This window comes from Curtobacterium sp. 260 (assembly GCF_030803485.1).
In the GTDB taxonomy this organism is placed as follows: domain Bacteria; phylum Actinomycetota; class Actinomycetes; order Actinomycetales; family Microbacteriaceae; genus Curtobacterium.
This window is the reverse complement of the sequence record NZ_JAURUY010000001.1, coordinates 338,631-453,973: the sequence shown is the minus strand read 5'-3', so window position 1 is coordinate 453,973 and position 115,343 is coordinate 338,631. Positions and strand designations below refer to the sequence as shown.

General features: G+C 72.0%; 101 protein-coding genes, 2 tRNA genes and 1 pseudogene (2 of these 104 cut by a window edge). 37 read left to right on the top strand and 67 right to left on the bottom strand.

Annotated features, from left to right (window positions below; all coding sequences use genetic code 11):
- From J2X59_RS02145 to J2X59_RS02130, 4 genes are all read right to left on the bottom strand, one after another.
- Window positions 1-1,196, bottom strand: partial view of a glycosyltransferase family protein gene (locus J2X59_RS02145; RefSeq protein ID WP_326495526.1) — the 5' portion only. It extends 730 nt beyond the left edge of the window; the window shows 1,196 of its 1,926 coding nt (coding positions 1-1,196); it begins with the start codon at window positions 1,194-1,196; the stop codon falls past the left edge of the window.
- Window positions 1,196-2,059 (bottom strand): glucose-1-phosphate thymidylyltransferase RfbA, encoded by an 864-nt coding sequence (gene rfbA / locus J2X59_RS02140; protein ID WP_066655026.1) that lies wholly within the window; start codon window positions 2,057-2,059, stop codon window positions 1,196-1,198. Before rfbA ends, J2X59_RS02145 begins: the two co-directional genes overlap by 1 nt.
- A gap of 10 nt (window positions 2,060-2,069) precedes the next feature.
- On the bottom strand, window positions 2,070-2,678 hold the full coding sequence (locus J2X59_RS02135) for a dTDP-4-dehydrorhamnose 3,5-epimerase family protein (protein ID WP_326495525.1): 609 nt from the start codon (window positions 2,676-2,678) through the stop codon (window positions 2,070-2,072).
- Between the two features lie 100 nt (window positions 2,679-2,778).
- Window positions 2,779-3,879 (bottom strand): hypothetical protein, encoded by a 1,101-nt coding sequence (locus tag J2X59_RS02130; protein WP_326495524.1) that lies wholly within the window; start codon window positions 3,877-3,879, stop codon window positions 2,779-2,781.
- Window positions 3,880-4,042: 163 nt separating this feature from the next.
- Here J2X59_RS02130 and J2X59_RS02125 point away from each other — a divergent pair, with 163 nt between their 5' ends.
- The 3 genes from J2X59_RS02125 to rfbD all read left to right on the top strand — a co-directional run bounded on the left by J2X59_RS02125 (window position 4,043) and on the right by rfbD (window position 6,906).
- Window positions 4,043-4,984, top strand: a complete 942-nt coding sequence (locus tag J2X59_RS02125; protein WP_311206454.1) for a glycosyltransferase family 2 protein — start codon at window positions 4,043-4,045, stop codon at window positions 4,982-4,984.
- A gap of 87 nt (window positions 4,985-5,071) precedes the next feature.
- Window positions 5,072-6,058, top strand: a complete 987-nt coding sequence (gene rfbB, locus J2X59_RS02120; protein ID WP_326495523.1) for a dTDP-glucose 4,6-dehydratase — start codon at window positions 5,072-5,074, stop codon at window positions 6,056-6,058.
- On the top strand, window positions 6,055-6,906 hold the full coding sequence (gene rfbD / locus J2X59_RS02115; protein WP_326495522.1) for a dTDP-4-dehydrorhamnose reductase: 852 nt from the start codon (window positions 6,055-6,057) through the stop codon (window positions 6,904-6,906). The genes rfbB and rfbD overlap by 4 nt, the downstream gene beginning before the upstream one ends.
- Before the next feature lie 114 nt (window positions 6,907-7,020).
- On the opposite strand, the gene J2X59_RS02110 is transcribed toward rfbD, so the two are convergent.
- Window positions 7,021-7,977, bottom strand: coding sequence for a pentapeptide repeat-containing protein (locus tag J2X59_RS02110; RefSeq protein ID WP_326495521.1), 957 nt, complete (start codon window positions 7,975-7,977; stop codon window positions 7,021-7,023).
- The gene (locus J2X59_RS02105) at window positions 7,974-9,533 is read right to left on the bottom strand and encodes a hypothetical protein (RefSeq protein WP_326495520.1); all 1,560 of its coding nucleotides are present in this window, start codon (window positions 9,531-9,533) and stop codon (window positions 7,974-7,976) included. Before J2X59_RS02105 ends, J2X59_RS02110 begins: the two co-directional genes overlap by 4 nt.
- A gap of 121 nt (window positions 9,534-9,654) precedes the next feature.
- Here J2X59_RS02105 and J2X59_RS02100 point away from each other — a divergent pair, with 121 nt between their 5' ends.
- Together J2X59_RS02100 and J2X59_RS02095 are read left to right on the top strand one after the other, a co-directional pair.
- The gene (locus J2X59_RS02100; protein ID WP_326495519.1) at window positions 9,655-10,797 is read left to right on the top strand and encodes a glycosyltransferase family 4 protein; all 1,143 of its coding nucleotides are present in this window, start codon (window positions 9,655-9,657) and stop codon (window positions 10,795-10,797) included.
- Window positions 10,798-10,966: 169 nt separating this feature from the next.
- Window positions 10,967-11,674: a hypothetical protein gene (locus J2X59_RS02095; RefSeq protein WP_326495518.1), complete on the top strand. Its 708-nt coding sequence runs from the start codon at window positions 10,967-10,969 to the stop codon at window positions 11,672-11,674.
- 18 nt (window positions 11,675-11,692) lie between these two features.
- Here J2X59_RS02095 and purE read toward each other — a convergent pair whose 3' ends face one another.
- Window positions 11,693-12,205: a 5-(carboxyamino)imidazole ribonucleotide mutase gene (purE, locus tag J2X59_RS02090; protein WP_400339135.1), complete on the bottom strand. Its 513-nt coding sequence runs from the start codon at window positions 12,203-12,205 to the stop codon at window positions 11,693-11,695.
- 61 nt (window positions 12,206-12,266) lie between these two features.
- Window positions 12,267-13,403, bottom strand: coding sequence for a 5-(carboxyamino)imidazole ribonucleotide synthase (locus tag J2X59_RS02085; RefSeq protein WP_311206461.1), 1,137 nt, complete (start codon window positions 13,401-13,403; stop codon window positions 12,267-12,269).
- 133 nt (window positions 13,404-13,536) lie between these two features.
- Here J2X59_RS02085 and J2X59_RS02080 point away from each other — a divergent pair, with 133 nt between their 5' ends.
- The 4 genes from J2X59_RS02080 to J2X59_RS02065 all read left to right on the top strand — a co-directional run bounded on the left by J2X59_RS02080 (window position 13,537) and on the right by J2X59_RS02065 (window position 15,616).
- Window positions 13,537-14,025, top strand: a complete 489-nt coding sequence (locus tag J2X59_RS02080) for a GtrA family protein (protein WP_066655053.1) — start codon at window positions 13,537-13,539, stop codon at window positions 14,023-14,025.
- 156 nt (window positions 14,026-14,181) lie between these two features.
- The gene (locus J2X59_RS02075; RefSeq protein ID WP_326495517.1) at window positions 14,182-14,391 is read left to right on the top strand and encodes a hypothetical protein; all 210 of its coding nucleotides are present in this window, start codon (window positions 14,182-14,184) and stop codon (window positions 14,389-14,391) included.
- Window positions 14,388-14,651 (top strand): hypothetical protein, encoded by a 264-nt coding sequence (locus J2X59_RS02070; RefSeq protein WP_326495516.1) that lies wholly within the window; start codon window positions 14,388-14,390, stop codon window positions 14,649-14,651. Before J2X59_RS02075 ends, J2X59_RS02070 begins: the two co-directional genes overlap by 4 nt.
- Window positions 14,651-15,616 (top strand): hypothetical protein, encoded by a 966-nt coding sequence (locus J2X59_RS02065; protein ID WP_326495515.1) that lies wholly within the window; start codon window positions 14,651-14,653, stop codon window positions 15,614-15,616. Before J2X59_RS02070 ends, J2X59_RS02065 begins: the two co-directional genes overlap by 1 nt.
- A gap of 46 nt (window positions 15,617-15,662) precedes the next feature.
- Here the strand turns inward: J2X59_RS02065 and J2X59_RS02060 are convergent, their stop codons facing one another.
- Complete coding sequence (locus tag J2X59_RS02060; protein WP_066655056.1) at window positions 15,663-16,655, bottom strand: lysylphosphatidylglycerol synthase domain-containing protein; 993 nt, start codon at window positions 16,653-16,655, stop codon at window positions 15,663-15,665.
- A complete protein-coding gene (locus tag J2X59_RS02055) occupies window positions 16,652-17,875 on the bottom strand; it encodes a polysaccharide pyruvyl transferase family protein (protein WP_326495514.1) in 1,224 nt (407 codons plus the stop codon). The genes J2X59_RS02060 and J2X59_RS02055 overlap by 4 nt, the downstream gene beginning before the upstream one ends.
- A 134-nt stretch (window positions 17,876-18,009) precedes the next feature.
- On the opposite strand from J2X59_RS02055, the gene J2X59_RS02050 reads away from it, so the two are divergent.
- Entirely contained in the window at window positions 18,010-19,221 is a 1,212-nt protein-coding gene (locus J2X59_RS02050) for a glycosyltransferase (protein ID WP_326495513.1), read from the top strand.
- Window positions 19,222-19,312: 91 nt separating this feature from the next.
- On the opposite strand, the gene J2X59_RS02045 is transcribed toward J2X59_RS02050, so the two are convergent.
- The 3 genes from J2X59_RS02045 to J2X59_RS02035 are packed head-to-tail and all read right to left on the bottom strand — an operon-like array spanning window position 19,313 to window position 22,090.
- On the bottom strand, window positions 19,313-20,620 hold the full coding sequence (locus tag J2X59_RS02045) for a UDP-glucose dehydrogenase family protein (RefSeq protein ID WP_326495512.1): 1,308 nt from the start codon (window positions 20,618-20,620) through the stop codon (window positions 19,313-19,315).
- A 53-nt stretch (window positions 20,621-20,673) separates the two neighbouring features.
- Complete coding sequence (locus tag J2X59_RS02040; RefSeq protein ID WP_326495511.1) at window positions 20,674-21,222, bottom strand: PH domain-containing protein; 549 nt, start codon at window positions 21,220-21,222, stop codon at window positions 20,674-20,676.
- Between the two features lie 4 nt (window positions 21,223-21,226).
- Entirely contained in the window at window positions 21,227-22,090 is an 864-nt protein-coding gene (locus J2X59_RS02035; RefSeq protein ID WP_326495510.1) for a biotin--[acetyl-CoA-carboxylase] ligase, read from the bottom strand.
- Between the two features lie 74 nt (window positions 22,091-22,164).
- On the opposite strand from J2X59_RS02035, the gene J2X59_RS02030 reads away from it, so the two are divergent.
- On the top strand, window positions 22,165-23,760 hold the full coding sequence (locus J2X59_RS02030) for an acyl-CoA carboxylase subunit beta (protein WP_326495509.1): 1,596 nt from the start codon (window positions 22,165-22,167) through the stop codon (window positions 23,758-23,760).
- Entirely contained in the window at window positions 23,760-24,089 is a 330-nt protein-coding gene (locus tag J2X59_RS02025) for an acyl-CoA carboxylase subunit epsilon (RefSeq protein ID WP_326495508.1), read from the top strand. The genes J2X59_RS02030 and J2X59_RS02025 overlap by 1 nt, the downstream gene beginning before the upstream one ends.
- Before the next feature lie 472 nt (window positions 24,090-24,561).
- Here the strand turns inward: J2X59_RS02025 and J2X59_RS02020 are convergent, their stop codons facing one another.
- The 4 genes from J2X59_RS02020 to J2X59_RS02005 all read right to left on the bottom strand — a co-directional run bounded on the left by J2X59_RS02020 (window position 24,562) and on the right by J2X59_RS02005 (window position 29,010).
- Entirely contained in the window at window positions 24,562-25,608 is a 1,047-nt protein-coding gene (locus J2X59_RS02020) for a hypothetical protein (protein WP_326495507.1), read from the bottom strand.
- Window positions 25,605-26,906 (bottom strand): sensor histidine kinase, encoded by a 1,302-nt coding sequence (locus tag J2X59_RS02015; protein WP_326495506.1) that lies wholly within the window; start codon window positions 26,904-26,906, stop codon window positions 25,605-25,607. The genes J2X59_RS02020 and J2X59_RS02015 overlap by 4 nt, the downstream gene beginning before the upstream one ends.
- A 5-nt stretch (window positions 26,907-26,911) precedes the next feature.
- A complete protein-coding gene (locus tag J2X59_RS02010; RefSeq protein ID WP_251155536.1) occupies window positions 26,912-27,628 on the bottom strand; it encodes a response regulator transcription factor in 717 nt (238 codons plus the stop codon).
- Between the two features lie 122 nt (window positions 27,629-27,750).
- Window positions 27,751-29,010 (bottom strand): class I SAM-dependent RNA methyltransferase, encoded by a 1,260-nt coding sequence (locus J2X59_RS02005; RefSeq protein ID WP_326495505.1) that lies wholly within the window; start codon window positions 29,008-29,010, stop codon window positions 27,751-27,753.
- 14 nt (window positions 29,011-29,024) lie between these two features.
- On the opposite strand from J2X59_RS02005, the gene J2X59_RS02000 reads away from it, so the two are divergent.
- Window positions 29,025-29,834: a Maf family protein gene (locus J2X59_RS02000; RefSeq protein ID WP_326495504.1), complete on the top strand. Its 810-nt coding sequence runs from the start codon at window positions 29,025-29,027 to the stop codon at window positions 29,832-29,834.
- A gap of 79 nt (window positions 29,835-29,913) precedes the next feature.
- Complete coding sequence (locus J2X59_RS01995; protein WP_326495503.1) at window positions 29,914-31,692, top strand: acetyl/propionyl/methylcrotonyl-CoA carboxylase subunit alpha; 1,779 nt, start codon at window positions 29,914-29,916, stop codon at window positions 31,690-31,692.
- Window positions 31,693-31,843: 151 nt separating this feature from the next.
- Here the strand turns inward: J2X59_RS01995 and J2X59_RS01990 are convergent, their stop codons facing one another.
- The 16 genes from J2X59_RS01990 to J2X59_RS01915 form a co-directional block, all read right to left on the bottom strand.
- Complete coding sequence (locus tag J2X59_RS01990; RefSeq protein WP_326495502.1) at window positions 31,844-32,797, bottom strand: hypothetical protein; 954 nt, start codon at window positions 32,795-32,797, stop codon at window positions 31,844-31,846.
- A gap of 294 nt (window positions 32,798-33,091) precedes the next feature.
- Window positions 33,092-34,738 (bottom strand): phospho-sugar mutase, encoded by a 1,647-nt coding sequence (locus tag J2X59_RS01985; RefSeq protein ID WP_326495581.1) that lies wholly within the window; start codon window positions 34,736-34,738, stop codon window positions 33,092-33,094.
- Window positions 34,739-34,809: 71 nt separating this feature from the next.
- On the bottom strand, window positions 34,810-35,637 hold the full coding sequence (locus J2X59_RS01980; protein ID WP_066655080.1) for a purine-nucleoside phosphorylase: 828 nt from the start codon (window positions 35,635-35,637) through the stop codon (window positions 34,810-34,812).
- Between the two features lie 32 nt (window positions 35,638-35,669).
- The gene (locus J2X59_RS01975; protein WP_209685140.1) at window positions 35,670-35,948 is read right to left on the bottom strand and encodes a PTS sugar transporter subunit IIB; all 279 of its coding nucleotides are present in this window, start codon (window positions 35,946-35,948) and stop codon (window positions 35,670-35,672) included.
- The gene (locus tag J2X59_RS01970; RefSeq protein WP_326495501.1) at window positions 35,945-36,391 is read right to left on the bottom strand and encodes a PTS sugar transporter subunit IIA; all 447 of its coding nucleotides are present in this window, start codon (window positions 36,389-36,391) and stop codon (window positions 35,945-35,947) included. Before J2X59_RS01970 ends, J2X59_RS01975 begins: the two co-directional genes overlap by 4 nt.
- 2 nt (window positions 36,392-36,393) lie before the next feature.
- Window positions 36,394-37,506, bottom strand: a complete 1,113-nt coding sequence (locus J2X59_RS01965) for an adenosine deaminase (protein ID WP_326495500.1) — start codon at window positions 37,504-37,506, stop codon at window positions 36,394-36,396.
- A 125-nt stretch (window positions 37,507-37,631) separates the two neighbouring features.
- The gene (locus J2X59_RS01960; RefSeq protein WP_209685137.1) at window positions 37,632-38,921 is read right to left on the bottom strand and encodes a thymidine phosphorylase; all 1,290 of its coding nucleotides are present in this window, start codon (window positions 38,919-38,921) and stop codon (window positions 37,632-37,634) included.
- 1 nt (window position 38,922) lies between these two features.
- Complete coding sequence (locus J2X59_RS01955) at window positions 38,923-39,342, bottom strand: cytidine deaminase (protein WP_326495580.1); 420 nt, start codon at window positions 39,340-39,342, stop codon at window positions 38,923-38,925.
- Between the two features lie 184 nt (window positions 39,343-39,526).
- On the bottom strand, window positions 39,527-40,813 hold the full coding sequence (locus J2X59_RS01950) for an ABC transporter permease (RefSeq protein WP_066655089.1): 1,287 nt from the start codon (window positions 40,811-40,813) through the stop codon (window positions 39,527-39,529).
- Window positions 40,810-42,156 carry an ABC transporter permease gene (locus J2X59_RS01945; RefSeq protein ID WP_251159538.1) on the bottom strand — a complete coding sequence of 449 codons (1,347 nt, stop codon included), beginning with the start codon at window positions 42,154-42,156 and terminating at the stop codon, window positions 40,810-40,812. The genes J2X59_RS01950 and J2X59_RS01945 overlap by 4 nt, the downstream gene beginning before the upstream one ends.
- A complete protein-coding gene (locus tag J2X59_RS01940; protein ID WP_066655091.1) occupies window positions 42,153-43,673 on the bottom strand; it encodes an ABC transporter ATP-binding protein in 1,521 nt (506 codons plus the stop codon). The genes J2X59_RS01945 and J2X59_RS01940 overlap by 4 nt, the downstream gene beginning before the upstream one ends.
- 95 nt (window positions 43,674-43,768) lie before the next feature.
- Window positions 43,769-44,839 (bottom strand): BMP family lipoprotein, encoded by a 1,071-nt coding sequence (locus J2X59_RS01935; RefSeq protein ID WP_066655092.1) that lies wholly within the window; start codon window positions 44,837-44,839, stop codon window positions 43,769-43,771.
- Between the two features lie 269 nt (window positions 44,840-45,108).
- The gene (locus tag J2X59_RS01930; RefSeq protein WP_326495499.1) at window positions 45,109-45,309 is read right to left on the bottom strand and encodes a hypothetical protein; all 201 of its coding nucleotides are present in this window, start codon (window positions 45,307-45,309) and stop codon (window positions 45,109-45,111) included.
- Between the two features lie 163 nt (window positions 45,310-45,472).
- Entirely contained in the window at window positions 45,473-45,877 is a 405-nt protein-coding gene (locus J2X59_RS01925) for a hypothetical protein (protein WP_326495498.1), read from the bottom strand.
- Between the two features lie 163 nt (window positions 45,878-46,040).
- The gene (locus tag J2X59_RS01920) at window positions 46,041-47,969 is read right to left on the bottom strand and encodes an alpha/beta hydrolase (RefSeq protein WP_326495497.1); all 1,929 of its coding nucleotides are present in this window, start codon (window positions 47,967-47,969) and stop codon (window positions 46,041-46,043) included.
- Between the two features lie 67 nt (window positions 47,970-48,036).
- Complete coding sequence (locus tag J2X59_RS01915; RefSeq protein ID WP_066655104.1) at window positions 48,037-49,152, bottom strand: mannose-1-phosphate guanylyltransferase; 1,116 nt, start codon at window positions 49,150-49,152, stop codon at window positions 48,037-48,039.
- Between the two features lie 238 nt (window positions 49,153-49,390).
- Between J2X59_RS01915 and J2X59_RS01910 the strand changes: the two genes are divergently transcribed.
- The 6 genes from J2X59_RS01910 to J2X59_RS01885 all read left to right on the top strand — a co-directional run bounded on the left by J2X59_RS01910 (window position 49,391) and on the right by J2X59_RS01885 (window position 54,995).
- Window positions 49,391-50,629: a glycosyltransferase family 4 protein gene (locus tag J2X59_RS01910; protein ID WP_326495496.1), complete on the top strand. Its 1,239-nt coding sequence runs from the start codon at window positions 49,391-49,393 to the stop codon at window positions 50,627-50,629.
- 78 nt (window positions 50,630-50,707) lie between these two features.
- Complete coding sequence (sdhC, locus tag J2X59_RS01905; RefSeq protein ID WP_209685124.1) at window positions 50,708-51,157, top strand: succinate dehydrogenase, cytochrome b556 subunit; 450 nt, start codon at window positions 50,708-50,710, stop codon at window positions 51,155-51,157.
- A gap of 18 nt (window positions 51,158-51,175) precedes the next feature.
- Window positions 51,176-51,622 carry a succinate dehydrogenase, hydrophobic membrane anchor protein gene (sdhD, locus tag J2X59_RS01900; protein ID WP_066655106.1) on the top strand — a complete coding sequence of 149 codons (447 nt, stop codon included), beginning with the start codon at window positions 51,176-51,178 and terminating at the stop codon, window positions 51,620-51,622.
- 91 nt (window positions 51,623-51,713) lie between these two features.
- Entirely contained in the window at window positions 51,714-53,507 is a 1,794-nt protein-coding gene (sdhA, locus tag J2X59_RS01895) for a succinate dehydrogenase flavoprotein subunit (protein ID WP_066655109.1), read from the top strand.
- Window positions 53,507-54,280, top strand: coding sequence for a succinate dehydrogenase iron-sulfur subunit (locus J2X59_RS01890; protein ID WP_066655113.1), 774 nt, complete (start codon window positions 53,507-53,509; stop codon window positions 54,278-54,280). Before sdhA ends, J2X59_RS01890 begins: the two co-directional genes overlap by 1 nt.
- Before the next feature lie 70 nt (window positions 54,281-54,350).
- Window positions 54,351-54,995 (top strand): glycohydrolase toxin TNT-related protein, encoded by a 645-nt coding sequence (locus J2X59_RS01885; RefSeq protein WP_326495495.1) that lies wholly within the window; start codon window positions 54,351-54,353, stop codon window positions 54,993-54,995.
- A 74-nt stretch (window positions 54,996-55,069) separates the two neighbouring features.
- Here the strand turns inward: J2X59_RS01885 and J2X59_RS01880 are convergent, their stop codons facing one another.
- The 7 genes from J2X59_RS01880 to ptsP form a co-directional block, all read right to left on the bottom strand.
- A complete protein-coding gene (locus J2X59_RS01880; protein ID WP_326495494.1) occupies window positions 55,070-55,726 on the bottom strand; it encodes a DUF805 domain-containing protein in 657 nt (218 codons plus the stop codon).
- Window positions 55,723-56,337, bottom strand: coding sequence for a DUF805 domain-containing protein (locus J2X59_RS01875; protein ID WP_326495493.1), 615 nt, complete (start codon window positions 56,335-56,337; stop codon window positions 55,723-55,725). Before J2X59_RS01875 ends, J2X59_RS01880 begins: the two co-directional genes overlap by 4 nt.
- Window positions 56,338-56,401: 64 nt before the next feature.
- Entirely contained in the window at window positions 56,402-57,334 is a 933-nt protein-coding gene (locus J2X59_RS01870; RefSeq protein ID WP_326495492.1) for an NADP-dependent oxidoreductase, read from the bottom strand.
- 184 nt (window positions 57,335-57,518) lie between these two features.
- Entirely contained in the window at window positions 57,519-58,673 is a 1,155-nt protein-coding gene (locus J2X59_RS01865) for a mannitol-1-phosphate 5-dehydrogenase (RefSeq protein WP_326495491.1), read from the bottom strand.
- Window positions 58,670-59,107: a PTS sugar transporter subunit IIA gene (locus tag J2X59_RS01860; protein WP_022907882.1), complete on the bottom strand. Its 438-nt coding sequence runs from the start codon at window positions 59,105-59,107 to the stop codon at window positions 58,670-58,672. The genes J2X59_RS01865 and J2X59_RS01860 overlap by 4 nt, the downstream gene beginning before the upstream one ends.
- A 75-nt stretch (window positions 59,108-59,182) precedes the next feature.
- Window positions 59,183-60,739: a PTS mannitol transporter subunit IICB gene (locus J2X59_RS01855; RefSeq protein ID WP_066655119.1), complete on the bottom strand. Its 1,557-nt coding sequence runs from the start codon at window positions 60,737-60,739 to the stop codon at window positions 59,183-59,185.
- Between the two features lie 119 nt (window positions 60,740-60,858).
- The gene (ptsP, locus tag J2X59_RS01850) at window positions 60,859-62,514 is read right to left on the bottom strand and encodes a phosphoenolpyruvate--protein phosphotransferase (RefSeq protein WP_326495490.1); all 1,656 of its coding nucleotides are present in this window, start codon (window positions 62,512-62,514) and stop codon (window positions 60,859-60,861) included.
- 261 nt (window positions 62,515-62,775) lie between these two features.
- On the opposite strand from ptsP, the gene J2X59_RS01845 reads away from it, so the two are divergent.
- From J2X59_RS01845 to J2X59_RS01805, 9 genes and pseudogenes are all read left to right on the top strand, one after another.
- Window positions 62,776-63,546: a DeoR/GlpR family DNA-binding transcription regulator gene (locus tag J2X59_RS01845; RefSeq protein WP_289472587.1), complete on the top strand. Its 771-nt coding sequence runs from the start codon at window positions 62,776-62,778 to the stop codon at window positions 63,544-63,546.
- A 75-nt stretch (window positions 63,547-63,621) separates the two neighbouring features.
- Window positions 63,622-63,894: an HPr family phosphocarrier protein gene (locus J2X59_RS01840; protein ID WP_066655121.1), complete on the top strand. Its 273-nt coding sequence runs from the start codon at window positions 63,622-63,624 to the stop codon at window positions 63,892-63,894.
- A gap of 139 nt (window positions 63,895-64,033) precedes the next feature.
- On the top strand, window positions 64,034-64,876 hold the full coding sequence (locus J2X59_RS01835; RefSeq protein WP_326495489.1) for an exodeoxyribonuclease III: 843 nt from the start codon (window positions 64,034-64,036) through the stop codon (window positions 64,874-64,876).
- Window positions 64,877-64,910: 34 nt separating this feature from the next.
- Window positions 64,911-65,921, top strand: a complete 1,011-nt coding sequence (gene trpS / locus J2X59_RS01830) for a tryptophan--tRNA ligase (RefSeq protein WP_111227094.1) — start codon at window positions 64,911-64,913, stop codon at window positions 65,919-65,921.
- An 11-nt stretch (window positions 65,922-65,932) separates the two neighbouring features.
- Window positions 65,933-66,529, top strand: coding sequence for a GNAT family N-acetyltransferase (locus tag J2X59_RS01825; RefSeq protein WP_326495488.1), 597 nt, complete (start codon window positions 65,933-65,935; stop codon window positions 66,527-66,529).
- Window positions 66,530-66,541: 12 nt separating this feature from the next.
- A complete protein-coding gene (gene ribD, locus J2X59_RS01820) occupies window positions 66,542-67,663 on the top strand; it encodes a bifunctional diaminohydroxyphosphoribosylaminopyrimidine deaminase/5-amino-6-(5-phosphoribosylamino)uracil reductase RibD (RefSeq protein ID WP_326495579.1) in 1,122 nt (373 codons plus the stop codon).
- Between the two features lie 29 nt (window positions 67,664-67,692).
- Window positions 67,693-68,316, top strand: a pseudogene (gene ribA, locus J2X59_RS01815) (GTP cyclohydrolase II); the annotation flags it as partial.
- 268 nt (window positions 68,317-68,584) lie between these two features.
- Window positions 68,585-70,006 (top strand): MFS transporter, encoded by a 1,422-nt coding sequence (locus J2X59_RS01810; protein WP_326495487.1) that lies wholly within the window; start codon window positions 68,585-68,587, stop codon window positions 70,004-70,006.
- Between the two features lie 278 nt (window positions 70,007-70,284).
- Window positions 70,285-72,177, top strand: coding sequence for an ABC transporter ATP-binding protein (locus J2X59_RS01805; RefSeq protein WP_326495486.1), 1,893 nt, complete (start codon window positions 70,285-70,287; stop codon window positions 72,175-72,177).
- Window positions 72,178-72,264: 87 nt separating this feature from the next.
- Here the strand turns inward: J2X59_RS01805 and J2X59_RS01800 are convergent, their stop codons facing one another.
- The 4 genes from J2X59_RS01800 to J2X59_RS01785 all read right to left on the bottom strand — a co-directional run bounded on the left by J2X59_RS01800 (window position 72,265) and on the right by J2X59_RS01785 (window position 77,023).
- A complete protein-coding gene (locus J2X59_RS01800) occupies window positions 72,265-73,692 on the bottom strand; it encodes an NAD-dependent succinate-semialdehyde dehydrogenase (protein WP_326495578.1) in 1,428 nt (475 codons plus the stop codon).
- Window positions 73,693-73,784: 92 nt separating this feature from the next.
- A complete protein-coding gene (locus tag J2X59_RS01795) occupies window positions 73,785-74,405 on the bottom strand; it encodes an isochorismatase family protein (protein WP_326495485.1) in 621 nt (206 codons plus the stop codon).
- 40 nt (window positions 74,406-74,445) lie between these two features.
- A complete protein-coding gene (gene dacB, locus J2X59_RS01790) occupies window positions 74,446-75,942 on the bottom strand; it encodes a D-alanyl-D-alanine carboxypeptidase/D-alanyl-D-alanine endopeptidase (protein WP_326495484.1) in 1,497 nt (498 codons plus the stop codon).
- A 73-nt stretch (window positions 75,943-76,015) separates the two neighbouring features.
- Window positions 76,016-77,023, bottom strand: a complete 1,008-nt coding sequence (locus tag J2X59_RS01785) for a Gfo/Idh/MocA family protein (protein WP_326495483.1) — start codon at window positions 77,021-77,023, stop codon at window positions 76,016-76,018.
- A 144-nt stretch (window positions 77,024-77,167) separates the two neighbouring features.
- Between J2X59_RS01785 and J2X59_RS01780 the strand changes: the two genes are divergently transcribed.
- Window positions 77,168-78,826, top strand: coding sequence for an HAD family acid phosphatase (locus J2X59_RS01780; protein WP_326495482.1), 1,659 nt, complete (start codon window positions 77,168-77,170; stop codon window positions 78,824-78,826).
- 64 nt (window positions 78,827-78,890) lie between these two features.
- Here the strand turns inward: J2X59_RS01780 and J2X59_RS01775 are convergent.
- From J2X59_RS01775 to J2X59_RS01735, 9 genes are all read right to left on the bottom strand, one after another.
- Window positions 78,891-78,963: transfer RNA gene (locus tag J2X59_RS01775), tRNA-Thr, on the bottom strand.
- Window positions 78,964-79,007: 44 nt separating this feature from the next.
- Window positions 79,008-79,643 carry a TetR/AcrR family transcriptional regulator gene (locus tag J2X59_RS01770; RefSeq protein WP_326495481.1) on the bottom strand — a complete coding sequence of 212 codons (636 nt, stop codon included), beginning with the start codon at window positions 79,641-79,643 and terminating at the stop codon, window positions 79,008-79,010.
- Between the two features lie 232 nt (window positions 79,644-79,875).
- The gene (locus tag J2X59_RS01765; protein ID WP_326495480.1) at window positions 79,876-81,018 is read right to left on the bottom strand and encodes a DNA polymerase III subunit delta'; all 1,143 of its coding nucleotides are present in this window, start codon (window positions 81,016-81,018) and stop codon (window positions 79,876-79,878) included.
- A gap of 25 nt (window positions 81,019-81,043) precedes the next feature.
- Complete coding sequence (tmk, locus tag J2X59_RS01760) at window positions 81,044-81,691, bottom strand: dTMP kinase (RefSeq protein WP_326495479.1); 648 nt, start codon at window positions 81,689-81,691, stop codon at window positions 81,044-81,046.
- Window positions 81,688-84,465, bottom strand: a complete 2,778-nt coding sequence (gene topA, locus J2X59_RS01755) for a type I DNA topoisomerase (RefSeq protein ID WP_326495577.1) — start codon at window positions 84,463-84,465, stop codon at window positions 81,688-81,690. The genes tmk and topA overlap by 4 nt, the downstream gene beginning before the upstream one ends.
- A 503-nt stretch (window positions 84,466-84,968) precedes the next feature.
- Window positions 84,969-85,310 carry a hypothetical protein gene (locus tag J2X59_RS01750; protein ID WP_326495478.1) on the bottom strand — a complete coding sequence of 114 codons (342 nt, stop codon included), beginning with the start codon at window positions 85,308-85,310 and terminating at the stop codon, window positions 84,969-84,971.
- Entirely contained in the window at window positions 85,307-85,501 is a 195-nt protein-coding gene (locus J2X59_RS01745) for a DUF4244 domain-containing protein (protein WP_251154663.1), read from the bottom strand. The genes J2X59_RS01750 and J2X59_RS01745 overlap by 4 nt, the downstream gene beginning before the upstream one ends.
- A gap of 180 nt (window positions 85,502-85,681) precedes the next feature.
- The gene (locus J2X59_RS01740; RefSeq protein WP_326495476.1) at window positions 85,682-86,473 is read right to left on the bottom strand and encodes a hypothetical protein; all 792 of its coding nucleotides are present in this window, start codon (window positions 86,471-86,473) and stop codon (window positions 85,682-85,684) included.
- 47 nt (window positions 86,474-86,520) lie between these two features.
- Window positions 86,521-87,579 carry a CpaF family protein gene (locus J2X59_RS01735; RefSeq protein ID WP_326495475.1) on the bottom strand — a complete coding sequence of 353 codons (1,059 nt, stop codon included), beginning with the start codon at window positions 87,577-87,579 and terminating at the stop codon, window positions 86,521-86,523.
- A gap of 543 nt (window positions 87,580-88,122) precedes the next feature.
- Here J2X59_RS01735 and acs point away from each other — a divergent pair.
- The gene (gene acs, locus J2X59_RS01730) at window positions 88,123-90,075 is read left to right on the top strand and encodes an acetate--CoA ligase (protein WP_326495474.1); all 1,953 of its coding nucleotides are present in this window, start codon (window positions 88,123-88,125) and stop codon (window positions 90,073-90,075) included.
- A 74-nt stretch (window positions 90,076-90,149) separates the two neighbouring features.
- Here the strand turns inward: acs and J2X59_RS01725 are convergent, their stop codons facing one another.
- Window positions 90,150-90,611, bottom strand: coding sequence for a RidA family protein (locus J2X59_RS01725; RefSeq protein ID WP_326495473.1), 462 nt, complete (start codon window positions 90,609-90,611; stop codon window positions 90,150-90,152).
- The gene (locus tag J2X59_RS01720; protein ID WP_182046010.1) at window positions 90,608-90,766 is read right to left on the bottom strand and encodes a hypothetical protein; all 159 of its coding nucleotides are present in this window, start codon (window positions 90,764-90,766) and stop codon (window positions 90,608-90,610) included. The genes J2X59_RS01725 and J2X59_RS01720 overlap by 4 nt, the downstream gene beginning before the upstream one ends.
- 50 nt (window positions 90,767-90,816) lie before the next feature.
- On the opposite strand from J2X59_RS01720, the gene J2X59_RS01715 reads away from it, so the two are divergent.
- The 5 genes from J2X59_RS01715 (at window position 90,817) to J2X59_RS01695 (ending at window position 96,309) form a co-directional block, all read left to right on the top strand.
- The gene (locus J2X59_RS01715) at window positions 90,817-93,378 is read left to right on the top strand and encodes a transglycosylase domain-containing protein (RefSeq protein WP_326495472.1); all 2,562 of its coding nucleotides are present in this window, start codon (window positions 90,817-90,819) and stop codon (window positions 93,376-93,378) included.
- The gene (locus J2X59_RS01710) at window positions 93,369-94,331 is read left to right on the top strand and encodes a metallophosphoesterase (RefSeq protein ID WP_442781405.1); all 963 of its coding nucleotides are present in this window, start codon (window positions 93,369-93,371) and stop codon (window positions 94,329-94,331) included. Before J2X59_RS01715 ends, J2X59_RS01710 begins: the two co-directional genes overlap by 10 nt.
- A 103-nt stretch (window positions 94,332-94,434) precedes the next feature.
- Window positions 94,435-94,508, top strand: a tRNA-Pro gene (locus tag J2X59_RS01705).
- 155 nt (window positions 94,509-94,663) lie between these two features.
- Complete coding sequence (locus tag J2X59_RS01700; protein WP_326495470.1) at window positions 94,664-95,692, top strand: sensor histidine kinase; 1,029 nt, start codon at window positions 94,664-94,666, stop codon at window positions 95,690-95,692.
- Window positions 95,689-96,309: a response regulator transcription factor gene (locus J2X59_RS01695; RefSeq protein WP_326495469.1), complete on the top strand. Its 621-nt coding sequence runs from the start codon at window positions 95,689-95,691 to the stop codon at window positions 96,307-96,309. The genes J2X59_RS01700 and J2X59_RS01695 overlap by 4 nt, the downstream gene beginning before the upstream one ends.
- A gap of 40 nt (window positions 96,310-96,349) precedes the next feature.
- On the opposite strand, the gene J2X59_RS01690 is transcribed toward J2X59_RS01695, so the two are convergent.
- From J2X59_RS01690 to J2X59_RS01660, 7 genes are all read right to left on the bottom strand, one after another.
- Window positions 96,350-97,387, bottom strand: coding sequence for an LLM class flavin-dependent oxidoreductase (locus J2X59_RS01690; RefSeq protein ID WP_326495468.1), 1,038 nt, complete (start codon window positions 97,385-97,387; stop codon window positions 96,350-96,352).
- 121 nt (window positions 97,388-97,508) lie between these two features.
- A complete protein-coding gene (locus J2X59_RS01685) occupies window positions 97,509-98,144 on the bottom strand; it encodes a thymidine kinase (protein WP_326495467.1) in 636 nt (211 codons plus the stop codon).
- Window positions 98,144-98,845, bottom strand: a complete 702-nt coding sequence (locus J2X59_RS01680) for a response regulator transcription factor (RefSeq protein WP_235426346.1) — start codon at window positions 98,843-98,845, stop codon at window positions 98,144-98,146. The genes J2X59_RS01685 and J2X59_RS01680 overlap by 1 nt, the downstream gene beginning before the upstream one ends.
- Window positions 98,832-100,010 (bottom strand): hypothetical protein, encoded by a 1,179-nt coding sequence (locus J2X59_RS01675; RefSeq protein WP_326495466.1) that lies wholly within the window; start codon window positions 100,008-100,010, stop codon window positions 98,832-98,834. The genes J2X59_RS01680 and J2X59_RS01675 overlap by 14 nt, the downstream gene beginning before the upstream one ends.
- The gene (locus J2X59_RS01670; protein ID WP_326495465.1) at window positions 100,007-101,314 is read right to left on the bottom strand and encodes a sensor histidine kinase; all 1,308 of its coding nucleotides are present in this window, start codon (window positions 101,312-101,314) and stop codon (window positions 100,007-100,009) included. The genes J2X59_RS01675 and J2X59_RS01670 overlap by 4 nt, the downstream gene beginning before the upstream one ends.
- 158 nt (window positions 101,315-101,472) lie before the next feature.
- Window positions 101,473-102,735, bottom strand: coding sequence for an Rv2578c family radical SAM protein (locus tag J2X59_RS01665; protein WP_326495464.1), 1,263 nt, complete (start codon window positions 102,733-102,735; stop codon window positions 101,473-101,475).
- Between the two features lie 54 nt (window positions 102,736-102,789).
- Window positions 102,790-104,277: a malate:quinone oxidoreductase gene (locus J2X59_RS01660; protein ID WP_326495463.1), complete on the bottom strand. Its 1,488-nt coding sequence runs from the start codon at window positions 104,275-104,277 to the stop codon at window positions 102,790-102,792.
- Window positions 104,278-104,430: 153 nt separating this feature from the next.
- Here J2X59_RS01660 and J2X59_RS01655 point away from each other — a divergent pair, with 153 nt between their 5' ends.
- Entirely contained in the window at window positions 104,431-105,555 is a 1,125-nt protein-coding gene (locus J2X59_RS01655; protein ID WP_326495462.1) for a hypothetical protein, read from the top strand.
- 84 nt (window positions 105,556-105,639) lie between these two features.
- Here the strand turns inward: J2X59_RS01655 and J2X59_RS01650 are convergent, their stop codons facing one another.
- The 5 genes from J2X59_RS01650 to J2X59_RS01630 form a co-directional block, all read right to left on the bottom strand.
- Complete coding sequence (locus J2X59_RS01650; protein WP_326495461.1) at window positions 105,640-106,689, bottom strand: aspartate-semialdehyde dehydrogenase; 1,050 nt, start codon at window positions 106,687-106,689, stop codon at window positions 105,640-105,642.
- 37 nt (window positions 106,690-106,726) lie between these two features.
- Window positions 106,727-107,992 (bottom strand): aspartate kinase, encoded by a 1,266-nt coding sequence (locus tag J2X59_RS01645; protein WP_066655175.1) that lies wholly within the window; start codon window positions 107,990-107,992, stop codon window positions 106,727-106,729.
- A 119-nt stretch (window positions 107,993-108,111) separates the two neighbouring features.
- The gene (recR, locus tag J2X59_RS01640) at window positions 108,112-108,711 is read right to left on the bottom strand and encodes a recombination mediator RecR (RefSeq protein ID WP_326495460.1); all 600 of its coding nucleotides are present in this window, start codon (window positions 108,709-108,711) and stop codon (window positions 108,112-108,114) included.
- Window positions 108,711-111,782 (bottom strand): DNA polymerase III subunit gamma and tau, encoded by a 3,072-nt coding sequence (locus tag J2X59_RS01635; protein WP_326495459.1) that lies wholly within the window; start codon window positions 111,780-111,782, stop codon window positions 108,711-108,713. The genes recR and J2X59_RS01635 overlap by 1 nt, the downstream gene beginning before the upstream one ends.
- Window positions 111,783-111,927: 145 nt before the next feature.
- Window positions 111,928-115,343, bottom strand: partial view of a choice-of-anchor G family protein gene (locus J2X59_RS01630; protein ID WP_326495458.1) — the end only. 4,438 nt of this gene lie beyond the right edge of the window; only the last 3,416 of its 7,854 coding nucleotides appear in the window; its start codon lies off the right edge, out of view — the gene reads right to left on this strand; the stop codon is at window positions 111,928-111,930.

The window sequence follows — 115,343 nt, the reverse complement described above, 5'->3', positions numbered from 1 at the left end:
AGCGCGACGTCGTCGAGGTGCTCGGAGAAGGGTCGGACGTGCGACTCGCGGTGGTCGACGACGACCTCCTGCCCCAGATCCCGCAGCGCCCGCGCGAGGTCGCGCGCGAAGAACGTGTCCCCCCAGTCGTCCCCCCGTGCCCCCGGGTGCGCCGCGATCCGCAGCGACCAGCGCAGCCGTTCCCCGCGGTCGCGCAGGGACAGCCGCTCGGTGCCCCGCTCGGCGCGGACGACGGGTTCGCGGAGCGCCACGGGCGCACCGACCGGGTCCGCGGTACCCCGGGCCGGGAGGAACCCCAGGCGCTCCAGCGCCGGCGCGGTGCACTCGTCGCGACGTCCTCGCCAGACCGCGAGTGCGTCCGCCGCGTCCGCGTCGTAGCGCCGTTCGCGGACGGCCGGGTCGCCGTAGGCCCGCCCGAGCGGCACGAGGACACAGTCGCCGTGCAGGTCGTCGGCGGTGTCGCGGGTCAGCCGGGCGACCGCGGTGCGGGTGTCGACGGTGCGGACGGGGTCCGCGAGCGCGGCGACGGGCGCGGCGAAGCAGGGCAGGTCCGCCGCGAAGACGGCCGTGCCGTCGAGTCCGTCGGCGTCCTCGGCGGGGTGGCCGCGCAGCAGCGACGCGACCGGGGCGGTCGGCTGGGGCAGGGCCGCGCCGGCGCTCAGCACCACGTCGTCGGCCGACCGGACGACGGCCACGGCGACCCGTGCCTCCCGGCCGACCGTCGCGACGAGCCGGGCGTGGGCGCCCTCCGGGAGGGTGATCGCGGCGTCCTGGACCACGACCGTGGCGGACCGGAGCCGCGCGCGCGCCGCGGCGACCGCGCCGCCCCAGGTCGCAGCGACCGTGCGCCGCGCGACCACGTGGTCGGCCGCTGGCTCGACCGGCGCGTAGGTGCTCGTCGGGCCGGCGTGCACGTCGTACGCGCTGACGACGACCGTGCGTGCGCCTGCGGCGACCGCGGCGGCGACCGCCGGACGGTACGCTCCGTCCCGGAACGACCGCTCCTGCACGGTCACGACGACGTCGAACCCGTCCGGTGTGACCGTCGGTCGGTCCGTCACGAGGGACGTGTCGACCGGGAGGCGCGGCTCGGCCGCTCCGTCGACCGCACCACCGCGGGTGGTGGCGTCGCGACCCGTCCGCTCGGCTCCCGCCGCAGCGGTCCGCCCGAACAGCCGGCCGAGCCGGGACGCCATCAGCCCTGCAGCAGGGCGTTCAGGTAGACGCCGTAGCCGCCCTTGACGAGGGGTGCCGCGAGGTCGGCGAGCTGTGCGTCGTCGATCCACCCGTTGCGCCAGGCGATCTCCTCGATGCAGCCGATCTTGAAGCCCTGGCGGTCCTCGATGACCTTGACGTACTCGGACGCCTGCATCATCGACTCGAACGTGCCGGTGTCGAGCCAGGCGGTCCCGCGGTCGAGGACCTGCACACCGAGCTTGCCCGCCTCGAGGTACCGCTCGTTGACGGTGGAGATCTCGAGCTCGCCACGAGCGCTGGGCTCGATGGTCTTCGCGATCTCGATGACCGAGTTGTCGTAGAAGTACAGCCCCGGGACGGCGTAGTTCGACTTCGGCTGCGCGGGCTTCTCTTCGATGGAGACCGCGGTGAACGCGTCGTCGAACTCGACGACGCCGTACGCGGTGGGGTCGGCCACGTGGTAGGCGAAGATGGTCGCGCCGTCGACACCGGTGTTCTTCCGCAGGTTCGTGCCGAGGCCGGTGCCGTGGAAGATGTTGTCACCGAGGACCAGCGCGACGCTGTCGTCGCCGATGAACTCCTCGCCGATGACGAACGCCTGCGCGAGCCCGTCCGGGCTCGGCTGCACGGCGTACTGGATGTCCATGCCGAGCGACGAACCGTCGCCGAGCAGGGCCTTGAACTGCTCGTTGTACTCCGGCGTCGTGATGACGAGGACCTCGCGGATGCCTGCCATCATGAGCGTGGACAGCGGGTAGTAGACCATCGGCTTGTCGTAGATCGGCATGAGCTGCTTGCTGATGCCCTTGGTGATGGGCCAGAGGCGCGTGCCGGAACCGCCGGCGAGGATGATGCCCTTCATCGGACCGTCCTTACTTCTTCGTGCGGAGGGACTCGGTGTAGGCCACCGCTTCCTCGTAGGTCGGCAGCAGACCCTGCTCGGCGGCCTGCACGAGCGTCGGGGCCGAGGTGTCCTTCTCCGAGAGCACCGGCTCGCCGATCCCGTCGGGCAGCTCCAGGCCGACCGTCGGGTCGAGGATGCTGATGCCCTTCTCGCGCTGCGGGTCGTAGTGGGCGCTCACGAGGTAGTTCACCGTCGAGCGGTCCTCGAGCGCGACGATGGCGTGGCCGAGTCCCTCGGACAGGTAGACGGCCCTGCGGTCGACGTCGTCGATGCGGACCGCGTCCCACTGGCCGAACGTCGGCGACCCGACGCGGATGTCGACGATGTAGTCGATGAAGGCCCCGCGGACGGCGGTGACGTACTTGGCCTGGCTGGGGGCGACGAGGGCGTAGTGGATCCCGCGGGCGACACCGGCGGACGAGATCGACATGTTCACCTGGCGGAGGTCGAGCGGGTGACCGACCGTCTCCTCGAGGACGTCGGCACGGTACGCCTCGAGGAACGCTCCTCGTGCGTCGCCGTGCTGGACGGGCGTGAACTCCCACGCGCCGGGGATCTTCAGTTCGCGGATCTGCACCGGGGCAGCCTAGCAAGGCGACGCAGCGGGACGTCGGTGGGCCGCACCGCGACGGCGACCCGGCCGACGACGCTGCCGGGGCCCGGGCAGACCGGCTCGCTCAGCCGATCCCGAGCGCGCGGCGCCAGGCCCGCTCCCCGGCGTTCGGAGCGCCCGCGGAGACGACCCGATGGGCGGCGACGTAGGCACGTGCGCGGCGGTTGCGCTCGGGGCCCTCCCGGAACGCGGTGGCCAGCGCGGTCCGCCACTCCTCGGGGTCGTCGCCGACGAGGAGCCCGCCGTTCCGGTCCGCACCCGCGTAGGACGGCCGGGCGGAGCCGACGAACGGCAGGCCGAGCATCGTGACCTCGAGGAACTTCAGGTCGCTCTTGGCGTCGTTGAACCGCTCTCCGGTCAGCGGCGCGACCCCGGCGGACCACCGATCGGCCTGCTCCGTCAGGAAGGCGACGAACGCCGGGTAGTGCGTCGCCCCCTCGGGGAGCGTGATCCGGTCGAACCAGGTGCCGTCCTCCCCGGTGACACCGATCACCTCGAGCCGCACCCGGCGACCGTCCTCGGTGACGAGACCGTCGAACACCGGGCGGAGGAGTTCGAGGTCCGCCGCGTGCGTCGCGCTGCCCATGTACAGGACGCGCCGGTCGCCGGTGCTCGGCGGCTCGGCAGGACGGGAGGGCCAGAGTCCCGGCTGCACGCCGTTCGGGACGACGACCGCGTCGACGCCCTGCGCCGCGAGCACCTCGCGCAGCTGCTCGGTGGCGACCACGACCGCGTCGGCGGACCGCACGAGCCGTTCGACCGACGCCAGCCGGTCCGGCGCGTACTCGACACGGGCCAGCCGGGCACGCGCCTCGGGCGTGAAGAAGTCGTCGTCCACCTCGGCGACGATCCGCGTGCCCTCGTCGCGTGCCCGCGCGAGCGCGGCGTCGAGCGACGCGAGCGGGAACGCGTCGCGCTGCACCAGGACGGCGTCGAGGTGCGCGGTGTCCGAACCGTCGGCCCACCGCACCGGGTCGACCTGGACGGTCCGCGCGAGGCCGTCCGCCGCGAGTGCGGACATCCGACCGGTCACCCGGACGTGCGCGGACGCCGGGTGGACCCCTCCTGCCCCGTGCACGACGAAGCCGACGAGCGGTGGGGGCGCAGCGGGGGTGGTCCCGGCGCGCCGGAGGACGCGGGCGATCGCCGACCTGAGGGGTGCCATCGCTCCATCGTGGCACGGCCGGCCACGGCGTTCTCGACTCGGTTCCCGCTTGTGCGTAGACTCGACCGTCTGTGTGTCCGCGAAGACACGCGTCCGGCCGTGCGGCCGGGACCCGAAGATCCCGGGCTGCAGCCCGGCCGACGACCCCCAGGACCCGCCACCCGTGAAACTGTTCGTCCAGATCCCCTGCCTGAACGAGGAGCAGACCCTCCCGTCGGTGCTCGAGACCATCCCGACCTCGATCCCCGGCGTCGACGAGATCGAGATCCTCGTCATCGACGACGGCTCGACCGACCGCACGGTCGAGGTCGCCCGTGCGCACGGCGTCCGGCACTTCGTCCGGCACACGAGGAACATGGGTCTCGCGCGGTCCTTCCGCGACGGGGTCGACTACGCCATGCTGCACGGCGCCGACATCGTGGTGAACACGGACGGCGACAACCAGTACCCGCAGTCGCAGATCGCCGACCTCGTCCAGCCGATCCTCCGTGGCGACGCCGACATCGTGATCGGCGACCGGCAGACCCGGACCATCGAGCACTTCTCCGGGTTCAAGAAGTCGATGCAGCGCTTCGGCTCCTGGGTCGCCAGCCGGGCCGCCGGCCTCGACCTGCCGGACGCCGCGAGCGGGTTCCGCGCCTACTCGAAGTACTCGCTCATCCGTCTGAACATCGTCACCCGTTTCAGCTACTGCATGGAGACGATCGTGCAGGCGGGCTACAAGCGTCTCGCCATCGCCAGCATCCCGATCACGACGAACGCGAAGACGCGCGAGTCCCGGCTGTTCAAGAACATCTGGCAGCACATGTTCCAGTCCGGGTCGGCCATCGCGCGGGTCTACCTGATGTACCGGCCGATGGCACTGTTCGCCTGGGTGAGCGCCGTCTTCGGGGTGGCCGGACTGATCCCGTTCGTCCGGTACCTCGTGCTGCTGTGGACGGACAGCGGCGGCAACCACCTGCAGTCGCTCATCCTGGGCATGGTGCTCATGATCAGCGCGCTCCTGTCGATCACGATCGGCGTGGTCGCGGACCTGACACGACTGAACCGGACCCTGGCCGAGGAACAGCTCGACCTGCAGAAGCTCGCGCGCTACGGCGACTGACGCCGGACCGGCCCCCGCTACACTCGACCCCGACCGCCGTCGGCTCCTCGTGACCGACGCACATCGGCCACGAAAAGGAAACCAAGCGTGAAGATCCTCGTCACCGGAGGGGCCGGCTTCATCGGCTCGAACTTCGTCCGTCGGACCCTGGAGGACGCCTACCCGGGGCTCGAGGGCTCCGAGGTCGTCGTCTACGACGCCCTGACGTACTCGGGCAACCTCGAGAACCTCGCGCCCGTCGCGGACTCCCCGCGGTACACCTTCGTGCAGGGCGACATCCGTGACGCTGCGAAGCTCGACGAGGTCGTCCCGACGGTCGACGCGATCGTGCACTTCGCCGCGGAGTCGCACGTCGACCGCTCGGTGCGTGACTCCGGGATCTTCGTCGAGACGAACGTCGTCGGCACCCAGCGCCTGCTCGACGCCGCGCTCCGGCACGGGACCGAGCGGTTCGTGCACGTCTCCACCGACGAGGTCTACGGCTCCATCACCGAGGGCTCGTGGGCCGAGGACCGTCCGCTCGAGCCCAACTCGCCCTACTCGGCGTCGAAGGCCGGGAGCGACCTGCTCGCCCGGAGCTACCACCGGACGCACGGGCTGAACCTCTCGATCACGCGCTGCTCGAACAACTACGGGCCCTACCACTTCCCCGAGAAGGTCATCCCGCTCTTCGTCACCAACCTGATCGACGACCGGCACGTGCCGCTGTACGGCGAGGGCGACAACGTCCGCGACTGGCTGCACGTCGACGACCACACCCGCGGCATCGCGATGGTGCTGACCCGTGGGCGCGCCGGTGAGACGTACAACATCGGTGGCGGCACCGAACTCACGAACAAGGAGCTCACGCAGCTCCTGCTCGACGCGACCGGCAAGGACTGGTCGTACGTCGACCGCGTGCAGGACCGACTCGGCCACGACCTGCGCTACTCGGTCGACATCTCGAAGATCCAGGCAGAGCTCGGCTACGAGCCGCAGGTGCCGTTCGAGCAGGGTCTCGCCGACGTCGTGCAGTGGTACCGCGACAACCGCTCGTGGTGGGAGCCGCTCAAGGAGCGCGCGGCGATCGCATGACGCGCTACCTGATCACCGGGGCAGCCGGCATGCTCGGTCAGGACCTCCAGCGATCGCTGGCAGGGCGTGACGTCACCGCCCTGTCCCGCGCAGACCTCGACGTCACCGACCAGGCTGCCGTCTCCGACGCGGTGGCCGGACACGACGTCGTGGTCAACGCCGCGGCGTACACCAAGGTCGACGACGCGGAGTCCGACGAGGACGCCGCCGCCGCCGTGAACGCCCGAGGTCCCGAGGTCCTCGCCACCGCGGTGGCGGCGACGGGCGCACGCCTGGTGCAGGTGTCGACGGACTACGTGTTCGACGGCACGGGGACGACCCCGTACGCCGAGGACGAGCCGACGCGGCCCCTCGGCGCCTACGGCCGGACCAAGTCCGCCGGCGAGGCAGCGGTCCGCTCCGTCGCGCCGGACAGGTCGTACATCGTGCGGACGGCCTGGCTCTACGGTGCCGGCGGCCCGAACTTCGCGAAGACCATGGTGCGGCTGGCGGCGTCGCACGACACCGTGAGCGTCGTCACCGACCAGGTCGGGCAGCCCACATGGACCGCCGACCTCGCCGACCAGATCGTCGCGATGCTCGACGCCGGTGCTCCTGCCGGCATCTACCACGGCACGAACGGTGGCCGGGGTTCCTGGTTCGACTTCACGCGGGCGATCTTCGAGGAGGTCGGTCTGGACCCGGAACGCGTGCTGCCCACGGACAGTTCCGCGTTCGTCCGTGCCGCGCCCCGGCCGGCGTTCAGTGTCCTCGGACACGACGGCTGGCGACGTGCCGGCCTGGCGCCGATGCGTGACTGGAGGGACGCCCTCCACGCCGCCGCGGCCGCGGGTGTCCTGACCGCCTGACCGGACGAGGACGACGACGGGGCACGAGACCGGAGGGTCTCGTGCCCCGTCGTCGTCGGCACCCGTTGGCCGCGGGTGCCCGGTGCCCGTCCTCCCGCTGGTGCGGTGGGACGGTCAGCGCCGGATGCGGAACGTCACGGGGGTCCGGACCTGCTTGCCGTTGTCCGCGATGAACTCGACCTTCGTGGTGCCCGCACGTTCGGGAACACCGGTGACGGTCAGCGTCTCGGGGTCCCAGGAGAGGCCCGCGGGCAGCGATGCCGAGAAGGCCGTGACGACCGCCGGGAACGGACTGTCCGCCTGGAACTGCACGGACGCCTGCTGCCCCACCCGGAGCGCCACCGTCGAGGGGACGTCGACCTGGGGTGGCAGCTTGACCTCGACGTTCCGCGTGTACTCCAGGGTGCCGTCGTACTCCGCCGTCGTCGACAGTGTGCACATGACACCGTTCTGTCCCGGGTAGAACAGCCCTTCCCGCTTCGCGCAGGTGTTCTTCTCGATCCCCGGCTGCGTGCCCGCGGTCAGGGTCACCTGGACCGGGTCCGAGTCCGTGACCCACTCGGAGAAGGTGGACGCTGCCAGGACGGTGTCCTCGACGTCCATGCCGTTGATGCCGGCGCGTGTGAAGTCGGTGTCGGAGAGTGTCGCGCCGCTGAGGTCCGCCTGGGTGAGGTCGGCGTCCCGGAACCGGGCACCGCTGAGGTCGGCGCCCGAGAGGTCGGCGCCGTAGAGGATCGCTCCGTCCAGGTCGGCGCCTCGCAGGTCCGCTCCGGACAGGTCGGCGAGTCGGAGGTCGATCCCCGACAGGTCACGGCCGGCCAGGTCGTCGCCGGAGCACTCGGTGTGCGACGCCGGCGACGCGCCCGCGACCACCCGGCAGGCGCCGACGACCTGCGCGTTGGGTGCCGAGAGGAACTCGTAGCCGACGGCCAGCACGGCGACGACCAGCACCACGAGCGCGACGGACCAGTGCCGTCGGGAGAGCCGTGGGCGGATCTGACCGGTCCGGATCGTCGGGTCGTCACCGGCGATCGTGTCGCCGATGTCGGGCTCGGTGGGACGTTCGGTCACGAGGCGACTCCCGTCAGGAAGCTCGGCAGCAGGTGGAGCGCGATCGGCGTGTACCAGCCTTCGCCGCGCGCGTAGGTGAAGAACGCGATCGGTCCGGCGTACGTCACCAGGGTGAGGACGCCGAGCAGCACCGCCGGCACGACGAGCACACGACGCCACCAGAGCGGCAGCGTGCGCCAGAGCGCCACAGCGGCGATGATCGCGAACACGTAGATCAACGGCAGCACCGGCAACAGGTACCGACCGGAGAAGGCGTACTCGTTGTCGAGCCGGATGAACGTCCGGAGGTTGAAGAAGAACATCGCCACCACGTAGCTCCCGGCGACGAAGAGCCCCCAGACCGATGCCCGCGTCCGGACGAGGCTCCGGAAGGACAGCAGCGTCGCGACGACCGCGACGACGAACGTGACCGCGCCGGCGATCTGCACGACGGTGGAGACCTGCCACACGGTGTTGCGTCCGCGGTAGAAGAACATGCTCTGGAAGTAGGCGCTGATCCAGCTGCCGACGAACTCGAAGAGGTCGAACGGCGTCTGCGGCACGGCGTTGACGATCCCGAGGTCGTGCGCCCTCGCCGCCCAGTAGTTCCGCCGGTAGATGTCGAACGCCAGGCACTCCTGGTGGGTGTGCAGCTTGGTGCAGGACGGGTTGAACTGGCCGTAGACGAGGAGGTTGCCGCCGATGCGCTCGAGCAGCACCGCCGCGGTGACCACGAAGAGCAACGCCCACAGCGACGACGTCACCGGATGTTCCGCGAAGACCCGACGGAAGCGCTGCACCGGGTGTGCGAACGTGCGGACACCGTCCCGCTGCAGCACGAGGGCGACGGCGACCGCGACCGCGACGAGCACGAACGGGACGAACGTGTACTTCACCACGATGGCGAGGGCCCCCAGGACGAGGGCACGGAAGAGGTCCGAGTACGCGTGTCCGCTCGAACGGATCAAGCGTGCGCAGAAGAGCAGGCAGAGGAAGAACAGCGTGTTGGCCGGGGTGTCGTACGTGACGGCAGCCGCCTGCCACTCGTACCGGCCGGTGCCCGCGAGCAGCACCACGACGAGCGTCGCGACCCAGGGCGCCGTACCCATCGTGCGGACCAGGCGGTGGACGACCACGAGACCGACCGCCGCGATCAGGACGTTGGCGAAGCGCAGCGCCACCACGATGACCGAGTACGGTGCGCCGAGGTCGAGCAGCGGCTTCACCGGGAAGCTCATCACGTAGTAGTAGACGTAGCTCGGGAAGCGTTCGATCTCGCCCATCTGCAGCAGGCTCGCCGGGGCGTCCGTGATGACGGGACCGGCCCAGACGCTGCGCCCCGCGTAGTACAGGATGTTCGCGATGTGTCGGTTCTCGTCCGGCGCGATGGTCCCCGCGTAGGGCACGTTGCCGACGCCGTCGACGACCGGCATGTGGACGGCGACGGAGAACACCGCGCCCACGAGCACGAAGAGGACGAGCGTCAGGCGCAGGGTCCAGGGGTTCTCGAGGACGCGGACGAGCGGAGCAGCGTGGAGGGCGCGCAGCCTGCGCCCCGGTGCGGTTGTTGTTGCCAAGGGTCCCCTTCGGTCCGTCCAACCCTAACGAACGACCCTGCCACGACCGAACGCACCCAGGAGCGAGCGGACCCCGCTGGTAGGGTCGGAGCCCGTCCACCAGCACCACGAGGAGCCACCGATGACCACCCTCCGTGTGATCCTCGACCAGGTGATCTCGCCCGTCCCCGGCGGGATCGGGCGGTACGCGGAGGAGCTCACCCGGCAGCTCGTCGCGACGGCACCGCCGGGATGCGACGTGGAGGCCGTCGTGTCCGCAGCGCCGGCCGCCGACCTCGACCGCCTCCGGACCCTGCTCCCCGGACTCGCCGGGTTCGACCGTCTCCCCCTCGGCCGACGCGAGCTCGCCCTCGCGTGGCAGGCCGGGCTGGCCAGAGGGGCCTCCGCCGGCATGGTCCACGCGCCGAGCGTGCTGGCGCCGTTGGTCCGGCACGACCGGTTCCAGGACCCTGGTCACCAGACCGTCGTCACCGTGCACGACGTGGTGCCGTGGACGCACCCCGAGACCCTCACGCCCCGTGGGGTCCACTTCCACAAGTCGATGGTCAAGCGCGCCTGGCGCCACGCGGACGCGGTCGTCGTCCCCACGCACGCCGTGGCGGCCGAACTGAACCGCATCCACCGCTTCGACGAGCGCATCCGGGTCATCGGCGGCGCACCGAGCGGACGACTCGCCGTCCCGCCGGACGCCGACCTGCGCGCCGAACGCCTCGGACTCCCCGAGCGCTACGTGCTCGCCGTCGGCACGCTCGAGCCGCGGAAGGGCCTCGGCCACCTGATCCGGGCCATGGCCCACCCCTCCGCCCCCGCGGACGTCCCCCTCGTCGTGGCAGGCCCGGACGGGTGGGGCGACGTGGACGTCCACGGTACGGCCGAGGCCGCCGGGCTCGCGCCCGACCGGGTCAAGGTGCTCGGGCGCATCGAGGACGCCGACCTTGCCGTCGCCTACGACCGGGCCACGGTCTTCGTGTTCCCCAGCCTCGCCGAGGGCTTCGGTCTGCCGGTCGTCGAGGCGATGTCGTTCGGCACCCCCGTCGTGCACTCGGACGACGCCGCCGTCCGTGAGGTCGCTGCGGACGCCGGCGTGACCGTGGCCCGCCACGACCTCGAGGGCTACCCGGAGCGCCTGGCACAGGCCGTCTTCCAGGTCGTCAACGACCCGGTGCTCGCGTCACGACTCGCCGTCACCGGACCCGACCGGGCACGGATGTTCGACTGGCGGGACTCCGCCGAAGAGGTCTGGCAGCTGCACGCGGACCTCTGACCCCGTCGGGCACGACGACCAGCGGGCACGACGACCGACGGGCAGGAGGACCAGCCGGCACGACGATGCCTCCGACCCGGGCGCAGCCCCGGTCACGGGACTGCACCGATCCTCCGCGCCGCCGTGTCGGGCGGACGGATCGTCGGACAGTGCTGCGATCATCACACCCATGACGCGTCCTCACCGTACCTCGGCCATCGTCACCGCGATCGCGCTCGCAGCCGGGCTCGGCACCACCCTCGCATCGTGCTCCCGCGCCGACGACCCTGCACCCTCGACGTCGGCGTCCGCCGCCACCCGGACACCGAGCACCAGCCCGACGCCCACGCGTTCCGCCCCGGTCCCGGAGCCGGCCGGCACCCCGACGGCGGGCAGCGACACGTCGAGCGCGGGCCCCACCGAGGACGCCCCCGCCGACGGCAGCGGTCAGGGAACGGGCAACGGCAGCGGGGCCGACGCACCGGCCACCGTCGACTGGGCGGCCGTCGCCGAGCAGGGCATCGCCGCCGCCGGCGGCGGGACCGTGATCTCGATCGCCGGCTCCGGGGACGACTGGACGGTCCTGGTGTCCGGTCCGGACGGCGCACGTACCCAGTCCGTGGTGTCGGCCACGCTGGGCCGGGTGACGTCGGGCCCGTTCCCCAAGGACAGCGACGCGGCGACGCGGCAGTCGGACGTGTCCCGGACCGAGGGCCTGCAGGTCACGGCGGACCGCGCGGCCACCTCGGCTCTCGGAGCGGTGCCGGGCAGCACGCTCGTCTCGGTGGTGCTCGGTGGTCCGGCTGCTGCCCCGGTGTGGACCGCGACGACCTCCACCACCGGCGGCACCACGACGGTCAGCGTCGACGGCAGGACGGGCGCCGTCAGCGTGTCCTGAGCGGCCGCCCGCGAGCGCTCAGAGCGCCTCGCGCAGGGCGCGTGCCTTCCGCTCGACGACCTGCTCGAGTCCGTCGGCGTACTCCGCGAGGGCCGATCGGACCCCGGCGTCGGTCGTGCCGATGATCCGCGCGGCCAGCAGACCGGCGTTGGCCGCACCGTTGATCGCCATGGTCGCGACCGGGATCCCGGCCGGCATCTGCACGATCGAGAGCAGCGAGTCGAGCCCGTCGAGGCGCGCGAGCTGCACGGGGACCCCGATCACCGGCAGCGTGGTCAACGACGCGACCATGCCCGGCAGGTGCGCCGCTCCACCGGCTCCGGCGATGACGACACGGATGCCCCGGTCGGCAGCGGCACGGGCGAAGTCGACCATCTTGTCGGGCGTCCGGTGCGCCGAGACGACGTCGGCCTCGAACGCGATGCCCAGTTCCCCGAGGATGTCGGCGGCCGCACGCATGGTCGGCCAGTCCGAGTCGGACCCCATGATGATCGAGACGAGCGGTGCGGTGGCGGCGGTGGTGTCGGTCACGGCACGAGCCTAGCGGCGGGTGAGGGCCCGGCGTCCGTCCAGCAGACCGGCGAGGACGCGGTCAGTCGTCGAAGTGCGCTGCCGCGGCGCGGGCGCGGTAGGCGACGTCGTCCACGTCCTCGCCCAGCACCGTGACGTGCCCGACCTTGCGGCCGGGACGCGGGGCCTTGCCGTAGAAGTGGAACCCGGCCTCCGGGAAGTCCGCCAGTGCGGCCGGGTAGCGGGCCGCGAGGTCGCCGTCGGCCGGCCCACCGAGGACGTTGACCATCACGGCCGCCGGCGCGTGCATGCCGGTCGTGCCGAGGGGCAGGTCGAGGACGGCGCGCAGGTGCTGCGCGAACTGGCTCGTCGTCGCCCCGTCGATCGTCCAGTGCCCGGTGTTGTGCGGGCGCATCGCGAGTTCGTTGACCAGGATCCGCTCGTCGGCGGTCTGGAACAGTTCGACCGCCAGCACCCCCGTCACGCCGAGCTCCTCGGCGATCCGGACCGCGAGGGACTCCGCCGCGTCCGCCAGTCGCCCCGCGGCGGCCGGCGCCGGCGCGATGACCTCGGCGCAGACGCCGTCCCGCTGCACGGTCTCGACGAGCGGCCAGGCCACGACCTGGCCCGAGGGGCGACGTGCGACGGACTGCGCGAGCTCGCGGGTGAAGGGGACGAGTTCCTCGACGAGCAGGGCCTGCCCGTCGCCGAGCTCGGCGACGGCGGTGAACCAGTCGTCGACGTCGGACGGGTCGGAGACGACACGGACACCCTTGCCGTCGTAGCCGCCACGCGGGGTCTTCACGACAGCGCGTCCGCCGTGGTCGGCCAGGAAGGCGGCGAGGGCGGACCGGTCCTCGACGGCCGCCCAGTCCGGGACGGGGACGCCGAGCTCGCTGAGCCGTCGGCGCATGGTGATCTTGTCCTGCGCGACCGCGAGCGCGTCCGGCCCCGGGTGCACCGCGACGCCCTCGTCGACGAGGCGTCGGAGGACGTCCTGCGGGACGTGCTCGTGGTCGAAGGTCACGACGTCGACGCCGCGCGCGAAGGCGAGGACGGTGTCGACGTCGCGGTGGTCGCCCTCGGCCGTGGCGGCGATCGCGGCGGACATGCCGGGCCCCTCGGCGAGGACGCTGATCTCGAGCCCGAGCTCGACGGCGGCGGGGACCATCATCCGCGCCAGTTGTCCCCCACCGATCACTCCGACGTGCAGCGCCATCCTGTGCGTTCCTTCCGCGATTCCGGACCTCGGTCCGCGACCGCTCGACTACAATCCGTCGAGGCCGATCATCGATCTGCCCCGTTCCGACCGCTGGCCGGTCCCGGCCAACTCTACGGAATCAGGAGAGCACGTGCGGCGACTCATCGCACAACTCGCACGCTTCGGCGTGGTCGGGGCGATCGGCTTCGTCGTCGACCTGGGGGTCTTCAACGTCCTCCGTGCCACGGTGCTCTCACCGGACGAGGTGCACAGCGGTCCGTTCTGGGCGAAGGTCGTCTCCACGACGGTCGCGATCTTCGTGAACTGGATCGGCAACCGGTACTGGACGTTCCGGCACCAGCGCCGCTCCGTCGCTGCGAAGGAGGGCTTCGAGTTCGTCGTCGTCTCCCTCGGCGGGATGGTCATCTCGCTCGGCTGCCTGGCGGTCTCCCACTACGCGCTCGGCTTCACCTCGGCACTCGCCGACAACATCTCCGGCAACGTGATCGGGCTGGGGCTCGGCACGATCTTCCGCTTCTGGCTGTACAAGGTGTGGGTGTACCACCCCGACCGGGTCGAGCAGGAGTCCGCCCGGCGCGCGGACGCGACGCCGGAGACGGTCCGCGTCCCCGAGGTCTGAGTCCAGCCGCTCCCGCGCCGTCCGTAGGATGGTCCGGTGACGACGCCCGGACTCCGAGACAGCGCACCGCCCGTCGATCGTCGGGAGCGCGTGGCCGTCGCCGTGGTCACGGTCACGTTCGGGCTCTGGTTGCTCGTGTAGGCGCTGGTCGTCCCCGTGTTCCAGGCTCCTGACGAGACCGCGCACATCGACGCGACGGTGCACCTCGCGACGGGTGCCCCCTGGGTGGCTCCCGGGGAGATGCACGTGCTCAACGCGGTGCAGGCCGCGGCCGCGCAGCAGGCGACCCTGCCCAAGTCCGAGTGGTCGGACTTCGCGGAGCTGCTCGGGGTGCTCCGGGCGAGTCGAGCACCGTCGACCAGATGACGCAGCACCCGCCCACCGCCTACCTGGTGGGGGCGCTGGTCCTGAAGGCCGTCCACTTCGCCGGCCTCCGGTGGGACCACGCCGTCCTCGTGCTGCGCCTCGTCGACGTGGCGGCGGTCACCCTCCTCCCGCTCCTGACCTGGGCCTCGGTCCGGCGTCTGACCCGCTCACCTCGCGCGGGCCTGGTCGGGGCGCTGGCACTGTTCGGCGTCCCGCAGCTGGCCTCGATCGCGTCCTCGGTGTCGACGACGCACCTGTGATGCTGTTCGCGGCCGTGGTCGCGTGGCTCACGGTCCGCCTGCTGACCGGCGACCACCGCTGGCGGGCGACGCTCGCCCTCGGTGTCGTGCTCGGCGGCCTCGTGTGGATCAAGGGGACGGGACTCCCCGCCGTCCCCTTCGCCGCGCTCGTCGTGCTCGTCGCCGGCAGCGGGGTGCTCCCGCTCCGCACCCGACTCGTCCGGACGGTCGTGACGATGGCCGTCACCGCGGGCATCGGCGCCTGGTGGTGGGTCCACAACGTCCTCGCGTACGGGCGGGTGCAGCCGAACGGGTACACCGCGATGCGTCCGCCCAAGGAGTTCCCTCCCAGCGAGCACCCGACGCTGTCGCACTTCCTCGACGTCAGCTGGGGGACGTTGGCCCGGCCCTTCTGGGGCAGCCCCGGCATCAAGGCCCAGGTCTCGATCGGTGACGTGCTCACCAGCGTGCTCACCCTCGTCACGCTCGCCGTCGTCGTGGCATTCGCCTTCCGCAAGGGTCCGGACCGCCGCGCCGTCGTCGTGCTCGCGGTCTTCCCGGCACTGCTCACCGCGATCCAGACGTACACGAGTGCCCACGCCTACCTGACCACGACCGAGGTCGCCGCGACGCAGGGCCGCTACCACTTCCCCGCGATCGTCTGCCTGGTCGCCGTGAGCGCGATCGCGTGGCGGCGGATGGCCGGCGGACCGACTGCGCGGGCCCGGACCGCCGTCGGACTGTCGATCGCGCTGCCGGCGGTCGGGCTCTACGGACTCGGCGTGGTCTCCAGCTGGTTCTGGAACGCCGCGCGGTTCCCCGTCACACCCGCCGGTGTCGAGCGGTACGTGGCGCTCGGTCCGGTCCCGCCGTCGGTCGTCGCTGTCCTCGTCGCGCTCGTGCTCGTCGGTCTCGTCGCGACGGTGACCGCGGTGGTGCGCAGCGCAGCGCTGACGCGAGCACCCGGGGTGGTCACGACCGCCTGACCGCCGGCCGACGTCGGAGCCGGTCGACGGGCCGCCGACCTGCCGGTCAGCGCCCCGGAGCGGGCTCGACCCCGGCCGGGTCGGCCTGGTCCGGTCTCCCCCGCTTCGAGAACCACGTCGGCACAGCGGCGGTGAGCAGGAAGAGGCCGTCGACGGCCAGGCTCCAGACGCGGGTGACGACGACCACGACGAGCGCGATCGGTCCCGGCATCACGAGGCCGAGGAGGAGCGCCTGGACGCCCTCGCGCACACCGAGCCCGCCCGGGGCGAACACGGCGAGCATGCTGATCGCGGAGGCCATGCTGGCCGCCCCGATCACGAACGCCGCGTCCGCGGGACGCAGGGACGGGTAGACGGCGAGCGTGATGAAGTAGTACGCACTCCCCGAGAGCACGGCGCCGGCGACGTAGAGCCCGGCACCGCCGAGCACGGTGCCGAGGCTCGGCGCGACGTCGGCGTCGAGCGGCGGGCGGCGGAGGATCCGCAACGCCGTGCTGATGAGGAACACGAACACCCTCGGCACGAGGCAGACCACGCAGCCGATGAAGGCGACGACCATGAGCGCGATGATCCAGGGGTCGAGCGTGTGCGTCCGCGGATCGATCAGCAGGAGCACGAGCGCCAGCGCCAACGTCGCGGCGATCTGCAGGGCGCCCTCGAGCAGCCCGCTCACCCCCAGCCGCGCGCGGGAGACGCCGTGCTTCGAGGCGAAGTAGACCTTGCCGATGATCCAGGTCGCGGCTCCCGGGATGTAGCGGCCCATCCACGACTTTGCGTAGACGAAGGTCAGCGCGACACCGCTCCCCCGCAGGCCGGTCGCGCCGAGGCGCCGGAGCAGGAAGAACCAGATGCCGACGCCCCAGTACCGGAAGCCGAGGCTGATGACCGTCGCCACGGCGACCCACCACCAGTTCCAGCGGATACCGGCGAGCTGCCCCCAGTCGACGCTGCGGACGTAGAGGAAGAGGAACACCGCGAGCAGGACGTAGAAGGCGATGGGCACCGCCCGTCGCAGGACCCGCTTCGTCGTCGGGCTCACCGCACGCCCTCGGTTCCGCGGGCGAAGTCCGTGTGCAGGGCACCGGTCATGCGCTCCACACCGGCGGAGAGGTCCGCGACCACACGCTCACGGTGCTCGTCGAGGTCCTCGAGCGACGCGACGACGTCGGCGACGAAGGTCGGCTCCAGGGCCTCCTCGATCGGGCGGGCGTACCGCTGCTGGCCGATCTGCTCGAAGAAGAGCCGCCCCTTGTCGACGTAGTACAGCACCGTGGCCGGCACGCCCGCGATCGTCGCCACGATCGCCGAGTGGAGACGGCTCGCGATGAAGAGCCGACTCCGCGACATCAGACCGGCGTACTCGGCGGGCGAGAACTCGTCGGCCTCGACGACGTGCGCTCGGCCGCCGTGGCGCATCTGGGCGATGACCTCGCGCGCGAACGCGGCGTCGCCCTCGGAGGCCTCCATGTGCATGGGGTAGAAGACGACGTCGACGTCCCACCGTTCGACGACCGTGTCGACGAGCTCCGCGAGCGCCGCACGGTAGGTCACGAGGTCGGCGGACTCGACGTGCGACCGACGCAGCGCCTTCGGGATGAAGCGGAACGGGATCCAGCCGCTGCGCTTGTAGTGGAACCAGCGTCGGACGCCGATGCCGACCGACCCGTCGAGCTGCTCCGCCGACAGGCCGGTGGTCCGCTGGAGCCGCGCGAGCACGTCCGCGTCCGGTGCGGTCACGGTGCCGACCACCGCGGGGTCGAAGGAGGCGATGACGGGCGTCCGGACACCCCACGAACGCAGCTTCTCCCGCGACTCCTCGTCGCGGACGATGAAGACCTCGGTGAGGTCCACCGTCGCTCGGATCAGCCGCTTGCTGATACCGGCGGACGTCGGGCCGATGCCCTGGAACGCCCCGACGACGTGCCGGTTGACCGCACGGACGAGCACGAACTTCAGCAGCCAGTAGACCAGGCCGAGCTTGTTCGTGTAGTCCTTGAGGATCTCGCCTCCGCCCCAGAGGACGACGTCCGCGGTCCGGGCAGCCCGGAGCAGGCGGAAGAGGTCGCCGATCCCGGTGCTGTACGGCGACATCGGGAGGAACCGGATGCCGAACCAGGCTCCGTCGCGCTCGGGGTACTGCGACAGCGACACGATCTCGGCGCCCGGCCACCGCCGGCGGGCGAGCTCGATGTTCCCGGCGAGGATCGCCCGGTCCCCTCGGTTGTGGGGCGAATCGCTATTGTGGATGAGTACGCGCACGGGTCTCCTGCTCCGGTCCTGCCGGCCTGCGCAGCGGTCGCACCGCGGGCCCCGAGCAGCGTACCAACCCGCGCGGTGTCCCCGATCGAACGGGACCCGTCCGCCGAACGACCGTCCACCCGGAAGGCGACCCCTTGCCCGCACCCGTCCACCCCAGCACCGGTCGTCCCCGCCTGCTCGTGCTCGCATCCACCTTCCCCGCCCACCCCGACGACGGCGTCCCCGCCTTCGTGCTGGACCTGGCACGGCAGGAAGCGGTCGAGTTCGACACCGCGGTGCTGACACCGCGGGTCGCCGGGGCCGCCCGCTCGGAGACGATCGACGGCGTCCGGGTGCGTCGGTTCGCCTACTTCCCGCGGCGGTTCGAGGACCTGGCGGACGGCGCGATCCTGGACAACCTCAAGGCCGACCGGAAGCGTCTGCTCCAGGTGCCGGCACTCCTCGCGGCGCAGTTCCTCGCGGTGCGTCGAGCCGTCCGTGCCGCACGTCCCGACGTGATCCACGCGCACTGGGCGATCCCGCAGGGGCTCGTCGCGGCACTGGCCGCGCCCGGGGTGCCCCTCGTCGTCACGACGCACGGCGGCGACGTCTACGCGCTCCGCGCCGCGCCGCTGGTCCGGCTGAAGCGCTGGGTGTTCGGGCGTTCGGCGCACGTGACCACCGTCAACGACGAGATGCGGGCCCGCCTGACGGAGTGGGGTGTCGACCCGGCGCGGTCGAGCGTCGTCCCGATGGGCGTCGACCTCGCGCCCGCGGTCGCGGCCAGGGAGACCACCGTCCGGCGGCCCGGGCACGTGGTGGCCGTCGGCCGGCTGGTGGAGAAGAAGGGCTTCGGGAACCTCGTCGAGGCACTCCGCGGTCTCGAGGGCGTCGACTGGTCGTTGACCGTCGTCGGCGACGGCCCGTGGCGCGAGCGCCTCGAACGACAGGCCGCGGGGCTGCCGGTCACCTTCGTCGGGCAGCGCGGCAAGAGCGAGGTGCTCGCCACCCTGGCGTCCGCCACCGTCGTGGCCCTGCCGTCCGTACCGGCCGCGAACGGCGACCAGGAGGGACTCCCGGTGACGCTCCTCGAGGCGGCGGCGGTCGGCGCGGCGATCGTGGCCAGCGACCTCCCCGGCATCCGGGACGTCGTCCGCGACGACGTCTCGGGTCTGCTCGTGGGGCCCGGCGACGTCGACGCGCTGCGCGCCGCCCTCGAGCGAGCGCTCACGGACGCCGATGCCCGGGAGCGCCACCAGGCCGGAGCGACGGCCGCTGCGGCCGAGTTCGCGACCGAGCGCATCGGCTCCCGCTACCGGGACGTCCTCCGCGCGGCCGTCGAGCGCCGCACCCCGCACCGGGACTGAACGCCGCCGGCCGGGTCCTCCCCGTCCGGAGACGACCGACGGCCGCTCCCGGCGAGGGGAACGGCCGTCCGTCGTCAGCGGGGTCGGAGCGCTAGCGCCCCATGCCCCGGTAGGTGAAGCCCGCTGCGGTCCAGGCCTCGCGGTCGAGGCAGTTGCGCCCGTCGACCACGACCGGCGACGCGACGAGCGAGGCGACCTCGGCCGCGTCGAGCTCACGGAACACCGACCACTCGGTCAGCACGAGCACGATGTCCGCGCCGGTGACCGCCTCGGTCGGCGACCCGACGTACTCGAGCTCCGGGTGCAGCCGACGAGCGGTCTCGATCGCCTCCGGGTCGTACGCCGCCACCGACGCACCGAGCCCGAGCAGGCGTGCCGCGATGTCGAGCGCCGGGGAGTCGCGGACGTCGTCCGAGTTCGGTTTGAAGGCCAGGCCCAGCACGGCGACGCGCTTCCCGGTGATCGTCCCACCGAGCAGCTCCGTGGCGAGGTCGACCACGTGCGCGCGTCGACGGAGGTTGGTGGCGTCCACGTCGGCCAGGAAGGCGAGGGACTCCCCCACGCCCAGCTCGTCGGCGCGGGCCTGGAACGCGCGGATGTCCTTCGGCAGGCAGCCGCCGCCGAAGCCGAGACCGGCGTTGAGGAACTTCCGACCGATCCGGTCGTCGTGCCCGATCGCGTCGGCGAGCGCCGTGACGTCGGCGCCGGCGACCTCGGCGATCTCGGCCATCGAGTTGATGAACGAGATCTTCGTCGCGAGGAACGCGTTCGCGCTGATCTTCACGAGCTCCGCCGTAGGCAGGTTCACCACGAGGCGGGGCGTCCCCGCGGCGAGCGCCTGCGCGTAGACCTCGTCGAGCGCCGCGACGGCACGCTCGCCGGCCTCGCCCTCCGGGACGCCGTAGACGAACCGGTCGGGCGAGATGGTGTCCTGCACGGCGAAGCCCTCGCGGAGGAACTCCGGGTTCCACACCAGGGTCGCACCGGGGACCGCTGCCTCGACCTCGGCGGCCAGGCGCGCGGCGGTGCCGACCGGGACGGTCGACTTGCCCACGACGAACTCACCGGCCGACAGGTGCGGCGTGAGCGAGGCGACGGCGGCGTCGACGTACCGCATGTCCGCGGCACCGGTGGGTCCCTGCGGGGTCCCGACCGCGAGGAAGTGCACGGTGGACCCGGCGACCTCGGCCATGTCGGTGGTGAAGCGGATGCGACCGGACGCCAGGGCCTCGGTCAGGATCTCGGGCAGCCCGGGCTCGAAGAAGGGAGCCTCACCGGCGGCGAGCCGTTCGATCTTCGCGGGGTCGACGTCGACCGCGACGACCTCGTGTCCGAGCTTGGCCATTGACGCGGCGTGCACGGCACCGAGGTACCCGCAGCCGATGACGGAGATACGCACGGCACGACGCTACCGGCTAACGAGGAAGACTCCCAACCCGGACGTTCGGCACCTCACCGGCCGGCGTCACCCCAGGCCGGTCGCGAGGGTCCCCCGACGATCTCGTCCCAGTCCGGCTCGCGGTGCCGTCGGCGGGCTTCGTGCGCCTCGACCAGGTCGTGCAGCACGGCCACCACGAGGTCGGCGTGCGGGACGTCGGCGAGCACCACGGGCGTGTCCTCGCCGGGGAAGACGAGCACGTCACCGGACCGCCACACCCCCTGCAGGCCGCGGCGCCGCACCGTGACGTCGTACCCGCGGGAGTGCAGGAGCTCGCGACGGGTCCGGGTGCCGAGACCACGGACCACCACGAGCCGCCGGGTCGTCACCACGTACCGCTCGGACATCCACCGGAGCAGCGGGACGAGGCCGCCGAGCACGACGAGCAGGACCGTCAGTCCGGCGACGACCGCGTTCAGCCACGCGAGCTGTGCGCGGAACACGCCGAAGCCGAAGCCCCCTGCCAGTGCGACGACCACGACGAAGACGGCCGGACGGACGAGTCGGCGCGCGTGCGGCCGCAGCCGCGCGACCACGCGTTCGGGCGGCGGCTCGGCGGTCATGCCGTCATGCATAGCGCAGGTGGGTGAGGTCCCCCACCGCGACGCCCCTGGTTCGGCCGTCCCGATCCCGGATCGTGATGCGACCGTCGTCGTCGATGCCCGTGGCGTCGACCTCGTCGACAGTGCCGTCGGGCAGTTCCAGACGGACCCGGCGACCGATCGTGCCGCACGCTGCGCGGACGCGTGACCGGACGACCCCGGCGGCCGCACCCCCGTCCACCAGCGCACGCACCGCCTCCAGGACGGCCGTCGTCCAGGTGGACAGCACCGCGTCCGCCAGGCCGTCGGCGTCACCGGTCGCGCCGGCGACCGCCAACGACGTCGCGGTCGGCGTCGGCAGGGCGTCCTCCGGGATCGTCAGGTTCACGCCGGCGCCGACGACGACGCTGCCGTCGGCAGCGACCTGGCAGAGGATGCCGCACACCTTGCGTCCGTCGACCAGCAGGTCGTTCGGCCACTTCACCAGGACACGCGGCTCCGGCACGGGCGTCGCGGCGTCGGCGTCGGCGGCCGGACGGGAGGCCCTGGTCACCGTGTCGGCGTCGCCCAGCACGGCGGACACCGCGTCGCGCATCGCGGCGCCGGCGACCAGGGGCAGCCACCCGCGGTCGCGGTCGGCCAGGTCGGCGCGGACGAGCAGGCTCACCGCGAGCGTCTGCCCGGTCGGCGCGCTCCATGACCGGTCGAGCCGCCCGCGCCCCGCCGTCTGGTCGAGCGTGACCACGGCGCTGCCGTGCGCCCGACCGGGCGCGACGTCCAGCAGGTCGGCGTTCGTGGAGCCGGTACGCCCGACGGCGTCGAACACCCCACCGGCGGCCTCGACGACGGCACGGGCGCGCGGCAGGACCGGCGGGACGGGTGTGGACATGCACGCAAATCTACGGGCAGGAACCGTGGGGGTCCTCCAACCGGCCCCGCCGTGCCCGCCGGTAGGGTGAGCGGGTGACCACAGGAGACACCCCCGACCTCTCGACCACGGCCGGTCGCCTCGCGGACCTGCGCGAGCGCTACCACGAGGCCGTGACCGCCGCGGGCGAGGCCGCCATCGCGAAGCAGCACGCGAAGGGCAAGGGCACCGCCCGCGAGCGCATCGAGCAGCTCCTCGACGAGAACTCGTTCGTCGAGTTCGACGAGTTCGTCCGCCACCGCACGACGTCGTTCGGCATGGACGCGAAGCGCCCCTACGGCGACGCCGTCGTGACCGGCGTCGGCACGATCCACGGCCGCAACGTCGCGGTCTACGCGCAGGACTTCACCGTCTTCGGTGGCTCCCTCGGCGAGGTCGCCGGCGAGAAGATCGTCAAGGTGATGCAGCACGCACTGAAGACGGGGGTGCCGATCATCGGCATCCTCGACTCGGGCGGTGCCCGGATCCAGGAGGGCGTGGTCGCCCTGGGCAAGTACGGCGAGATCTTCCGCCTGAACACCCAGGCCTCCGGGGTCATCCCGCAGATCTCCATCGTCATGGGTCCGGCAGCCGGTGGTGCGGTGTACTCCCCCGCGCTCACCGACTTCGTCATCATGGTGGACAAGACGAGCCACATGTTCGTCACCGGTCCGGACGTCATCAAGACCGTCACCGGCGAGGACGTCGGCTTCGAGGAGCTCGGCGGCGCACAGACGCACAACGCCGTCTCGGGCGTCGCGCACTACCTGGCCGAGGACGAGACCGACGCGCTCGACTACGCGCGTTCCCTCGTCGGCTTCCTGCCGGACAACAACCTGTCCGACCCGCCGGCCTACGACGTCGCCCCGGAGCTCGAGACGACCGACGCCGACCACGAGCTCGACGTCGTCATCCCCGACTCGACGAACCAGCCGTACGACGTCACCACGATCGTCGAGCACATCGTCGACGACGGTGAGTTCCTCGAGGTCCAGCCGCTCTTCGCCCCGAACATCATGGTCGGCTTCGGCCGCGTCGAGGGTCGCACCGTCGGCATCATCGCGAACCAGCCGCAGGCGATGGCCGGGACGCTGAACATCGACGCCGGTGAGAAGGCGGCCCGCTTCGTGCGGTTCTGCGACGCGTTCGGCATCCCGATCCTGACCCTCGTCGACGTCCCCGGCTACCTGCCCGGCACCGACCAGGAGTGGACCGGCGTGATCCGCCGCGGCGCGAAGCTGCTGTACGCGTACGCCGAGGCGACCGTGCCGCTCGTCACCGTCATCACGCGGAAGGCCTACGGCGGCGCCTACATCGTGATGGGCTCGAAGCAGCTCGGTGCGGACATCAACCTGGCGTGGCCGACCGCCGAGATCGCGGTCATGGGCGGCCAGGGCGCGGTCAACATCCTGTACCGGGCCGAGATCAAGCGCGCGGAGGAGGCGGGCGAGGACGTCGCCGCGGTGCGCACCAGGCTCGCGAACGAGTACACCTACAACGTGGCGTCGCCGTACCTGGCGGCCGAGCGCGGCGAGCTCGACGGCATCATCCAGCCGCACGCGACCCGGGTCTCGGTGATCAAGGCGCTGCGGGCACTGCGCGGGAAGCGCGCGTCGCTGCCGCCGAAGAAGCACGGGAACATCCCGCTCTGATGGGACGACACGCAGCACACCTCCCGGCGGACGCCACGATGCCGGCCGCAGCGGGCAGCCCGGTCGGCGCGCACACCACGGCCGGCGCAGACACCACGGTCGGGCCGGACACCACGGTCGGGGCCGACGTCCGGGTCGTCGCGGGCGACCCATCGCCGGAGGAACTGGCGGCCGTCGTCGCCGTGCTCCAGCGGCAGGCCGACGAGGTCGCCGCCACCGGTCGCGCCGAGGTCACCGAGTCGCCACGGACCGGGTGGGACGCGTCCGCCCGTGGCCTCCGCCGGCCGCTCGAGCACGGCTCCGGCGCCTGGGGCCGCTCGTTGCGCTGACCGACGGTCTGCGAGCGGCACGCCGCACGTCCTTCCACGGACCCCCGCCGTTCCCCGGCGGGGGTCTTGCGCATCCGGGGGTACCGGCGGCACGATGTACCCCTCTCGCACCGCGCGACCCGGTCGTCCACCTCGGGTTGCGGGGTGCACTTCCCGGTCGGTCTCCCCTCGGCCGGGGGACACGGCGACCGCGGAACCACCGGGAAGGCGTGGTTTGTCCCCCATAATGACGACTGACACGGCTTCGGGCAGCGGGCATAGTTGTCTGTGTTCGGTGTCCTTCCCAGAAGAACATCGTTGGTCGGTGGCCGACTAGGGTACGACGCCTCCGACCAGCTGCGAGCCAGGGCGACATTCGGGTTGTCGCTCAGGCTCGGGTCGTGAACGGGCCGGCCCCTCGGGACCGGCCCGTTCCCCGTTCCCGGGTGGCCTTGCGCGCGCGTCTCGCTGCACGACGGCCGCCGGTGCCTCCTCAGACCGTCGCGCGGCGCGGGATCTCGGTCCAGAGCACCACCGAGTCGTCCTCGTCGCCGTCGTCGTCCGATCCGACGCCGAGCGCCGCGGACTCGCTCGCCGCGGTGTCCAGTCGCAGCCCGACGATGGTGACCGCCGCCTCCGACCCCTCGGCCACCGTCCGGACGATGACGTTGTCCGCCTCCCGGGCTCGGCGCAGCGCACCGGCGATCTCGGCGTGCACCCGGCGGAGCTCGTCGATCTCCAGGTCGTCGAGGCCACCGTCGTCGTGCAGCTGCACCGTGGCTCCCCGTCGCCGCAGGCGCATGACCTCGTCACGGACGTCGTCGGACAGCAGCGACCGACCGCGGATCTCGTCGCGGATCGCCTGCTCGAGGTGCAGGCACTCGGCCCGCTCGGCGTCGGTCAGGTCCCCGCCCCGGTCGATCACCTGCTGCAGCATCGGCAGCGCCATCCGGGTGGTCTGGCTCAGGCGGAACTGCCGTTCGAACACGTGGGCGTCCTGCGCGGCCTGCCAGTCCGCGGTCTCCTGCTCGGCACGGATGAAGTCGCGCGTGGCGCGGGTCGCCCGGTCCATCGCGACGGTGAAGCCGGTGGCGACGGCGACCCACGTCAGGTTGCCGACCAGTCCGAGCGCGCCGAAGGCACCCGGTCCTGCCCAGACCACACCGAAGACCGTGACGAAGCCGACGCCGACCCACGCGAAGGCGCGGCGGCCCCGCACGACGAGCACGACCATGAGCGTGCCGACCGCGGCGACCCACCAGGTGATCGAGTCGTCCTTCACCGTCGGGTCGACGACGGGGGCGGCGATGACCGGCATGACCAGCGCGGTGGCCAGTGAGAAGCACGCCGCCCAGACCGGGAGGGTCCGACCGGGCAGGAAGATCGCGACGGCGCTCGCGGCGGCGTAGAGCGCCATGCACGTGAGCACCGGACCGACGTCACGGACGAACGGGAACGACGCCACGCCCAGCACGAGGTGGAAGACGGAGAACAGCGCGGCGAGCCCGATGGCGATCCTCGCCGGCAGCGACACCCTCATGCGGACACCTCCGGGTGCCACTCGAGGCGGACCCGCGTACCCGCCCCGGGGTTGCTCGCGACCACCGCCGTGCCGCCCACGGCCTGCACCCGTTCGATGATCGAGCGGCGGACGCCGAGCCGCGCGGCAGGGACGGCAGCGAGGTCGAACCCGGCGCCGTCGTCACCGACCTCGACGTGCACGGCGCCACCACGCTGCTCGACACGGACCCACCGCTCGACCCCTGCCCCGCCGGCGTGCTGCACGCTGTTGACGCACGCCTGCAACGCCGCGGATGCGAGCGCGTCCGCGATCGTCGCCGGGATGCGCAGCCCGCCGACCGGGGCGTCCCGCAGCCGGACGGGAGCGGCGAGCGCTCCGACGGCGTCGGTGATGCGGACGCGGAGGTCGTGCACCGTCACGGGCGGGGCCGCCCCAGGCAGGTCGGCCGCAGCGGCGCCGAGGTGGTCGATGGCGTTGCGCGCCATGCGGGCGGCGAGGGCCTCCGCCTCGGGCGTGTCCGCGCGTGCGGCCGAGAGCAGCGTGGTCAGGACGCTGTCGTGGACGATCGCGTCGACCTGCACCCGCTCGACCTCGGTCGCGTGCTCGCGGATCGCGAGCGAGTAGCGCCGCACCGCGGTGGCCTGTGCGGCGTCCACCGCAGCGGCGGCCCGACGGAGGAGCACGGCGATGACGAGGACCGCTCCGCTGAGGAGCGCCGAGTACACGCCCTGGAGCACCGCGCTGGCCCCGGCGTCGCCACCGAGCGGCGTGAGGCGCACGACGACGTAGACGGCGGGCACGAGCGCGGTGTAGACGGTCGCACGCCACGGAGCGAAGCCCATCGCCGCCGCCGTCGACCCCACGGTGAGGAACCACCACGGCCAGGGGTACTGACTGTCCGGGATCGGCTCGCGGACGGTGAGCGGCCACGTGACGAGCACGACGAGGAACAGCAGCGCGCACACGATCTGGGCGACCTGCGCGAACCGCTGCGCGAACGCGGACACCCCGACCGCGACGAACGACGCGCCGAGGACCGCCGCGGCGACCGGGCCCCACACGGGATCGAGCCACGGCAGCTGCCGCACGACGGCGGGCGCGTAGACCGCGCCGTACCCGACCGCGGCGACCGCGATGAGGATCGCGAAGAGTCGTTCGACCGATGCCTGCGTCAGCGCGGGTCGCACACCGCGCAGAGGGTCGACGCCGAACGGTGCCGCCTCGGTCGGCGCGACGTCGTCCGTCGCGGAGCCCGACCCGTCGGGCGCCCCGGCCGGCACACCTGCCGACCGTGCCGGTCCGGCCGTGGTGGCCATCGGGGTCAGCGGCCGTCGGCGTCGGGGTCGATGCCCGAGTCGAGCCCGGGCAGGATGCCGTCCTCGACCGCGCGGCGCAGCAGGTCGACCTTAGTCGGCGCCGGACGCCCCACCTCGACGTACTTCACACGGATGCGGTCGAGGTACTCGCGCGCCGTCGAGTACCCGATGCCGAGCTGCTGCGCCGCGAGCTTGAGCGGCAGCCCGGAGGCGTAGAGGTGCAGGATCTCGCGCTCGCGGCGTCCGAGCTGCGCCTTGGCGAAGTCGCGGTCGGCGTCGATGGCGCTCGCCCACTCGAGGTTGTTGAGCACGTCGCCGCGGGCGACGGTCGCCACGGCCGCCATCACGGTCTTGGTCGCGGACGACTTGGGGATGACGCCGGCCGCCCCTGCGGCCAGTGCCTCGCGCACGCTCGCGACGCGGTCGGCGATCGAGTGGACGAGCACCGCGGAGCCGGTGCCCTGCACACCCTTGACGTTCGCGGTCACGGTCGAGCCGTCGCCGAGCGACAGGTCGAGCACGACGACGTCGACCTCACGCCCGCCGAGCTGGGCGACGTACTCGGGCACGCTCGCGGCGGTGAGCACCACCTCGAACCCCTCGTTCTGGCACGCCGCCTGGATGCCGAGCCGCACGGACTCGTGGTCGTCGACGATCGCGACGCGGACGGGCCTGGTGGCCAGTCCGGTCGTCCCGCTGCTGGTGTTCGTGTCTGCTGCCACGGTGACCTCTCGTTCCGATGCGCGCCCGGCCCCTGTCGCCGGGAGCGATCACCGACCAAGGATACCCAGGTCGGACCCAGGCTCCGAGTTGTGGGACACCGCGTCACACTGCGGACCCGGGGTCAGGCGATCGGGACCAGCCGCGCGACCGCCTCGAGGTGGTGGGTGTGCGGGAACAGGTCGAACGCACGCAGCGCCTCGAGCCGGTACCCGAGGTCGGCGAAGGTCGCGACGTCGCGCGCCAGGGCGACCGGGTCGCAGGCGACGTAGACGACCTGCGCGGGCTGGAGCGCGGCGACCTGCACGACGACCTCGCGGCCCGCGCCGGACCGCGGCGGGTCGAGCACGACGGTGCCGGCACGGAAGCGCTGCAGCTCCGGTCGGGACGCGTCGGCGGCCGTCCGGGCGAGCCAGCGGTCCACGCGGCCGGTCTCGGCTCGCGCGCCGATCCACTCCGCCAGGTTCTCCTGCGCGTGCTCGGTGGCCCGGGCCGCGCTCTCGACGCTCGTGATGCGGGCCTTCGGGCCGACGACGTCGCCGAGTGCCGCCGCGAGCAGTCCGACGCCGCCGTAGAGGTCGAGGTGCTGCCCCTCCGGGTCGAGCCGGTCACGGTCGACCAGGTCCTGCACGGCCGCGGTGAGCACGGCCGGCGCCTGGCGGTGGACCTGCCAGAAGCCGTTGTCGTCGACGGTGAACGAACGCTCCCCCACGACCTCGGTCACGACGGTGGGCTTCTGCTCGTCGATGACGAGCCTGGCCCCCTCGGCGCCGCTCGGCGCGAGGACGTCGACGACCGACGCGCCCGGCATCGCACCGCGCCCGAGCGGCGCACTCTCCTGCACACGCGCGGAGGCGAGCGGGAGCGAGGCCACCGGCACCACCGTGTGGGAGCGCGAGGCGAACGGGCCCGCCGTACCGTCCTCGTCGACGTGCAGCCGGACGCGCGTGCGCCAGCCGAGGCCGTTCGACTCCTCGTCACCGGGGGCGGCCTCGACGGTGACGTCGTGTCCGAGCACCTCGGTGAGGTCCGTGCGGGCGAACCGCGCGAAGGCGTCGACCAGGACGTCGTGCTTGAGGGTGCGCTGGTGCGGCAGGGCGATGTGCCCGAACTCCGCACCGCCGGCGCGCACGGCGGGGTCGCGGTCGAGGGCGGCCTCGGGCCAGACGTGGTCGACCCGGTGCTCGCTCGGCGTCAGGACGGACACGGTGTCGGCACGCCAGAACGACTTCTTGCGGTCCTCGGTCACGCGCGCGACGACGCGCTCGCCCGGCACCGCGTCCGAGACGAAGACCACACGCCCCTCGTGCCGTGCCACCGAGATGCCGCCGTGGGCGATCCCGGTGACGTCGAGTTCGAGCAGCGTTCCGACGGATTCACCCATGGTTCGATGTTCCCATGCGTCTGTACCTCGCGAGTACCTCCCCCGCCCGCCGTGCGCTCCTGGCGCAGACCGGCATCGAGCCGGTGCTCGTCGCGCCGGGCGTGGACGAGGACGCCGCCGTCGCCGCCGCGCGGGCCGCGCTCGGCCGAGAGCTCACCGGTCCGGAGCTCGTCGGGCTCCTCGCGGTCGCCAAGGCGGACGCCGTCGCGGACGCCCGCGTCGCCGGGTCCGCCGTGGACGGCTTTGTGTTCGGCGGCGACTCCGCCTTCGAGGTGGACGGCGTCCTGCACGGCAAGCCCCACGACCCGGAGGTCGCGAAGGAGCGGTGGCGGCAGATGCTCGCCGCGGGCGGCGGCACCCTGTGGAGCGGCCACTGCGTCGTGGACCGGCGCCTCGACCGCGGTCTCGACACGGCCCCGGACGCGACCGGGGACCGGCCTGGAGGCGCGGGGCGGACCGGCACCGTGCCTCCTGTCCGACGGGTGGATGCGGCAGACGGCGGGCCGCTGGGCATCGCCGGTCACCTCGGTGACGTCGCGCCGGGCGGGTCCACGCTGGTCGCCGCCGGCGACCACGTCGTCGCCGTGGACAGCGCCGTGCTGACCTTCGCCGAGGACGTGTCGATCGAGGAGATCGACGCGTACGTGGCGACGGGTGAGCCACTCGAGGTCGCGGGGGCCTTCACGATCGACGGACGGGCCGCGGCGTACATCACGCGCATCGACGGAGCACCGTCGGCCGTGGTCGGGCTGTCGCTGCCGGTCCTGCGGTCGATGCTGCTCCATGGCTTCGGCGTCGCCTGGCACGATCTGTGGGCGCTGTAGACATCCACACTGCTGGACGCCGTTTCTTTGTACGTGCCGGTCAAAACCGGCCGCCGCTGCACGAATACGCTGACGTACCATGCCCCGTATCAGCAAGGTCCTCATCGCGAACCGCGGCGAGATCGCCGTCCGCATCATCCGCGCGGCCCGCGACGCTGGCAAGGCCTCGGTCGCGGTGTACGCCGACCAGGACCGCGACGCCCTCCACGCCCGCCTCGCCGACGAGGCCTACGCGCTGAACGGCACCACGAGCGCGGACACCTACCTCGTGATCGACAAGATCATCTCGGTGGCCCGCCGGTCCGGCGCCGACGCCGTGCACCCCGGGTACGGGTTCCTCGCCGAGAACGCCGACTTCGCCCGTGCCGTCATCGACGCCGGGCTCACCTGGATCGGCCCGTCGCCGGAGTCGATCGAGCAGCTCGGGGACAAGGTCTCCGCGCGCCACGTGGCCGAGAAGGTCGGCGCGCCGCTCGCGCCGGGCACCATCGAGCCCGTCGCGGACGCTGCCGAGGTCATCGCGTTCGCGGACGAGGTCGGTCTGCCGGTCGCCATCAAGGCGGCCTTCGGCGGCGGCGGCCGTGGCCTGAAGGTCGCACGCACGCGCGACGAGGTCGCCTCGCAGTTCGAATCGGCGACGCGCGAGGCCATCGCCGCGTTCGGTCGCGGTGAGTGCTTCGTCGAGAAGTACCTCGACAAGCCGCGCCACGTCGAGACCCAGTGCCTGGCCGACGAGCACGGCAACGTCGTCATCGTCTCCACCCGCGACTGCTCGCTGCAGCGTCGGCACCAGAAGCTCGTCGAGGAGGCCCCGGCGCCGTACCTGACGCCCGAGCAGCAGACGCGCCTGTACGAGTCGTCGAAGGCGATCCTCCGCGAGGTCGGCTACGTCGGTGCCGGCACCTGCGAGTTCCTCATCGGCGCCGACGGCACCGTGTCCTTCCTCGAGGTGAACACGCGCCTGCAGGTCGAGCACTGCGTCTCCGAGGAGGTCACGGGCATCGACCTCGTCCGCGAGCAGTTCCGCATCGCCGAGGGCGGCACGCTGGACTACGCGGACCCGGCACCCCGCGGTCACTCGTTCGAGTTCCGCATCAACGGCGAGGACCCGGGACGGAACTTCTTCCCGGCCCCCGGTCCCGTGCACGCGTTCACCGCACCGTCGGGCCCCGGCGTCCGCGTCGACTCCGGTGTGGTCTCCGGCGACGTCGTCTCCGGCTCGTTCGACTCCATGCTCGCGAAGCTCATCGTCACCGGCGCCACCCGCGAAGAGGCGCTCGAGCGGTCGCGCCGCGCCCTGGCCGAGTTCGAGGTCACCGGACTGCCGACCGTGCTGCCCTTCCACCGTGCGGTCGTGTCGGACCCGGCGTTCGCGACGGACGACGAGACGCCGTTCAGCGTGTACACGCAGTGGATCGAGACGGACTTCCAGAACGACATCCCGGCCTGGAGCGGTTCCCCCGAGGAGCTCCCCGCACCGGCCGCCCGTGAGAGCGTCGTCGTCGAGGTCCAGGGCAAGCGCATCGAGGTCACCATGCCCTCGATCGTCGGCGGTGGCGCTGCCGGCGCCGCCGGTCGGCGTCCGGCCGGTCCCTCCGCTCCCCCGAAGCGCCGGTCGTCCGGCGTGAAGGGCGGGCTCGTGTCCTCGGGCTCGGTGACGTCCCCGATGCAGGCAACCGTCGTGAAGCTCGCGGTCGCCGAGGGTGACACCGTCGTGAAGGGCGACCTGCTCGTCGTCCTCGAGGCCATGAAGATGGAGCAGCCCGTCCAGGCTCCGCGCGACGGGGTCGTGACCGGCTTGAACGCCCCCGTCGGCCAGACGATCTCGTCCGGCCACGTGCTGCTCGAGCTCGCGTAGCGCGCCGCAGGCCGGGCGCCGCGGCCGCGCGCCGCCCGCCGGCCCCGCACCGCACAACCGAAAGCACCTCATGCCACGCAGTTCCGTGGCGCGAGGTGCTTCCGGTTGTGTCCGGGCACGTCGCGCCGGCTGCCGTCCGCAGGAGGATCGCTCACCGGACGGTCGTGAAGTGGCCGCGCGCCGTCGGCACCCCGACGGCGCGCAGCACCGAGCGCAGCCGCTCCGTGTCGTCCGTCTCGACGACGCTGATCCGGCCGAGCGCTCGGACGTCAGGGTGGCGACGAAGCCGGTCCTCGCGCCGCTTCTCCGCGACGAGCACGTCCTCGGTCGTCATGCCCGCGGCACGCATGAACGGGTCGGCGTACTTCACTCGACCGTCGAACTCGAGGACCACGCCCTCGTCGGCGAACCAGAAGTCGACGACGCCGATCGGCCCCGAGCCGTCGCGGAACTCCTGCTGCAGCATCGGCCTCGGCGCCCCGACCTCGTCGAGCGCCACGCGAGCGACGGACTCGCCCGGCGACCCGGAGCGCGCGTCTGCGAGATCCAGAGCCCGCTCCGCCCTCGCTCGGAACTGTACGGCGGTGCTCTCGTCCAGTGTCGCGCGGAGTTCATCGAGGCTGGATCCGCGGGCGAGCGAACGGTCCACCGCAGGCACGCTCGTCCGCAGCGGGTACGCCACGGCGAGGTCGACCACCGTGGTCGCCAGGTCGGTCAGGGCTCGCCCGTTCGCCACCATGTACGACGTCCGGAGTGTGCGCCCCGCGCCGGCCCGCTTGTGCACGGACCGCAGCGACTGACCGGTGTATCGCAGCGGATCGATCACCTCGATCGGGACCGGGAACTCGCCGGGCCAGGGCAGCCCGTGCAACGCCGCGGCTGAGGCGTGCGAGACGACCAGTCGCGGCGCGAGCCGATCGTGCAACGCCTTGATCCGAGCGATGTGCCGCTCCCCCGGGGTCGCCCGTCGCCAGTCGTCCGCGACGACGAACCGGCCCGGGGCCAGTCGTACGAGCTCTCCCCGCAGCGCGCGATCGCGGTGGTCCCGCCCGCGCCGCCCGGTCTCGTCCGCGCCGCCACCGACCAGGATCTCCAACGCCGCCATGTCCTGAGCGTGGCGCGCGCGCAGACCGGTCACGCGCCTCCCGGCCGTGCCTGTGAGCAGCGAGCGCTCGTCCCCGCTCTGTGCAGGAGGATCGGCCGCCCAAGGAGGTCCGCGCTCGTCCTCGATCCCGAGTTACCTGGATGCCTACGGGTGGTGTCAGCTGCTCGTGCACAACGGAAAGCACCTCGCGCCAGGTGATTCCGTGGCGTGAGGTGCTTTCGGTTGTGCAGGCAGCGGCGGCACCCGCACCGCAGGCGCGGGCGGCGGCGCCAGCGGCGCGCCAGCGCCGCGCCGCTACGACACGCGGGGCCGCACGTCGGCGGCGAGGGCGTCGACGAGCGTCTGCGCCTCGGCCGGCGAAGCCGCCACCGTGTCGATGTAGACCTTCACCTTGGGCTCGGTGCCGCTCGGGCGGACGATGACCCGCGCGCCGCCCTCGAGGTCGTAGCGCAGGATGTCGGACGGCGGGAAGCCCTCCACCCCGTCCGAGTAGTCCGTCACCCCGGTGACCGCGCGGCCGCCGAGCGACGAGGGCGCCGATGACCGCAGCGACGTCATGATCTCCCCGATCCGCGACAGGTCGTCCACGCGGGTCGACACCTGCCCGGAGGCGAACGCCCCGAACTCTGCCGCGAAGGCGTCGAGCTGGTCGGCGACGGTCCTGCCCTCGGCTGCGAACGAGACGGCGAGGTCGAGCATCGCCAGGGCCGCCGAGATGCCGTCCTTGTCGCGGACGACGCCGGGGTCGACGAGGTAGCCGAGCGCCTCCTCGTACCCGAACACCAGGTCGGGCACGCGGGAGACCCACTTGAACCCCGTCAGGGTGTCCCGGTACCCGAGCCCGTACCGCTCCGCGACACGGGCGAGCGCGGGCGAGGACACGATCGACGCCGCGAGCACACCCGTCCCGTCCGACGAGCCCGCGGCCTGCGCCCGCGCCGCCGCACGCCAGCCGAGCAGCCAGCCGACCTCGTTGCCGGACAGGCGACGGAACGAGCCGGCACCGTCGGGGATCGCCAGGGCGAGGCGATCGGCGTCGGGGTCGTTCGCGATGACCAGGTCGGCCCCGACCGCGACACCGCGCGCGATCGACAGGTCCATCGCACCCGGCTCCTCCGGGTTCGGGAACGACACCGTCGGGAACGCGCCGTCCGGCTCGATCTGCTCCGGCACGACGGCGGGCTCGGCGAACCCCGCCGCGGCGAACACGGCTCGCGCGGTCTCCCACCCGACGCCGTGCATCGCCGTGTAGACGACCTTCGGTTGCGCGTCGACCGGGAGGGCCGGGGCCGGCACCGTCGCGGCGGTCGCGTCGACGTAGGCCCGGGCGAGCTCCGGACCGGCGACCGTGTAGTCGGTGGCGCGCGTGAGGTCGCGGACGTCCCCCGCGGCGACCGCGTCGATCGCCGCGGCGATCTCGCCGTCGACCGGCGGGACGATCTGCGAGCCGTCGTCCTCGCCCCCGAGGTACACCTTGTAGCCGTTGTCCCGCGGCGGGTTGTGGCTCGCGGTCACCATGACGCCCGCGCCGACACCGAGGTGGCGCACCGCGAACGCGAGCACCGGCGTCGGGAGCGCGGACGGCAGGAGGGTGACCTCGAGCCCGAGGCCACGCATGACCTCGGCGGAGTCGCGGGCGAAGACGTCGGAGTTGACCCGGCCGTCGTAGCCGATCACGACGCTGCGGTCACGACCGGTGTCGATCAGGAAGCGCGCGAGCCCCGCCGCGGCCTGCGTGACGACGACGCGGTTCATGCGCTGCGGCCCGGCGCCGAGCTCGGCGCGGAGGCCGGCGGTGCCGAACTGCAGGCGACCGGCGAACCGCGAGGCGAGCTCCTCGGCGTCGCCGCGGTCGATCAGCTGCTGGAGTTCCGCACGGGTCTCGTCGTCCGGGTCCTGCTCCACCCACGCGCGGGCGCGGGACAGGACGTCCTCGTCCACGGCGGCGAGGGCACCGCCGTCACCGAGGTCGCCGTCCGCGATGGCGCCGTCCGAGGCGCCCTCGTGCCGGGTCACAGCGCCGCCACCACGCGGGCGAGGAGGTCCGCGATGACCGGCTCGGCCTCGCGCCCGGCCTCGAGCACCTCGGCGTGCGAGAGCGGGGTCTTCTGGATGCCCGCGGCGAGGTTCGTGATGAGCGAGAAGCCGAGGACCTCCATGCCCGCCTGACGGGCGGCGATCGCCTCGAGCGCGGTCGACATGCCGACGATGTGCCCGCCGATGGTCTTCGCCATCTGCACCTCGGCCGGGGTCTCGTAGTGCGGGCCGCGGAACTGCGTGTAGACGCCCTCGTCGAGGGTGGGGTCGATCGACTTCGCGACCTCGCGCAGCCGTGCCGAGTACAGGTCGGTCAGGTCGACGAACGTGGCGCCCTCGAGCGGGCTGTCCGCCGTCAGGTTGATGTGGTCGCTGATGAGGACCGGAGTGCCGGGCGTCCAGTGCTCCTTGATGCCGCCGGCGCCGTTGGTCAGCACCATGACCGACGCCCCGGTCGCCGCGGCGGTGCGGACGCTGTGTACCACGCGACGGACGCCGTGGTTCTCGTAGTAGTGGGTCCGTGCACCGATGACGAGTGCGTGCCGGCCGTCCTGCAGGCGGATCGACCGGACCGTGCCGGAGTGTCCGGGCACCGCAGAGGCGCTGAAGCCGGGGACCTCGGCCGCGGGGATCTCGGACACCGTCTCGCCGATGATGTCGGCGGCCTTGCCCCAGCCGGAGCCCAGGGTCAGGGCGATGTCGTGCCGCTCGATGCCGGACCGGTCGGCGATGACGGCGGCGGCGTCGCGGGCGACCTCGAACGGGTCGGCGGCGGGGTCGTTCAGCGGGTTCTCCGTGCTCATGCCCCAACTCTAGAGGCAGCGTCGGGAGCTGCTCAGTGCTCCCCGAGCGCCCGGTCGACCGCGGCCGTGATCTCGCCCTGGTCGAAGTGGTTCCGGATCACGATGACCTCGGCGTAGGTCTCCCCGATCGCCTCGACGAACTCCTGGCTGGTCAGGATCACGTTGGCGTCCTCGGCCACGGCGCGCACCGAGGCGACGTCCGCCGCGACGACCGACGCCGAGAGCCCGAGCGTGCCGAGGGCCTTCTCCGCGTTCACCTTGAGGATCCCGCTGGACCCGATCCCCGCACCGCAGATCGTCACGATCTTCACACCGACACCCCCATGATCGTCCGGACCTCGTCCGCCGAGCCCGCCGCTGCGAGCCGCGCGGTCACCGTGGCGTCGTTGAACGTGTTCGCGATGTCGCCGATCGACTCGAGGTGCGTCCCGACCTCGGCGACCGCGAGCCCGAGGACGACCGACACCGGGTCGTTGTGCGGGTGCCCGAACGACACCGGTTCGCGCAGGGTCACGACGGCCAGCCCGTCCCGCAGCACCGCCGGTCCCGGCCGGGCGTGCGCGAACGCGAGTCCGGGCGAGATGACGATGTACGGGCCGTGCTCCTCGACCAGCTCGATCATCGCGTCGGTGTACGGCGGCGTCGCCGACCCCGAGGTGACGAGCGCGGCACCGGCGAGCCGGAGCGCGTCGCGCCACGAGGACGCGCTCGCTCCGAGCACGATGGCGTCGTCCGGCAGCGGCGGCAGGGACATCGCTAGGCCTCCTGGTGTCCGGCCGTGATGGTCGCGATGATCTCCTCGCGGTCCTCGAGCGGCAGGAACGAGCCGAGCGCGGCGTTGATCTGGAACGCGGCGAGGTCGTCGAGGTCGTAGCCGAAGGTGCCGGCGAGCAGGGCGAGCTCGCGCGACAGCGACGTGCCGCTCATCAGGCGGTTGTCGGTGTTCACCGTCACGCGGAAGCCGAGCTGGTACAGCACGTCGAACGGGTGGTCGGCGAGGTCGTCGCCCCACGCGGCGATCGCACCGGTCTGCAGGTTGGACTGCGGCGCGACCTCGAGGGGGATCTCGCGGTCGCGGACCCACGACGCGATCTCGCCCAGCGACGCCAGCGTGGAGCCGTCACCGGCGTCCGACAGGGTGATGTCCTCGAAGATCCGGACGCCGTGGCCGAGGCGGAGCGCCCGACCGTCCACCAGCGCGGAGCGGATCGACGCCAGCCCGTCGGCCTCGCCGGCGTGGACCGTCACCGGGAACAGCTCGGATGCCAGGTACCCGAACGCCGCACGGTGGTTCGCGGGCGGGAAGCCTGCCTCGGCCCCCGCGATGTCGAAGCCGACCACGCCGCGGTCCCGGTGCCGGACGGCGAGCTCGGCGATCTCGAGCGACCGGTCCGCATGACGCATCGCGGTGACCAGCTGGCCGATCCGGATCGCGCCACCGGCGGCGTCGACCGCTTCCTCGATGCCGGCCTGCACCGCCTCGACCGTCTCGTCGAGCGTCAGCCCACCCCGCAGGTGCTGCTCCGGTGCCCACCTGATCTCGCCGTAGACGACCCCGTCGGCCACGAGGTCCTCGACGAACTCCTTCGCCACACGGTGCAGCTGCGGCGCGGTCTGCATCACCGACGTCGTGACGTCGAAGGTCTGCAGGTACTCGACGAGCGAGCCGCTGTTCGACTGCTCGGCGAACCACGCGCCGAGTGCCTCGGGGTCGGTCGTCGGCAGCTCGATGCCCGCCTCGTCCGCCAGGTCGACGATGGTCGCCGGGCGCAGACCCCCGTCGAGGTGGTCGTGCAGCGAGACCTTGGGCAGGTCGTCGATGACCGCTCCGGCGTCGGGCAGGCGGTGGGTCGGGGCGTCGGCGCTCATGCTCCCAGGCTAGCGGTGGTCGCCGACGCCGCGTCGGCACCTGTGCACAACAGACGGACGGACCGACTGGAGGCTCCCCACAGACGAGTGGGGAGCCTCCGGTCGGTGTGGCCGGGCCGCGGCGCTCAGCCGGTGATGCGCTCCCGCACGATGGGGCCGCGCTCGGGCGCGGACGACCCGATCGCCCACGCACCCTCGAGCGACTCCAGCGCGCGGTCGAAGCGCGCCGGCTCGTCGGTGTGGAGCGTCCAGAGCGGCTGGCCCGCGGTGACGGTGTCGCCGGGCTTGACGTGCAGCTCGATGCCGGCTCCCGCCTGCACCGGGTCCTGCGCGCGGGCCCGGCCGGCGCCGAGACGCCACGCGGCGATGCCGAACGGCAGGGCGTCCTGCTGGACGAGCACACCCGACTCCGTCGCCGTGACCACGTGCTGCTCGCGGGCGACCGGCAGGTCCGCAGCGGGGTCGCCGCCCTGTGCCTCGATCATCCGGCGCCACGTGTCCATCGCGCGACCGTCGGCCAGCGCTGCCGCGGGATCGGCGTCCGGCAGCCCGGCGAGCCGCAGCATCTCCGACGCGAGCTCGACCGTCAGCGAGACCACGTCGGACGGGCCGCCGCCGGCCAGGACCTCGACCGACTCCCGGACCTCGAGCGCGTTGCCGATCGTCAGGCCGAGCGGGACCTCCATGTCGGTGAGCAGCGCCGAGGTCGCCACGCCCGCGTCGTTGCCGAGGTCGACCATCGTCTGCGCCAGCTCCTTCGACGCCTCGTACGTCGGCATGAACGCACCGGAGCCGAACTTGACGTCGAGCACGAGCGCACCCGTGCCCTCGGCGATCTTCTTCGACATGATGCTCGACGCGATGAGCGGGATGCACTCGACGGTGCCGGTGATGTCACGGAGCGCGTAGAGCTTCTTGTCCGCCGGTGCCAGTCCCGAGCCGGCCGCGCAGATGACCGCCCCGACGTCGCGGAGCACCTCCATCATGCGGTCGTTCGAGATCGACGCCTGCCATCCGGCGATCGACTCGAGCTTGTCGAGCGTGCCGCCGGTGTGGCCGAGCCCGCGGCCGGAGAGCTGGGGCACCGCCACCCCGAACGACGCGACGAGCGGCGCGAGCGGCAGCGTGATCTTGTCCCCGACGCCTCCGGTGGAGTGCTTGTCCACCGTGGTCTTGCCGAGGGCGTCGAACGACATCCGCTCCCCCGACGCGATCATCGCGAGCGTCAGGTCCTTGATCTCCCGCCGTTCCATGCCGTTGAGGAAGATCGCCATCGCCAGGGCCGCCATCTGTGGGTCCTCGACGTACCCGCGCGTGTACGCGTCGACGAGCCAGTCGATCTCGGCGGTGGCCAGGGCCTCGCCGGAGCGCTTGGTGCGGATGAGGTCGACGGTGTCGAAGGGCTCGACTGCCATGTCAGTGCTCCTGCTGGTAGGTCGCGAGGGTGCGGGGCCCGAACGCGTCGGGGAGCACCTGGTCGATCGTGCGGATGCCCGAGACCGTCTCGAGGAGCATGCCCTCGGTCGAGTGCTCGAACAGCAGCTGCCGGCACCGGCCGCACGGCATGAGCGTCGCACCGTCGCCGTCCACGCAGGTGAACGCGACGAGCTTGCCGCCGCCGGTCATGTGCAGCTGCGAGACGAGCGAGCACTCGGCGCACAGGGTGACCCCGTACGACGCGTTCTCGATGTTGCAGCCCGAGACGATCCGTCCGTCGTCGGTGAGCGCAGCAGCGCCGACCGGGAACGACGAGTACGGCGCGTAGGCCCGCCGCATCGCGGCGGTCGCAGCGTCCCGCAGGGCGCCCCAGTCGACGTCGACGCTCGCGTCGATCACGGTGTCCGGGTCGGACGGGAGGCTCGTGGCCGGGTCCGTCCAGGACGGCTCGCCGGTCGCGGGGCCGATGGTGACGCTCCCCACCGGCACGGCCGGACCGCCGCTGGCGCGTCGCTCCGGTACCGGCGGCGTGGGCCCACCGTCTACAGCGTTCGTGTCGGTCATGTGCCGCGCCTCCAGGCCGTCAGCTCTTGGTGTACGGCTTGCCGGCGGCAGCCGGTCCGCGCGACTGCCCGACCAGGCCGGCCACCGCGAAGATCGTGACCACGTAGGGCAGCATGAGCAGGAACTCGCTCGGCACCGGGGAGTCGATCGCGCCGAGGATGTTCTGCAGGTTCGACGCGAAGCCGAACAGCAGCGCCGCGAGCGTCGCCCGGATCGGGTCCCAGCGACCGAAGATGACGGCGGCCAGGGCGATGTAGCCCGCGCCCGCGGTCATGTCCTTCGTGAACGGGCCGACCGCGTCGAGCGTGAAGTACGCGCCGCCGAGACCGGCGATCGCGCCGGCGAGCGAGACGTTCCAGAAGCGCGTCCGCGCGACGTTGATGCCGACCGTGTCGGCGGCCTGCGGGTGCTCGCCGACCGCGCGGAGGCGCAGGCCCCAGCGGGTCTTGAACAGCGCGAAGGTGACGACCGCGACCGCGACGTAGGCGAGGTAGACGACGACCGTCTGCTCGAAGAACACCGGGCCGATGACCGGGATCTGGTGCAGGACCGGGATCTCGAGCTTCGGGAAGCGCACGCCGATGTTGAGCGTCTGCTCGTTCGGCGAGAGCACCTGCGAGTAGAGGAAGCCCGTCAGGCCCGAGATGAACGCGTTGATGACGACACCGACGATGACCTGGTCGACCAGGTACTTGATGCTGAACGCCGCCAGGAGGAACGAGACGAGCACGCCCGCGACGAGCGCACCGACGAGGCCGACCCACGCGGAACCGGTCAACGATGCGATCATCGCCGAGGTGAACGCGCCGGCGAGGAACTGGCCCTCGATGGCGATGTTCACGACGCCGACACGCTCCGAGATGACGCCGCCCAGGGCACCGAACACGAGCGGGACGCTGAGGCCCAGGGCGCCCAGGAGCAGGCCCGGCACGGGGATGGTGTCACCGGCGGCCGACCAGGCGAGGAAGCCGACGACGAAGACGACCGCGAAGACCGCGGTCAGCCAGAGCGGGATCCGGCGGTTCGCGCGGACCTCGACGACGGCGTACACGGTGGCGAGTGCCAGCAGGACGATGACGACGATGCCGGTGCCGGTCGCGGGGAGCGGCACGTTCGGCAGCGCGAAGAAGTCGCCGCCGTTCGCGAGCCGGAACGTGGTGTCGCCCGCACGGTGGAGCACGCCGAAGAACAGCAGCGCGAGCAGGGTGAAGACGCCGAAGCCGATCGGGGCCTTCCAGCTCCGGGTCGTCTCGATCGGGCGGTCGGACAGCGCCGGTGCGGGCGCCGCGGTGGTGGTGGTGCTCATGCGGCGACCGCCTTCCGGGAGTTCTTCGCGGCACGACCGCGACGACGCGCACCCGGCTGCGGGATGCGGAAGATCGCGCGGACGAGCGGCGGTGCGGCGATGAACAGGACGATGAGCGCCTGGATCACGCCGACGATGTCGATCGGGATGTCGTTCGCGGCCTGCATGGCGTAGCCGCCGTTCTTGAGGACGCCGAACAGGATCGCGGCCCAGAACACGCCCCACGGCTTCGAACGGCCGAGGAGGGCGACCGTGATCGCGTCGAAGCCGATGCCGGCGTCGATGCCCGAGGTGAAGCCCGAGGTCACGGCGCCCTGCACCTGGTAGGCGCCGGCGATGCCGACGAGCGCACCGGAGATGACCATCACCCAGATGGTGAGCGCGGGGACGCTCATGCCGGCGACGCGGGCGGCGCGCGGGTTCTCACCGATCGTGCGGAAGCGGAAGCCGAGCGACGACTTGTTGACGAGCCACCACACCACGACCACGGCGATGAGCGCGACCACGAAGCCGAGGTCGATGCCGTACCGGGGACCGAACAGCGCCGGGAAGACCGCGCTCTCCTTCGTGGCGGGCGAGATCGGGTTCGAGCTGCCCGGCGCCTGCAGCAGCCCCGGCGTGCGGAGCAGGTAGCTGACGAGGTAGAGCGCGACGTAGTTGAGCATGATCGTCAGGACGACCTCGTTGGCACCGGTGCGGGCCTTGAGGACCCCGACCAGGCCACCCCAGACCGCACCGCCGACGATGCCGGCGACGACGGTGAGCGGGATGTGGATCGCGGCGGGGCCGTCGAACGAGAAGCCGACCCAGCCGGCGGCTGCGGCACCGATGAGGATCTGACCCTGGCCGCCGATGTTGAAGAGGCCGGCCCGGAAGGACAGCGCGATGCCGAGGCCCGCGGCGATCAGCGGCACGGCGTAGTCGACCGAGCGCGTGATCGGCGCGATGGCCTGCGCGAAGGAGCTCGCGCCGAAGTTCACGACCGAGCCCTGGAAGAGCGACCGGTACGCGCCACCGACCGCGGTGCCGACGGCCTGGAAGGTGTCGGCGGGGCGGGCGAAGAAGTACCCGGCCGCCGCGCGGACGTTCTCGTCGGTGACGGCGATCAGGATTCCGCAGGCGACGAGGGCGAGGACGACGGCGAGGACGGTCACGAGCACGGAGCCGTTGACGATGCTCTGCAGCGCCGTGCTCCAGCGGTCACCGCCGGCAGCCCGACGCTCGGTGTCGTCCGCCGAGTCCGTCATGAGGTGCGGGGTGCCCTCGACGTCCTGCATGCGGTCGTCGGTGGGTGCCTCGGCCGGGGTCGCCGGCTGCGTGTTGTCTGGCGTGGGGGTGCTCACGCTGCCAGCTCCGTTCCTTCTGGGATCTCCCCGGCCATCATGAGGCCGAGGACGTCGCGCGGGGTGTCCGCGGGGACGATGCCGACGATGCCGCCGCGGTACATGACCGCGATCCGGTCGGCGAGCGCCACGACCTCGTCGAGCTCCGTGGAGACGACGATGACCGGGACGCCGGTGTCGCGGGTGGCGACGATGCGCTTGTGCACGAACTCGATCGAGCCGACGTCGATGCCGCGCGTGGGCTGCGCGGCCACGAACAGCCGCAGCTCGCGGCTCAGCTCGCGGGCGAGGACGATCTTCTGCTGGTTGCCGCCCGACAGCCGACCGGCCGCCGTGGTGCGGGACGGCGTGCGGATGTCGAACTCCGCGATCTTCTCGTCGGCGAACGCGTCGCGCTCGGCGGCGCGGATCGTGCCGGCCCGCACGAACTCGTCGTGGTCGGCGCGGTCGAGCATGAGGTTCTCGGCGATCGTGAACTCCCCGACCAGGCCGTCCTCCTTGCGGTCCTCGGGCACGAAGCCCACCCCCGCGTCGAGGACCTGCTTCACCGTGCGACCGGTGAGCTCCTTGCCGTCGAGCGTGATGCGACCCGCGTGCACGGGCTCGAGGCCGATGATCGCCTCGGTCAGCTCGGTCTGCCCGTTGCCCTGCACACCGGCGATGGCGAGGACCTCGCCGCGGCGGACGGTGAACGAGACGTCGTCGACGAGCACGACGCCCGACGGGTCGGTGACGGTCACGCCCTCGACCACGAGGGCGTCCTCGCCGCCGGACGCGGGCGTCTTGTCGACGACGAGCGAGACGGCCCGGCCGACCATGAGCGCAGCGAGCTCGTTGTTCGTCGCGGTCGGCGAGGCCTCGCCGACGACCTTGCCGAGGCGGATCACCGTGATCCGGTCGGCGACCTCGCGAACCTCGCGCAGCTTGTGCGTGATGAAGACGATCGCGGTGCCGGCCTCGCGGAGCTGGCGCATGATGCCCATCAGCTCGTCGGTCTCCTGCGGCGTCAGGACCGCCGTCGGCTCGTCGAAGACGAGGACCTTCGCGTCGCGGGACAGCGCCTTGATGATCTCGACGCGCTGCTGCACGCCGACGGGCAGGTCCTCGATGCGGGCGTCGGGGTCGACGTCGAACCCGAAGCGGTCGCTGATCTCGCGCACGCGCTTGCGGGCGCCGGCGAGGTCGAGACGACCGCCGAAGGTCGTCTGCTCCTGACCGAGCATGACGTTCTCGGCGACGGTGAACACCGGCACGAGCATGAAGTGCTGGTGCACCATGCCGATGCCGGAGCGCATGGCGTCACCGGGGCCGTCGAAGTCCTGGACGACGTCGTCCAGTAGGATCTCGCCCTCGTCCGCCTGGTACAGGCCGTAGAGCACGTTCATCAGGGTGGACTTGCCCGCACCGTTCTCGCCCAGGAGGCAGTGCACCTCACCGGGTTCGACCGTGAGGGAGATGTGGTCGTTCGCGACCAGGGGGCCGAACCGCTTGGTGATTCCGCGGAGCTCGAGCTTCATGTTGTCTACTGCGTTCCTGTTGGTCAGCGCGTCACCCGTCGGTGGACGCGCGGAAACGCGGGCGGAGGATCGATCCCCCGCCCGCGTTCACCCGACTACTTGTCCGACTGCGTCTCGACCGTGATCGAGCCGTCGATGATGCCCGACTTGATCTTGTCGAGCTCGTCCTGCAGACCCGAGTCCACCTTGGACTCGTAGTCGTGGAACGGCGCGATGCCGACGCCGTCGTTCTTCAGGGTGCCGACGTACGGCTCCTTCGAGAACTTGTCGTCCGCCGCCTGCTCGACGACGTCCTTGACCGCCGGGCGCATGCCCTTCATCACCGAGGTGAAGGCGATGTCCTTGTAGCGGGGGTCGGCCTCGTAGAGGTCGCTGTCCGCACCGATCAGGACGGAACCGTTGTTCGCGTCCTTGATCGCCTCGGCGGCCGACTGGTAGATCGGGCCGCCGACGGGCAGGATCACGTCGGCGTCCTGGTCGAGCAGGGTCTGCGCGACCGACTTGGCCTGCGTGCCCGCCTCGAAGCCACCGGTGAAGGAGCCCTTGCCGGTCTCGACGTTCCAGCCGACGACCTTGACGTCCTTCTTCTTCTGCTCGTTGTAGTACTTCACGCCGTCGGCGAAGCCGTCCATGAAGATGGTGACGGTCGGGATCTGCATGCCGCCGAAGGTGCCGACGACGCCGGTCTTCGAGTAGGACGCCGCCGCGTAGCCGGCCAGGAAGGCGGCCTGCGAGGTGTCGAACGTGATCGGCTTGACGTTCTTCGCGTCGATCGAGTTGTCGTCGATGATCGCGAACTCGGTGTCGGGGTTCGCAGCTGCCTGCTTCTTCGTGGCGTCTGCGAGGTTGAAGCCGACCGTGATGATCATGTTGCAGTTCTGGTTGACGAGCTGCTCGATGTTCGAGTCGTAGACCGTGGCGTCCTTGGACTCGGCCTTGTTGTAGTCGGCGCCGAGCTCCTTCGCCGCGTCGACCATGCCGTCGAAGCCGAGCTGGTTGAAGGACTTGTCGTCGAAGCCACCGGCGTCGGAGACCATGCAGGGGCGGAAGTCGGTCTTCTTCGCCGAGGTGGTGTCGGACGGGGCAGCCGAGCAGCCGGCCAGGACGGCCATGGTGCCGGCGAGCGCGAGGCCGCTGAGCAGGACCTTGCGGGTACGAGATGTCACGGGTTGGTTCCTCCGGGGGGCGGTGCCCGGACCACGTGCGTTCCGGGCGATCGTGGCGACAGTACACGACCGTCGGGCCGGTACAGAACGCCCCTGAGGGACTCCTGGGATCAGTTACGGGATCGCGACCCCGCCGAAACGCGCCCGTAACGCCGACGTCCCCCGTCGCCGCGCTCCCGGGGGACGATCCTGGCATTTCGTGGTGGAGCGCTACAGCAGGCGGGACCCGCCGTCGATCGTGCACGGAAGCACCAGTCGACGGTCGCGCATCACTCGTCGGCCTGCTGCTCCGCGATGCGGTCGGCGTCGCCGGGGAAGCACAGCGAGACAGCCTGGACGGTGGAGCTGCCGGGGACCGCGGAGAAGCTGATGGACGCGATGTCCCCTCCTCCCCCGCCGAAGACCACCGGCCCGGTGCTCGTGTCGCGCGCAGTCACGCGCATGCCCTGTGCACGCCAGTGGTCGGCCATCGCCGTGCGTTCCTCCTCCGGCCGCCCCTCGATCGGGGCTGCACCGCGCTGGCCGGCACAGCCGACGGTCGTGACCACAGACAGCAGCAGCAGCGCCGTGACCGTGGTGATGCGACAGGCAGGACGTCTCGCCCGTATCTGCCCCAGCATCCGTCGGGCCAGCTCAGGACCCGCTGCTCTGCTCCTCTTCGATCTCATCGGCACTCCCCGGGAAGCAGAGCGATTCGGCCTCCAAGGTGTACTTGCCAGGGAACGCGTACAGATCGATCAACGCGGTCGACGCTCCACCTCGTCCGACGACGACCGGGCCGTCAGGATCCGCGACTCGTTCGACGGTCATGCCCGCGGACTGCCAGGTACTCGTGACCGTCGCAGCGTCGTTGTCCGGACTGCCACCTTCGTCCGTCCTGGTGATCAGGTAGACCCAGTTGGCTCCTTCTCCACCGTCGGGAAGCGTGCAGCTGTCGACGTAATCCGGACCCTGCGTGGTGACCCACTCGCCCCCGAGCTCCGACGCGGTCCTGTCGACGAGCTCGGTCATCTTCCGCTGAGCAGTCTCGGGGTCCATCTGGGCCGTCCTTCCGTCTCCGGATGGCGTCTCGCCGACCGAAGGATGTCGAGCGCAACCGCTGATGAAGATCAGCAGGGCAAGGGGTGTGAGGGCAACGCTCGTCAGGCGCCGCACGGTCAGCTGGGCAGACATTCGTCTCCTCTCGAGGCTCTCCGGCCTCTCATCCTGATGACGCCGGTGTGAGCTCGGCATCGCGGCCCGTGGTCGCGAGTCCCACGTTGCGCAGGCTCTCGGTACCTCGGTCGAGGTACCCCCGAAGGTCACTCCTCAACGGATCGTGATGGAGAACCGGTGCGAGGTCCGTCCCGTCCGCAGCCGTCGCGCCGTCCACTCCGAACACGTCCACGCCGAAGATGTCGCGTGTCGGGTCCACGTGGTGCGCGTAACTCTGTTCACGGCCGAACTCGGCCCATTCGTCCCCCAGACCTTCCTTGCCGGTCGGCGCGTCCTTCGCCCGTGCTGCGTAGACGTGGTCGGCGTGGATGTCGGTGATCGAGCGCAGGTGATCCGGAAGCCCGGCCGAGCCCAGAGCGACGAAGCGATCGACGTGGACACCCTGCTCTGCGAGGGCGACGGCCGCGGTCGTCGTGCCGTACGAGTGCGCCACGACGTTCGTCTCAGGCATCTGGCCCGCACGGACCGCGTCGAGTCCCCGGAGCGCGTCAGCCAACTGTCCGCCGCCCTTCTTCGCCTTGCCCATGAACAGCACGTCCTTCTCGTCTGGGGTCTCGTAGCCGACCCACGCGACGACCGCGTGCGACGGCGATCCCGGGCGACGGGCTTGCTCCTGGTAGATGTTCTGGGCGCCTCTCGACCACATCGTCATGTCCGCGGACGTCGTGTTCATGCCTGGGACAGCCCAGGTCACCGAATCAGCACGATCGAGATCGCCGATCGAGACAGCAGCGAGCGGCGGTCGATCGTCGGTGAGTGCGATGAGGAAGCGCTTGCCGTCGGAACCCTTCTTCGTCAAGGCAGCATTGACGTTCCGGAGGGCCTTGCGGTCCGCGTACAGCGCCGTCAGTTCCCGCGCCAACACCCGTGAGCCGTCACCCGCCGATGCGACCGTCCGCTCCAGCTGCTCGATCTGGCGCTCCACGTCGACCAGTCGCTGGTTCAGCACGAGGGCGTTCGCCGTACTCCGCGCCCAGTACGGGACACCCTCGAGGTTCCCGAGTCGCGCGAGCACGTCCGTCGGGAAACCGTCGAACACGCTGGCGTCGGCCGTCGTCAGCCCGAGCGCAGCCCAACGCTCCGCGACCTCCGTCGGCGTCAGGTGCTCCGCGAACAGCCGTTGGAGGGCAGGCGCCGCCTGTCCGGTCGCCGCGATGTCGAGAGCCGCGTTCGACAGCGACCCACTGCCGCCGGCGGCCTCGAAGGCGTCGGCGATCCTGCCGATCCAGCTCCGGTCCTCGTCGTTCTCGCGCACGTAGCGCGCGAAACCCGCCGGCATGCTCGCGCGGTCGACCGTGACCCAGGCGCAGGAGGACCGGAAGGAGGACCACGCCGATCGCACGCGCTCGGACTCGGCCGACGCGGTCGTGTCCAGTCCCGAGGTCGTCGTCACGAAGGCCCGGAGCGCGCTCGGATCGGCAGAACTCCTGCCACGGCTCGCTCCGTCGCCGTAGCGCGCACGCTCCCGACCGCGGAACTCGGCGTCGACCTCCGGCCTCGGCTCGGGTTCGGTCGCCGGCTCGGGATCGGTGAAGCGCTCCAGTGCGTCGACGACCGATCGTCCTGCGGAACCGGCGAAGGCCTCGGCCACGGACGCCGCCCGCTTCCGGTCGGCGTCACGCGCCTTCCAGTCGGCGTGGTCACGCTGGCGCTCCCGTTCGCGCTCCGCAGCAGCGACCGCGGCGTCGATCTGGTCGGCGAGGTCGACCAGCACGCCCGCCAGTCGTGCCCGGTCCTCGGCCTCGACCACGGCCGCCTCACGGAACCGGTCGGCGTACGAGCCAGCAGCGTCGTCGAGCGCGGATGCGACGGCGCCCGACCGCGGACCGGCCTGCCCTCGCAACGTGTCAGCGGCTCGTCGCGCGACACGTGCGAGCGCACTCGCATCCGAAGTCTCGAACTGGATGTCCCCCATCAGCACTCCCCCGAGTCAGCCCGGCCCCCGCGACCGGAACATCACCGTACACCAGGTCGGCGGACCGTCAGAGCACGTCCCCCCGACCGCTCAGCTTCAGTGCGTCCACCACGCCCTTGACCCGCTGCGCGTTCGCGCTCGTGGTGACGAGCAGCGCGTCCGGGGTGTCGACGACGACGATGTCCTCGACCCCGATGAGCGAGATGAGCCGCTGGCTGTGCGCCACGACGATGCCGCTCGACGAGTCGGCGAGGATCCGCGCGCCGTCGCCGAGCACGGCGAGGTTGTTCGCCCGCCCGCCGGACTGCAGCTTCGCGAGCGAGGCGAAGTCGCCGACGTCGTCCCAGTCGAAGTCGCCGGGCACGACGGCCATGCGCCCCGCGGCGGCGGCGGGCTCGGCCACGGTGTAGTCGATGGCGATCTTCTCGAGCCCCGGCCAGATCGCGTCGACGACCGCGCCGCGCGAGGAGGTGTCCCACGCCGCGGCGAGCTCCTCGATGCCGGCGAGCAGCTCGGGCTTCGTGCGACCGATCTCGGCGAGCAGCACGTCGGCCCGCGCGATGAACATGCCGGCGTTCCAGAGGTACGAGCCGTCCTCCAGGTACCCGCGGGCGGTGTCGAGGTCGGGCTTCTCGACGAACGACTTCACCGCGTGCACCGTCGACGCACCCTCGACCGGGAGCGCGGCGCCGTCGGCGTGGATGTAGCCGAAGCCGATCGCCGGCTCGGTCGGGGTGATGCCGATGGTCGTCACGTACCCGGCGCGTGCGGCGGCGACGGCTTCGCGCACCGAGCGGCGGAAGCCCCGGGCGTCACCGATGACGTGGTCAGCCGCGAACGAGCCGATGACCACGTCCGGCTCACGGCGGCGCAGGATGGCGGCGGCGAGCCCGATGGCCGCGGTCGAGTCCTTCGGCTCGCTCTCGAGCACGACGTTGTGGTCGGCCACGCCGGGCAGCTGCGCCTCGACGGCTGCTCGGTGCGCCCGCCCGGTCACGACCATGATCCGCTGCTCTCCGGCGAGCGGTGCGAGCCGGTCCCAGGTCTGCCGCAGGAGCGACGCGCCGGAGCCGGTCAGGTCGTGCAGGAACTTGGGCGCGTCGGCGCGCGAGAGCGGCCAGAGGCGGGAACCGATGCCGCCGGCCGGGATGATCGCGTAGAAGTCCTCGAGTGCGTCTGCCACCCGCTCACCGTACCGGTGTCGCCGGACGTGACCTGGACGCCACCCGGACGACCATCGCACCGCTCCTGCGGGTGCCCGCAGCGGCCGCTCGCACCGGGACGGGCCGCCGCCGACGGGACGGCCGTGCCCCGCGCCTCCCGACCGGCTCGCAGCGCAGCGCGAGTTCACCGGCTGCGCGCCGCCCGTTCACCCGCGCCGCCCCGGCCGGTCACGGCGCGCGCGGACCATGGACAGCACCATGAGCGCACGCAGCGTGGAGCGCGGCACGTCCCAGCGGACCGTCGCCGTCGTGACCGAGAGCTTCCTGCCCACCCTGAACGGCGTGACCACCAGCGTCCTGGCGGTCCTCGACCACCTGGAGCGCCGCGGCCACCGCGCGGTCGTCATCGCCCCGGACACGCCCGGTCTCGCCCGGTTCCGCTCGGGGACCCGGATCGAGCGCTACCGGTCATTCGACGTGCACCGGGTGCCCGCCGTGGCCTACCGGCAGTTCCCGGTCGCGCTCCCCCACCCCGTGCTCGACACGATCCTCGCCGCCTCCGGCGCCGACGTGCTGCACGCGGCGAGCCCGTTCCTGCTGGGCGGTCGCGCGATCACGGCGGCCGGGAGGCTCGGCATCCCCTCCGTCGCCGTCTTCCAGACCGACGTGGCCGGGTTCGCCCGCCGCAACGGCCTGACCGCGACCGTCCCGTTGGTCAGGAGGATCCTGGGCCGCATCCACGCGGGGGCGTCGCTGACGCTCGCCCCGTCCAGTGCGACCGCGGCGATGCTCGCCGAGGACGGCGTGCCCCGCGTCGCCCGCTGGGGCCGCGGTGTCGACACCGACCTGTTCCACCCGGACCGGCGACGCTCCGCGCACGTCCGTGCGGCGCGGCGGCGGATCGCGCCGGGTGGCGAGACCATCGTCGGCTACGTCGGTCGGCTCGCACCCGAGAAGGAGGTCGAGCGGCTCGCCGAGCTCGGCGGCGTCCCGGGCATCCGGCTGGTCGTCGCCGGCGGCGGGCCGTCGCGTGCGTCCCTCGAGCGTCGGCTGCGACACCTCGACGTCACGTTCACGGGACCCCTGCGCGGCGACGCCCTGGCCGACGCCTACGCGATGCTCGACGTCTTCGTGCACACGGGGCCGGCCGAGACCTTCGGGCAGACCCTGCAGGAGGCCCACGCGAGCGGCCTGCCGGTCGTCGCGCCGGCGTCCGGGGGCCCGATCGACCTCGTCGCGCCCGGCCTCGACGGCGAGCTGTACGACCCGGACGTGCCCCAGGCGCTCCGTCACGCCGTGCTCGGGCTCGTGACGGACCCGGCGGCGGCCGCACGGATGGGCTCGGCCGGGCGTCTCCGGGTCGAGGGCACCACGTGGGAGGCCGTCGGCGACCAGCTCCTCGCACACCACGACACCGCCCGCACGATCGGGGCTCCGCCGACCCTGTCCCGGACCCTCCGTGTCGGGTGGGACGAGAGTGTCAGCGCACGCGCATAGGATGGGACGTGTTCCACACGAACACGAACGGCAAGGGCTCGCCGATCGGACGAGCCCGTCCTATGGGAGGACTCGCTCATGGCCGAGCAGACCGCAGGCGGGACGACGATCGTCGAACCGAGAGTGACGATCGAGGCGCCCCGTGCGTCCCGGAAGCTCGAAGGAACGCTGTACCGCGGGTCCACGGGGATGTGGTCCTGGGTGCTGCACCGCATCACCGGTGTCGCGATCTACTTCTTCCTGCTCGTGCACATCCTCGACACCGCGCTGGTGCGCCTGTCCCCCGAGGCGTACAACGCCGTGATCGGCACCTACAAGACGCCGATCATGAACATCGGTGAGATCGCGCTCGTGATGGCGATCGTCTTCCACGCGCTGAACGGGCTGCGGATCATCCTGGTCGACTTCTGGTCGAAGGGGCCGAAGTACCAGCGCGCCATGTTCTGGATCGTCCTGGTCGTGTGGGCCGTCCTGATCGCGGGCTTCCTGCCCCGTCAGCTCATGAACCTCGTCGCGGACTTCCAGTAGGCGAAGGGACCCACGGACATGACCACGCAGATCGTCGAGCCGCCTCGTTCGGCCGCAGCCGCCCGCCGCACCACCAACTGGGAGAAGTGGGGGTGGATCTACATGCGCGCTTCGGGCGTCCTGCTCGTCGTGCTGATCTTCGGCCACCTCTTCGTCAACATGGTCGCCGGCGAGGGCGTGAAGCAGATCGACTTCGCCTTCGTCGCCGGCAAGTGGGCGAACCCCTTCTGGCAGGTCTGGGACTCCCTGATGCTCGTCCTCGCCCTCGTGCACGGCTCGAACGGCATGCGGACGATCATCAACGACTACGTCGCGAAGCCCGGCATCCGGAAGACCCTGCTGCTCGCGGTGCTCATCGCGTGCGTCGCGCTGGTCGTGCTCGGCCTGCTCGTCTGCTGGACGTTCGACCCGTGCCCGGCCGGCGCCGCCGCTGCCGACCTGCCGTCGTTCTGCCCCGCGCAGTAGCAGCACGGCTCGGCCACGAGCACCGCGCCGTAGACCCACGCGCACGCCGCGACCTCCCCGCCGGCGCGCTGACCCACCCCGAAAGGCCCCAGTGAGCGAGACCACCGTCCACCACCACCAGCACGACATCGTCATCATCGGCGCGGGCGGTGCCGGCATGCGTGCCGCCATCGAAGCCGGCCCGAAGGCGAAGACGGCCGTCATCTCGAAGCTCTACCCGACGCGCTCGCACACCGGTGCGGCCCAGGGCGGCATGGCTGCGGCCCTGGCCAACGTCGAGGAGGACTCGTGGGAGTGGCACACCTTCGACACGATCAAGGGCGGTGACTACCTGGTCGACCAGGACGCCGCCGAGATCCTGGCGAAGGAGGCGATCGACGCCGTCATCGACCTCGAGAACATGGGCCTGCCGTTCAACCGCACGCCCGAGGGCAAGATCGACCAGCGGCGCTTCGGTGGGCACACGCGTGACCACGGCAAGGCCCCCGTCCGCCGGGCCTGCTACGCGGCCGACCGCACGGGCCACATGATCCTGCAGACGCTGTTCCAGAACTGCGTCAAGCTCGGCGTCGAGTTCCACAACGAGTTCTACGCGCTGGACCTCGTCATGGTCGACGTCGTCGGCGACGACGGGGTCACCCGCCAGCAGCCCGCCGGCGTCGTCGCCTTCGAGCTCGCGACCGGTGAACTGCACGTCTTCCACGCCAAGGCCGTGATCTTCGCGACCGGCGGCTTCGGCAAGATGTACAAGACGACCTCGAACGCCCACACCCTGACCGGTGACGGCGTCGGCATCGTCTGGCGCCAGGGTCTGCCGCTCGAGGACATGGAGTTCTTCCAGTTCCACCCGACCGGCCTCGCCGGCCTCGGCATCCTGCTCACCGAGGGTGCCCGCGGCGAGGGCGCGATCCTCCGCAACGCCTCGGGCGAGCGCTTCATGGAGCGGTACGCCCCGACCATCAAGGACCTCGCGCCCCGCGACATCGTCGCCCGGTGCATGGTGCAGGAAGTGGCCGAGGGGCGCGGTGCCGGTCCGAACAAGGACTACGTCCTCCTCGACTGCACCCACCTCGGTGCCGAGGTGCTCGAGACGAAGCTGCCGGACATCACCGAGTTCGCCCGCACCTACCTCGGTGTCGACCCGGTCGTCGAGCCGGTGCCCGTGATGCCGACCGCGCACTACGCGATGGGCGGCATCCCGACGAACACCAACGCCGAGGTGCTCTACGACAACACCACGGTCGTGCCCGGCCTGTACGCCGCCGGCGAGTGCGCCTGCGTGTCCGTGCACGGCTCGAACCGCCTCGGCACCAACTCGCTGCTCGACATCAACGTCTTCGGCAAGCGCTCGGGCAACAACGCGGCCGAGTGGGTGCAGACCGCCGAGTTCCTCCCCCTGCCCGAGGACCCGGCCGCCGGCGTCCGCGGGATGCTCGACCAGCTCCGCGCCTCGACCGGGACCGAGCGCATCGCCGTCCTCCGCAAGGAACTGCAGGACGAGATGGACAAGAACGCGCAGGTGTTCCGCACCGACGAGTCGCTCGGCAAGATGACCGAGACGATCCACCAGCTCCGCGAGCGGTACCTGAACATCGCCGTGCAGGACAAGGGCAAGCGCTTCAACACCGACCTGCTCGAAGCCGTCGAACTCGGGTTCCTGCTCGACCTGGCCGAGGTGGTCGTGTTCTCCGCGCGGAACCGCAAGGAGAGCCGCGGCGGCCACATGCGCGACGACTACCCGAAGCGCGACGACGAGAACTACATGCAGCACACCATGGCGTACCTGACGGGCGACCCGCACTCGTCACTCGCCGACGACCACATCACACTCGACTGGAAGCCCGTCGTCGTGACGCGGTACGAGCCGATGGAGAGGAAGTACTGATGACCGACACCCTGGTCTCCGACAGCCCGCGCACCGACACCGTGCAGAGCGCTCCTCCCGGATCGTTCCCCGTCACGATCATCGTCCGCCGGTTCGACCCGGACGTCGACGACGAGCCGCGCTGGCAGGACTTCGACGTGATGATGCTGCCCACGGACCGCATCCTCGACGCCCTGCACCAGATCAAGTGGGAGCAGGACGGCTCGCTCACGTTCCGTCGGTCCTGCGCGCACGGCGTGTGCGGCTCGGACGCGATGCGCATCAACGGGCGCAACCGGCTCGCGTGCAAGACCCTGATCAAGGACCTCGACGTGTCGAAGCCCATCTACGTCGAGGCGATCAAGGGCCTGCCCCTCGAGAAGGACCTGGTCGTGGACATGGAGCCGTTCTTCCAGTCCTACCGCGAGGTCCAGCCGTTCCTGCAGGCCTCGAGCAAGCCGGAGAAGGGCAAGGAGCGCGTGCAGTCCGTCGCCGACCGCGCCCGGTTCGACGACACCACGAAGTGCATCCTCTGCGCCGCGTGCACCTCGTCGTGCCCCGTGTTCTGGACCGACGGGCAGTACTTCGGCCCGGCGGCGATCGTCAACGCACACCGCTTCATCTTCGACTCGCGCGACGACTCGGCGAACGTGCGCCTCGACATCCTCAACGACAAGGAGGGCGTGTGGCGGTGCCGCACCACCTTCAACTGCACCGACGCCTGCCCGCGCGGCATCCAGGTGACCAAGGCGATCTCCGAGGTCAAGCAGGCGATCATGCGCGGCGGCGTGTGAGACGTCGACCCACCGGGGCCACGGCGGAGTCTCGGCGAACGGCATGGAACCGGCCGGTAGGCTCGCGCCCATGACGTTCGCGGAGACCCGCCCCATCCTGGACCAGCTCGGCTACACGATCCGCTACGTGCAGCTCCCCGGTGAGACGCTCGGCGAGCCCCCGGTCGAGGGTGCCCTCCGGGTCGTCCCGGCCGAGGCGCACGGTGACTTCGCGCTCGAGGTCGTCGACTACGGCACCGCTCGCCGACTCGCCACCGCACGTGGTGAGGACGACGCCGTCGAGATGCTCCGCCGCTTCCTGAACCGCGCCTTCCCGACACCGCGGGACATCCCCCGGCACGAGCTCGACGGGCTGCGTGACCGTGCTGCGTCGACGTACCCGCAGCTCGCGCAGCAGGTCGGCCAGGCCGGCCCGCAGGGGCTCACCATCCAGATCCCGGCCGGCGTCCCCGTCGACCGCGTCGGCGGCCCCGACGGCTACCTGCTGCACCCGCTCGACACCCCGCTCCCCCAGCGGTCGCTGCCCCCGCACGTCGCGGCGGCACCCGAGGTGCACCGCTACGTCGTCGACCGCCCCTTCATGGTCACGGTCACGTTCGTGCAGCCCTGGTTCGACCAGCCGGGAGGCGCGCTCCGGTTCGCGACGGCCGACCCGTCCGTCACGGTGCGCGACCTCGTCGTGGACGGTTCGCTGGTCCGTCTCCGGGTGGCCTGAGCCTCTGCCCACCCCCTGACGTGACGAAGCGGCCCACCCCTGCCGGGGTGGGCCGCTTCGTCGTGTCCGGGCGCTCAGACCTGCGGGCCGGGCGCCTCCGGTCGGTCGTACTGCGCACCGGCGGGGCTCGACTCCAGGCACCCGAAGACGATGCCGGCGACCCCGGCCGCGAAGGAGACCAGCCAGAAGGGACCGGCGAGACCGGCGTCGTGCACGCGGCGCCAGCCGAGCGCGAGGGACGGGACGAACGTCGCGAGTCCCCACAGCCCGAGCAGCCCGGCGAACAGGAGCGCGACCGCCGGGAAGCCGCCGGTCGAGGTCCTGGTGCCGTACTCGTCCGTCGTGGTGGCCCCGGCCGCCCAGACGAGGATCGAGGCGATGTACGCACTGAACAGGACCGTCACCACGATCGCGTTCGCCAGGTACCACCACCAGAACTCACTGCGGCTCGCGCGTCCGTCGAACCGGGCGTACTTCTTCCAGAACCGGACGAAGGCGTCGAGGAACCCGGCGCCGTACCAGGGCGCCCAGAGCGGCGGAGCGCCACTGGCGTCCGTCGGGATCGGCGCCTGCTGCTGGTACTGCGGGTACGGCTGGCCGTACGGCTGGTGCTGGGGGTAGGGCTGGCCGTACGGCTGCTGCTGCTGCGGCTGCTGCGGCTGCTGCGGCTGCGGCTGCGGCTGCGGCTGCGGCTGCTCAGGGTTCCGGTCGTGCTGCTCGCCGTTCGTCACCGCGATCCCTCCGGTCGGTCGAAGCGGGCGCCTGCGGGCTTGGAGTCGAGCAGGGTGAAGACGAGGAGCGCGATCCCTCCGAAGAACGGGACCAGGCCGAGGAAGAAGAACGGGCCCGCCAGGTTCGCGTCGTGCAGGCGTCGCCACGCCAGGGCGATCGAGGGCAGGACGATCACGAGCATCCACAGGGTCCCCACGTACCCCATGATGAAGAACAGCGCGGACGGCTCGCTGACGACCGTCTCGACCCCGGACGGCGTCACGTACGTCTCGCGGCCGGACTGCGCGAACCCGATGCCCCAGATCGCGCCCAGCACGACGGAGATCGCGACGTTCCAGAGGTACACCCACCAGAACTCGCTGCGGCTCGCACGCCCGTCGAAGCGGACGTACTTCCTCCAGTAGCGCGCGTACGCCTGGACGAAGCCGATGCCGTACCAGGGTGCCCAGAGCGGAGGGCGCCCGTCCGGTCCCACCGGCGCCGAACGCTCGAACAGCGCCTGGCCCTGCGGTCGGAACTGCGGCGGCTGGTCGTACTGCGTCTGCTGGTACTGCGGTTCCGCCGGTGGGCCCGTCGGTCCCGGTCGATCGGTCGGTCGTTGGTCGCTCACGTGATCCCCCTCGTGGTGTTCGGTCGTGCGACGTACCCGTCGAGTCAACCAGACCCGAGTGCGCTCACGGGATCAGCGCGAGCTTGCCGCCCGGGTGCTGCGACTCGAGCAGCTCCGCCGCGGCCTTCGCCTCGGCCAGCGGGAAGGTCCGGGCCACCGGCACCTCGAGCTCCCCCGCCGCGGCGAGGTCGATCAGCCGCTGCCGCACGGAGTCCCGGAAGGCCTGGCTCTCCGGCTGCGAGCCGCCCACCGCGGGGAAGCCGTCCTGCTGCGCGCGGCCGAAGGCCGCGATGGTCACGATGCGGGAGCGGTCGGCGACGAGTGCCAGCGACACGTCGACCGCCTCGTCCGTCCCGACGCAGTCCAGCGCCACGTCGACACCGGAGGGTGCGAGGCCCCGGACGCGCGCCTCCAGGCCGTCACCGTACGCGACCCACTCGCCCCCGAAGCGGCGGACGGTCTCGGCGTTGCGTTCCGAGGCGGTGCCGATGACGCGCGTGCCGAGCTGGCGGAGGAGCTGCAGGACGGCGACCCCGACCGCACCGGAGGCGCCGTGCACCAGGACCGTGTCGCGCCCCTCGGCACGGGTGACCCGGATCATGTCGGCGGCGGTGGTCCCGGCGAGCAGCAGGTTCGCGGCCTGCGGGTGGTCGAGCGACGCGGGCTTGGCGAAGACGTCCGCGGCCGGGACGGTGATGCGCTCGGCCCAGCCGCCCTCGACCCGGAAGGCGAGGACCTCGTCGCCGACCGCTCCCCCGCCCGAGGCGATCTTGGTGCCGGGGCCGACCGCGCTGATCACGCCGGACACCTCGTACCCGACCGCGATCGGCAGGTCGGACCGGTCGCCCTGCCGGGTGTGCTTCGTGTCGGCGGGGTTCATGCCGGCGGCACGGACGTCGATCGTGACCTCGCCGGTGCCGGGGGCGGGCACCTCGACGTCGACGTACTCGAGGACCTCGCTGCCGCCGAACTCGGGGGTGACCCAGTGCTTCGTCATGGGGTGGACGCTACGCTCCGGGACCGGCCTGCCCTCAGGTCCGGGCGCCGCCACAGCGTGACGGCGGCGTCTCGCGGGCGGCGCGGCCGTCGGACGCGCGGCGTCTCGCGGGGAGGCGGTCGCTGGACGCACGGGAGGCGCGGTGCCAGCCGGCACCGCGCCTCCAGAGCGTCGTGTCGTCGCGTCAGCCGCGCGCCGACCGCACCCGGTCGGTGAACGCCGCGTGCAGCGGGTGCTGCGCGTCGAGCCCGGTGATCTCCGTCGCCACGTCGGCGTCCGAGCGGTCCGAACGCAGCAGCTGCTGCAGCTCGACGCTCTGCTCGTCGTCGGCGACGTCGAAGCGCAGCGCGGCGCCCATCGCGTCGAGCAGCGCGGTCGGCTCGGTGCCGTCCTCGGCGAGGGCGGCCGCGGGCGAGACGAACCGCTCGTCCCGCGACAGCTTGCGGAGCGGCTGCCGACCGACGCGGGTGACCGTGTCGGGCAGGTGCGGGTTCTCGAAGCGGCCGATGATCGCCTGCACGTACGAGCGGTGCACGTCGGGGTCGAGCTCGTGACGACGCACCAGCAGGTCGCTCGTCTCGGCGAGCACCGACTCGAGCTCCGACCGCACGGCCGGGATCGCGATCGCGTCCGAGATCTTGTCGGCGCCGGCGAGGAAGCCGTGGTACGCGACCGTGGCGTGTCCGGTGTTCACCGTGAAGAGCTTGCGCTCGATCGACGCGGCGAGCCCGTCGACGTAGTGCGCACCGGGGATCTCCGGCTCGTTCCCGCCGAAGGGCGTGCGGTCGATGGCCCACTCGAAGTACGTCTCGACCGTGACGTCGAGGCCGGCACCCTCGGGCTGGGCCGGGACGATCCGGTCGACGGCGGTGTTCGCGAACACGGCCTTGGCCAGGGCCTCGTCGCGCGACTCGGCCGAGAGCGCCTCGACGATGAACTCGCGCAGGCGGTCGGTCGCGTTGATCGCGTTCTCGCACGCCATGACGGCGAGGGGCGCGGCACCGGCGTCGCGCTGCTGGAGCGCCTTCGCGATGACCGGGGCGATGAACTTCAGGACGGTCGGTCCGACGGCGCAGGTCACGATGTCAGCGGCAGCGACCTCGGCGATCACGCCGGCCTCGTCCTGCGCGCTGTTGACGGCACGGAAGCCGGTGACCTCGTGGTCCTGTGCGCCCTGGCCGACCTCGTGCACGGTGTACGAGTCGGCGGCGGCGAGGGCGTCGATGAGCGGCGCGGCGACGTCCGCGAAGACGAGCTCGTAGCCGGCCTCGTGGAGCAGGAGCCCGACGAAGCCGCGCCCGATGTTGCCGGCGCCGAAGTGGACGGCGGTCCCGGTCACTCGTTGACCTCGCCGAGGATCGACAGGATCGCGGCGGTGTCCGGCGCGTCGGTGAGCTTCTGGACCTCGTCCTCGTCCGAGAACACGATCGCGATCTTCGACAGGATGTCGAGGTGCTCGTTGTTCACGCCGGCGATGCCGACGACGAAGCGCACGGGGTTGCCGTCCCAGTCGATCGGGGTGGCGTAGCGGATGAACGAGAGGGCCGAGGACTTGATGGCGTCCTTGGCGTCGTTCGTGCCGTGCGGGATGGCGAGGAAGTTCCCCATGTACGTCGAGACGCTCTTCTCACGCTCGAGCATCGCCGGGTAGTAGTCCGCCGTGACCGCGCCCGCAGCCTCGAGGATCTCGGCCGCCTCCTTCATCGCCTCCGACTTGGTCGGGGCGGTGTCCTCGGTGTGGATGCGGATCTGGCTCTCCTGCAGGACGGGCATCGGGGTTCTCCTTGTTCTCGACGGACGTGGTGGAGGGGACGGGTTCGCACCCGTCCCCTCCGATACTGCACTTCGTTACTGGTTCTTGAGCTGGTCGACGACCTGGTCGTACTGCGGCGCGTTCATGAAGTTGCCGACCGACACGTGCTGTGCGTTCGGGTTCTTCTGCTTCGCACGGTCGGTCAGTTCCTCCTGCGTGATGATGAGGTCCTCGGTGCCGTCGAGGTTCGCGATCGCCTTGTTGACGACCGTGACGCCCTCGATGCCCGCCTTCTTGACCTTGTTGCGCAGGACGCTGGCACCCATGGCGCTCGAGCCCATGCCCGCATCGCAGGCGAACACGACGCTCTCGACGCGGGTCGCCGTCGCGGTGGACGCCGAACCGACGCCACCGAGCGCGGCCTCGGCCTCCTCGTCGTTGGCCGGCGCGTTGTTGCCGAGCAGGCCCGAGGTCGCGGCGTTGACGTCGCGGCCCTTGTTGGCCTGGAGCTTCGCCATCGCGGCGCTCATGTCGCCACCGTTGTTCGCCAGGTCACGCTTGCGGCTGGCGAGCAGGAAGAACGAGGCCACCGCGAACGAGACCGCCGCGGACAGGATCACCGAGAGGATGACGCCGACGTAGCTGTCCTTCGCCGTGGCGGTGAGGACGGCGATGATCGAACCGGGCGAAGCCGGGGCGACCAGGCCGGACTGGAACGCGACGTTGGTCGCGACACCGGTCGCACCGCCGAGGATGACGGCGAGGAACAGGACCGGCTTCTGCAGCACGTACGGGAAGTAGATCTCGTGGATGCCGCCGAAGAACTGGATGAGGATCGCACCGGGAGCGGTCGAGCGGGCGATGCCGACACCGAAGAAGGTGAAGGCGAGCAGGATGCCGAGACCCGGGCCGGGGTTCGCCTCGAGCAGGAACAGGATGCTCTTGCCCGACTCCTGGACCTGCTGCGCACCGAGCTGGTCGAGCACGCCGTGGTTGATCGCGTTGTTGAGGAAGAAGACCTTGGCGGGCTCGATGATGACGCTGGCGAGCGGCAGGAGCGAGCTGTCGACCAGGAACTTCACCGCGGCGCCGAGGCCCTCGGCGATGAGCTTGAACAGCGGCGCGAGCCAGAAGAAGCCGACGAGCGCGAGCACGAAGCCGAGGATGCCGGCCGCGTAGTTGTTCACGAGCATCTCGAAGCCGGGCTTGATCTTGCCGTCCCAGATCTTGTCGATCTGCTTGATGAGCCACGCGCCGAGCGGGCCGCAGATCATCGCGCCGAGGATCATGATCGTGCCGTTGGCGCCGATGATGACACCCATCGCCATGATCGAGCCGACGACGGCGCCGCGGGTCTCGTAGATCATCCGGCCGCCCTGGAAGGCGATCGCGAGCGGGATGAGGTAGGTCAGGATCGGGCCGACGAGACCGATGTTGGCCACGCCGTCGGTCTCACCGAAACCGCCGAGGACGCCCACGGGGGTCCAACCGGTCTCGATGAAGAACGCGGTGATGAGGCCCCACGCGATGAAGATCGCGATGTTCGGCATCACCATGCCGGAGAGGAACGTGCCGAACTTCTGGACGGCGACGCGTGCGCCGCCCCGCGACTTCGCGGGTGCGTCGGGCGCTGCAACGGACGACGTTGTCATGTGCCTGGCTTTCTGTGATGGGTGCTGCTGCGGTGTGAAGGGGTGCTGGGTGGTGCTGGTGCTGCGGTGGTGCTGGTGCTGCGGTGGTGCGGGTGCTGCGTGGGGTGGAGCTGGTCGGGTCAGACGGCGTGCGCGGCAGCCGCGGCGGACTTGGCCGCCGCCGCGGTGCTCGCGGCGAGTGCCGCCTTCGCCATCTCGCGGGCCTGCTCGAGCGAGTGCTTGCCGAGTTCGGCGCGCACGTCGGCCAGGGCCGCGGGGGTCATGGACAGGGTGGTGGCGCCGAGGCCGACGAGCACGACCGCGAGCAGCGGGTCGGCCGCGGCCTCGCCGCAGATGCCCACGGCCTTGCCCGCGTCGGCGCCGGCCGCACCGAGCTGTGCGACGAGGCGCAGCACCGCGGGGTGCCACGGGTCCTGGTAGGACGCGACGGTGCCGAGCATGCGGTCGGCGGCCATCGTGTACTGGGTCAGGTCGTTCGTGCCGATCGACACGAAGTCGGCGTTCGTGAAGACCTGCTCGGCCATGAGTGCGAGCGAGGGCACCTCGGCCATGACACCGGCGGTGCGGATGCCGAGCTCGCGGGCCAGGTCGACGAAGTACTCGGTCTCCTCGGCGTCGGCGACCATCGGTGCCATCACCCAGAGGTCGGCCTCGGTCGCCGCGTCGGCCTGGGCGAGCGCGGTGAGCTGGTCGCGGAGGACCTCCTCGTGGTTCCGCAGCGCGCGCAGTCCGCGACGGCCGAGCGCCGGGTTCTCCTCGTCCTTGTCGGTGAGGAAGGGCAGCGGCTTGTCGGCGCCGGCATCGAGCGCGCGGACGACGACCTTCTTGCCGGGGAACGCCTCGAGCAGCTGGCGGTAGGACTCGGTCTGCTGCTCGACGGTCGGCGCCTTCGGCGAGTCGAGGAAGAGGAACTCGGTGCGGAAGAGCCCCACGCCCTCCGCACCGAGAGCAACGGCGCCGGCGGCGTCGGCGGGGCTGCCGAGGTTCGCGAGCAGCGGGACGGTGTGGCCGTCGGCGAGTGCACCGGCGGTCAGCGGTGCGGCGGCGGCGGCGAGGCGGTCCGCGATGCGCTGGTCGACGTCGGCCACGAGCTCGGTGGACGGGTCGGTGACGACGGTGCCGGCCGCGGCGTCCACGACGACGTGGGTGCCGTCGGACAGGTCGTCGGCGCCGGTGACGCCGACGATCGCGGTGATGCCCTTGGCACGGGCGAGGATCGCGGTGTGGGAGGTCGGGCCGCCGTCACGGGTGACGAGGGCGAGCACCTTGTCGAGGTCGAGCAGCGCGGTGTCGGCCGGCGCGAGGTCACGGGCGACGAGGACGAAGGGGGTGTCCGATTCGGGGACGCCCGGGGCGGGGACACCGCGGAGCTTCGCGATGATGCGCTGCGCCACGTCGTCGAGGTCGGCCGCGCGCTCCCCCATGTAGCCGCCCATGCCGACGAGCAGGTCGCGGAACTGGCCGAACGCCTCGAACACCGCACGCTCGGCGTTGGTGCCACCGTCGATGCGGGCATGCACGTCGTCGAGGAGCGTCGGGTCCTGCGCCATGAGCGCCTGCGCCTCGAGCACGGCCTGGGCGTCGCCGCCGGCGAGCCGTCCGCGCTTGTTGAGGTCCTCGGCCACGGCCGCGAGCGACTCGGCGACGGCCTGCTTCGCGTCGTCCGCCGTGCCGGCCAGCGCGTCCTTCGAGGGTTCGCCGAGCGGGTCCGCCATGCGGAGCACGGGGCCGTGGGCGACGCCACGGCCGACGCCGGTGCCGAGCAGTTCGGACATTCGAGACTCCTTCATCTCCACGCGCTCACGGTGGGGGTGGTTCGTTCGGTGCGCAGCGACACGAACGGACCACGCCCGTGCGGCTTGGCAGCACACTACCCCGATCCGCGTTGACAAACAAACACATCCGGGGATAAAAATGCAGAAACAGATGCCCGTTTGCGTCTGGCGGACGAAGCGATCCGGACGGATCCGACACCGATCTGCCCGAGCATGCCCGTTCTGTTCCGAGCAGGCCGATCGACCGAGACGACGAGGTCCATGTACGCACCAGAGCGCCACCAGCGCATCGTCGAACGCGCGAGGTCGCAGGGACGGGTCGACGTGAAGGACCTCGCCGAGCTGCTCGAGGTCACGCCCGAGACCATCCGTCGTGACCTCACCAGCCTGGAGCGGCGTGGGCTCGTCCGTCGTGCACACGGTGGCGCGATCCCCGTCGAGCGGATCACCCTGCACCCGGGCGTCGGCGACCGCGGCGGCATCAACCAGGCCGAGAAAGTGGTCATCGCCGAGGCGGCCCTCGCCGAGCTGCCGGAGAACGGCTCGGTGATGATCGACGCCGGGACCTCGACGATCTGCCTGGCCGAGATGCTCCCCACCGACCGCGGGCTCACCGTCGTGACCCACTCGCTGCCGGTCGCCATGGCCGTCGCGAACCGGTCCGGCATCGACCTGCACCTGCTCGGCGGCAACATCCGGAGCGACTCGCTCGCCGGCGTCGGCACGTGGACCCACCAGCTCATCGGCATGGTCAGCGTCGACGTCGCCTTCATCAGCATCAACGGCATCACGCCCGAGCGCGGCCTGACGACCCACAACATGGCCGAGGCGGCCGTGAAGAGCGCGATGATCAAGTCGGCCCGCAGGAGCATCCTGCTCGCGGACCACACAAAGTTCGGCCGCGAGGAGTTCGGCCGCGTCGCGCCGCTCGCCGCGATCGACACGATCATCACCGACCCCGGCGTGAACGCCGACCTCGTGCGCGAGGTCGAGGCCGCCGGCACCGAGGTCCTCTGGCCCGGTCGCGACTGACCGGCGCCGGTCCCCGGGACCGCCCACCACGCGCTCGCTAGCATGAGCGCACCACCCGTCGACAGGAGTCCATCGATGTCCGAAGCCACCCGCACCGTCACCGTCGCCAGCGCGTCCGGCCTGCACGCCCGCCCCGCGTCCCTCTTCGTCCAGACCGTCACCGCGTCCGGTCACCAGGTGACGATCGCCAAGGGCGACAAGTCCGGCAACGCGGGCAGCATCCTCGCGCTCCTCGGCCTGGGCATCGAGAACGGCGACGAGGTCACCCTCACGGTGACCGGCGACGACGCCGAGACGACGGCCGACAGCCTGGTCGAGTTCCTGCAGACGGACCACGACGCGGCCTGAGCAGGTCGGTCGCGCGACACGACCACACGACGGACGGGAGGCACGGTGCCAGCTGGCACCGTGCCTCCCGTCCGTCTGTCGCGACCCACGGCGACGAGGAGAGCCGGAGCCGTCGGCGCGCGTCGGTAGGGTGGTCGGCATGACACGCCTGCGCCTCGCATCCGTCAACGTGAACGGCGTCCGCGCCGCGTTCCGGAAGGGCATGGGCGACTGGCTCGCCACCCGTGACGTCGACGTGCTCGCCCTGCAGGAGGTCCGCGCCTCGACCGACGACCTGGCGGGGCTGCTCGGCGACGAGTGGGACATCGCGCACGACCCCGCGACGGCGAAGGGCCGCGCGGGGGTGGCTATCGCCTCGCGGCACCGGGCGCACGTCCACCGCGTCGAGCTCGGGCCGTCCGACTTCGACTCCGCCGGGCGCTGGATCGAGGCCGACTACGAGCTCGACGGCACCACGGTCACGGTGGTGTCCTGCTACGTCCACTCGGGCGAGGTCGACACCCCGAAGCAGGACGAGAAGTGGAAGTTCCTCGACGGGATGACCGAGCGGCTCCCCGCGCTGCGCGAGCACAACCCGCTCGCGGTCGTCGTCGGCGACCTCAACGTCGGGCACGACCAGCGCGACATCAAGAACTGGAAGGGCAACGTCAAGCGCGCCGGCTTCCTGCCGCGGGAGCGCGCCTACTTCTCGCGGTTCTTCGGCGCCGAGGGCGAGCAGGTCGAGGGCGCCGACGGGTCCACCGCGCCGGGTCTCGGCTGGGTCGACGTCGGCCGTGAGCAGGCCGGCGACGTCGACGGTCCCTACACGTGGTGGTCGTGGCGCGGGCAGGCGTTCGACAACGACTCCGGATGGCGCATCGACTACCAGGTGGCCACCCCCGACCTCGCCGCGAAGGTCACGAGCTCCACGGTCGACCGCGCTGCGGCGTACGACCAGCGATGGTCCGACCACGCCCCCGTGGTCGTCGACTACGAGCTCTGACCCCTTCCCCTCCACGCAGTACAGGAACACCCTCATGACCAAGACGCGCATCTTCTCGGGCATCCAGCCGTCGGCCGGCTCCCTCCACCTCGGCAACTACGTCGGGGCGCTCATGCAGTGGCGCGACCTGCAGGACGACCACGACGCCATCTACTGCGTGGTCGACATGCACGCGATCACGTCCCCGCAGGACCCCGCGGAGCTCCGCGCGAGCACCCGGGCGACCGCGGCGCAGTACATCGCCTCCGGCATCGACCCGACGAAGTCGACCCTGTTCGTGCAGTCGCACGTGCCGGCGCACGCCGAACTCGCCTGGGTGCTGAACACCCTGACGGGGTTCGGCGAGGCGAGCCGCATGACCCAGTTCAAGGACAAGTCGGCACGGCAGGGCGCCGAGGCGGCCTCGGTCGGGCTCTTCACGTACCCGATCCTCATGGCGGCGGACATCCTGCTCTACGACACCGCCGTGGTGCCGGTCGGCGACGACCAGCGGCAGCACGTCGAGCTGACGCGGGACCTGGCGACCCGGTTCAACTCCCGCTTCGGCGACACCTTCGTCGTCCCGAAGGCGCAGATCGGCACCGAGACCGCACGCATCTACGACCTGCAGGACCCGACGAGCAAGATGAGCAAGTCCGCCGCGTCGGACAACGGCCTCATCCGCCTGCTCGACGACCCGAAGCGCACCGCGAAGAAGATCCGCTCCGCCGTCACCGACACCGAGCGCGAGATCCGGGCGGACCGCCAGGAGAAGCCCGGCGTGACCAACCTGCTCGCGATCCTGTCGGCGTTCACGCGGACCCCGGTCGCGTCGCTCGAGGAGCAGTTCGTCGGCAAGGGCTACGGCGACCTCAAGGGTGCCGTGGCCGACGCCGTCGTCGCCGAGCTCGAGCCCGTGCGCGCCCGGACGCTCGAACTGCTCGACGACCCTGCGGAGCTCGACCGGCTGCTCGCCGTCGGCGCCGAGCGTGCCGAGTCCATCGCGCAGGCCACCCTCGCCCGCGTGTACGACCGCATCGGCTTCGTGCCCCGCTCGCGCGGCTGACGATGCTCCCCGTGACGCTGTCGTCGGACCGGGTGCACCTCACGGTGCCGACCCGGTCCGACACCGCGGCCATCACGCAGGGCTGCCAGGATCCGTCGGTCGTGCGGTGGACGACCGTCCCGACGCCGTACACGGACCGCGACGCGCAGACGTTCGTCGACGCGCTGGTCGGCCCGGGGTGGGCGTCCGACCGCGAGTACACGTGGGGCATCCGGCGCCCGGGGTCGACGTGGCTCGAGGGTGTGGTGTCGTTCCGCACCGAGCACCGCGACCTCGGCTTCTGGCTCGCACCGACGGCCCGAGGCCAGGGCCTGATGCACGCGGCGGTGGAGCTCGTCGTCGCGTGGGCGTTCTCCCAGGGGGCGCCCGACGTGTACTGGGAGTGCTACGAGGGCAACGTCGGCTCCGCCTCGGTGGCCCGCGCCGGCGGCTTCGCGTTCACCGGCACCGGGACCGCCCGGATCCCGGACCGGGACGGCGGGCCGACGACCGCGTGGACCGGCCTCCGTCGCGCCGACGGCGTCCCTGCGTCCGACCTGCCCTGGCCCGCGGCGTCGTTCGCTGACAGGGGACAGCAAGGTGACGCGTCATCGACGCCTCGTCGGTAGTGTCGGAGCGTGATGTCGCCGTCCGACCCGCGCGCCCGCCCCGAGGAACTCCGGGCGATGCGCCGCGCCCTCGAGCTCGCCGCGCTCGGACCGGTCGTCGGTGACCACGCCCGCGTCGGTGCCGTGCTGCTCTCCCCCGCCGGGGACGTCCTCGCCGAGGGCTGGCACAAGGGCGCGGGGACCCCGCACGCCGAGGTCGACGCGATGGCGAAGGTGCCCGCTGAACAGCTGCGGGGCGCCACCGCCGTCGTGACGCTCGAGCCGTGCAACCACGTCGGTCGCACCGGCCCCTGCGCGCTCGCCCTGATCGAGGCCGGCGTCGGCCGCGTCGTCTACGCCGTCGACGACCCGGGTGAGCAGGCGAGCGGCGGGGCCGAGCGGCTGCGGACGTCCGGCGTCGAGGTCGTCAGCGGCGTCCTCGCCGACGACGCCGAGGCGTTCCTCGAGCGCTGGCTGCTGTCCGTCCGCACCGGGCGCCCGTGGGTGACCGTGAAGTGGGCGTCGAGCCTCGACGGTCGCGCGGCCGCCGCCGACGGCACGAGCAAGTGGATCACCGGCGCGGCAGCCCGACAGCACGTGCACGAGCAGCGTGCCGCCCACGACGCGATCCTGGTCGGCACCGGCACCGTGCTCGCCGACGACCCGAGCCTCACCGCACGCGGCGACGCCGGCGAACTGCTCGCCGACCAGCCGCTCCCCGTCGTCGTCGGCGACCGACCGGTACCCGACGACGCGGCCGTCCGACGCCACCCACGCGGCCTGCTCGCCCTCCCGGGGCACGACCTCGCCGCCGCGCTGCGCACCCTGCGCGACCACGGCGTGCACAGCGTCCTCGTCGAGGGCGGTCCCACCGTGGCCTCGGCGCTCGTCGCCGCGGGCCTCGTCGACGAGCTGCTCGTGTACCTCGCGCCCGTGCTGCTCGGTGGCCCGCGCGTCGCGATCGGTGACGTCGGCGTGGGAAGCATCGGCGATCGCCACCCGTTGGACATCACATCGACCACCAGCCTGGGACCCGACCTCCTGGTCCGCGCTCGACCCCACCGCGCCCGGACCGCCCGTGCCGACGACGCGACGTCGACGGCCGCGACGACCAGGACCGCCGACCAGGCACAGAACGACCGGAGCACCCCATGACCGACGCCCTCACCTCCCCCACCCCGGGCAGCCCGGTGCAGTTCGAGGTCGCGACCACCGTCCCGACCACCCACGGCACGTTCGAGATGCGGGCCTACCGCGACCTCGTCACGAGCGCCGAGCACGTCGCGATCATCGCCGCGCTGCCCGACGGATCGGCCCCCGGGGACGACGCCCTGGTCCGCGTGCACTCGGAGTGCCTGACCGGCGAGGCGTTCGGGTCGCTGAAGTGCGAGTGCGGGCCGCAGCTCGACGCCGCGCTCGACACCATCGCCACCGAGGGCGGGGTCGTGATCTACCTGCGCGGGCAGGAGGGACGCGGCATCGGGCTGATCAACAAGCTCAAGGCCTACCGCCTGCAGGAGGACGGTCTCGACACGCTCGACGCGAACCTCGCGCTCGGACTGCCGGCCGACTCCCGCGAGTACGGCGGTGCGGCGGGCATCCTCACCGACCTCGGCATCGCGCACGTCCGACTGCTCTCGAACAACCCCGAGAAGCGTCGGCAGCTCGAGGAGCACGGCATCGCGGTGTCGTCGCTGGTCCCGCTCGTGGTCGGCGTCGTCGCGCAGAACGCCGGGTACCTCGACACCAAGCGCGACCGCATGGGCCACCAGCTGCCCGCGCACCTGGAGACCGGCGCGACCAGCTGACGGCGGTGGCCGGCTGACGGTCGTGGCCGGCTGACGGCGGTGGCGGCGGCTGACGGACGCTCCGCGACGCGCGGACGCTGCCACGGGCCTCCCGGCCGATTTCCAGCTGCGCGACGGGTGTCGTAAGGTGAGGGTTCCGTCACGAGCGGTCCACCACCCACCGAACGCACCCGGTCCGAGCCCGCGCCACCCCGCGCGACCGACCGGTGTCCGCAGCCTCGGTACACCGCCGCGCTCCTCGTGAGTGCTCCCCTCGGAGTCCCCGTACATGACCGCCGCCCCGGCACCCGCCGCCACGACCGACACGAAGGCCACCGGCAACCCGCGCTCCCGCGTGATCATCGCCAGCCTCGTCGGAACCTCCATCGAGTTCTACGACTTCTACGTCTACGCGACCGCCGCCGTCCTCGTCTTCCCCACGCTGTTCTTCCCCAACGAGGACCCGACGGCCTCGCAGCTGTCGTCCTTCGTCACGTTCGCCCTGGCGTTCTTCGCCCGCCCGGTGGGGTCGATCGTCTTCGGCCACTTCGGCGACCGAGTCGGTCGCAAGGCCACCCTCGTCGCGTCGCTGCTCGTGATGGGGACCGCCACGTTCCTGATCGGCTGCCTGCCGACCTTCGCGTCGATCGGCATCTGGGCACCGGTCCTGCTCGCCGTGATGCGCTTCGCCCAGGGCGTCGGGCTCGGCGGCGAGTGGTCCGGCGCGGCGCTGCTCGCGACCGAGAACGCGCCGAAGGGCAAGCGCGGTGTGTTCGGGTCGATGCCGCAGCTCGGCGCCCCGATCGGCTTCCTGCTCGCGAACGGCTTGTTCATCGCGATCAACGCCGCGATGCCCGCCGGTGCGGACGGCACCCCGAACGCCGACTTCCAGGCGTGGGGCTGGCGCATCCCGTTCCTGCTCTCGGCCGTCCTCGTGATCGTCGGCCTCTACGTCCGGTTCAAGCTCGTCGAGTCCACGGTGTTCCGCGGCGTGCAGGAGTCCGGCTCGGTCGCCAAGGTGCCGCTCGGACGGGTGTTCCGCACCTCGTGGAAGGCCCTGATCGTCGGCACCTTCGGCATGGTCGCGACCTACGTGCTCTTCTACTTCATGACGACGTTCACGCTGTCCTACGGCACCACCGCCGCCGAGGCCGGCCCGCTGGTGCCGAAGGTCGGCCTCGGGTACAGCCGGGGCGAGTTCCTCACACTGCTCATGATCGGCGTCGTGTTCTTCGGCGTCTTCACCCCGATCGCCGGGTGGCTCGCCGACAAGTACGGCCGCCGGCGCACGCTCATCCCCACCACGATCGGCATCGCCCTGTTCGGCCTGACGTTCCAGTTCTGGTTCGCCGCGTCGACCGGGCCGATCACCGTCGTCACGTTCCTGATCGTGGGGCTCTCGCTCATGGGCCTGACGTTCGGTCCGATGGGGGCCCTGCTGCCGGAGCTCTTCCCGACGAACGTCCGCTACACCGGGTCGGCGATCGCCTACAACGTGGCGTCGATCCTCGGGGCGTCGCTCGCACCGACGATCGCCCTGGCGCTGTGGCAGCCGGACGGCACGATCGTCTGGGTCGGGCTCTACCTGACGCTCGCCGCCGTGGTGACCGTGGTCGCGCTCTTCTTCGTCCGTGAGACGAAGGGTGCGGGGCTCGACGAAGCCGACGCCGCCGGCTCGCCGGACGCTGCTCCGGCAGACGTGCGGGCGTGACCGGCGCGTCCTGACGCGACCACCCGACGGACGGGAGGCGCGGTGCCGGTCCGGCACCGCGCCTCCCGACCGTCGCGTCCGGCGTCGCGCGCGCATCCCGTGCGGGCGCATGCTCAGACATCGCACCTGTCGATCGACGCGCGCCACGTCGGACCGTGCGCGCACACCGCTCCGCACGCACCGCACACCGCCTCCCGCGCACCACGCTCCCACGGGACGGTGCGAAGATGGACGACGGCCGCCAGCACACCCCGCACGGGCGGCAGGAACCAGGAACGATGAGCCTCTTCTCCGCACGCCGCAAGCCGTCCGACGGTCCCCGCGCGAGCTTCGGCCGCCTGCTGACCTACCTGTTCGAGAACAAGCCCGCGATGGCCCTGATCATCGTGCTGAGCGTCCTCGGAGCCGGCGCCTCGCTCGCGCAGCCGTTGCTCGTCAACCAGGTCGTCACCGCCGTGCAGCACGGCGAGACGCTCTCGATCCTGGTCTGGGCGCTCGTCGCCCTCGTGCTCGTCTCGGGCGTGCTGAACGGCGTGCAGCACTTCCTGCTCCAGCGCGCCGGCGAGGGCGTGGTGCTCTCCACCCGCCGCAAGCTCATCGCGCGGATCCTCAACCTGCCGATCTCGGAGTTCGACACCCGCCGCACCGGCGACCTCGTGTCCCGCGTCGGCAGCGACACGACGCTCCTGCGCGCCGTGCTCACGCAGGGACTCATCGAGTCGATCGGTGGCGCCCTGACGTTCGTCGGCGCGATCATCGCGATGGCGGTCATCGACCCCCTGCTCCTCGGCATCACCGTCGTCATCGTCCTCGTCGCGATCGTCGTCGTCGGCGGGCTCAGCCGACGCATCCGCATCGCCTCGAAGCGCGCCCAGGAGAAGGTCGGCGACCTGACCGCGGCGGTCGAGCGCGGCATCGGTGCCGTCCGCACGATCCGTGCCGCCGGGGCCACCGGCCGCGAGGTCGCCGAGGTCGACGGCCACGCCACCGAGGCCTACCGCCGCGGCCTGGACATCGCGAAGATGTCGGCGTTCGTGGTGCCGGTCGCGAGCATCGTGATGCAGGTCGCGTTCATCGCCGTGCTCGGGGTCGGGGGTGCACAGGTCGCCGCGGGGCAGATCACCATCGCCACGCTGATCACCTTCATCCTGCTGCTCTTCATGATGGTCATGCCGCTCGGGCAGGCCCTCGGCGCAGCCGTCGCGGTCGCGCAGGCACTCGGCGCCCTCGGCCGCATCGAGGAGATCCTGCACCTGCCGACGGAGGACCAGGACGACGGTGCCGTCCGGGTCGCCGCGGCGACGGAGACCGACGACGCGATCGCGTTCGAGCACGTGACGTTCCGGTACGCGCGGGCTGCGGATGCGACGGGCGCGGACGGAGCGTCGGGCGCGGGCGGCGCGTCGGGCGCGAGGGGCGCGTCGGGCGCGAGGGGCGCGATGGACCGGTCGGGAGGCTCGGGCGCGGTCGACGCCGCGCCCTCCGCCGAGGACGTGGTGCTGGACGACGTGTCGTTCCGCGTGCCCCGCGGCGCGCGGGTTGCGCTGGTCGGCCCCTCCGGGGCCGGCAAGTCCACGACGCTCGCGCTCATCGAGCGCTTCTACGACCCGACCTCGGGTGTGATCCGGCTCGGCGGCGTCGACGTCCGCGGGCTCGACCGCGCCGAGCTCCGCGCGCAGATCGGGTACGTCGAGCAGGACGCCCCCGTGCTCGCCGGCACCATCCGGGCGAACCTGCTGCTCGGCTCCCCCGACGCGTCCGAGGCCGAGTGCGTCCGGGTGCTCGAGGCCGTCAACCTCGGCGACGTGCTGCACCGCGACCCCCGCGGGCTCGACGCCCAGGTCGGCGAGGACGGCGTCATGCTGTCCGGCGGTGAGCGGCAACGGCTCGCGATCGCCCGGGCGCTGCTCGCCGCTCCCCCGATCCTGCTGCTCGACGAGTCGACGTCGTCCCTCGACGGGGTGAACGAGCAGAAGATGCGGCTCGCGATCGACGCCGTCGCGGCCGACCGGACGCTGCTCGTCATCGCCCACCGGCTGTCGACCGTCGTCGACTCCGACGTCATCGTCGTGCTCGAGCACGGTCGTGTCGTCGGCACGGGCACGCACTCGGAGCTCGTGCAATCCACCCCGCTCTACCGCGACCTCGCGAAGCACCAGCTGCTCGTCTGACGTCGATCCCGCGGAACGCAACGTGGGCGGTTCCCCGCAGCGGGATCTCGCTGCGCGGGACCGCCCACGTTGCGTGGTGCGGGGAGGTCAGGCGGCGAAGGGGTCCGGCGTGAGGACGTAGACCGACTCCAGGTACTCCTCGAGGCCCTCGTGCGAACCCTCGCGGCCGAGCCCCGAGGACTTGACCCCGCCGAACGGGAACGCCGCGTTCGACACGACGCCCGTGTTCAGCCCGAGCATGCCCGTCTCCAGACGTTCGGCGAGCCGCTGACCGCGCCGGAGGTCGGTCGTGAACGCGTACGCGACGAGCCCGTACTCGGTGTCGTTCGCGAGGCGGATGCCCTCCTCCTCGGTGGCGAAGCGCGTGATCGACACGACCGGCCCGAAGATCTCGGTGGTGAGGATGTCCGACCCCGGCGGGACCTCGTCGAGCACCGTCGGTGCGTAGAACGTGCCCGGACGGTCGACCCGCTCCCCGCCGGTCACGAGTCGGGCACCCCGCTGCACGGCGTCGTCGACGAGCCCGGCGGCCTTGTCCACGGCGCGGTCGTCGATGAGCGGACCGATGGTGGTCCCGTCCTCGGTGCCCCGGCCGATCCGCAGTCCGTCGACCTTCGCGGTGAGCGCCGCGGTGAAGGCCTCGGCGATGCCCTCCTGCACGAAGAAGCGGTTCGCCGCCGTGCAGGCCTCACCGACGTTGCGGAACTTCGCCTGCATCGCCGCCGTGACCGCCTCGTCGAGGTCGGCGTCGTCGAAGACGAGGAGCGGAGCGTTGCCGCCGAGCTCCATGCTCGTCTTGAGGACGTTGTCGGCGGCCTGCTTGAGGAGTGCCGACCCGACCGGCGTCGAACCGGTGAAGGTGAGCTTGCGGAGCCGGCGGTCGGCGATGATGGGCTCCGACAGCGCCTTCGCATCGTGCGAGGGCACCACGTTGAGCACGCCGTCGGGCAGCCCGGCGCGGCGGAACAACTCGACCAGGAAGAGCGTCGTGAGCGGCGTGAGGTCCGCCGGCTTCAGCACGACCGTGCAGCCGGCCGCGAGCGCCGGGCCGATCTTGCGCGTCGCCATCGCGAGGGGGAAGTTCCACGGCGTGATCGCGTAGACGGGACCGACGGGGCGCCGGAGCACGATGCCGCGTCCGGTGCCCTCCGGGTTGGTGCGGTAGTCACCCGAGATGCGGACGGCCTCCTCCGAGAACCACCGGAGGAACTCGCTGCCGTAGGCGACCTCGCCCCGGGACTCGGCGAGGGGCTTGCCCATCTCGAGCGTCATCAGGGCGGCGAGGTCGTCCTCGTGCTCGTGGGCCAGGTCGAACGCCCGGCGGAGGATGTCCGACCGTCGCCGCGGCGCGGCCGAGGCCCAGGCCTCCTGCGCGGCCACGGCGGCGTCGAGGGCGGCGATGCCGTCCTCGGGCGTCGCGTCGGCGACCTCGGCGAGGACCTCGCCCGTGCTGGGATCGCGGACGGGGAAGGTCGCGCCACCGCTCGCGGGACGCCATTCGCCACCGATGAACAGCCCGGTGGGGACGTCGGCGACGGAGACGTGGTCGTCGGCGACGGTGGTGGTCGGGCCGGTCGAGGTCGGGCCGGTGGCCGCGGGGGTGGTGGTCACAGTACTGCTCCTCCGGGGTTCGCGAGCCCCTCGTCCATGTCGCTGTGGTCGACGTGCCCGCCGACCGCGCTGATCTCGCCCAGGGCCCGTGCGCTGCGGTCCGGGTCCACGCCGGCCACGAGGTCGTCGTAGACGGCGACGTCGTACCCGGCGGCCCGCGCGTCGAGCGCCGTGGCGCGCACGCAGTGGTCGGTGGCGATGCCGACGATGTCCACCGTCGTCACCCGACGGTCGGCGAGGAGGTCCGGCAGCGCCGTGCCGTCGTCCGTGCTCGCCTGGAACGCCGAGTAGTCCGGCCGGCCCCGCCCCTTGAACACGTCGACGTCGATGACGCTCGTGTCGAGGTCCGGGTGGTACGCCGCACCGGGCGTGCCGCCGACGCAGTGCACCGGCCACGTGTCCACGAAGTCCGGCCCCTCGGGTCCGGCGAAGTGTCCGCCGTTGTCGTCGTCGCCGTGGTGCCAGTCACGGGAGCCGACGATGAGGTCGTACTCGTCCGCGTGCCGACGGAGGAACGCGCTGATGCGCTCCGCGACGGCCGCGCCCCCGGTCACACCGAGCGCACCGCCCTCCGTGAAGTCGTTCTGGACGTCGACGACGAGCAGTGCCCTGGCCATGCATCCATCCTGCACCCGGCACCCTGCGGCTGCGTGGACGTCAGGACGAGGTCAGGCTCCCACCGCACCGGTACGTCGCCGCGGTGACCGCGTCGAGCGCCGGCAGTGCCGCGGCACGCGGGGACCCGATCGCGTAGAACGCGAAGGTGAGGCGTCGGCCGTCCGCCGCGTCGATGTACCCGCCGAGCGTGTTCGCGCTGTCGATCCACCCGGTCTTCGCGTGCACCTTGCCGCGCGCGACCGCGTTCTCCCCCGTGAACCGGCTCGACAGGGTGCCGGACACGCCGGCGACGGGGAGCGCCCCGGACAGCACGCCGAGGCCCTTCTCGCCCGCGGCGACCGCGACCATGAGGTGGGCGACGAAGGACGGCGACACCGCGTTCGCCGCGCTCTCCCCCGAGCCGTCCTTGATCGTGATGCCCGCGGGATCGACGCCGTAGCCGGCGAGTGCCTTCTGGTAGACGCCGGTCAGCGACGCCGCCGACCCGCCTGCACCGGACTCCTTCGACGAGACGCGCGCCAGCATCTCGGCCAGGGTGTTGTCGGAGTTCGGGATCATCTGCCCGATCAACGTCGACACCGGCTGCGAGGAGACCGAGGCGATCTGGTCAGTGCTCGTGGTCGCGCGCTGCACCACCTGCGCGTTCCCGGCTCCTGCGACGCCCGCGTTCGCCAGTGCCGTGCGGAAGGCTGCTCCGGCGCGACCGACCGGGTCGGTGGAGCGGGGCGAGGTCGCAGCGGCCGGGTTCGCCCGGTCGCCGTCGACCATGAGCGCGGTGACCTGGGGCTGGTACCCGATGGTGCGCTCGCTCTCCGGCCAGGTCGGGTCCCACGCGTCGGCGTCGTCCCAGTAGCTGTCGTCGGCGACGATCGTCGTCACCGGGGCGTCACCGAGGGCCGCCTTCACCTGCTGTGCGAGCTGCGCGAGGGTCGGCGCGCCCGGGTACACCGTGCCGTTGCCGGCCGAGAGCGTCGCATCGCCGTGACCGACGAGCGCGACGGTGCCGTCGGCCTCCTTCGTCACCGTGGTCGGGATGCGGTGGTCGCCGCCGAGGACCGCGAGGGCCGTGGCGCTCGTCAGCGTCTTCATCACGCTCCCGGTCTGTGCCGCCTCCTCCCCGTTCCGCGAGAACAGCGTCTCCCCGGACTCCGCGTCCATGACGAAGCCCTCGAAGGACCCGAGGCCGGCTGCCGAGGCCGCGGCGTCGATCGTGCAGGTCCGCAGGGCCGACGGGTCGGCGGCGTCGTCCGGTACCGAGCGGGACTCGTCCGTGGGCGTCGCACTCGGCGTCGCGGAGCTCCGGGGCGTGTCCGACGGCGCGGTCGTCGCGGCGGCCGACCGGGGCGCCGCGGACGGGCGGGACGGCATCGTCGCGGCAGCCACGGCGACCGAGGCGCCCGAGCCCAGCAGGAGGACACCGACGAGACCACCGGCGATCCACGGGACCGGTCGGCGAGCCGCGGAGCGGCGCAGGGACCCGACGGCGCCGCGGAGGCGTGCCGGGACGGACTTCGACGTGGGCTGCTGGTCGGACATCGCGACCGATCCTACGGAACCGCGGGAGGAGCCTCCAGACCGGATCGGTCACCGGCGCACCCGCCGGCGGACGTCAGTCGGCCGACGGCGCGTCCGATCCGTCGTCGTCGGCCGCGTAGCGGACGCCCACCTGCCGGCGGGCCTCGTCCATGACGGCCGTGATCGCGATCGTCTCCTCGGGGTCCATCGGGCCGCCCTCGTGCGTCCCGGAGGTGACCATCGCCTCGAACGCACGCGCCTCGTGGGCGTAGCCGGCGAGCTCCTCGCGCGAGTCGAACTCCTCGAGGACCGTGCCGTCGCGGTCACGGAGCCGCCACGTGGTGGGCGTGTACCAGGTGTCGTCGAGGTCGATGCGCCCGTCCTCGCCGATGATCGACGCGGTGTTCGGGCTCCGCAGGTCCAGGCTGAAGTGGATCATCGACTGGGCACCGCCCTCGTGGGTGAGCACCAGGCCCATCTGGGTGTCGACGCCCTGGTCGCTCAGCGTGCCCGCGGCCGTGACCGCGGTCGGCACACCGAGCACGTCCACCGCGAACGAGATCGGGTACACGCCGAGGTCGAGGATCGCGCCGCCGCCGAGCGCCGGGTCGTTCAGCCGGTGGCGGGGATCGCTGGGCAGGGCCTGGTGGTGGGTGGCCTCGACCAGGCGCGGGCGTCCGATGCGCCCCTCTGCCACGATCTCGCGGATCATCCGCATCTGCGGCAGGAAGCGGGTCCACATCGCCTCGGTCACGGCGACGTCGGCGCGGCGGGCGGCGTCGACCACCCGACGCGCCTCGGCCGCGGTGATGGTGAACGCCTTCTCGACCAGGACGTGCTTGCCGGCGTCGATCGCGAGCAGGGCGTCCTCGGCGTGACGCGAGTGCGGTGTGGCGACGTAGACGGCGTCGACGTCCGGGTCGGCGACCAGGTCCGCGTAGGAGCCGTGCGCGCGGGCGATGCCGTGCTCGGCGGCGAAGGCTTCGGCGGACTCGCGCGTGCGGCTCCCCACCGCGACGAAGTCGATCCCCGCGGCGGTGCAGTCCGCCACGAACGAGTGGGCGATGCCGCCCGTACCGATGACTCCCCAGCGAACCGTCATGCCACCTGTCTACCAGCCGGTCGCCGGGCGACGACGCGGCGGTCACCTGTACGGACCCACATGGACCACTCGGCTGACCGACAACTAGCGTGCTGCTGTCCCCCGATCGGGGGCGGTCCCCGACTCGAAGGTCACCAGGTCTCCATGCGCCGATCCCTCCGCACCGCCGTCGCCACGAGCGCGGCACTCCTCGTCGTGTCCACCGTCCTCACCGCGGCGCCGGCCGACGCGCACGGCTGGACGCCGCCCGCTCACGGCCCCGACTCCTCGCTCACCCCGAGGACGCACTTCACGATGGCCGCGGACGGCTCCTCCGGCGCCACCGAGGGCGGCGAGGGCATCCCGAACATCGACTCCGTCAAGAAGACCATCGCCACCTACTACGGCGACCCCGGCACCGGACTCGCGAACCGAACCGACTCCCCCTACGTCCGCGAGGTGCGGTCGATCGTCGACCGCGAGACACGCCAGCTCCGCCGCATCCACGACCGCGCCGTCCGGCACGGGCAGCGCCCGGCGATCGTCCTCGACGCCGACGACACCACGCTGTGGACCTACGACATGGAGGTCGCGGACATGCACTTCGTCTTCGACCCCGCGCGCCAGGACGAGTGGGTGCAGGACCAACGGTTCCCCGCGACCCCGTCCATGGTCGGCTTCGTGAACCGCGCGCAGGCGATGGGCTTCACCGTGTTCGGCCTGACCGGCCGCACCGACGACCAGAAGACGGCGACCGTGCAGAACCTGGCGAAGGTCGGCTACACGGCCTTCTCCGAGGACCACTTCTTCACGAAGTGGACGGGGACCGGCGCGTCCCAGCAGCCGTCCTGGATCACCTGCGCAGCCGCGAAGTGCACCACCGTCGAGTACAAGGCACTCACCCGGAAGCACATCGAGCAGGACCTCGGCTACGACATCGCACTCAACGTCGGTGACCAGTGGAGCGACCTGCAGGGCGGGTACGCCGACCGGACGCTGAAGCTGCCGAACCCCACGTACTACCTGCCCTCGGCGGACCTGCCCGGCGTGCGCGAACCGCGCCTCGCCCCGAGGACCCACTTCACGATGGCCGCCGACGGCTCCTCCGGCGCAACGCGGGGCGGCGAGGGCATCCCGAACATCGACTCCGTCAAGGAGACCATCGCCACCTACTACGGCGACCCCGGCACCGGACTCGCGAACCGCACCGACTCCCCCTACGTCCGCGAGACGGCCCGGCTCGTGGCACGGCAGGCCCCCGCGATCGCCCGGCAGTGCGCCGTCGCCCGACAGCAGCACCGCAACCCGGCGATCGTCCTGGACGCCGACGACACGACGCTGTGGACCTACGACATGGAGGTCGCCGCGATGCACTTCGTGTTCGATCCCGCACTGCAGGACGAGTGGGTGCAGGACCAGCGCTTCCCCGCGTCGCCGGGCATGCCGACGCTCGTCGCCGCAGCGCAGCAGGCGGGCTGCACCGTGATCGGCGTGACCGGTCGGAACGAGGCGCAGCAGGACGCCACCATCGCGAACCTGCACGCCGTCGGCTACCCGCAGTTCGCCGCGACCACCGACGGGAACCGGACCTACTACACGAAGTGGACCGGCACCGGCAGCTCCCAGCAGCCGTCGTACGTCACCTGCGCCGCCGCGAAGTGCACGACGGTCGAGTACAAGGCGCAGACCCGGGCGCACATCGAGTCCCCTGCCGGAGGCGGGTACGACGTGGTCGCGAACCTCGGCGACCAGTACAGCGACCTGCTCGGCGGGTCGTCGGACCGGAGCATCAAGCTGCCGAACCCGACCTACTACCTGCCCTAGCCGGACCACTCGGCAACGACGGAACCCCCGGTCGGACACTGTCCGACCGGGGGTTCCGGTGTCGAGCCGCCTGTCGGAATCGAACCGACGACCTATTCATTACGAGTGAATCGCTCTGCCGACTGAGCTAAGGCGGCGGACGCTCCGTTCCCGGAGCGGCACGAGCAATGACTATACAGGTTCAGACGAGCGAACGCGAAACGAGCGCGCCGAGCTCGTCGAACGACCGCTGGAGCTCCTCGGTCAGCTGCGTCTCGGTGGCCCCGTCGGACCACTCCCACCAGGCGTGTCGAAGCGCTGCCAGCGCCACCACCGACGCGAGCCGGGCGCGGCGCCGCAGGGCGTCCGGGTCCGACGCGAGGTCCGGTTCCGTGCCCGCGAGCCGCCCCGCAACGGCCTCCTCGATCTCGGCCTGGAACTCCTTCATCGAGGCCATCCGCCGCGTGAACAGCTCCGGAGCGGCGCGGAGCACCTGCTGCCGTTCCGCGAGCAGCCCGCGTTCCTCCACCAGCTCGCCCGTCGCGTGCACGAGCAGGGTGCCGAGGTCGGACAGGAGCTCGCCGCTCGGCCCCCCGGCGCGGAAGGTGTCGAGCGCCGGTCCCGTCGGCAGCGTCGGGTCGTCGCCCAGGAGCGCCTGTTCCTTGCTCGGGAAGTAGTTGAAGAACGTCCGTGGGGACACGTCCGCTCGTCGGGCGATCTCGTCGACGGTGACGGCGGGCCAGCCGGAGTCGAGTGCGATCCGCAGGGCGGCCTGCTGGATCGCGAGGCGGGTGGCGCGGCGCTTGCGCTCACGCAGTCCGGGTGCGGCTTCGGGCATGTCGCGATCTTCTCACGGTGGTCGGGGCGATCGGCTGCGGGGTCGCGCAGGGTCGGGTGGGTGGAGGCTGACCGGCCGGGAGGCTCGGCGCACGCCCGCCCCGCGACCCCCGTCGCCAGGGGTCCGGTGTCACGGCGGTCCGGGTCGCGCGGGCCAGCGCGGGGCAGCGGGTCGCGCGGGCCACGCGGGCCACGCGGGTCAGCGGAACGGGCGGGTCGGCGGCCGACCCGGGTCAGCGGGTCGCGCGGGCCACGGTCACGAGCAGCGCCTCGAGCGCGAGCAGTGCCGCGACGTTCGCCGCGATCCGCGACCGGGCGAGCGACACCGCGTCGAGCACCTCGAGCGCCGCGGACGGCGGCACCACCTCGAGCGCCCGGTCCAGCTGGTCGCGCATCGACAGGTTCACCGGCTCTGCCGGTGCACCGAGGCCGAGCAGGAGCAGGTCGCGGTACAGCGACGAGACGTCGACGAGGATCCGGTCGAGTCCGTCGCGCAGGCTGCGGGTCGCCCGACGCTTCTGGTCCTCCTCCAGCGCTCGCAGCTGCGACCGCAGTGCCGGTGGCACGGTGCCGCCCGGCTCCACGCCGAGCGATCGCAGGGTTGCGTCCCGCTCCTCGCCGTCCCGCTGCTGCGTGATCGCCTTGGCGTCCTCGTCGGCGACCGCCAGGAGCTCGGCGGCGGCCATCACGGCGTCGCCGACCGAGCGCACCCCGAGCACGGTCTCGAGTGTCCGGCGTCGGCGTGCACGGGCGTCCTCGGTCGTCGCCAGTCGCTGCGCCATCCCGATGTGGCTCTGCGCCTGCCGCGCGGCATCGGTCGCGAGGGCCCGGTCGACCCCGGTCCTGGCGACGATGAGCTCCGCGACGGACGCGACGTCGGGCACTCGGAGCCGCACCGAGCGCACGCGGGACCGGATCGTCGGCAGCAGGTCCGCCTCGCTCGGCGCGCACAGGATCCACACCGTCCGCTCCGGCGGCTCCTCGAGCGCCTTGAGCAGCAGGTTGGAGGTGCGCTCCGTCATGCGGTCGGCGTCCTCGATGATCACCACGCGGTACCGACCGACCGAGGGCGAGTAGTACGACGACGTCACCAGCTGCCGGATCTCGTCGATCGTGATGATGACGCGTTGAGTGGTGAGCACCGACACGTCGGGGTGCGTGCGCGCGGTGATCTGCCGCAAGGCGTGGTCATCGTCCGCTCCGGCACCGACCAGGGCGGCAGCGAAGGCGGTGGCGACGTTCGACCGTCCGGACCCGGGCGGCCCGGTGATCAACCACGAGTGGGTCATGCCGCCGGTCCCGTCGGGAGCCTCGGCCGCACTGCGCAGGGCCGCGACGGCGTCGTCCTGTCCGGTCAGGCCGTCCCACACGCTCACGAGGACATCCTGTCAGCAGCCACCGTCACGCCGGACCGTCCTCGTCCGCGATCCCGACGACGGCACCGACCGCGGCTCGGACCGCGCGGTGGACCGTGTCGGCAGGCTGCCCGGCGTCCACGACGAGGAAGCGTTCGGGCTCCGCAGCGGCAGCGTCCAGGAAGGCTCGTCGGACGGTCTCGTGGAACGACGCCGCCTCGGACTCCAGCCGGTCGAAGACGTTGCCCCGAGCTGCCGCGACCCGGCTCCGCCCGACCGTGACGTCGAGGTCGAGCAGCACCGTCAGGTCCGGGAGCAGGCCGTCGGCCGCCCACTCGGACACCGAGCGGATGCGCTCGGCACCCAGGCCCCGTGCGACGCCCTGGTAGGCCACCGACGAGTCGATGTACCGATCCTGCAGGACGACCTCCCCCCGGGCGAGCGCGGGGCGGACGACCGTCTCGACGTGGTGCGCCCGGTCCGCGGCGTAGAGGAGGGCCTCGGCGCGCGCCGAGACGTGCCCGCGTTCGTGCAGCACCATCTCGCGGATGCGCTGCCCGAGCTCCGTGCCGCCGGGTTCACGCGTGCGGACGACCGTCCGGCCGTGCTCCTCGAGCCAGCTGCTGAGGAGCTCGGCCTGGGTGGTCTTGCCCGCGCCGTCGCCACCCTCGAGGGTGATGAAGCGCCCGGTCACTTCTTCTTGGCCGCGGTCTTCCGCGCCGGCGCCTTCTTCTTCACCGGCCCCTTGGCACGCTTGTCCGCGAGCAGCTGCACGGCACGGGCGTGGTCGACGGTCTCGACGTCCTCGCCGCGCGGGATCGTCGCGTTCGTCTCACCGTCGGTGACGTACGGACCGAAGCGGCCGTCCTTCACCTTGATGGGCTTCCCGGACACGGGGTCCGCCTCGAACTCCTTGAGCGCGGCCGTGGCAGCGCGTCGGCCGCCGTACTTGGGCTGCGCGAAGAGCTCCACCGCACCGGGCAGGTCGATCTCGAAGATCGCGTCCTCGCTCGGCAGCGTGCGGGTGTCCGTGCCCTTCTTGATGTACGGGCCGTAACGACCGTTCTGCGCCGTGATGTCGTCGCCGGACTCCGGGTCCTTGCCGACGACGCGGGGCAGGTCGAGGAGCTTGAGCGCGGTCTCGAGGTCCACGGTCTGCGGGTCCATCGACTTGAAGAGCGACGCGGTGCGTTCCTTCGGCGCCGCGGCCTTCTTCGTCGTCTTCTTCGCGGGGGCCTTCGCGCCCTTCGCGGTGGTGGTCGCCTGGTCCGCGGCTGCGGGTGCTGCATCGGCGGCCGGCTCGGTGACCTCGCCCGTCGACGGGTCGACGGGCGGTTCGGGCTCGGGGGTGCGCTCGGTGACGTACGGCCCGAAGCGACCGTCCTTCGCCAGGACCTCCTTGCCCGTCTCGGGGTTGATGCCCACCACGCGGTCGCCCACGACGGGTGCCTCGACGAGCTCGCGGGCCTTGTCGGTCGTCAGCTCGTCGGGCGCCAGGTCCTCGGGCACGTTGACGCGACGGGGCTTCTCGGGGTCGTCGCTCGGCACCTCGATGTAGGGGCCGTACCGCCCGATCCGCAGGGTCAGACCCGGCGCAAGCTCGACGGAGTTGATGTCGCGCGCGTCGATCTCGCCCAGGTTGTCGATGACGGTCCGGAGCCCGCGGTGGTCGTCGCCGCCGAAGTAGAAGCCCTTGAGCCAGTCGGTGCGGTCGGCGTCGCCGCTCGCGATGCGGTCGAGGTCCTCTTCCATGCCGGCGGTGAAGTCGTACTGCACGAGGTCGCCGAAGTGGTCCTCGAGGAGCCGGACCACGCTGAACGCGATCCAGTTCGGGACGAGGGCACTGCCGCGCTGCGTGACGTACCCGCGGTCCATGATCGTCGAGATGATGGCGGCGTAGGTCGACGGACGACCGATGCCGAGTTCCTCGAGCGTCTTCACGAGGCTCGCCTCGGTGTAGCGCGGCGGAGCCGACGTGTCGTGGCCCTTGGCCTCGACCTCGGTGACGCCGAGGTGGTCGCCCTCGGCCATCTGCGGGAGCTTGGCATCGCCGTTCTCGCCCCCGCCGTGGCGCTCCTCGTCGCGGCCTTCCTCGTAGGCGTTGAGGAAGCCGCGGAAGGTGATCACGGTGCCCGACGCGGTGAACTCGGCGTCCGTCCCGTTCGCCGTCGAGGCGACCCCTGCGACGCTGTCGGTCGACGTGATGCCGAGGACGACCGACGCGGTCGACCCCTTGGCGTCGGCCATCTGCGAGGCGACCGTCCGCTTCCAGATGAGGTCGTAGAGCTTCCAGTCGTTGCCCCGCAGCACGCCGTTCATCTCGGACGGGGTGCGGAACGTGTCGCCGGCGGGGCGGATGGCCTCGTGGGCCTCCTGCGCGTTCTTGCTCTTGCCGGCGTAGCTGCGTGGCTTGTCGGGGATCGTCTCCGGCCCGTACAGCGCCGAGGCCTGCTTGCGCGCGGCGGTGATCGCCTGCTGCGACAGCGACGAGGAGTCCGTACGCATGTAGGTGATGTGGCCGTTCTCGTACAGCGACTGCGCGACGCTCATCGTCTGCCGAGCGGAGAAGCGGAGCTTGCGGGCCGCCTCCTGCTGCAGGGTCGACGTCGTGAACGGTGCGGCGGGCCGACGGGTGTACGGCTTCGACTCGACGCTGCGGACGACGGCGTCGCCGGCCCGCTCGAGCACGGTGGTGAGCGCCGCGGCCGAGGCCTCGTCCAGGCGGACGGCCTCGCCCTTGAGCGAGCCGCGGTCGTCGAAGTCGCGACCCGAGGCGACACGGGTGCCCTGCAGTCGGGCGAGGCGCGCCGTGAAGGCGGTGTCGCCGACCTTCTCGAACCGAGCCGTCAGGTCCCAGTAGTTCGCCGACACGAACGCCAGGCGCTCGCGCTCCCGGTCGACGACGAGTCGCGTCGCCGCCGACTGCACACGACCGGCGGACAGCCCGGGGCCGACCTTGCGCCACAGCACCGGCGAGACCTCGTACCCGTAGAGACGGTCGAGGATGCGGCGGGTCTCCTGCGCGTCGACCAGGGCGGTGTCGAGCTCACGGGTGGCCTCCTTCGCACGCTGGATGGCCTCCTTGGTGATCTCGTGGAACACCATGCGCTTGACCGGCACCTTCGGCTTGAGCACCTGCAGGAGGTGCCACGCGATCGCCTCGCCCTCACGGTCCTCATCTGTTGCGAGGAAGAGCTCGTCGGCGTCCTTCAGGGCGCGCTTCAACTCGGTGACGGTCTTCTTCTTCGCGTCGGAGACGACGTAGTAGGGCTCGAAGCCGTTGTCGACGTCGACCGAGAACTTCCCGAGGGAGCCCTTCTTGAGCTCAGCCGGCAGGTTCTTGGGCTCGACGAGGTCGCGGATGTGTCCGACGGACGCCTGGACCTCGTATCCGTCGCCGAGGTATTGCGCGATCGTCTTCGCCTTCGCAGGGCTCTCGACGATCACGAGCTTCTTCGTGCCTGGCACGTGACTCCTTGATCGATGGTGCGCGCCGGCCCAGGACCGCAACGGTGTCCGGGTCGACCGGGACAACGGTGACCGGGGGCCGACGTGCACACCATACACACACTGGTCGGGCAGCCCGCGTGGCGGCCCGGCGACGGCCACTGCGCTCACGGCGAACGGTCCGGAGCCCGCCACCGTCCGGACCCGGGCGGCGGCGCCCGCGGTGGCGCAGGCGTCCAGTGCGGCACCGTTGGCGCGTGCCACGCGTCCGGCGACGGCGCAGGGGACGCCGGGGAGACGGTGCACGAGCACCGCAGCGGCGGCGAGCGCTGCGGCGTCGGCGGCGGTGCGCGTCCGTTCGAGCAGCACGCGCGTCCGAGCACCGGCGAGCGCCGCGGAGCCGACGAGCAGGGCGAGCGCCAGCACGGCGACGAGGGCGACGGTCACCGAACCGCGGTCCTGCGCCCTGCGGACCGCGACGGTCCCGGTCGGCCGCACGCGCCGGTCAGGTCCCGACGGCCGCGTCATCCGCCCCCTCCTGCCGCGCAGCCGGTCGCGCGGAGCGGCAGGACCGCGAAGGGACCGGCCGGGGGCCCCTGCACGTCCACGCACACCAGACCGTCCTCGTGGCGGACCCGTGCGGTGGCACCGGGCACGGCGGCGAGTGCCGCGGCGGCCGTCCGCTCGTCGTCGCGCCCGAGCGCCCGTGCCGCCGTGCCTGCGACCGACCCGAGCCGCCCGGCACGGTCGACCAGGACCACGCCGGCGACCAGGGAGACCAGGACGAGGGCGACGACCGGGAGCCCGACGGCGAACTCCACGGTCACACTGCCGCGGTCGGACACGGGCGGACGGAGCCCGGTCACGGGACCAGTGCCCCGCGGACGAGGTCGGTCAGGATCTGCTGGACCTCGCCCGAGCGCATCACGGCGACGAGCACACCGGCGAACGCCACCGCTGCAAGGATGACGACGGCGTACTCGGCGGTGGCCGACCCGTGGTCGTCCCCGGGGCGGCACCGACGACGTCCGGCACCGGGACGAGCGGGGACGTGCACGCTCGCGGCCCACCCCCGGGCCACGCCCGCCGCGTGTCCCGGTGACGGCGCCGGCGCCGGCACCCGTGTCGGCTGCGGAGGTGTCGAGTCGGTCATGGTGTTCCCCTCTCTCTGTGGTGGTCCCACGTTCGCCCACCGGGGGGCACCGTCCGACGCTCGGCGGGTCGGTCTGTGGACGGTTCAGCGGAGACCACCGACGGTGGAGGAGAGGACCCCGACCACGACCGGCACGACGCCCACCAGGACGAACGCCGGCAGGACGCACACGCCGAGCGGCAGCACGAGCCGGACGGCCAGTCGCTCCGCCGCAGCGAGGCCCGCCGCAGCGGCGTCGTCCCGGGCGTCCTCGGCAGCGGCGCGCAGCAGCTCCGCGGCGGGCACCCCGGCGCGACGACTCAGGACCAGCACCTCGTGCAGCCGCGCCGCCTCGACCCCGTCACCGGCGGTTGCTCCGAGGGCTCCGCGCACGGCTGCTTCCGCCGACTGCCACGACCCACCACCGGTCAGCGCCACCGCCCACGCGTCGAGCAGGACGCCCGGCACGTGCCCGTCCGGCGTCACGGCGTCGACCAGCCGTCGGGTCCAGCGCTGCCCGACGAGCACGAGTCCGGCCGCCGCTGCGCAGCAGATCCACCCGACCGGCCGGGTGAGGAGCACGACGAACGCGTCCGCGCCCCACACCGAACCGAGTCCGAGCCCGAGGAGCGGCAGCGCCAGCACGACCCGAGCACTCGTGCGCGGTCCCGACAGGGCGACCCGGACGGCACGGTCGGACGCGGCCGTCCGGCGCATCGCCGCGGCCAGGGCGCGCAGGGCACCGGCAGAGGGCGCCCCGGTCCGCTCCGCCACCTGCAGGACGAGGCGGACGTCCTGCCAGGCGGGAGCGACGGCCTCGGGCACGCCACCCACGAGGGCCCAGGCCCGCGGTGGTGGCACCCCCGCACCGACGAGCACCGCGACCCGGTCCAGCACGCGCGCGGCTCCAGCTGCGTCCGGACCGACCCGACCGCGGCGGCGACTCACGGGCCGGCGCGTCCGACCGGGCGGACCTCGAGCCGCCCGTCGCGGTCGATCCCGCACGTCCCGACCGCCGTGATCCCCCGCCACGACGACCGCCGCTCGACGTGCACGACGAGGTCGACCGCGCTGACGACCTGTCGCGCGAGCGCCTGCGGGCCGAGACCGGCCAGTACCCCGAGGGCCTCGAGCCGCGCTCCGACGTCGGTGAGACCGTTCGCGTGCAGGGTGCCGGCCCCGCCGTCGTGCCCGGTGTTCAGGGCCCCGAGGAGCTCACGGACCTCGGCACCCCGGCACTCCCCCACCACCAACCGGTCCGGGCGCATCCGGAGTGCCTCGCGCACGAGCCGGTCGAGCCCGAGCGCACCGGTGCCCTCGGCGGTCGCCTGTCTCGCCTCGAGCGTGACGACGTGCGGGTGCTCGACCCGGAGCTCCGCGGTGTCCTCGACCGTGACGATCCGCTCGTCGTGCGGCACCGCGCCGAGCATCGCCGCGAGCACGGTCGTCTTCCCGCTGCCGGTGGCGCCCGTGACCAGGACGTTGCGCCTCCGGGCGACCGCGTCCTCGAGCACGGCCCGGGGGACGACACGGAAGGCACCGAGGCGTTCCAGGCCGGCGAGCGTCGGGCGCTCCGGCCGCGGCAGCCGGACGGACAGCGTGGTGCCGCCGACGGACACCGGCGCGAGGACGACGTGCACGCGCACCCCGTCGCCGTGCCGCACGTCGGCGCACGGCGTGGTCTCGTCGACGTGGCGGCCGCCGAGGGCGACGAGCTCGGCGGCGAGCGCGCGCGCACGCCGCTCCGGAAGCTCGGGGCGGACGCGTTCGAGGCCGCGACCCCGGTCGATCCAGGTGCCCTGCCCGCCGACGACGAGCACGTCGGTCGTCTCCGCGTCCGCGACCAGGGCCGCGAGCTCCTCGAACACCGACGGATCGAGGGTCCTGCGCCGCCGAGCACGCGCGGCGCCCGGCAGGAACGGCACGCCGCCCGGCTCAGCAGGGACGCCGGGACCGGTGGCGTCGTGATCGGCCCCGGGGGCGTCGGCTCGGTGGCGGTGCATGCGGTCGACGCTAGGTCGGTCGGCGGCGGCCACGGCAGGAATCGGTATGTCGTGTGGACGGCTCCCGCTCGACACCCTCGAGGTGCCGTGTTGTACCCCGTTACGCAAAGCCGTACCCCGTTCGGTGTCCGCAGGCGACCGTGCGGAACCGACGGCACCGGGCCCGGCGGCCGGTCGCCCGGGCACCCTCCGAGCGGACGCCGTCGCGAGCGGCCCTGCAACGAGGACGTGGACAAGTCTGTCCACTCTTCGGCACCAGGACGCCGATCGAGCCGTGCCACGCGAGCACGCTGCGCGACAGGCGTCGGGGAAAAAGAAGAGGCGGCACCTGTTGGGGGGAACCGGTGCCGCCTTGACATCGGTGGATTGGGGGGAATCCGGCCCGGTGCCACCGGAAACGAGTCCGGCAGGAACCACTGTACCCCATGACGACCCGTGCTCGGCAACCCCTCGGCCGGAATGTCCGCGGGGCCCCGCAGCACGGTCCCGCACCGGGGGTAGTCTCCGACTGCACCCCAGCCGCAACGATGCGAGAGGACACCGATGTCCACACCGACCCAGGCCGACGAACGCCACGAGGACGGCCCGACCTTTGCTCCCCCGGCGGACTTCGTCGCGGACGCCGTCGCGCGGGAGGACCTGCACGAGGCGGCCGCCGCCGACCGCGAGGCGTTCTGGGCGGACCAGGCCCGGACCCTGCTCGACTGGCGCACACCGTTCACCCGGACACTCGACTGGTCGGGCGCGCCGTTCGCGAAGTGGTTCGACGACGGCACCCTCAACGTGGCCGAGAACTGTCTCGACCGGCACGTCCGCGCGGGCAACGGCGACCGGGTCGCGATCCACTTCGAGGGTGCACCCGGCGACACGCGTCGGATCACCTACGCGGAACTCACCGCCGAGGTGCAACGCGCCGCGAACATGCTCACCGACCTCGGGGTCGCGCAGGGCGACCGCGTGGTCGTCTACATGCCGCTGGTCCCGGAGGCCGTCGTCACGATGCTCGCCGTCGCCCGGATCGGCGCCGTCCACTCGGTCGTCTTCGGCGGCTTCAGCGCCGAGAGCCTGCGCGCCCGCATCGAGGACGCCGGCGCGAAGCTCGTCGTCACCGCCGACGGCGGCTGGCGGCGCGGCGCGGTCTCCCCGCTGAAGCCCGCGGTGGACGAGGCACTGGCCGGCGAGGGCACCGACTCCGTCGAGCACGTGCTCGTGGTCAGGCGCGGCGGCAACGACATCGCCTGGAACGACCGCGACCTGTGGTGGCACGACGAGCTCGCGAAGGCAGCTCCCGAGCACGAGGCGGAGGCGTTCCCCGCCGAGACGCCCCTGTTCGTCCTCTACACCTCGGGCACCACCGGGAAGCCGAAGGGGATCGTGCACACCTCCGGCGGCTACCTGACACAGGCCGCCTACACGCACCGGAACGTCTTCGACATGCACCCGGAGAAGGACGTCTACTGGTGCACCGCCGACATCGGCTGGATCACCGGTCACTCCTACGTCGTCTACGGCCCGCTCGCGAACGGCGTCACGCAGGTGCTCTACGAGGGCACCCCGGACGAGCCGCAGCCCGGCCGCTGGTGGGACATCGTCGACAGCTACGGCGTCACCGTCCTCTACACCGCGCCGACCGCCGTCCGCGCCGCGATGAAGGCCGGCCGGCAGATCCCCGAGGCACGGAGCCTCGAGTCCCTCCGCCTGCTCGGCAGCGTCGGGGAGCCGATCAACCCCGAGGCGTGGCAGTGGTACCGGCAGGTCATCGGCCACGACCGGACGCCGATCGTCGACACGTGGTGGCAGACCGAGACCGGCGCGATCATGATCTCGGCGCTGCCCGGTGTGACGAAGCTGAAGCCCGGAGCCGCACAGACCCCGCTGCCGGGCATCGTCGCCGAGATCGTCGACGATGAGGGCCACCGCACCGACCCCGGCGAGAGCGGCTACCTGACGATCACCGAGCCGTGGCCGTCGATGGCCCGTGGCATCTGGAACGATCCCGACCGCTTCGTCGAGACCTACTGGAGCCGCTTCCCCGGCCGCTACTTCGCCGGCGACGGCGCGCGGCTGGACGGGCAGGGCGACATCTGGGTGCAGGGTCGCGTCGACGACGTCATGAACGTCTCCGGCCACCGGCTCTCCACCGCCGAGATCGAGTCGGCCCTGGTCGGGCACGAGGGCGTCGCCGAGGCCGCCGTCGTCGGTGCCGCGGACGAGACGACCGGCCAGGCCGTCGTCGCGTTCGTCATCCTGACCGCCGAGGCGGCCGAGGGTGCCGACCGCGACGCGGTCGCGAAGGAACTCCGCGACTGGGTCGGCAAGCGCATCGGTGCGATCGCGAAGCCCCGGCAGGTCGTCGTGGTCCCGGAGTTGCCGAAGACCCGCTCGGGCAAGATCATGCGTCGCCTGCTGCGCGACGCGGCCGAGGGCCGTCGCATCGGCGACACGACGACGCTCGCCGACCCGACGATCATGGCGACCATCGCAGAGCTCATGTAGCCGGAACGACGCGAGCCGCGCCTCCCGACCGGTCTGGAGGCGCGGCTCGCGTCAGCTGCGTCGCTGACGGTCCGTCAGTCGGTGAGCTCCACCACCAGCTCGACCTCGACCGGTGCGTCCAGCGGGAGCACGGCCACGCCCACCGCGCTGCGCGCGTGGACGCCGGCGTCCCCGAACACCTCGCCGACGAGCGTCGACGCGCCGTTGGCGACCGCGGGCTGCCCGGTGAAGGACGGGTCGGACGCGACGAACACCGTCACCTTGACGACCCGGGCGACCCGGTCCAGTGAGCCCGCGACCGACTGCACCGCGGCGAGGGCGTTGAGCGCGGCCACGCGCGCCTGGGCGGTGGCGGTGTCCGCGCCGACCGCGGCACCGACCTTGCCCGTGACCGACAGCGCCCCGTCGACGAAGGGCAGCTGCCCGGCCGTGTACACGTACTGCCCGGTGAGGACGGCCGGTACGTAGGCGGCGACGGGCGCAGCCACCTCCGGGATCGTCAGGCCGAGTTCCGCCAGGCGGTCGGCGGTGCTCACGCGTCGGCCTTCGGGCGCTTCAGGTAGGCGACGAGCCCGCCCTCGGGGCCGCTGACGACCTGGACCAGCTCCCACCCCTCGGAACCGAAGTTGTTGAGGATCGCGGCCGTGTTGTGGATGAACAACGGAGCGGTGAAGTACTCCCACTGAGTCATGCGGTTCCTTGCCAGCCTTTCAGTCGTGGGCGTCGTTTAGGCTGCATCCTATGTCTGCCCAGAAGTCTGCCTCGCGGACCAAGCCCGTCTCCGCGATCGGCGCCTTCGTCGGTTTCGTCGGTTTCAGTGCGCTCGCTGGTCTGCTGGTCACGATCGGGGTCACCCCGGCGATCGCCGTCGCCGGCGTCACGACGACCTCGACCATCGGCGTGTTCGAGTCCCTGCCGGAGTACATCGAGATCGGTGACCTCCCGCAGCGCAACGAGATCTACGCCTACGCGAACGGGCAACCGGTCAAGCTCGCGACGGTCTACGACCAGAACCGCGAGGAGCTCAAGTACGACCAGATCAGCGACCAGCTGAAGAACGCCGCGATCGACGGCGAGGACAAGCGCTTCTGGGACCACGGCGGCGTCGACATGACCTCGCTCGTCCGCGCCGGCGTCGGCAGCATCGCCGGCGGCCTCGGCGAGTCCGGCGGTGGCTCGACCCTGACGATGCAGCTCGTCCGCAACATCAAGATGCAGCAGGCCCTCGAGCTCCCGTCCGAGGAAGAGCGCCAGAAGGCCTACAACGACGCCGTCGAGCAGACCATCCCCCGCAAGCTCGAGGAGATGAAGCTCGCCATCGGTCTGGCGAAGAAGTACTCGCACAAGGAGATCCTGACCGGGTACCTCAACATCGCCTACTTCGGCGACCAGACGTACGGCGTGCAGGCCGCCGCACAGCACTACTTCAACAAGTCGGCGACCGACCTCACGCCGGCCGAGGCCGCTTCGATCCTCGCGATCGTGCAGTCGCCGAACACGCGCAACCTGGCGAACGAGAAGAACTACGGGGCGAACAAGGCTCGCCGCGACGTCATCCTCAAGTCGATGTACGCGCAGAAGCACCTGACCAAGGACGAGTTCGACAAGGCGATCGCGTCGGAGCCCAAGGACTACGTGCACCTGACCGAGCCGAACCAGGGCTGCCAGTCGGCGGCCGGCAACGGCGCGCAGTTCTTCTGCGACTACGCGGTCAAGGTCGTCAAGCAGATGTCACAGCTGGGCGGGACCCAGAAGGAGCGCGACCAGGCGTGGCGCAACGGCGGCTACAAGATCCAGACGACGCTGGACATCAACCTGAACGGGCAGCAGAAGGACCTGCTGAACACCTACGACCCGAACACCGAGTCGCGGCTGCAGCTCGGCGGCGCGCTCAACTCGGTCGAGGCGTCGACGGGGCGCATCCTGACGATGGCCCAGAACAAGGACTACGACCAGTCCCTGCAGTCCCCGCCGACGGCGACGTCCATCAACTACAGCGTCGACAAGGAGTACGGCGGCTCGATCGGCTTCCAGGTCGGCTCGACCTACAAGGTCTTCACGCTGCTCGACTGGCTCAAGGCCGGGCACGGCCTGAACGAGAGCGTGAACGGTACCCCGCACAACACGTCCCAGTGGACCCAGTGCGGCTCCACGATCACCTCGCCGTGGGCTCCGAAGAACGACTCCGCGGGTGAGAACGGCCAGTTCACGGTCGCCCGTGCCACAGCCCTCTCCGTGAACGCAGCGTTCGCGTCGATGGCCGCGAAGCTCGACCTGTGCGACATCCGGCAGACCGCAGTCGACCTCGGCGTGCACTCCGCCGACGAGAAGACGGAGCTGAACGCCTACCCGTCGTCCATCCTCGGGACCAACAACATCGCGCCGCTGACCATGGCGTCGGCGTACGCGACCATCGCCAACGGCGGGACGTACTGCTCGCCGATCGCGATCGACGAGGTCACGAACGCCGCGGGCAAGAAGCTCGGCGGCCAGCCGAAGCAGTGCAAGCAGGTGCTCGACCCGAGCGTCGCAGCCACCGCTGCGTTCGCCATGCGCGGCACGATCCAGTACGGCACCGCGCAGGGCGCCCAGACCCCGGACGGCACGCAGCTGTTCGCCAAGACCGGCACGACGGACGACGCCGACCAGATCTGGCTCGTGGGTGCGAGCTCGAAGGTCGCGACCGCCTACTGGCAGGGGAACACCGACGGGGCGAAGAACAACCTGCGCCACTACTACAACACCGCGGGGTACGGCTCCTACGCGTCGCAGCGTGCGCACGTGTGGCAGCAGGCGATGATCCCGATCAACCAGCTGCACCCGGCCGACCCGTTCCCGACGCCGTCGCAGACTGCGCTGCGCGGCAACAGCGTCAACGTTCCGGACGTCCGTGGGAAGACCGCGGACGAGGCCCGTGCGACGCTGGCCGGTGCCGGCTTCACGTACGTCGACGGCGGAGCCCAGCCCGGCGGCGGCACCCCGGGGACGGTCTCGTCGACCTCCCCGGGCCCGGGGTCGCTCCTGTCGACGGGGTCCAGCGTGACCGTGTACACGACCGACGGCAGTCAGACGACGGTCCCCCAGGTCACCGGGAAGAGCGTCAGCGATGCCCGCGGTGCCCTGCAGGATGCCGGCTTCACGAAGATCGCGCTCTCGGACGGCTACGCGAAGGGCGACGGCGACAACAAGTGCAGCGTCGCCGCGGTCGACCCCGGTGAGGGCACCGCGGTCGGCAAGGACGCGACCATCACGCTGCAACTGTTCGGCAACAAGAACGGCAAGGCCCCGAAGGAATGCCGGTGAACCGTGGTCGCGCCGCGCTGGGAGTGATCGCAGCGGGCGCGACCGTCGGAGCGGCGACGGCGGCGTGGGGTTCCCTCGTCGAACGTCGCCGCTTCGGCATCCGCTGGGAGACCGTCCCGGTGCTGCCGCCGGGGTCCCGGGACGTCACCGTCCTGCACCTCTCCGACATCCACATGGCGCCCTGGCAGGCCGACAAGCAGCAGTGGCTCCGCGACCTGAGCCTGGTCGAGCCCGACTTCGTCGTGAACACGGGCGACAACCTCGGGCACCCCACGGCCAACACTGCGGTCGAGTACGCACTCGAGCCGTTCCGCGGCGTCCCGGGCGCCTTCGCGCACGGCTCGAACGACTTCTACGGCCCCTCCCCGCGGAACCCGTTCAAGTACTTCACCGGCCCGAGCAGCCACCCCACCGGCCGCCGTCCGGTCGAGCTCGACATCGACCGGCAGACCGCGTTCTTCGAGTCGCTCGGGTGGCTCGACGTCAACGACCAGTCCCACGCGATCGAGCTCCGCGGATCGCGCTTCGAACTGTTCGGCACCTCGGACGCCCACCGCGACTGGGACCGTCTCGACCTGCTGCCGACCAACGTCGACGAGATGCGCAGCGCCGTGCCGTGGACCGAGGACGAGGACGGCCCATCCCCCGTCGCGATCGGCATCACCCACGCCCCGTACCGGCGTGTCCTCGACGCCTTCGTCGACCAGGGTGCGGACATCGTCTTCGCCGGGCACACGCACGGTGGTCAGGTACAGGTGCCCGGGGTCGGCGCGCTCGTCACGAACTCCGACCTGCCCCGGCAGTACGTCAGCGGTCTGCACCGGTGGCAGCACCGTGGGCACTGGTCGTGGCTCGAGGTCTCGGCGGGCATCGGTACGTCGATCTACGCTCCGGTGCGGTTCTCCTGCCGCCCCGAGGCCGTGGTCGTGACCCTCACGGCGAAGACCTCCTGACGCGAGCCGCTGCGACGCGCCCGGGTGTACCGCGAATGGTCGTGAGCACCCTCGAACGTCCGGTAGACTTTCCTGGTCGCTCCGATTCGGAGCAACCACACCGCGGGGTGTGGCGCAGCTTGGTAGCGCGCCTCGTTCGGGACGAGGAGGTCGCAGGTTCAAATCCTGTCACCCCGACACTGTGTTGAGACAGTAGAACAGCAGGGCCCCGATCCACTCGGATCGGGGCCCTGCTGTTTTCCCGGGTGGCTCCTCTCCGCCTGTGTCCGGCGACACAACGCCCGGCCGTCGAGCACGTCGACGAGACCGGGGCCGCTACGCTCGCAACCGTCATGACGATCCCCGCCCCGCTCGCCACCGTCCTCGCGGAGATCGGCGCGCACTTCCCCGAGCTCGCCGACGACCCGGTCCTCGCGCAGAGCCTCCTGGACAACGTGACGTCCATGATCGGCGAGGCCCACGAGCGTTACGCGACCGGCGACGGGACCGCGAGCGTCGTCAGCGACCGGTACCTCGACCCCGAGCACCTCGCGACCGGCGTCCTGCACGCCGAGCGCGCACAGCATCCCGCCGGTGCCATGCTGGCGGCCGAGATGCTGTTCGACGCCTACCTGCCGGTCTTCGTCGACGAGGTCGGAGCGCGCACCACGGACGAGGTCCTCCGCGCCGCCCGGGCACTGCACGCCGGCGTTTGGAGTCGGTTCCCCGCGGGGGCGATCGCCTACACGGAGGCACTCCGGCAACGGGTGACCTCGACGAACCTCGACTCGCGGGAGCAGATCGCCCGCGACCTGCACGACCGTGTCGCACACGGGGTGCTCGCGGGACTGCAGCGCCTCGACCTGGTGCTGCTCACCGACCCCGCGGAGGCAGAGCGGACCGCGCAGCTCGAGTCCGCGGCGCGGCTGCTCCGAGGGGCACTGACCGACGTGCAGGACCTCGCGCTCTCCCTGCACGCCAGGGTCGGCCAGGACCGGCTGGACGACGCCCTTCGGCGGCACGTGGACGACCTGTTCCCGGGGGACGACCGTCTGGTGATCACGACGACGGGCGTCGCCGGCACCCTGCCGAACTGGAAGGCCGAGGAGGCGCTGACGATCCTCCTCGAAGCGCTGACCAACCGGCGGAAGCACGCGCCCGGTTCCACAGCGTCCGTCGAGTTCGCGTGGTCGCCGGGGACGGTGGTCGTGACGGTGCGGGACGACGGCCCCGGGTTCGCTCCCGACGCCGTCGCCGAGGGCCGCCTCGGGCAGCGCACCATGCGTGAGCGGGCCGGCGTGCTCGGCGCCCGACTGGACGTCGAGAGCGCCCCGGGCTCGGGCACCGTCGTCCGGCTGACCGTCCCGAGGGGAGCCATGTGACCGCCGTCACCCACGTCGCGATCGTCGACGACCACCGACTCTTCCGCGAGGGGCTCGCCACGATCCTGGCAGCGGTCCCGACGATCCGGGTCGTCGCGCACGGGGAGCGCCCGTCCGACGTGCTCGACTCCCCCGAGGCGGCCGCGATCGACGTGCTCCTGCTCGACGTCGAGCTCGACGGGCCCCCGGCGCGGACCACCATCGCCGCCGTTCGCCGCCGGCACCCGCACATCAGCGTCGTCGTCCTGACGATGCACCGTGACGCCGTCCTCCGCCGCGCGCTGCTCGACGCCGGAGCCGTGGACTTCGTGACGAAGGACGCCCCGAGCCGGGAGCTCGTCGACCGGATCGTCCGAGCGACCCGCCGGGGTGCGGGTCCCGTGACGTTCCCGGTCGACCTGGTCACCGACGCCCGCGCCGGCTCTCCGCTCAGCGACCGCGAGATGGAGGTGCTCCGCCTCGTCGCCGATGCGCGGTCCAACGCCGAGATCGCCACCGAACTCGGGCTCGCCGTCGGCACGGTGAAGCGGCACGTCTACAACGTCTACCGGAAGCTCGACGTCGGGACGCGTGTCGCGGCGATCACCGCCGCGACACGCCTCGGACTGCTGGCCTGACGGCTCCCACGGCCGGACGGCCGCAGCGGGCGCCCGTCCGCTAGACCGTCGCCCCCGCCGGCACCAGGCGGCCCTCGGCCTGCAGGGACGCCACCACGTCGAGCGCCTGGTGCCGGTAGCGCGCCTGGGCGGCTCCGGGCGCGACGATCACCCCGTCGGCACCGGTGGACGCGACGAGCTCGTTGAGCTTCGTGGCGACGTGCTCGCGGTCGCCGTAGGCCTGCCGCTCCGTCCTCGCGGCGATGAACCGGCGCTCGAGGTCCGAGAACTCGTACGCGCGGGCCTCGTCCATCGACACCGGCTCGGGCTTGGCACCCTGTCGCATGCGGATGAACGAGATCATCCCCGGAGCGCTCTGCTCCTCGACGATCGCAGGGTCCTCGTCGGTGACGACCTGCACACCGATGAGGGCGTTCGGGGTCTGCCGGAAGCGCGACGGGCGGAACGAGTCGCGGTACAGCGCGAGCGCCGCCTCGGTGTTGTCCGACGCGAAGTGGTGCGCGAAGGCGAACGACACCCCGAGCGCGCCGGCGACCTGCGCGCTGTAGCCCGAGGAGCCGAGCAGCCAGAACTCCGGCACGTCGCCGTAGCCCGGGACCGCGCGGATCCGCGACAGCGGGTTCGACGCGTCCATGCCGGTGAAGAACCCGATCAGGTCGGCGAGCTGCTGGGGGAAGTCGTCGACGTCGAGCCGGTCGGTGCGGCGCAGCGCCATCGCCGTCGCGCCGTCGGTCCCCGGGGCGCGACCGATGCCGAGGTCGACGCGGTCGCCGTACAGTGCGCGCAACGTACCGAACTGCTCGGCGATCACGAGCGGCGCGTGGTTCGGGAGCATCACACCGCCGGAGCCGATCCGGATGCGTGAGGTCGCGGCACCGACGGCGCTGAGCAGCACGGCGGGCGCCGACGAGGTGATGCCCGGCATGCCGTGGTGCTCGGCGACCCAGACACGCTCGTAGCCGAGCTGCTCGGCGTGCACGGCCATGTCGATCGACCCCTGCAGGGCCTCGGTGTTCGACTGGCCGTACTCGCGGGTGGCCAGGTCGAGGACGGACAGGTGCACGGTGGCGTCGCTCATGTGGACGACAACCGTCGCCGGCGTGCGCGCATTCCGCGCCACGGGCCGGCCTGGAGGCGCGTGGCGGCGCCGCACCGTGCCTCCCGTCCGGCGGTGGCCCACCTGACGGACGTGGGTCGGATCAGTGGGCGAGCTCGCCGTCGAGCCGCCCACCCGACTCGCTGAGGTAGCAGTTCGCGCAGAGCGACTCGTAGGTGACGTCGACCCCGTCGATCGCGACCTGGGACCCGTCGAAGACGAAGCGGCCGTCGACCTTGCGCGCGTTGAAGACGGCCTTGCGGCCGCACCGGCAGATGGTCTTGAGCTCCTCGAGCGAGTGCGCGACCTCGAGCAGTCGCGCGCTGCCGGGGAACGCCTCGGTGCGGAAGTCCGTGCGGATGCCGTAGGCGAGCACGGGGACCTCGTCGAGCACTGCGACACGGAGCAGGTCGTCGACCTGGCGCGGAGTGAGGAACTGCGCCTCGTCGACGAGCACGCAGCTCACCGGACGCACCATGCCGTCGAGCCGGTCCGACTCGGGGTCGGTGGCACCGGCGTTGGCGACCGCGTGCCGGACGTCGTCGTGGGGCGCGAAGACGACGTCCACGGAGCGTGTGACGCCGAGTCGGGAGACGATCTCACGGTCGCCCTTGGTGTCCACCGACGGCTTCGCCAGCAGCACGCGTTGCCCGCGTTCCTCGTAGTTGTACGCGGCCTGCAGCAGGCCGGTGCTCTTGCCGCTGTTCATCGCGCCGTACCGGAAGTAGAGCTTCGCCACTACGCGAGGAACCCGTCCTCGGCGGCACGACGGATGAGGTCCGACTTCTTCGACGCGGGACGGCCGACCTTGCTGTACTTCTCGCGGACGCGCCGGAGGTATGTCTTGGCGGTCTCGTACTGCACGTTCATCTGCGCGGCGACCTCGTTCGTCGAGTAGCCGGACACGTACAGGCGCAGTGCCTCTTCCTCGCCCGCGCTGAGCTTCGGGCGCTGGTGCGCGCTCGCGCCGGTCGGCAGCGGCCGCCAGTCGCGCTGCGCCGGGGTCTCACGCGAGACACCCATGACCTCACGCGCGACGTCCATGACCTCGCGCATCGGCAGCGACTTCGACAGGAACGCGGCCGCACCGGCGGCCAGGGCACGGTCGCGGGACTCGCGGCTGTCGACGCTCGAGAGCACGATGACCTTCGCCCCGGCGGCACGGCAGGTGCGCACGCGGGCCTCGATCGACACCGGCTCCTTGAGCTGGAAGTCGAGGAAGACGAGGTCCGTCGGGAAGTTCTCGCTGTGCACCATCTCGAGCCACGTGTGCGCGGTGAGGGCGAGGTCGAAGTCGAAGGCGTTCACGGCGATCCAGCTCGACAGGCTGTCGAGCAGCACCTCGTGGTCGTCGAGGATCGCCAGCCGCACGCGTCGGGTTCCGGGCTGCGGGAGCGGTGGCACGCCCTCCGTGGTCCGGTTCGGGTCAGTGCTGGTCATAGGAGAACCTTAGTGCGAGGGACGATGGGCGGACGGCGACGTCGAGGTCGGGGAAGGTCACGCGGAGCACCGCGAAGTAGGGGTCGAACGTGCGGTGGATGCCGACGTCCGAGTCGTCGACCGCGAGCTCCGTGCGGACCTCGACGCGATCGGGTGGGGCACCGGGCTCGCGCGACCGGCGGACCGTGGCACGGAACCGCGCGGGGTCCACCGTCGCTGCGCCGAGCGCCGCACGGAGGAACGTCCGGACGACGGTCCGCTGGTCGGTGTCGAGCGTCGCGATGAGGCCGTCCGGGTCGTCCACCGACTCGGCGGACCCGCCCTCGACGGCGACCGCGTACTCGAGCCACGTCCGGTCGGCGTCCGCGACCATGGCCTGCCGGATGCCGTCCGCGATGGAACGGGCGCGTGCGCGGTCGGCGTCGGTGATCACCTCACGCGTCCGCAGTTCGGCGAAGAACGGGGCGACGTCGCGCGCGAGGATGACGGAGCGGTCCTGCTGCACGCGCGCGGCGATGCCGTCCCGCTCGGCGCGCGCCACCGAGTACGAGCCCGCACGGATCTGCACGCGCTCCGCCAGGCCGCCGAAGGTCCACGCGAACACGACGGACGCCGCGGTGAGGACCAGCGTCGGCGCGGCGGCGAGGAAGGCGGCGACGGACACCGGTACCTGGTGCGGGAACATGGCGGCGGCGGTTCCCCAGGCAGCTGCGTCGACCGCCGCCAGGACGAGCCCGCCGACCGCCAGGTCCCGCCACGGCCGGTAGGGCGCGACCGTCACGATCCCGGTGGCGGTGAGCAGGCACATGAAGTCGTTGAGCGCGTTGCGGTCCGGCCCCCACTGCGCCGCGACGCTGGCGGCCGACGCTGCGCCCAGCAGCACGACGTGGAGCACGTACGCCCAGCGCGGGAACGGCGCCCGGAAGGGCGACGACGACGCGATCACGACCGCGCCCGACGCGCCCAGGAGCAGCACCGTGAGGGCGCTGAGCGTCGGGCTGCCGACCACGTCGCGGTCGAACACCGACACGAGCAGCGCCCACAGCACGCCGGCCGCACCGAGCAGGACGGCGAGGGGGCGGGAACCCATCGCGCCGAGCGGGTCCCACTGCTGTGCGGTCCGAGCGCCCCGGACGGCGGCCCGCACCGCGTCGACGCGACTCACCGGGCGGCTCCGCGGTCGGACTCACCCGTGACGGCGTACGACGCCGCGCCGCCGGTCCGTAGGCCACCGGTGTGTGCGCCGCCGGTGTGTGCGCCGCCGGTGTGTGCTCCGTCGGCACGGGCCGCGTCCTCGCTCGTGTAGGGCACGGTCATCATGACGCTCGTCCCGGATCCCGGCGACGACCACACCTGGACGTCACCGCCGACCCGGCCGATGCGTTCTCGAACCGAGCCGCGCAGCCCCATCCGGTCGCTGCCGGTCTCCTGCTCGTCGAACCCGCGGCCGTCGTCGACCACCATCACCGTGCAGGACGAGCCGTCGTCGAAGACGCTGACCTCGGCCTCGTCGGTCTCCGCGTGCTTGAGGACGTTCGCCAGGCACTGCCCGACGGCCCGGAGCAGCGCCGTCGCCGCCGACGGGTCGAGCCGCGCCAGCGCGGCCGGATCACCGGTGACCGCGACCGCGAGCCCCGCTGCCCGGTGCTCGTCGACCATCACGTCGAACGCGGCACCGGCGAGGGCCGGGTCCGGGTCGGACGTCGGGTCGGACGACGCGAGCCACTGCTTTCCGGTCAGCATCGCGACGTCGGCCTCGACCGTGCGCGCGAGCTGCGGGTCCATGGGGCCGTCGGGGGCGAGCGCGATGGCACCGAGGTGGTTGAGGACCGTGTCGTGCAGGATCGCCGCGGCCTCGGCCTCGACCCCGGCCCGGTAGGCGGACACGTGCTCCTCGCGCGCGGACCGGAGCAGCTCGGGCTGGACGCGCTCGGACCGAGCGGTGTTCCGGCTGGTGAAGAGCACGAGGGCGACGACGAAGCCCAGGGTGACCCAGGCGAGGAGGAGCGGTCGGGGCGGCCCGTCCGCCTGCAGCACCGCGATCCCGGTCGCGAGCCGACCGACCAGGAACCCGCCGAACGACCAGACGACGACGCGACTCGCGACCGCACCGGCCCCGCCGACGAGCACGAGCGGGATCACCGCGAGCGACACCAGGTAGCTCGTCACCCAGCCGGCGGGCACCTCGCGCTGCACGATCGTGGTGAACCACCACGCGCAGACCCCGCCGGTGACGAGGAAGGCCACGGCCGAGCGCCAGGTGCCGAACTGCACGTGGACGCCGATCATCGCGAGCATGGGGAGGAGCGCGAGCACGGCCCCGGCGACCCGCGCGTCGGGCTCGGCCAGTCGGTACAGCAGCAGGGTCACGGCGGCGGCGACCACCGATCCGATCGCCGCTGCGTGGAAGGCGCGCACGGTCGACCACGCGTTCACTCGCGGAGCGAGGTGCGTGGGGATGCCGAGCACGGGTCGATGATCCTTCCGAGAGTCGTCCGGTCGCCGTGTGACGCGGCCGTCCAGGGGCCGGTCGTGTACCCCGAAACGAGCACGATCCGGCGACCCGCTCGATGCTACCGCCGATCACCGACACAGGGTGTCCCCCGAACGCGGAAGGTGGTCGCTCCTCAGAACAGGGTCGGTCCGGACGGACCTCCGATCACGGTCGTCCCGGCACCGCGTCGGTCGAAGTCAGGGTCGGCACGCTTGAGCGGCGACGAGGTCGGGCGGGACTGCTCGTCGAGCGACACCGGGACGCGGTACCCGTTCGTGATGCCCCCGTACGTGATGACCGACCCGACGAGGGCGCGCGGTCCGGTGTCGCCCGACCCCGGACGCGGTGCACGCGGAGCGGTCGCCGCCGCGGCCTGCTCGCCGGGTACGAGGTGCGCCTGCCGGTCACTGAACCCCATCGAACCGGTCGCCGGGTCCATCCTGCCGAGTCCGAGACCGTGCGCGGCCAGGATCGGACCCACCCGGTCCGCGAGCCACCGGCGGTAGTCCGCGGGCGCGTAGGTGTTGTCGAGGTACATCGAGCGGTAGCGCGCGACGAGGTCGGGACGGGTGCGCTGCAGCCAGGCAGCCCACCACGGCTTCACGCCAGGACGCAGGTGCAGTGCGGAGTACATGACGCTCGAGGCGCCGGCCTCAGCCGCGCGACCGATCGCTTCGTCGAGGTGCGCGCGCGTGTCCGTGATGAACGGGAGCACCGGCATGAGGAACACCGAGCACTCGAGCCCCGCGTCGCGGATCGCCCGGACGGTCGCCAATCGGGCGGCGGTCGTCGGGGTCCCGGGCTCGACCTGCTGCTGCAGCTCGTCGTCGTACACGGCGATCGACATCGCCAGGTCGACCGGGACGCTCCGTGCCGCCTCGACCAACGTGGGCAGGTCGCGCCGCAGCAGCGTCCCCTTCGTCAGGATGCTGAACGGGGTGCCCGACTCGGCCAGCGCGCGGATGACCCCGGGCATCAATCGGTAGCGCCCCTCGGCACGCTGGTACGGGTCGGTGTTGGTGCCGAGCGCGACGGGGTGTCGGTCCCACGACGGCTTCCGGAGCTCACGGCGCAGGACGTCCGCGACGTTGGTCTTCACGACGATCTGCTGGTCGAAGTCGGCACCCCCGTCGAACTCCAGGTACGTGTGCGTGGGCCGCGCGAAGCAGTAGACGCACGCGTGACTGCAGCCGCGGTACGGGTTGATCGTCCACCCGTGGGTGCCGCTGCCGTCGGCTGCCGGCACACGGTTCAGGGCACTCTTCGCCAGGACCTCGTGGAAGGTGACCCCGGCGAACTCCGGCGTGGTGACGCTGCGCACCAACCCGCTGTTCGACTCGAGCCCCGGCAGGGCGTCACCGCGCTCCGCCCCGATCGACTGCCCACTCCACCGCATGCCCTCATTCGAACACACGTTCGAACCGGGGGCAAGTCGCCCGAGCGGCGGGGCTCAGTGGTGCAGACCGAGGACCTTCGCGGTGTGCTCGAGGGTCTCGTCGGCGAGCTGCGGGTCGGCGCCGAGGTCCTTGCCGTACGTGGGCACCATCGTCCGCACCATCGGGGCCCAGGCGTCCCACCGGTCCGGGAAGCACCGCTGCAGCATCGCCAGCATGATCGGCACCGCGGTGGACGCTCCGGGGCTCGCGCCGAGCAGGCCGGCGATCGAGCCGTCGGCCGAGGTGATGACCTCGGTGCCGAACTGCAGCACCCCGCCCTTCTCCGGGTCCGGCTTGATGACCTGCACGCGCTGCCCGGCCGTGATGCGGTGCCAGTTCTCCGGTTCGGCGGTCGGCATGAAGTCGCGGAGGGCGTCGAACTTCGTCTGCTTCGACGCCAGCAGCTGCCCGACCAGGTAGCGGACCAGGTCGAAGTTCGAGAACGCCACGCTCAGCATCGGTCGCAGGTTGTGCGGTCGGATCGACCGGAACAGGTCGAGCAGCGAGCCCTGCTTGAGGAACTTCGGGCTGAACCCGGCGTAGGGGCCGAACATCAGCGACGCCCTGCCCTCGACGATCCGGGTGTCGAGGTGCGGCACCGACATCGGCGGAGCGCCGACGCTCGCCTTGCCGTACACCTTCGCCGCGTGCTTCTGCACGACCTCGGGGTCGTCGGTGCGCAGGAACTCACCGGACACGGGGAACCCGCCGTAGCCGCGGATCTCCGGGATGCCCGACTTCTGCAGCAGGCGCAGGGCCCCACCGCCGGCGCCGACGAAGACGAACTTCGCCGCGATGCGCTGCGTCGACCGACCGATCTCGTTGCGGACGTCGAGCGCCCACCCCTCGGAGACCTTCGACCGCGTGATCTTCTGCACCTGGTGCGACGGCTCGAACTCGACACCGGCGATCTCGAGCTCGTCGAAGAGCTGCTGCGTCAACGAACCGAAGTCGACGTCCGAGCCGGCGGCCGAGTACGTCGCGGCGACCGGCTGGTCCTTCTTGCGCCCAGGGATGAGCGCGGGCGCCCACTTGCGGATCTGCGTCGGGTCGTCCGAGTACTCGATGCCCACGAAGAGCGGGTGGCCCTTGAGCGCCTCGTACCGCTTGCGCATGTACTCGACGTTGTCCTCGCCCCACACGAAGGAGATGTGCGGGGTCGGGTTGATGAAGTTGGACGGCTGCGGGAGCGCGCCGGTCTCGACCAGGTGCGCCCAGAACTGCCGCGAGACCTGGAACTGCTCGTTGACGGTCACGGCCTTGGCGATGTCGACGTGTCCGTCGGGCATCTCCGGCGTGTAGTTCAGCTCGCAGAGCGCGGAGTGACCGGTCCCGGCGTTGTTCCACGGGTTCGAGGACTCCTGCGCGACCGAGCCGAGCCGCTCGTACACGCGGATCTTCCACGTGGGTTCGAGGCGGTGGATGATGGCGCCGAGCGTGGCGCTCATGATCCCTCCCCCGATCAGGACGACGTCGATCGGGTCCACCTGCTTCACTGCCACACGACGATCCTACCCACTGCCGCTGGGTCACCCGGGGGCATCATCCGGGTGCGGGGCGCTGGCCCTGCCCATCGTACTTGCTGGTGAAGTACGACATTCCGGACGTGCCACCATTTTACGGTCCGATGGACCGTCCCTCCCGGAGGCCCCACCGTGAACCACTCCCGGCGCGCCCGTCTCACGCTCCCGCTCCTGCCCGCGGCTGCGATCGCCCCGCTCCTGCTCGGCCCCGCCACCCTGGCCGACACGCTCCACTCGCCGCAGCCCGAGCCACGGACTGCACCCGCTGCGGCGCTGGAGGGCACCTTCCACGTCGTCGGCACCATCGGCTTCGTCGCCGTCGCCGACCACGACGGCCGGCCCGTGCTCGACACCCGGCCGGTCGCCGCCGACACCGCGCAGCACCCCGCGCCCGGCACCACCGGCCCGCTCGTCGTCGGGTCGATGTGCCTGTCCGCCCTCAACGGCCCCGGGCTGCCCTTCGCCGCGCTGGTCGACGCCGTCGCCCCCTCCGGCTGCCTCCAGGTCCGCACCACGAGCCCCACGCCCCACGTCGTCCGGTTCACCGCCGACGACCCGTCCTCACCGGCGAACGGCCTCGAACTCGGCCTGCAGGCGAACGGCGCGCTCCTGGCGCTCGGCACCGCGGGGTCCGACATCGAACTCGTCACCGAGGGTCCCGTCGTCGCACCGACGCTCGACCACACCGACCTGGCACCCGGATCCGCTCTCTCGGGCACCGCCACGCACGGCGCGCACGTCGTCGTCGTCCGTGACGGGACCGTGGTCTGCGAGGCCGATGCCGCCGGTCGAGGTGCGGACGACTCCGGACACTGGTCCTGCTCGCCGATCGATGCGCTCACCGAGGGCACGTACACCCTCGAACTGTTCGCCTCGACCCCCGCCGGTCAGCTCGCGCCGCCCGTCCCGGTCGAGGTCGTCGTGTCCGCAGAGCCCGGCGCCGGCGACGGTCCGGACCCCGGCCCCGGTGACGGCGAGGGCACCGATCCGGGTGATGCACCGTCCCCGGGGGACGGTGCCGGAGGCACGGGCGGCACCGGCACCCCCGGTGGGGCCGACCAGACCGGCGAACCCAGCGCGGACGGACCGTCGCCAGGACCGGCGACGACTGCGCCGACCGCCGACGCCGCGCCGCAGGGGCGCCTCGCCTGGACCGGCACCGAGGTGACCGGACCGCTCGCCGTCGCGCTCGCGCTCCTCACCGCCGGGACCGGCGTGCTGCTGCACCGACGACGTCGCGCTCGGTCCCGTTCCTGACGGTCGGGACGACGGACGGGAGGCCCGTGGCGGTGTCGCCACGGGCCTCCCGTCCGTCGTGTGCCGCGTCGGCGACGATGCTCGCTACGCGGCGACCGCGCGCCGCTCGAGGATCGTCTCGGCGATCTGCACCGCGTTGAGCGCAGCGCCCTTCCGCAGGTTGTCGTTGCTGACGAAGAGGACCAGGCCGTGGCCGTCGGGCGCGGACTGGTCGGCGCGGATGCGGCCGACGAAGGACGGGTCCTGGCCAGCTGCCTGCAGCGGAGTCGGGACGTCCGCGAGCTCGACGCCCGGGGCCGTGGCGAGGAGCTCCGTCGCCCGCTCGGGCGAGAGCGGCTGCGCGAACTCGGCGTGCACGGAGATCGAGTGCCCGGTGAACACGGGGACGCGCACGCAGGTCCCGGCGACGAGCAGGTCGGGCAGCTCGAGGATCTTGCGGCTCTCGTTGCGGAGCTTCTGCTCCTCGTCGGTCTCGCGCATGCCGTCCTCGACGATGCTGCCCGCGAGCGGGACGACGTCGAAGGCGATCGGTCGGACGTACTTGACCGGCTCCGGGAAGGTCACCGCCGAACCGTCGTGGGTGAGCGCCGCGGTGTCCTGCTCGAGCGCCGCGCGCGCCTGGCCGAGGAGCTCCTCGACGCCCGCGAGCCCGGACCCGGACACGGCCTGGTAGGTGGTCGCGACGAGACGACGCAGCCCGGCTTCGGTGTCCAGCACCTTGAGGACCGGCATGATCGCCATCGTCGTGCAGTTCGGGTTGGCCACGATGCCCTTCGGGGCGTCGTCGATCGCGTGCGGGTTGACCTCGCTCACGACCAGCGGCACCTCGGGATCCATCCGCCAGGCACTCGAGTTGTCGACGACCACCGCACCCGCCGCCGCGAACTTCGGCGCGAGGGCGCGTGACGCCGTGGCACCGGCCGAGAACAGCGCGATGTCGATGCCCGACGGATCGGCGGTCTCGGAGTCCTCGACGACGATCTCCTCGCCGCGGAACGACAGCGTCGAACCGGCGGACCGGGCACTCGCGAAGAACCGGACGCGGTCGGCCGGGAACGCGCGCTCCTCGAGGAGGCGACGCATCACGGCGCCGACCTGGCCGGTGGCGCCGACGACGGCGACGGTGGTGCTCATGTGGTGCTCCTGCTCGTGGGTCGTGTCGGCGCGGGGCTCAGCGCCCGGTGCCGGCGTAGACGACGGCTTCCTGGTCCGCGTCCAGCCCGAAGGCCTGGTGCACGACGCGCATGGCCTCGTTCAGGGTGTCGGCGCGCGTGACGACCGAGATGCGGATCTCCGAGGTGGAGATCATCTCGATGTTGATCGACGCCTCGTGCAGGGCGCGGAAGAGCGCCGCCGAGACACCGGCGTTGGTCCGCATGCCGGCACCGACCAGGGCGAGCTTGCCGATCTGGTCGTCGTACTGGATGCCCGAGTAGCCGATGTCGGCCTTGGCGACCTCGAGCGCGGTCAGGACGCCCTGGCCCTGGTCCTTCGGCAGCGTGAACGAGATGTCCGTGCGGCCCGTGACCGCCTCGGACACGTTCTGCACGATCATGTCGATGTTGGCGCCGGCGCGGGCCACGATCGTGAAGATCTCGGCGGCCTTGCCGGGGGTGTCGGGCACGCCGACGACGGTGATCTTCCCCTCGGAGAGGTCTCCGGCGATGCCGGTGATGATCGGTTCTTCCACGGTTTCCCCCTCTGCAGGGTTGTAGACGATGGTGCCCTCGGCGTTGCTGAACGAGGAGCGGACGTGCAGGGTGACGCCGTGCCGACGGGCGTACTCGACGGCACGGATGTACAGGACCTTGGCGCCGGAGGCGGCGAGCTCGAGCATCTCCTCGCTCGTGATCCGATCGACCTTCTTGGCCTTCGGCACCACGCGGGGGTCCGCGGTGAAGATGCCGTCGACGTCGGTGTAGATCTCGCAGACGTCGGCGTCGAGCGCGGCGGCGAGCGCGACGGCGGTGGTGTCCGACCCACCACGACCGAGCGTGGTGATCTCGCCCGTCGTACGGTTGAACCCCTGGAACCCGGCCACGATCGCGACGTGCCCGGCGTCGAGCGCCTCGCGCACGCGCTTCGGGGTGACGTCGACGATGCGGGCCTTGCCGTGCTGGGCGTCCGTGAGCATGCCGGCCTGGCTGCCCGTGTACGACGATGCCTCGACCCCGAGGCTCTTGATCGCCATCGCGAGCAACGCCATCGAGATGCGCTCCCCCGCGGTGAGCAGCATGTCGAGCTCACGACCGGCGGGGATCGGCGTCACGGAGTGCGCGAGGTCGACGAGCTCGTCGGTGGTGTCGCCCATCGCCGAGACGGCCACGACGACGTCGTTGCCTGCCTTCTTCGTCTGGACGATCCGCTTCGCCACGCGCTTGATGCTCTCGGCGTCCGCGACGGACGATCCACCGAACTTCTGCACGATCAGGGCCACTGGCTGGTACTCCCGGGGACGACGGTTCCGCGACGGTCGCGCGGTCTGTCAATCGTAGAGGGTGTTCCGCGGATGTTGCGTGCGAGGCGGGCTCGACGCAACGATCCTGCGCACGTCCGTCAGGAACCGACCACGCGTCGGCCCTCGAAGGCGCGGCCGAGGGTCACCTCGTCGGCGTACTCGAGGTCACCGCCCACCGGCAGCCCGGACGCGAGTCGCGTGGTGCGGATGCCCATCGGGACGAGCAGTCGGCTGAGGTAGGTCGCCGTCGCCTCGCCCTCGAGGTTCGGGTCGGTGGCGATGATGACCTCGTCCACGGTGCCGTCGGCCAGCCGCGTCATCAGCTGCTGGATCCGCAGGTCGTCCGGACCGACACCGTCGATCGGGCTGATCGCTCCGCCGAGCACGTGGTAGAGCCCACGGAACTCGCGGGTGCGCTCGATGGCGGCGACGTCCTTCGCCTCCTCCACGACGCAGATCACCGACGGCGACCGACGGGGGTCACGACAGATGCTGCACCGCACGTTCTCGGTGACGTTGCCGCAGACCTCGCAGAAGCGCACCTTCTCCTTGACCTCGGCCAGGAGCTCGGACAGTCGTGCCGGGTCGAACGACTCGGTCTGCAGGATGTGGAACGCGATGCGCTGCGCCGACTTCGGGCCGATGCCCGGCAGCCGACCGAACTCGTCGATCAGGTCCTGGACGATCCCGTCGTACATCAGGCGCCTTCCTCGTGCAGGGCGGTCTCCTCGATGAACTGCGCGCCGAGGATCTCACGGACGACCGCCTCGCCGTACCGACCAGCGACCGGTGTCCGACGGACCTGGGGTGCAGCGGTCCGTGCCGGAGCTGGCTGCGCAGCCGCCTCCTGGGTCGGTGCTGTCTGCGCAGGTGCTGCCTGCTCGGGCGCTGCCGGTGCGGCCTGTGCCGGGCCGGTCGGCGCCGGTGCTGCCTGCGGTGCTGGTGCCCGCGTCGGTCGCTGGCTCGGTGCACCCGAGGACGCGTGCGCTCCCGGATCGGGGAAGGGAGCGCCGTCGTCGTAGGGCTCGTCGTCGAGCGGGTAGTCGTCGACCGGGACGTCCTGCCCCCCGGAGGGTGCGGCGGCCGCGGTACCCGGCGCGGCGGGCGCTGCCGATGCGGGCGCTGCGGCTGCGGCCGGTGCGGGCGCTGCGGCTGCGGCCGGTGCGGGCGCTGCGGCTGCGGCCGGGGCCGGCGCTCCCGGTGCGTCGGGTGTCGGGTGGCTCGGTGCAGCAGCACGGGCCGGCGCTGTTCCGGCACCGCCGAGCGCGGAGGCCGGGCGGAGCTGGGCAGCGAGGGCCGCGTCGGCGGCGGGATCGGAGACCGGTGCGACGGGCACGACCGGCTCCCCGGTGTCGGTCGTCCCGAACGGTGCCGACCAGCCCGGCTCGAGGTGCTCGGGCACGGCACCGGCGGTCGGGTCGGTCGCCGGGATCGTGGCGACGGCCCAGTCGGTCACCGGAGCGCTGGGCGCAGCCGGCTGCTGCCGTGTGGTCGGCTGCTGCGATGCGCCCTGCTGTTGGTTCGCCTGCTGCTGTTGGTTCGCCTGCTGCTGTTGGTTCGCCTGCTGCGGGCTCGCCTGCTGCTGCTGGCTCGACTGCTGCTGGCTCGGCTGCTGCTGCTGGCTCGGCTGCTGCGGTGCAGTCGACTGCTGGTGCTGCGGTGCGGTCTGCCGCTGCGTCGGCCCTTCGGCAGTCGCCGGCTGCGACGGTGCGGACTGCTGGCGCGCGGCCTGCTGCCGGCTGGTGTCCTCCGACGTCACCTGCGGTCGGGTCGGCTGCTGCTGCGACGCCTGCCGACCCGGCTCCGACGCGGGAGCACCGGCCGAGCGCTGTTGTCCCGGCCCGCGGGCGACGAACTTCACCCGGAGGCCGAGGACGTCGATGATCGCCGAGCGGAGCAGTTCGCTGACGCTCGTCGCGGGGTCGGACATCTCCTTGAACGACGCCACGTCCTGCTGGCTGGGGAAGGTGAGCGTCAGCACGTCCTCGCGCAGGGCCGTCACCTGGGCCGTGACCACCACGGACCAGGCCGAACGCCGGGCGCGCTGGACGTGCTCGACGACCTGGGGCCAGGCGTCGCGGAGCTGCTGGAAACCGACGGCGGCGACCGGTCGGACGACCGCCTCGTCGCCGACCGCCGTCCCCTGCCCGGTGGACGACGCGTTCGCGGTGCCCGACGGATCGTGCTGGTGCTGCTCGGTCGGGTGTGCCGTCGTCATCGCACTCGACGCGCTCTGCTCCGCCGGTCGGCCCGAAGACCGATCGGTCGGGCCGTCGGCCGGACCCTGGCTCGGGGGCGTCGCCACGGCTGCCCAGGAGGCAGCGGCATCGCGCACGGTCGCGCCGGGGTCCCGTGGCTCGGCGTCACGCGCGGTCGTCGGAGCCTGATCGGCCGGCTCCTGGTCTGAACGGGTCGGCGCCGCTGCGCGGGTCGGGGTCGCGGTCGACGCAGCGGGCTGCGCAGCCGGGGTCGCCGACGAGGAGCCGGCCTGCGCCGGGGCGCTGCCCGCTCCCGTGCTCGGAACCGAAGCGCCCGCGGAGGACTGCTGTGCACCCTGCGGTCGTTCGGCCGCGACGGGAGCCTGGTGCCCGTCGGCGTCGCCGACACCGACACCGACGCGACGCTCGAGCCGCTCGACGCGGGCGAGTGCACCGCGCTGGGTGTCGTCGACCTCGGGCACGAGCATGCGCGCCGTCATCAGCTCGAGGTGCAGTCGGGGCGACGTCGCACCGGTCATCTCGGTGAGCGCGCGGTTGGCGATGTCGGCGGACCGCGACAGCGCCGTCGCGCCGAAGACGCCGGCCTGCCGGGTCATGGTGTCGAGTTCCTCGGGAGAGATCCCGCGCAGCACGGCTGCGGCGCTCTCGTTCGTCGCCGCGACGACGATCAGGTCACGGAGCCGCTCGAGCAGGTCCTCGACGAAGCGACGCGGGTCCTGCCCGGTCTGCACCACGCGGTCGACCGCGGCGAAGGCCGAGGCGGGGTCGGCCACCGCCAGTGCGTCCACGACGTCGTCGAGCAACGCAGCGTCGGTGTAGCCGAGCAGAGCGACCGCGCGTTCGTAGGCGATCGCGCCGTCCTCGCTGCCGGCCATGAGCTGGTCGAGCAGCGACAGCGTGTCTCGCACCGACCCCCCACCGGCACGGACGACGAGCGGGAGGACACCCGGCACGACGGAGACCGACTCCTGCTCGCACAGCTGCTCGACGTACTCGAGCATCGTGGCCGGCGGCACGAGCCGGAACGGGTAGTGGTGGGTCCGGGAGCGGATGGTGCCGATGACCTTCTCCGGCTCGGTGGTCGCGAAGATGAACTTCACGTGCTCCGGCGGTTCCTCGACCAGCTTGAGCAGGGCGTTGAAGCCCTGCGGCGTCACCATGTGTGCTTCGTCGAGGATGAAGATCTTGTAGCGGTCGCGCGCCGGTGCGAACACGGCGCGGTCGCGCAGGTCGCGCGCGTCGTCGACGCCGTTGTGGCTCGCTGCGTCGATCTCGATGACGTCGAGTGATCCCCCGCCACCCCGGGCGAGCTCCACGCAGCTCGGGCAGACGCCGCACGGCGTGTCCGTCGGGCCCTGCTCGCAGTTCAGGCACCGGGCGAGGATGCGCGCCGAGGTCGTCTTGCCGCACCCGCGCGGCCCGCTGAACAGGTAGGCGTGGTTCACACGGTTCGTCCGCAGGGCGGTCCGCAGCGGGTCGGTGACCTGCGACTGACCGATCAGCTCGGCGAAGTTCTCGGGCCGGTAACGGCGATACAGGGCGGTGACCACGGACCAAGGGTAGCCGGGACGGCCGACAGCGCGACGCCCTCGGCGACCACCTGTGGAGGGGGCGAGGAGGGGCGGGACGACACCGCGCCTCCCGGCCGTCGTGACGACGGACGAGAGGCGCGGTGCGGTCGGTGTGGGCGGACGGTCAGGCGCGCCCGCGGCGGATGCGGCGTGCCAGTCGGGAGAGACCGAGCAGCAGGAACCCGAGGACCACCAGGCCGCCGGCGGCACCCGCGAGCGGAGCGACGTCCGCGCCGGTGAAGGCGAGGTCGCGACCGGAACCGTCGCCGGATCCGGATCCGGATCCGGATCCCGTGCCGTTGCCCGTGCCGTTGCCGTTGCCGTTGCCGAGCGATCCGTTGCCGGCACCGAGACCCGATCCGTTGCCGGTCCCGAGACCCGATCCGTTGCCGGTCCCGAGACCCGATCCGTTGCCGGTACCGAGACCCGATCCGTTGCCGGTACCGATCACTCCGGTACCGGTGCCGGCTCCGTTCCCGGAGCCACCCGGCAGGCCTGGCTGTCCAGGCTGGCCCGGCTGGCCCGGCTGGCCCGGCTGCCCCGGCTGCCCCGGCTGGCCCGGTTCACCGGGCTGACCCGGCTCTCCAGGCTCCCCGGGCTGACCAGGTTCACCGGGCTCACCGGGCTCACCGGGCTGGCCAGGCTCCCCAGGTTCACCGGGCTGCCCAGGCTCACCCGGCTCACCCGGCTCACCAGGCTCCCCAGGCTCCCCAGGCTCACCGGGCTGGCCAGGCTCCCCAGGCTCCCCGGGCTGGCCAGGCTCCCCAGGCTCACCGGGCTGGCCGGGCTGGCCAGGCTCCCCAGGCTCCCCAGGCTCCCCAGGCTCCCCAGGCTCACCGGGCTGCCCCGGCTCACCGGGCTCTCCTGGCTGCCCCGGCTCACCCGGCTGGGCGGCGACCACCACCACCGGCACCGTCTGGGCGGCGGACGTGGCACCCTCGACGGTCTGGGTCACCGTGAAGGTGTGCGAACCGACCCCGAGCTCCACGGACACCGACCAGGATCCGTCGGCAGCCGCGGTCGTCACGACGGGGTCTCCCGCGTCGCTGCGGACCGTGACGGTCGCACCCGGGTCCGCCGTCCCGGTGACCTGCCAGGTGGCGGTGCCGTCGGCACCGGCCGTCTGCCGGGCCCCGGGCAGGGGCGAGGTGACCGTCAGGGGGTCGGCGACCCGGACGACGATCGGCACGACCTGCGAGTCGGAGGTGTCCCCGTCCACGGTCTGCGTCGCCTGCAGCGTCCAGTCACCGGCCGGGACCTCCTCGAAGGTGACGCTCCAGCGACCGTCGCCGCCGGCCGTCGTCGTCCGGACCTGCCCGGTCGAGAGCCGGACCTCGACCGCGGCGTCGGCTCCGGCCGTCCCGGAGACGGGCACGGTGGTCGTGCTGTCGAGCCCGGGGGCCTCGAAGAGGCGACCCGGGGTCGGGTCCGTGATGACGACGTCGTCCTCCTGCGCGGCGACCACGCTGATGCCGCTGGTCACCGGGGCCGAGGTGGCCCCGCCGACCGTCTGCGTCGCCGACACGGTGTGGTCGCCGACCGGGACGTCCGGCACGGTCACCGTCCAGGAGCCGTCCGAACCGGCCGTCGTCGACACCGTGGTGCCGTCGATGTCGACCGTCACGGTGGCGCCCGGCTCGGCGGCCCCGCTGACCGGCACGGAGACCGTGTCCTGGTCCGTCCGGAACACCTGGCCGTCCGCGGGGGCGGTCACCTGCAGCGGGGCCACGGCGGCGACGGTGAAGGCGACGTCGGGTGCTGCGGTGGTCCGACCGTCCACGGTCTGCGTGGCGGAGGCGGTGTGGCCGCCGAGCGCGACGTCCGGCACGGTGACCGTCCAGTCGCCCTCGTCGTCGGCCGTGGTCGCGACGGCGGTGCCGTCGTCGATCGTGACCGACACCGTTGCGCCGGGCGCTGCCGTGCCCACGACCCGGACCGGCGTGGTGTCACCGACGATCCGGACCGTGCTGCCGGCCGCCGGCGTCGTGATGACGACGGCGTCCTCGTCGGCGACGTCCACGGTCACGTCCACCACGACGGGGTCGGAGGTGGTGCCACCGACCTCCTGGCCGACGGTGACCGTGTGGTCGCCGGGACCGACGCCCGGTACGACCGTGTCCCAGGTGCCGTCGTCACGGACGGGCACCTCGATCGGGTCGCCGTCGTCGACCACCACGGTGACCGTGCCACCGGGCTCGCCGGTGCCCGCCACGGGCAGGTCGACCGTCGGGTCGGACGCCGGCACCGTGACGACCTGGTCGTCGGTCGGCGTGGTGACCGTCAGGGGCGCGCCGGCCTCGACCGTGAACGTGTTCACGACCGGACCCGAGGTGGACCCGTCGACCGTCTGCGTCGCCCGGACGGTGTGCTCGCCCGTCGCGACGCCGTCGAACCGGACGCTCCAGGTACCGGCGTCGGTCGCCGTCACGGTCTGTGCGACGCCGTCGTCCAGGGTCACGCGGACCTCGGCACCGGGCTCGGCCGCCCCGTTCGCGACGATCGTCGCGAGGGAGTCGTCCTGTGCGACCGTGACGGTGGACCCGTCGGCCGGGGTGGCGATCGTCAGCGGTGCCGCGACCACGACCTCGATGGCGACCGTGACCGGCTGCGACGTGGTGCCGCCGACCTGCTGGGTGACGCTGACGGTCGTGGTGCCCGCGGGGACACCGGGGACGTCGACCGCCCAGTCGCCGTCCTCGTCGGCCTCGGTCGTGGCATCACGCCCGCCGCCGAGGTCGACCACCACGGTGGCGCCGGGCTCCGCGGTGCCGCGCACCGTGACCGTCGTCGTGGCGTCCTCGTCGGCGACCCGCACCTCTTCCCCGTCCGCGGGGGCGGTGATGACGACCGGCGCTGCCGCGACGACCTCGAAGGGACGCTCGACCGGCGTGGTCGAGGTCGAGCCGGCGACGGTCTGCGTCGCCGACACGACGTGCTCACCGACCGCGACGTCGTCGACGTCGACGCTCCACGTGCCGTCGTCGCCCACCGTCACGTCGACCGGGTCTCGGTCGTCGACGGTCACCGTCACGGTGGCGCCGGGCTCGGCGTCACCGGCGACCGTGACGGTCGTCGTGGCGGCGACGTCCGCGACGGTGACGGTGCCCTCCGGCTGCCGGACGACGAGCTCCGCCGCGGCGACGACCGAGACCGGTCGCGTGACGGGGGCGCTCGTGGTGCCGTTCACCGACTGCGTGACCGCCGCCGTCCAGGACCCCACCGGGACGTCCTCGACGGTGGTCGCCCAAGTGCCGTCGTCGCCGACGACCGTCTCGGCGGTGCCGCCGTCACCGAGGTCGACGGTGACCGTCGCCCCCGGCGCGCCGGTGCCGGCGAAGTCCACGTCGGTGGTGGCGTCGTCGTCCGCGACCGTGACGGCCGTGGCGCCGGCCGGCGTGGTGACGGTCAGCGGCGCCCCGGCGCGCACCGACACTCCGGCGCTGACGGGTGCCGAGGTGATCCCGCCGACGACCTGCGTCGCCCGGACGGTGTGGTCACCGGTCGGCACGTCGGTGAACGTGTGGGTCCACCGTCCGTCGT

Bases quoted from the DNA above. Each gene is read 5' to 3' on its own strand.
- rfbA (WP_066655026.1), bottom strand. From the start codon at position 2,059: ATGAAGGGCATCATCCTCGCCGGCGGTTCCGGCACGCGCCTCTGGCCC.
- J2X59_RS02130 (WP_326495524.1), bottom strand. From the start codon at position 3,879: ATGGCACCCCTCAGGTCGGCGATCGCCCGCGTCCTCCGGCGCGCCGGG.
- rfbD (WP_326495522.1), top strand. From the start codon at position 6,055: ATGACGCGCTACCTGATCACCGGGGCAGCCGGCATGCTCGGTCAGGAC.
- J2X59_RS02100 (WP_326495519.1), top strand. From the start codon at position 9,655: ATGACCACCCTCCGTGTGATCCTCGACCAGGTGATCTCGCCCGTCCCC.
- J2X59_RS02095 (WP_326495518.1), top strand. From the start codon at position 10,967: ATGACGCGTCCTCACCGTACCTCGGCCATCGTCACCGCGATCGCGCTC.
- J2X59_RS02085 (WP_311206461.1), bottom strand. From the start codon at position 13,403: ATGGCGCTGCACGTCGGAGTGATCGGTGGGGGACAACTGGCGCGGATG.
- J2X59_RS02070 (WP_326495516.1), top strand. From the start codon at position 14,388: ATGACGCAGCACCCGCCCACCGCCTACCTGGTGGGGGCGCTGGTCCTG.
- J2X59_RS02065 (WP_326495515.1), top strand. From the start codon at position 14,651: ATGCTGTTCGCGGCCGTGGTCGCGTGGCTCACGGTCCGCCTGCTGACC.
- J2X59_RS02040 (WP_326495511.1), bottom strand. From the start codon at position 21,222: ATGACCGCCGAGCCGCCGCCCGAACGCGTGGTCGCGCGGCTGCGGCCG.
- J2X59_RS02035 (WP_326495510.1), bottom strand. From the start codon at position 22,090: ATGTCCACACCCGTCCCGCCGGTCCTGCCGCGCGCCCGTGCCGTCGTC.
- J2X59_RS02025 (WP_326495508.1), top strand. From the start codon at position 23,760: ATGGGACGACACGCAGCACACCTCCCGGCGGACGCCACGATGCCGGCC.
- J2X59_RS02020 (WP_326495507.1), bottom strand. From the start codon at position 25,608: ATGAGGGTGTCGCTGCCGGCGAGGATCGCCATCGGGCTCGCCGCGCTG.
- J2X59_RS02015 (WP_326495506.1), bottom strand. From the start codon at position 26,906: ATGGCCACCACGGCCGGACCGGCACGGTCGGCAGGTGTGCCGGCCGGG.
- J2X59_RS02005 (WP_326495505.1), bottom strand. From the start codon at position 29,010: ATGGGTGAATCCGTCGGAACGCTGCTCGAACTCGACGTCACCGGGATC.
- J2X59_RS02000 (WP_326495504.1), top strand. From the start codon at position 29,025: ATGCGTCTGTACCTCGCGAGTACCTCCCCCGCCCGCCGTGCGCTCCTG.
- J2X59_RS01995 (WP_326495503.1), top strand. From the start codon at position 29,914: ATGCCCCGTATCAGCAAGGTCCTCATCGCGAACCGCGGCGAGATCGCC.
- J2X59_RS01990 (WP_326495502.1), bottom strand. From the start codon at position 32,797: ATGGCGGCGTTGGAGATCCTGGTCGGTGGCGGCGCGGACGAGACCGGG.
- J2X59_RS01980 (WP_066655080.1), bottom strand. From the start codon at position 35,637: ATGAGCACGGAGAACCCGCTGAACGACCCCGCCGCCGACCCGTTCGAG.
- J2X59_RS01970 (WP_326495501.1), bottom strand. From the start codon at position 36,391: ATGTCCCTGCCGCCGCTGCCGGACGACGCCATCGTGCTCGGAGCGAGC.
- J2X59_RS01965 (WP_326495500.1), bottom strand. From the start codon at position 37,506: ATGAGCGCCGACGCCCCGACCCACCGCCTGCCCGACGCCGGAGCGGTC.
- J2X59_RS01960 (WP_209685137.1), bottom strand. From the start codon at position 38,921: ATGGCAGTCGAGCCCTTCGACACCGTCGACCTCATCCGCACCAAGCGC.
- J2X59_RS01950 (WP_066655089.1), bottom strand. From the start codon at position 40,813: ATGAGCACCACCACCACCGCGGCGCCCGCACCGGCGCTGTCCGACCGC.
- J2X59_RS01940 (WP_066655091.1), bottom strand. From the start codon at position 43,673: ATGAAGCTCGAGCTCCGCGGAATCACCAAGCGGTTCGGCCCCCTGGTC.
- J2X59_RS01930 (WP_326495499.1), bottom strand. From the start codon at position 45,309: ATGGCCGACCACTGGCGTGCACAGGGCATGCGCGTGACTGCGCGCGAC.
- J2X59_RS01925 (WP_326495498.1), bottom strand. From the start codon at position 45,877: ATGGACCCCGAGACTGCTCAGCGGAAGATGACCGAGCTCGTCGACAGG.
- J2X59_RS01920 (WP_326495497.1), bottom strand. From the start codon at position 47,969: ATGGGGGACATCCAGTTCGAGACTTCGGATGCGAGTGCGCTCGCACGT.
- J2X59_RS01910 (WP_326495496.1), top strand. From the start codon at position 49,391: ATGAGCGCACGCAGCGTGGAGCGCGGCACGTCCCAGCGGACCGTCGCC.
- sdhC (WP_209685124.1), top strand. From the start codon at position 50,708: ATGGCCGAGCAGACCGCAGGCGGGACGACGATCGTCGAACCGAGAGTG.
- sdhD (WP_066655106.1), top strand. From the start codon at position 51,176: ATGACCACGCAGATCGTCGAGCCGCCTCGTTCGGCCGCAGCCGCCCGC.
- J2X59_RS01890 (WP_066655113.1), top strand. From the start codon at position 53,507: ATGACCGACACCCTGGTCTCCGACAGCCCGCGCACCGACACCGTGCAG.
- J2X59_RS01885 (WP_326495495.1), top strand. From the start codon at position 54,351: ATGACGTTCGCGGAGACCCGCCCCATCCTGGACCAGCTCGGCTACACG.
- J2X59_RS01870 (WP_326495492.1), bottom strand. From the start codon at position 57,334: ATGACGAAGCACTGGGTCACCCCCGAGTTCGGCGGCAGCGAGGTCCTC.
- J2X59_RS01860 (WP_022907882.1), bottom strand. From the start codon at position 59,107: ATGCCCGTCCTGCAGGAGAGCCAGATCCGCATCCACACCGAGGACACC.
- J2X59_RS01855 (WP_066655119.1), bottom strand. From the start codon at position 60,739: ATGACAACGTCGTCCGTTGCAGCGCCCGACGCACCCGCGAAGTCGCGG.
- ptsP (WP_326495490.1), bottom strand. From the start codon at position 62,514: ATGTCCGAACTGCTCGGCACCGGCGTCGGCCGTGGCGTCGCCCACGGC.
- J2X59_RS01845 (WP_289472587.1), top strand. From the start codon at position 62,776: ATGTACGCACCAGAGCGCCACCAGCGCATCGTCGAACGCGCGAGGTCG.
- J2X59_RS01840 (WP_066655121.1), top strand. From the start codon at position 63,622: ATGTCCGAAGCCACCCGCACCGTCACCGTCGCCAGCGCGTCCGGCCTG.
- J2X59_RS01835 (WP_326495489.1), top strand. From the start codon at position 64,034: ATGACACGCCTGCGCCTCGCATCCGTCAACGTGAACGGCGTCCGCGCC.
- trpS (WP_111227094.1), top strand. From the start codon at position 64,911: ATGACCAAGACGCGCATCTTCTCGGGCATCCAGCCGTCGGCCGGCTCC.
- ribD (WP_326495579.1), top strand. From the start codon at position 66,542: ATGTCGCCGTCCGACCCGCGCGCCCGCCCCGAGGAACTCCGGGCGATG.
- J2X59_RS01810 (WP_326495487.1), top strand. From the start codon at position 68,585: ATGACCGCCGCCCCGGCACCCGCCGCCACGACCGACACGAAGGCCACC.
- J2X59_RS01805 (WP_326495486.1), top strand. From the start codon at position 70,285: ATGAGCCTCTTCTCCGCACGCCGCAAGCCGTCCGACGGTCCCCGCGCG.
- J2X59_RS01795 (WP_326495485.1), bottom strand. From the start codon at position 74,405: ATGGCCAGGGCACTGCTCGTCGTCGACGTCCAGAACGACTTCACGGAG.
- dacB (WP_326495484.1), bottom strand. From the start codon at position 75,942: ATGTCCGACCAGCAGCCCACGTCGAAGTCCGTCCCGGCACGCCTCCGC.
- J2X59_RS01785 (WP_326495483.1), bottom strand. From the start codon at position 77,023: ATGACGGTTCGCTGGGGAGTCATCGGTACGGGCGGCATCGCCCACTCG.
- J2X59_RS01780 (WP_326495482.1), top strand. From the start codon at position 77,168: ATGCGCCGATCCCTCCGCACCGCCGTCGCCACGAGCGCGGCACTCCTC.
- J2X59_RS01770 (WP_326495481.1), bottom strand. From the start codon at position 79,643: ATGCCCGAAGCCGCACCCGGACTGCGTGAGCGCAAGCGCCGCGCCACC.
- J2X59_RS01735 (WP_326495475.1), bottom strand. From the start codon at position 87,579: ATGCACCGCCACCGAGCCGACGCCCCCGGGGCCGATCACGACGCCACC.
- acs (WP_326495474.1), top strand. From the start codon at position 88,123: ATGTCCACACCGACCCAGGCCGACGAACGCCACGAGGACGGCCCGACC.
- J2X59_RS01720 (WP_182046010.1), bottom strand. From the start codon at position 90,766: ATGACTCAGTGGGAGTACTTCACCGCTCCGTTGTTCATCCACAACACG.
- J2X59_RS01715 (WP_326495472.1), top strand. From the start codon at position 90,817: ATGTCTGCCCAGAAGTCTGCCTCGCGGACCAAGCCCGTCTCCGCGATC.
- J2X59_RS01710 (WP_442781405.1), top strand. From the start codon at position 93,369: ATGCCGGTGAACCGTGGTCGCGCCGCGCTGGGAGTGATCGCAGCGGGC.
- J2X59_RS01700 (WP_326495470.1), top strand. From the start codon at position 94,664: ATGACGATCCCCGCCCCGCTCGCCACCGTCCTCGCGGAGATCGGCGCG.
- J2X59_RS01690 (WP_326495468.1), bottom strand. From the start codon at position 97,387: ATGAGCGACGCCACCGTGCACCTGTCCGTCCTCGACCTGGCCACCCGC.
- J2X59_RS01680 (WP_235426346.1), bottom strand. From the start codon at position 98,845: ATGACCAGCACTGACCCGAACCGGACCACGGAGGGCGTGCCACCGCTC.
- J2X59_RS01665 (WP_326495464.1), bottom strand. From the start codon at position 102,735: ATGCGGTGGAGTGGGCAGTCGATCGGGGCGGAGCGCGGTGACGCCCTG.
- J2X59_RS01650 (WP_326495461.1), bottom strand. From the start codon at position 106,689: ATGAGCACCACCGTCGCCGTCGTCGGCGCCACCGGCCAGGTCGGCGCC.
- recR (WP_326495460.1), bottom strand. From the start codon at position 108,711: ATGTACGACGGGATCGTCCAGGACCTGATCGACGAGTTCGGTCGGCTG.